Source organism: Hydrogenobacter hydrogenophilus (genome assembly GCF_900215655.1).
Taxonomy (GTDB): domain Bacteria; phylum Aquificota; class Aquificia; order Aquificales; family Aquificaceae; genus Hydrogenobacter; species Hydrogenobacter hydrogenophilus.
On sequence record NZ_OBEN01000005.1, the window covers coordinates 1 to 96,051 of the forward strand.

At 41.0% G+C, this 96,051-nt stretch carries 101 protein-coding genes and 5 tRNA genes; 61 read left to right on the top strand and 45 right to left on the bottom strand.

Annotation, left to right across the window (positions count from 1 at the left end):
• Both CP948_RS05125 and CP948_RS05130 read left to right on the top strand, forming a co-directional pair.
• The coding region (locus CP948_RS05125; RefSeq protein ID WP_425479807.1) for a sodium:solute symporter family transporter at positions 1–703 on the top strand (703 nt) is incomplete at its 5' end.
• A 45-nt stretch (positions 704–748) separates the two neighbouring features.
• The gene (locus tag CP948_RS05130; protein WP_096602028.1) at positions 749–2,638 is read left to right on the top strand and encodes a putative nucleotidyltransferase substrate binding domain-containing protein; all 1,890 of its coding nucleotides are present in this window, start codon (positions 749–751) and stop codon (positions 2,636–2,638) included.
• Here the strand turns inward: CP948_RS05130 and CP948_RS05135 are convergent.
• A complete protein-coding gene (locus CP948_RS05135) occupies positions 2,597–3,928 on the bottom strand; it encodes an MFS transporter (protein ID WP_096602031.1) in 1,332 nt (443 codons plus the stop codon). The genes CP948_RS05130 and CP948_RS05135 overlap by 42 nt on opposite strands.
• A gap of 20 nt (positions 3,929–3,948) precedes the next feature.
• Here CP948_RS05135 and glgP (CP948_RS05140) point away from each other — a divergent pair, with 20 nt between their 5' ends.
• From glgP (CP948_RS05140) to mnmH, 3 genes are read left to right on the top strand one after another with little or no spacing between them, the layout of a single operon-like run.
• A complete protein-coding gene (gene glgP / locus CP948_RS05140) occupies positions 3,949–5,610 on the top strand; it encodes an alpha-glucan family phosphorylase (RefSeq protein WP_096602036.1) in 1,662 nt (553 codons plus the stop codon).
• Positions 5,607–7,274, top strand: a complete 1,668-nt coding sequence (glgP, locus tag CP948_RS05145; RefSeq protein ID WP_096602039.1) for an alpha-glucan family phosphorylase — start codon at positions 5,607–5,609, stop codon at positions 7,272–7,274. The genes glgP (CP948_RS05140) and glgP (CP948_RS05145) overlap by 4 nt, the downstream gene beginning before the upstream one ends.
• Positions 7,274–8,320 carry a tRNA 2-selenouridine(34) synthase MnmH gene (gene mnmH / locus CP948_RS05150; RefSeq protein WP_096602042.1) on the top strand — a complete coding sequence of 349 codons (1,047 nt, stop codon included), beginning with the start codon at positions 7,274–7,276 and terminating at the stop codon, positions 8,318–8,320. The genes glgP (CP948_RS05145) and mnmH overlap by 1 nt, the downstream gene beginning before the upstream one ends.
• Here the strand turns inward: mnmH and CP948_RS05155 are convergent.
• Genes CP948_RS05155 through CP948_RS05165 form a run of 3 tightly spaced genes read right to left on the bottom strand, consistent with a single transcriptional unit; the run spans position 8,289 to position 9,889 of the window.
• A complete protein-coding gene (locus CP948_RS05155; protein ID WP_096602045.1) occupies positions 8,289–8,783 on the bottom strand; it encodes a C40 family peptidase in 495 nt (164 codons plus the stop codon). The genes mnmH and CP948_RS05155 overlap by 32 nt on opposite strands.
• 23 nt (positions 8,784–8,806) lie before the next feature.
• Positions 8,807–9,307 (bottom strand): hypothetical protein, encoded by a 501-nt coding sequence (locus tag CP948_RS05160; protein ID WP_245810092.1) that lies wholly within the window; start codon positions 9,305–9,307, stop codon positions 8,807–8,809.
• A 33-nt stretch (positions 9,308–9,340) separates the two neighbouring features.
• Positions 9,341–9,889 carry a hypothetical protein gene (locus CP948_RS05165; RefSeq protein WP_096602051.1) on the bottom strand — a complete coding sequence of 183 codons (549 nt, stop codon included), beginning with the start codon at positions 9,887–9,889 and terminating at the stop codon, positions 9,341–9,343.
• Positions 9,890–9,938: 49 nt separating this feature from the next.
• Between CP948_RS05165 and glgB the strand changes: the two genes are divergently transcribed.
• Positions 9,939–11,807: a 1,4-alpha-glucan branching protein GlgB gene (gene glgB, locus CP948_RS05170; RefSeq protein WP_245810093.1), complete on the top strand. Its 1,869-nt coding sequence runs from the start codon at positions 9,939–9,941 to the stop codon at positions 11,805–11,807.
• Here glgB and CP948_RS05175 read toward each other — a convergent pair.
• Positions 11,788–13,113 carry a glutamate-5-semialdehyde dehydrogenase gene (locus CP948_RS05175; RefSeq protein ID WP_096602057.1) on the bottom strand — a complete coding sequence of 442 codons (1,326 nt, stop codon included), beginning with the start codon at positions 13,111–13,113 and terminating at the stop codon, positions 11,788–11,790. The genes glgB and CP948_RS05175 overlap by 20 nt on opposite strands.
• Before the next feature lie 17 nt (positions 13,114–13,130).
• Between CP948_RS05175 and CP948_RS05180 the strand changes: the two genes are divergently transcribed.
• Together CP948_RS05180 and CP948_RS05185 are read left to right on the top strand one after the other, a co-directional pair.
• A complete protein-coding gene (locus tag CP948_RS05180) occupies positions 13,131–14,357 on the top strand; it encodes an aspartate kinase (protein WP_096602060.1) in 1,227 nt (408 codons plus the stop codon).
• 3 nt (positions 14,358–14,360) lie between these two features.
• Entirely contained in the window at positions 14,361–14,780 is a 420-nt protein-coding gene (locus CP948_RS05185; protein ID WP_096602063.1) for a CoA-binding protein, read from the top strand.
• On the opposite strand, the gene proB is transcribed toward CP948_RS05185, so the two are convergent.
• Positions 14,777–15,838: a glutamate 5-kinase gene (gene proB / locus CP948_RS05190; protein WP_096602066.1), complete on the bottom strand. Its 1,062-nt coding sequence runs from the start codon at positions 15,836–15,838 to the stop codon at positions 14,777–14,779. The two genes, CP948_RS05185 and proB, sit on opposite strands and share 4 nt — an antisense overlap.
• An 87-nt stretch (positions 15,839–15,925) precedes the next feature.
• Here proB and CP948_RS05195 point away from each other — a divergent pair, with 87 nt between their 5' ends.
• Entirely contained in the window at positions 15,926–16,387 is a 462-nt protein-coding gene (locus CP948_RS05195) for a YbhB/YbcL family Raf kinase inhibitor-like protein (protein WP_096602236.1), read from the top strand.
• Here CP948_RS05195 and CP948_RS05200 read toward each other — a convergent pair whose 3' ends face one another.
• A complete protein-coding gene (locus tag CP948_RS05200; RefSeq protein ID WP_096602069.1) occupies positions 16,388–16,774 on the bottom strand; it encodes a DUF2203 domain-containing protein in 387 nt (128 codons plus the stop codon).
• 55 nt (positions 16,775–16,829) lie between these two features.
• On the opposite strand from CP948_RS05200, the gene CP948_RS05205 reads away from it, so the two are divergent.
• Positions 16,830–17,492, top strand: coding sequence for a lysophospholipid acyltransferase family protein (locus tag CP948_RS05205; RefSeq protein WP_096602072.1), 663 nt, complete (start codon positions 16,830–16,832; stop codon positions 17,490–17,492).
• Here the strand turns inward: CP948_RS05205 and CP948_RS05210 are convergent.
• From CP948_RS05210 to dnaJ, 4 genes are read right to left on the bottom strand one after another with little or no spacing between them, the layout of a single operon-like run.
• Positions 17,410–18,576, bottom strand: a complete 1,167-nt coding sequence (locus CP948_RS05210; RefSeq protein WP_096602075.1) for a cation:proton antiporter — start codon at positions 18,574–18,576, stop codon at positions 17,410–17,412. The two genes, CP948_RS05205 and CP948_RS05210, sit on opposite strands and share 83 nt — an antisense overlap.
• Complete coding sequence (locus CP948_RS05215; protein WP_096602078.1) at positions 18,577–19,062, bottom strand: cation:proton antiporter regulatory subunit; 486 nt, start codon at positions 19,060–19,062, stop codon at positions 18,577–18,579.
• Positions 19,043–19,438, bottom strand: coding sequence for a heat shock protein transcriptional repressor HspR (locus tag CP948_RS05220; RefSeq protein ID WP_096602081.1), 396 nt, complete (start codon positions 19,436–19,438; stop codon positions 19,043–19,045). The genes CP948_RS05215 and CP948_RS05220 overlap by 20 nt, the downstream gene beginning before the upstream one ends.
• A complete protein-coding gene (gene dnaJ / locus CP948_RS05225) occupies positions 19,435–20,577 on the bottom strand; it encodes a molecular chaperone DnaJ (protein WP_096602084.1) in 1,143 nt (380 codons plus the stop codon). The genes CP948_RS05220 and dnaJ overlap by 4 nt, the downstream gene beginning before the upstream one ends.
• A 125-nt stretch (positions 20,578–20,702) precedes the next feature.
• On the opposite strand from dnaJ, the gene CP948_RS05230 reads away from it, so the two are divergent.
• Positions 20,703–21,179 (top strand): DUF2249 domain-containing protein, encoded by a 477-nt coding sequence (locus CP948_RS05230; protein WP_245810094.1) that lies wholly within the window; start codon positions 20,703–20,705, stop codon positions 21,177–21,179.
• Positions 21,180–21,222: 43 nt separating this feature from the next.
• Here CP948_RS05230 and CP948_RS05235 read toward each other — a convergent pair whose 3' ends face one another.
• Together CP948_RS05235 and CP948_RS05240 are read right to left on the bottom strand one after the other, a co-directional pair.
• Positions 21,223–24,201 (bottom strand): DEAD/DEAH box helicase family protein, encoded by a 2,979-nt coding sequence (locus CP948_RS05235; protein ID WP_096602086.1) that lies wholly within the window; start codon positions 24,199–24,201, stop codon positions 21,223–21,225.
• 2 nt (positions 24,202–24,203) lie between these two features.
• Complete coding sequence (locus CP948_RS05240) at positions 24,204–27,170, bottom strand: site-specific DNA-methyltransferase (RefSeq protein WP_096602088.1); 2,967 nt, start codon at positions 27,168–27,170, stop codon at positions 24,204–24,206.
• A 43-nt stretch (positions 27,171–27,213) separates the two neighbouring features.
• On the opposite strand from CP948_RS05240, the gene recG reads away from it, so the two are divergent.
• Entirely contained in the window at positions 27,214–29,571 is a 2,358-nt protein-coding gene (gene recG, locus CP948_RS05245; protein WP_096602090.1) for an ATP-dependent DNA helicase RecG, read from the top strand.
• Here recG and CP948_RS05250 read toward each other — a convergent pair.
• From CP948_RS05250 to plsY, 3 genes are all read right to left on the bottom strand, one after another.
• Positions 29,559–30,329, bottom strand: coding sequence for a hypothetical protein (locus tag CP948_RS05250; protein ID WP_245810095.1), 771 nt, complete (start codon positions 30,327–30,329; stop codon positions 29,559–29,561). The genes recG and CP948_RS05250 overlap by 13 nt on opposite strands.
• Positions 30,330–30,399: 70 nt before the next feature.
• Entirely contained in the window at positions 30,400–31,830 is a 1,431-nt protein-coding gene (locus CP948_RS05255) for a glycosyltransferase family 39 protein (RefSeq protein WP_096602092.1), read from the bottom strand.
• The gene (gene plsY / locus CP948_RS05260; protein WP_096602094.1) at positions 31,827–32,414 is read right to left on the bottom strand and encodes a glycerol-3-phosphate 1-O-acyltransferase PlsY; all 588 of its coding nucleotides are present in this window, start codon (positions 32,412–32,414) and stop codon (positions 31,827–31,829) included. The genes CP948_RS05255 and plsY overlap by 4 nt, the downstream gene beginning before the upstream one ends.
• Positions 32,415–32,430: 16 nt before the next feature.
• Here plsY and guaA point away from each other — a divergent pair, with 16 nt between their 5' ends.
• Positions 32,431–33,954, top strand: a complete 1,524-nt coding sequence (gene guaA / locus CP948_RS05265) for a glutamine-hydrolyzing GMP synthase (protein ID WP_096602096.1) — start codon at positions 32,431–32,433, stop codon at positions 33,952–33,954.
• A 2-nt stretch (positions 33,955–33,956) separates the two neighbouring features.
• Positions 33,957–34,850 carry a bile acid:sodium symporter family protein gene (locus CP948_RS05270; protein ID WP_096602098.1) on the top strand — a complete coding sequence of 298 codons (894 nt, stop codon included), beginning with the start codon at positions 33,957–33,959 and terminating at the stop codon, positions 34,848–34,850.
• Here the strand turns inward: CP948_RS05270 and CP948_RS05275 are convergent.
• A complete protein-coding gene (locus tag CP948_RS05275) occupies positions 34,847–35,854 on the bottom strand; it encodes a cytochrome-c peroxidase (RefSeq protein WP_096602100.1) in 1,008 nt (335 codons plus the stop codon). The genes CP948_RS05270 and CP948_RS05275 overlap by 4 nt on opposite strands.
• Before the next feature lie 56 nt (positions 35,855–35,910).
• Here CP948_RS05275 and gap point away from each other — a divergent pair, with 56 nt between their 5' ends.
• A complete protein-coding gene (gene gap / locus CP948_RS05280) occupies positions 35,911–36,930 on the top strand; it encodes a type I glyceraldehyde-3-phosphate dehydrogenase (RefSeq protein WP_096602102.1) in 1,020 nt (339 codons plus the stop codon).
• Positions 36,931–36,934: 4 nt separating this feature from the next.
• A tRNA-Pro gene (locus CP948_RS05285) sits at positions 36,935–37,007 on the top strand.
• Between the two features lie 6 nt (positions 37,008–37,013).
• On the opposite strand, the gene thiL is transcribed toward CP948_RS05285, so the two are convergent.
• Together thiL and CP948_RS05295 are read right to left on the bottom strand one after the other, a co-directional pair.
• Positions 37,014–37,934 carry a thiamine-phosphate kinase gene (gene thiL / locus CP948_RS05290; protein ID WP_096602104.1) on the bottom strand — a complete coding sequence of 307 codons (921 nt, stop codon included), beginning with the start codon at positions 37,932–37,934 and terminating at the stop codon, positions 37,014–37,016.
• On the bottom strand, positions 37,931–38,173 hold the full coding sequence (locus tag CP948_RS05295) for an NIL domain-containing protein (RefSeq protein ID WP_096602105.1): 243 nt from the start codon (positions 38,171–38,173) through the stop codon (positions 37,931–37,933). The genes thiL and CP948_RS05295 overlap by 4 nt, the downstream gene beginning before the upstream one ends.
• Positions 38,174–38,212: 39 nt before the next feature.
• Between CP948_RS05295 and CP948_RS05300 the strand changes: the two genes are divergently transcribed.
• Both CP948_RS05300 and rpsT read left to right on the top strand, forming a co-directional pair.
• Positions 38,213–38,284 (top strand) — tRNA-Cys (locus CP948_RS05300).
• A gap of 27 nt (positions 38,285–38,311) precedes the next feature.
• On the top strand, positions 38,312–38,599 hold the full coding sequence (gene rpsT, locus CP948_RS05305; protein WP_096602106.1) for a 30S ribosomal protein S20: 288 nt from the start codon (positions 38,312–38,314) through the stop codon (positions 38,597–38,599).
• Here rpsT and murJ read toward each other — a convergent pair.
• Together murJ and CP948_RS05315 are read right to left on the bottom strand one after the other, a co-directional pair.
• Complete coding sequence (gene murJ, locus CP948_RS05310) at positions 38,540–40,039, bottom strand: murein biosynthesis integral membrane protein MurJ (RefSeq protein WP_096602107.1); 1,500 nt, start codon at positions 40,037–40,039, stop codon at positions 38,540–38,542. The two genes, rpsT and murJ, sit on opposite strands and share 60 nt — an antisense overlap.
• 5 nt (positions 40,040–40,044) lie before the next feature.
• Positions 40,045–40,131: transfer RNA gene (locus CP948_RS05315), tRNA-Leu, on the bottom strand.
• Between the two features lie 28 nt (positions 40,132–40,159).
• On the opposite strand from CP948_RS05315, the gene thiE reads away from it, so the two are divergent.
• The 14 genes from thiE (at position 40,160) to CP948_RS05385 (ending at position 49,808) form a co-directional block, all read left to right on the top strand.
• Positions 40,160–40,717 carry a thiamine phosphate synthase gene (gene thiE, locus CP948_RS05320; RefSeq protein ID WP_096602108.1) on the top strand — a complete coding sequence of 186 codons (558 nt, stop codon included), beginning with the start codon at positions 40,160–40,162 and terminating at the stop codon, positions 40,715–40,717.
• 1 nt (position 40,718) lies between these two features.
• Positions 40,719–41,678 (top strand): mechanosensitive ion channel family protein, encoded by a 960-nt coding sequence (locus CP948_RS05325; protein WP_096602110.1) that lies wholly within the window; start codon positions 40,719–40,721, stop codon positions 41,676–41,678.
• A 29-nt stretch (positions 41,679–41,707) separates the two neighbouring features.
• Positions 41,708–41,783, top strand: a tRNA-Asn gene (locus CP948_RS05330).
• 12 nt (positions 41,784–41,795) lie between these two features.
• Positions 41,796–42,374, top strand: a complete 579-nt coding sequence (gene minC, locus CP948_RS05335; protein ID WP_096602112.1) for a septum site-determining protein MinC — start codon at positions 41,796–41,798, stop codon at positions 42,372–42,374.
• Positions 42,371–43,159 (top strand): septum site-determining protein MinD, encoded by a 789-nt coding sequence (gene minD, locus CP948_RS05340; protein ID WP_096602114.1) that lies wholly within the window; start codon positions 42,371–42,373, stop codon positions 43,157–43,159. Before minC ends, minD begins: the two co-directional genes overlap by 4 nt.
• 3 nt (positions 43,160–43,162) lie before the next feature.
• Positions 43,163–43,402 carry a cell division topological specificity factor MinE gene (gene minE, locus CP948_RS05345; protein ID WP_096602116.1) on the top strand — a complete coding sequence of 80 codons (240 nt, stop codon included), beginning with the start codon at positions 43,163–43,165 and terminating at the stop codon, positions 43,400–43,402.
• Positions 43,399–43,920 carry an ATP-dependent protease subunit HslV gene (hslV, locus tag CP948_RS05350; protein ID WP_096602118.1) on the top strand — a complete coding sequence of 174 codons (522 nt, stop codon included), beginning with the start codon at positions 43,399–43,401 and terminating at the stop codon, positions 43,918–43,920. The genes minE and hslV overlap by 4 nt, the downstream gene beginning before the upstream one ends.
• The gene (locus tag CP948_RS05355; RefSeq protein ID WP_096602120.1) at positions 43,921–44,631 is read left to right on the top strand and encodes a zinc ribbon domain-containing protein; all 711 of its coding nucleotides are present in this window, start codon (positions 43,921–43,923) and stop codon (positions 44,629–44,631) included. It abuts the gene before it with no gap.
• A complete protein-coding gene (gene rodA / locus CP948_RS05360; protein WP_096602123.1) occupies positions 44,621–45,715 on the top strand; it encodes a rod shape-determining protein RodA in 1,095 nt (364 codons plus the stop codon). Before CP948_RS05355 ends, rodA begins: the two co-directional genes overlap by 11 nt.
• Complete coding sequence (gene hemW, locus CP948_RS05365) at positions 45,712–46,812, top strand: radical SAM family heme chaperone HemW (protein ID WP_096602125.1); 1,101 nt, start codon at positions 45,712–45,714, stop codon at positions 46,810–46,812. The genes rodA and hemW overlap by 4 nt, the downstream gene beginning before the upstream one ends.
• On the top strand, positions 46,796–47,341 hold the full coding sequence (locus CP948_RS05370) for a class II aldolase/adducin family protein (RefSeq protein ID WP_096602127.1): 546 nt from the start codon (positions 46,796–46,798) through the stop codon (positions 47,339–47,341). Before hemW ends, CP948_RS05370 begins: the two co-directional genes overlap by 17 nt.
• The gene (gene gcvH / locus CP948_RS05375; RefSeq protein ID WP_096602129.1) at positions 47,334–47,783 is read left to right on the top strand and encodes a glycine cleavage system protein H; all 450 of its coding nucleotides are present in this window, start codon (positions 47,334–47,336) and stop codon (positions 47,781–47,783) included. Before CP948_RS05370 ends, gcvH begins: the two co-directional genes overlap by 8 nt.
• Before the next feature lie 62 nt (positions 47,784–47,845).
• Entirely contained in the window at positions 47,846–49,087 is a 1,242-nt protein-coding gene (locus CP948_RS05380) for an epoxyqueuosine reductase QueH (RefSeq protein WP_096602131.1), read from the top strand.
• Between the two features lie 13 nt (positions 49,088–49,100).
• Positions 49,101–49,808, top strand: a complete 708-nt coding sequence (locus CP948_RS05385) for a succinate dehydrogenase/fumarate reductase iron-sulfur subunit (protein WP_096602133.1) — start codon at positions 49,101–49,103, stop codon at positions 49,806–49,808.
• Between the two features lies 1 nt (position 49,809).
• Here CP948_RS05385 and CP948_RS05390 read toward each other — a convergent pair whose 3' ends face one another.
• The 4 genes from CP948_RS05390 to CP948_RS05405 all read right to left on the bottom strand — a co-directional run bounded on the left by CP948_RS05390 (position 49,810) and on the right by CP948_RS05405 (position 53,840).
• Positions 49,810–50,241: an Hsp20/alpha crystallin family protein gene (locus CP948_RS05390; RefSeq protein WP_096602135.1), complete on the bottom strand. Its 432-nt coding sequence runs from the start codon at positions 50,239–50,241 to the stop codon at positions 49,810–49,812.
• Positions 50,242–50,372: 131 nt separating this feature from the next.
• The gene (locus CP948_RS05395) at positions 50,373–50,960 is read right to left on the bottom strand and encodes a nicotinamidase (RefSeq protein ID WP_096602137.1); all 588 of its coding nucleotides are present in this window, start codon (positions 50,958–50,960) and stop codon (positions 50,373–50,375) included.
• A 13-nt stretch (positions 50,961–50,973) separates the two neighbouring features.
• On the bottom strand, positions 50,974–51,615 hold the full coding sequence (sfsA, locus tag CP948_RS05400) for a DNA/RNA nuclease SfsA (RefSeq protein WP_096602139.1): 642 nt from the start codon (positions 51,613–51,615) through the stop codon (positions 50,974–50,976).
• Between the two features lie 125 nt (positions 51,616–51,740).
• The gene (locus CP948_RS05405; protein WP_096602141.1) at positions 51,741–53,840 is read right to left on the bottom strand and encodes a RelA/SpoT family protein; all 2,100 of its coding nucleotides are present in this window, start codon (positions 53,838–53,840) and stop codon (positions 51,741–51,743) included.
• A 49-nt stretch (positions 53,841–53,889) separates the two neighbouring features.
• Here CP948_RS05405 and CP948_RS05410 point away from each other — a divergent pair, with 49 nt between their 5' ends.
• Positions 53,890–54,921, top strand: a complete 1,032-nt coding sequence (locus tag CP948_RS05410) for a rod shape-determining protein (RefSeq protein ID WP_096602143.1) — start codon at positions 53,890–53,892, stop codon at positions 54,919–54,921.
• Here the strand turns inward: CP948_RS05410 and mltG are convergent.
• From mltG to hisS, 5 genes are read right to left on the bottom strand one after another with little or no spacing between them, the layout of a single operon-like run.
• Entirely contained in the window at positions 54,911–55,900 is a 990-nt protein-coding gene (gene mltG, locus CP948_RS05415; protein ID WP_096602145.1) for an endolytic transglycosylase MltG, read from the bottom strand. The two genes, CP948_RS05410 and mltG, sit on opposite strands and share 11 nt — an antisense overlap.
• On the bottom strand, positions 55,897–56,298 hold the full coding sequence (gene ruvX / locus CP948_RS05420; RefSeq protein WP_096602147.1) for a Holliday junction resolvase RuvX: 402 nt from the start codon (positions 56,296–56,298) through the stop codon (positions 55,897–55,899). The genes mltG and ruvX overlap by 4 nt, the downstream gene beginning before the upstream one ends.
• Entirely contained in the window at positions 56,295–56,480 is a 186-nt protein-coding gene (locus CP948_RS05425) for a YgaP family membrane protein (protein ID WP_096602149.1), read from the bottom strand. The genes ruvX and CP948_RS05425 overlap by 4 nt, the downstream gene beginning before the upstream one ends.
• 25 nt (positions 56,481–56,505) lie before the next feature.
• A complete protein-coding gene (locus CP948_RS05430) occupies positions 56,506–56,964 on the bottom strand; it encodes a DUF1122 family protein (protein WP_096602151.1) in 459 nt (152 codons plus the stop codon).
• Positions 56,951–58,177 (bottom strand): histidine--tRNA ligase, encoded by a 1,227-nt coding sequence (gene hisS, locus CP948_RS05435; RefSeq protein WP_096602153.1) that lies wholly within the window; start codon positions 58,175–58,177, stop codon positions 56,951–56,953. The genes CP948_RS05430 and hisS overlap by 14 nt, the downstream gene beginning before the upstream one ends.
• 24 nt (positions 58,178–58,201) lie before the next feature.
• On the opposite strand from hisS, the gene thrC reads away from it, so the two are divergent.
• The 7 genes from thrC to CP948_RS08860 all read left to right on the top strand — a co-directional run bounded on the left by thrC (position 58,202) and on the right by CP948_RS08860 (position 64,960).
• Entirely contained in the window at positions 58,202–59,434 is a 1,233-nt protein-coding gene (thrC, locus tag CP948_RS05440; RefSeq protein WP_096602155.1) for a threonine synthase, read from the top strand.
• Entirely contained in the window at positions 59,431–59,856 is a 426-nt protein-coding gene (locus CP948_RS05445) for a TlpA family protein disulfide reductase (RefSeq protein ID WP_096602157.1), read from the top strand. The genes thrC and CP948_RS05445 overlap by 4 nt, the downstream gene beginning before the upstream one ends.
• A gap of 63 nt (positions 59,857–59,919) precedes the next feature.
• The gene (locus CP948_RS05450; protein WP_096602159.1) at positions 59,920–60,642 is read left to right on the top strand and encodes a DUF2334 domain-containing protein; all 723 of its coding nucleotides are present in this window, start codon (positions 59,920–59,922) and stop codon (positions 60,640–60,642) included.
• A complete protein-coding gene (locus CP948_RS05455; protein ID WP_096602161.1) occupies positions 60,590–62,833 on the top strand; it encodes a glycosyltransferase in 2,244 nt (747 codons plus the stop codon). The genes CP948_RS05450 and CP948_RS05455 overlap by 53 nt, the downstream gene beginning before the upstream one ends.
• Complete coding sequence (locus CP948_RS05460; RefSeq protein ID WP_096602163.1) at positions 62,820–63,932, top strand: glycosyltransferase; 1,113 nt, start codon at positions 62,820–62,822, stop codon at positions 63,930–63,932. Before CP948_RS05455 ends, CP948_RS05460 begins: the two co-directional genes overlap by 14 nt.
• Positions 63,933–63,942: 10 nt before the next feature.
• On the top strand, positions 63,943–64,815 hold the full coding sequence (locus CP948_RS05465) for a class I tRNA ligase family protein (RefSeq protein WP_096602166.1): 873 nt from the start codon (positions 63,943–63,945) through the stop codon (positions 64,813–64,815).
• Positions 64,808–64,960: a hypothetical protein gene (locus CP948_RS08860; protein WP_180764094.1), complete on the top strand. Its 153-nt coding sequence runs from the start codon at positions 64,808–64,810 to the stop codon at positions 64,958–64,960. The genes CP948_RS05465 and CP948_RS08860 overlap by 8 nt, the downstream gene beginning before the upstream one ends.
• On the opposite strand, the gene CP948_RS05470 is transcribed toward CP948_RS08860, so the two are convergent.
• Genes CP948_RS05470 through CP948_RS05480 form a run of 3 tightly spaced genes read right to left on the bottom strand, consistent with a single transcriptional unit; the run spans position 64,945 to position 68,244 of the window.
• Positions 64,945–65,523 (bottom strand): pentapeptide repeat-containing protein, encoded by a 579-nt coding sequence (locus tag CP948_RS05470; RefSeq protein WP_096602168.1) that lies wholly within the window; start codon positions 65,521–65,523, stop codon positions 64,945–64,947. The genes CP948_RS08860 and CP948_RS05470 overlap by 16 nt on opposite strands.
• Positions 65,520–66,407: a 2-oxoacid:ferredoxin oxidoreductase subunit beta gene (locus tag CP948_RS05475; RefSeq protein WP_096602170.1), complete on the bottom strand. Its 888-nt coding sequence runs from the start codon at positions 66,405–66,407 to the stop codon at positions 65,520–65,522. The genes CP948_RS05470 and CP948_RS05475 overlap by 4 nt, the downstream gene beginning before the upstream one ends.
• A 13-nt stretch (positions 66,408–66,420) precedes the next feature.
• The gene (locus CP948_RS05480) at positions 66,421–68,244 is read right to left on the bottom strand and encodes a 2-oxoacid:acceptor oxidoreductase subunit alpha (protein ID WP_096602172.1); all 1,824 of its coding nucleotides are present in this window, start codon (positions 68,242–68,244) and stop codon (positions 66,421–66,423) included.
• Positions 68,245–68,391: 147 nt separating this feature from the next.
• Between CP948_RS05480 and CP948_RS05485 the strand changes: the two genes are divergently transcribed.
• From CP948_RS05485 to CP948_RS05530, 10 genes are read left to right on the top strand one after another with little or no spacing between them, the layout of a single operon-like run.
• A complete protein-coding gene (locus CP948_RS05485; protein WP_096602175.1) occupies positions 68,392–69,099 on the top strand; it encodes a carbon monoxide dehydrogenase beta subunit family protein in 708 nt (235 codons plus the stop codon).
• Positions 69,100–69,117: 18 nt separating this feature from the next.
• Positions 69,118–70,287, top strand: a complete 1,170-nt coding sequence (locus tag CP948_RS05490) for a transketolase C-terminal domain-containing protein (protein ID WP_096602177.1) — start codon at positions 69,118–69,120, stop codon at positions 70,285–70,287.
• A 22-nt stretch (positions 70,288–70,309) separates the two neighbouring features.
• Positions 70,310–71,176, top strand: coding sequence for a thiamine pyrophosphate-dependent enzyme (locus CP948_RS05495; RefSeq protein ID WP_096602179.1), 867 nt, complete (start codon positions 70,310–70,312; stop codon positions 71,174–71,176).
• A complete protein-coding gene (locus CP948_RS05500; protein ID WP_096602181.1) occupies positions 71,173–71,856 on the top strand; it encodes a 2-oxoacid:ferredoxin oxidoreductase subunit gamma family protein in 684 nt (227 codons plus the stop codon). Before CP948_RS05495 ends, CP948_RS05500 begins: the two co-directional genes overlap by 4 nt.
• A 17-nt stretch (positions 71,857–71,873) precedes the next feature.
• A complete protein-coding gene (locus CP948_RS05505) occupies positions 71,874–72,098 on the top strand; it encodes a ferredoxin oxidoreductase (RefSeq protein WP_096602183.1) in 225 nt (74 codons plus the stop codon).
• A 3-nt stretch (positions 72,099–72,101) separates the two neighbouring features.
• Entirely contained in the window at positions 72,102–72,395 is a 294-nt protein-coding gene (locus CP948_RS05510; RefSeq protein WP_096602185.1) for a hypothetical protein, read from the top strand.
• 2 nt (positions 72,396–72,397) lie between these two features.
• Positions 72,398–73,288 (top strand): CobW family GTP-binding protein, encoded by an 891-nt coding sequence (locus CP948_RS05515; RefSeq protein WP_096602187.1) that lies wholly within the window; start codon positions 72,398–72,400, stop codon positions 73,286–73,288.
• Positions 73,289–73,311: 23 nt separating this feature from the next.
• On the top strand, positions 73,312–75,591 hold the full coding sequence (locus CP948_RS05520) for a proton-conducting transporter transmembrane domain-containing protein (RefSeq protein WP_096602189.1): 2,280 nt from the start codon (positions 73,312–73,314) through the stop codon (positions 75,589–75,591).
• A 4-nt stretch (positions 75,592–75,595) separates the two neighbouring features.
• Positions 75,596–78,595, top strand: a complete 3,000-nt coding sequence (locus CP948_RS05525) for a DUF2309 domain-containing protein (protein WP_096602191.1) — start codon at positions 75,596–75,598, stop codon at positions 78,593–78,595.
• The gene (locus CP948_RS05530; RefSeq protein WP_096602193.1) at positions 78,592–78,945 is read left to right on the top strand and encodes a DUF190 domain-containing protein; all 354 of its coding nucleotides are present in this window, start codon (positions 78,592–78,594) and stop codon (positions 78,943–78,945) included. Before CP948_RS05525 ends, CP948_RS05530 begins: the two co-directional genes overlap by 4 nt.
• On the opposite strand, the gene CP948_RS05535 is transcribed toward CP948_RS05530, so the two are convergent.
• A tRNA-Leu gene (locus CP948_RS05535) sits at positions 78,927–79,010 on the bottom strand. The genes CP948_RS05530 and CP948_RS05535 overlap by 19 nt on opposite strands.
• A 31-nt stretch (positions 79,011–79,041) precedes the next feature.
• Here CP948_RS05535 and CP948_RS05540 point away from each other — a divergent pair.
• On the top strand, positions 79,042–79,251 hold the full coding sequence (locus CP948_RS05540) for a hypothetical protein (protein ID WP_096602195.1): 210 nt from the start codon (positions 79,042–79,044) through the stop codon (positions 79,249–79,251).
• Entirely contained in the window at positions 79,248–79,469 is a 222-nt protein-coding gene (locus tag CP948_RS05545; RefSeq protein WP_096602197.1) for a DUF167 domain-containing protein, read from the top strand. Before CP948_RS05540 ends, CP948_RS05545 begins: the two co-directional genes overlap by 4 nt.
• Here the strand turns inward: CP948_RS05545 and CP948_RS05550 are convergent.
• Positions 79,444–80,079 (bottom strand): HAD family hydrolase, encoded by a 636-nt coding sequence (locus CP948_RS05550; RefSeq protein ID WP_096602199.1) that lies wholly within the window; start codon positions 80,077–80,079, stop codon positions 79,444–79,446. The two genes, CP948_RS05545 and CP948_RS05550, sit on opposite strands and share 26 nt — an antisense overlap.
• Complete coding sequence (locus CP948_RS05555; RefSeq protein ID WP_096602201.1) at positions 80,070–80,555, bottom strand: thioredoxin family protein; 486 nt, start codon at positions 80,553–80,555, stop codon at positions 80,070–80,072. Before CP948_RS05555 ends, CP948_RS05550 begins: the two co-directional genes overlap by 10 nt.
• A 66-nt stretch (positions 80,556–80,621) precedes the next feature.
• Between CP948_RS05555 and hemE the strand changes: the two genes are divergently transcribed.
• The 4 genes from hemE (at position 80,622) to CP948_RS09045 (ending at position 84,221) form a co-directional block, all read left to right on the top strand.
• Positions 80,622–81,626, top strand: coding sequence for a uroporphyrinogen decarboxylase (gene hemE, locus CP948_RS05560; RefSeq protein ID WP_096602203.1), 1,005 nt, complete (start codon positions 80,622–80,624; stop codon positions 81,624–81,626).
• Between the two features lie 239 nt (positions 81,627–81,865).
• The gene (locus CP948_RS05565) at positions 81,866–82,078 is read left to right on the top strand and encodes a FeoA family protein (RefSeq protein WP_096602205.1); all 213 of its coding nucleotides are present in this window, start codon (positions 81,866–81,868) and stop codon (positions 82,076–82,078) included.
• The gene (feoB, locus tag CP948_RS05570) at positions 82,075–84,138 is read left to right on the top strand and encodes a ferrous iron transport protein B (protein ID WP_096602207.1); all 2,064 of its coding nucleotides are present in this window, start codon (positions 82,075–82,077) and stop codon (positions 84,136–84,138) included. Before CP948_RS05565 ends, feoB begins: the two co-directional genes overlap by 4 nt.
• Positions 84,135–84,221, top strand: coding sequence for an LPXTG cell wall anchor domain-containing protein (locus tag CP948_RS09045; protein WP_096602209.1), 87 nt, complete (start codon positions 84,135–84,137; stop codon positions 84,219–84,221). The genes feoB and CP948_RS09045 overlap by 4 nt, the downstream gene beginning before the upstream one ends.
• A gap of 30 nt (positions 84,222–84,251) precedes the next feature.
• Here CP948_RS09045 and CP948_RS05580 read toward each other — a convergent pair whose 3' ends face one another.
• Genes CP948_RS05580 through cysS form a run of 6 tightly spaced genes read right to left on the bottom strand, consistent with a single transcriptional unit; the run spans position 84,252 to position 89,597 of the window.
• The gene (locus CP948_RS05580; RefSeq protein ID WP_096602212.1) at positions 84,252–84,947 is read right to left on the bottom strand and encodes a GGDEF domain-containing protein; all 696 of its coding nucleotides are present in this window, start codon (positions 84,945–84,947) and stop codon (positions 84,252–84,254) included.
• 33 nt (positions 84,948–84,980) lie between these two features.
• Positions 84,981–85,703: a GGDEF domain-containing protein gene (locus CP948_RS05585; protein ID WP_096602214.1), complete on the bottom strand. Its 723-nt coding sequence runs from the start codon at positions 85,701–85,703 to the stop codon at positions 84,981–84,983.
• Positions 85,693–85,926 carry a hypothetical protein gene (locus CP948_RS08865; protein ID WP_180764095.1) on the bottom strand — a complete coding sequence of 78 codons (234 nt, stop codon included), beginning with the start codon at positions 85,924–85,926 and terminating at the stop codon, positions 85,693–85,695. The genes CP948_RS05585 and CP948_RS08865 overlap by 11 nt, the downstream gene beginning before the upstream one ends.
• A complete protein-coding gene (locus CP948_RS05595) occupies positions 85,907–86,947 on the bottom strand; it encodes a PHP domain-containing protein (protein ID WP_180764096.1) in 1,041 nt (346 codons plus the stop codon). Before CP948_RS05595 ends, CP948_RS08865 begins: the two co-directional genes overlap by 20 nt.
• Positions 86,944–88,128 carry a tryptophan--tRNA ligase gene (gene trpS / locus CP948_RS05600; protein ID WP_096602218.1) on the bottom strand — a complete coding sequence of 395 codons (1,185 nt, stop codon included), beginning with the start codon at positions 88,126–88,128 and terminating at the stop codon, positions 86,944–86,946. Before trpS ends, CP948_RS05595 begins: the two co-directional genes overlap by 4 nt.
• Positions 88,125–89,597: a cysteine--tRNA ligase gene (gene cysS, locus CP948_RS05605; RefSeq protein WP_096602220.1), complete on the bottom strand. Its 1,473-nt coding sequence runs from the start codon at positions 89,595–89,597 to the stop codon at positions 88,125–88,127. The genes trpS and cysS overlap by 4 nt, the downstream gene beginning before the upstream one ends.
• 29 nt (positions 89,598–89,626) lie before the next feature.
• Here cysS and folK point away from each other — a divergent pair, with 29 nt between their 5' ends.
• The gene (gene folK, locus CP948_RS05610) at positions 89,627–90,145 is read left to right on the top strand and encodes a 2-amino-4-hydroxy-6-hydroxymethyldihydropteridine diphosphokinase (RefSeq protein ID WP_096602222.1); all 519 of its coding nucleotides are present in this window, start codon (positions 89,627–89,629) and stop codon (positions 90,143–90,145) included.
• On the opposite strand, the gene CP948_RS05615 is transcribed toward folK, so the two are convergent.
• Together CP948_RS05615 and CP948_RS05620 are read right to left on the bottom strand one after the other, a co-directional pair.
• A complete protein-coding gene (locus tag CP948_RS05615) occupies positions 90,102–91,322 on the bottom strand; it encodes a cysteine desulfurase family protein (RefSeq protein WP_096602224.1) in 1,221 nt (406 codons plus the stop codon). The two genes, folK and CP948_RS05615, sit on opposite strands and share 44 nt — an antisense overlap.
• A gap of 2 nt (positions 91,323–91,324) precedes the next feature.
• Positions 91,325–92,362, bottom strand: a complete 1,038-nt coding sequence (locus CP948_RS05620) for an Mrp/NBP35 family ATP-binding protein (protein WP_096602226.1) — start codon at positions 92,360–92,362, stop codon at positions 91,325–91,327.
• Between the two features lie 81 nt (positions 92,363–92,443).
• On the opposite strand from CP948_RS05620, the gene CP948_RS05625 reads away from it, so the two are divergent.
• Entirely contained in the window at positions 92,444–93,301 is an 858-nt protein-coding gene (locus CP948_RS05625; RefSeq protein ID WP_096602228.1) for a twitching motility protein, read from the top strand.
• On the opposite strand, the gene CP948_RS05630 is transcribed toward CP948_RS05625, so the two are convergent.
• A complete protein-coding gene (locus CP948_RS05630) occupies positions 93,264–94,436 on the bottom strand; it encodes a type III PLP-dependent enzyme (protein WP_096602230.1) in 1,173 nt (390 codons plus the stop codon). The two genes, CP948_RS05625 and CP948_RS05630, sit on opposite strands and share 38 nt — an antisense overlap.
• 64 nt (positions 94,437–94,500) lie before the next feature.
• Between CP948_RS05630 and CP948_RS05635 the strand changes: the two genes are divergently transcribed.
• The 3 genes from CP948_RS05635 to nuoK are packed head-to-tail and all read left to right on the top strand — an operon-like array spanning position 94,501 to position 95,943.
• Positions 94,501–95,124, top strand: coding sequence for a NuoI/complex I 23 kDa subunit family protein (locus CP948_RS05635; RefSeq protein WP_096602232.1), 624 nt, complete (start codon positions 94,501–94,503; stop codon positions 95,122–95,124).
• Entirely contained in the window at positions 95,121–95,654 is a 534-nt protein-coding gene (locus CP948_RS05640) for an NADH-quinone oxidoreductase subunit J family protein (protein ID WP_096602233.1), read from the top strand. Before CP948_RS05635 ends, CP948_RS05640 begins: the two co-directional genes overlap by 4 nt.
• Positions 95,635–95,943 (top strand): NADH-quinone oxidoreductase subunit NuoK, encoded by a 309-nt coding sequence (gene nuoK / locus CP948_RS05645; RefSeq protein WP_096602234.1) that lies wholly within the window; start codon positions 95,635–95,637, stop codon positions 95,941–95,943. Before CP948_RS05640 ends, nuoK begins: the two co-directional genes overlap by 20 nt.
• The last annotated feature ends 108 nt before the right edge of the window (positions 95,944–96,051 follow it).

A 96,051-nucleotide genomic window follows, 5' to 3' on the forward strand; every position in this document is an offset into this window, starting at 1 on the left:
CTATGAACTTTACGATCTGTTTGTGTTTTTTGTTTCTCATTCTAATATTATCTCCCCATTGTGGGGAGCTTTTTTGCTATTTTTTAAACAGTCTCACATGGCAGCTCCATTGCTTGCGGAAGCGGTTGGAGGTACTGTTTTTCTTGGATTTATTGCAGCGGTAGCCTTTGCTACCATACTTGCAGTTGTTGCAGGTCTTACCTTAGCAGGTGCCTCTACATTGTCTCATGACCTTTATGTGAATGTGGTAAGGGGAGGACGCTCTTCAGAAGAAGAAGAAGTGAAGGTTGCTAAGATAGCTACTTTAATACTCGGTGTGCTTGCCATCATTTTGGGTATTCTCTTTAAAGGTCAAAATGTAGCCTTTATGGTAGGACTCGCTTTTGCTATTGCTGCGAGCGCTAACTTTCCACCCTTGGTCATGTCCATATTCTGGAGGAAGTTTACTACTGCGGGTGCGGTCGCCAGTATACTGACTGGTACGTTCTTGGCAGTGATCCTTATAATTCTCAGTCCCACAGTATGGGTTGATGTACTTAAAAATCCTGCACCCATATTCCCTTGGAAGAATCCTGCCCTTGTATCTATGCCTGCATCTTTCCTTATAGGCATAATAGTCTCACTGTTAACTAAGGAAGAAGAGGCTGAAAGAAAGTACGAGGAGGAAAAGGTAAGAACTTACTTAGGTATAGGAGCAGAATAAAACAGAGGCTCGCCGAAAGGCGAGCTTCTTTTAACAGAAGATAAAATGCTTGACCCTGAGAGGTTCTTTAAAGAAACTTATCCCTTTGACAGACTTTCGGAGGAGGATATAAAGCGGCTAAGTTCTAACATAATGGTCAGATACTACTCCAAAGGTGAAACTATATTTGAAGAGGGTAGCTCTCCCCTTGAGTTTTTGTATGTAATAAGAAAAGGAGCGGTAGTTTTAAAAAAAGATAGTGCAGTCGTTGATTATCTTCAGGAAGGTGATAGTTTTGATTACTTATCCCTTTTGGAAAATGTTCCCCCTTCTTCAAAAGCTGTAGCCATTGAGGACACCATCCTTTTTATGATACACAAAAGAATATTTTTAAGATTTTTGAATGATTACGAAGAACTGAGAAACTTTTACACTAAAAAGCTTATTGAGAGAGTTCGTAAAGAAAAGCCTCAATTAAGTACAGGGTTTGATATGTGGATCAACCTACCTATAAGACACTTAAAGCTTTCCCCACCACTGTTTGTAGATGGGCAAGAGTCAGTCTACCAAGTGATTCTTAAGATGGTTGAAGAAGACCTTAGCTTTGCATTGGTAATTGATGAAAATGTAATAGGTATAATAACGGAAAGGGATATTATCAAAAGGGTATTTGCAAAAGATCTTGATCCCAAATATACCAGGGCAAAAGATGTAGCTTCATTTCCTTTGATATACATACATATGGACGCTTTTCTGTTTGATGCTCTACTTTTGATGACAAGGCACAACATAAGAAGGTTAGGAGTAAAAGATAAGGATAAAATAGTAGGAGTACTTGAAGACAAGGACATTATACATCACGAAAGCCAAAACATTCCGTTCCTAGCAAAATACATAAACAAGGCGAAAAGCACAGAAGAGATAGCTTACGCATACTCTCTTATGTATAAGGCGGTAATAGAATATACAAAACAGGGCACAGACCCAGAGCTTATTGGCAGGTACATATCCGAACTGAGCGACAGGATCATGCAAAGACTTGTTTTTCTTACTATAAAAGAGATAGGAATGGAACCACCTACAGCCTTTAGCGTGTTGGTGCTCGGAAGCGAAGGAAGAAGGGAACAAAGCCTGAAAACTGATCAGGACAACGCTTTAGTGTACGAAGATGTACCCATGTTGGACCTTTCGGTAGATGATTACTTTAAAGATTTTTCGGAGAGATACGCCAAAAACCTTCTTAAGATAGGTTTTCCTCCATGTCCGGGAAAGGTAATGCTTTCAAACCCTGTGTGGAGAAGGAGTTTGAAAGAATGGATCGTGCAGATAGACCGTTGGATTGAAAACCCAAAGGGTGAGCATACCATTTATTTGTCCGTTTTCCTTGACCTGAGGACCGTCTTTGGGTCTGAGTGGTTAGAACAAGAGTTAAGAGATTACATATTCAAAAAGGCGAGCGACAACAAAGTTTTCCTTTCCTTTTTGGCAAGTCAAGTGCTGAGGTTTAGGGTGCCTTTGGGCTTTTTCAGGGACTTTGTAGTGGAAAAAACGGGTTTTCACAAAGGGGAGTTTGACATAAAGGCACGTGGGATTTTTCCTTTGGTACACGGCGTGCGCGTTTTGGCTCTTGAACATAGGATAAGTTCTACCAACACTTTTGAAAGACTAAAGGAACTGTCTTCAACAGGTGTAATTTCCGAAAGTTTCGCTAAGGACTTAGCAGATGCTTATAAATTTCTTATTGCAATCCGCCTGAAATTTCAAGCAGATGAGCTGTCAAAGGGTAGAGAACCTACTAATTATATAAATCCCAGTGCTCTCTCAAGAGCGGAAAAAACAGTACTGAAGGATGTTTTTCGTATTGTAGAAGAATTTCAGAGGTTCCTTAACAGTAAGTATAAGCTGAGTTATTTTTTAACTTGTTATTTCCTCTATTGCCTTTCCCTTTGCTTCTAAGCCCATTATGGACCAAATTAGGAAAGACACAAAACCAAAAAACCAAAGTATGGATAAGCCTATAATACCGTAAGTATAACTTGCAGAAGCTAAGCTAACGAGAACAATAGGCGAAATGGCTCCAGCCAACCTTCCCATCACAGAAATTAGCCCAATGGCATAAGCTCTAAGATAAGAAGGGTATATCTCTGTAGCGGACACATAAGCCACAGAAGCAAAAGAAAAGGCAAAAAATGAGTAAATAAGATAGGTAAGATCAAAATTAAAGCTCAGTAGAAACAGTAATGAAAGGAGAAAGGACATGAAACTAACAAAAGTGCCGGTTATCTTGCGTCCTAAAACATCACTCGCCAAGGCAACCAGTATGCCACCTATTAGACCACCCACACTTCCCACAAGGAGTATTCTGGGAATGTCTTCAGAGCTCAGATGAAAGCTAACAGGGATGAGAGTGATCATACCGTAGTATGTGGCAAGTATGGTTATACTCATGGAGGAACTAAAGAGAAAGCGCCATCTGTAGCGTGAAAGGATCAGCTTTGTAGCATCAAGGATACTTCCTTCAAATATTGGAATAGAGCATGAGTCTTGACTATACCTACCACCTGCCTTCTTTTCAAGCTCTTGGACTATTCTCTCCGCTTGGTCAATTCTACCCTTTGATAGGAGCCAACGGGGAGATTCAGGTACTGCAAACCTAACAAAGATAATAAGAAGTGCCAGCGCACCACCCAATAAGAAAGCAAAGCGCCACGCAAAGCTCTCATCAAAAAGGGAAAGGAGAAAACCTGCACTCAAGGATGCCATTATACTTCCCAAGTTCCAAAGAGATGAGATGATCCCATCCACCTTACCTCTGTGCCTTGATGGTATAAACTCATCCACTGCAGAGTGTATAGCAGAAAACTCTCCTCCTATCCCAGCACCCGCAAGCACTCTAAAAAAGAAAGCGGTCTCAAAACTGTTGGCAAAGCCCGTCAAAAATGTACCAAGAGAATAAAGAAGCAGTGTTATAAGAAATATCTTTTTCCTGCCGTATCTGTCTGCCAGATACCCAAAGAGAAGGGATCCCAAAATAGCACCCAACAGAAAACCGCTTACCATCAGGGAACTCTGCCAAGGTGCAAAACCAAGAGACAAAGACATGGGCTTTAACACAGCACTTACTATGACTATCTCAAAGGCATCAAGCACCCATGTAATACCTAAAGCCAACACAAACACAGTGTGAAATCTGCACCACGGCAGACTATCAAGCCTACAAGTCAAATCCGTGTTTATAAATCTCATGCGTTAAAATATATTCTCACATGATAGCTTATTTCGTAATGGAAGTAGGCTTAGACGAAAACATACCTACTTACAGTGGGGGATTGGGCACGCTTATTGGTGATACGCTTTACTCATTTGCTGACCTTGGCATACCAGCGGTTTGTATAACGCTCCTTTACAAAAAAGGCTATGTTTACCAAAAGATAGGTAAAGATGGTAGACAGATAGACCTTGAAGATGAATGGGATTACTCCGAGGTGTTAAAACCTCTTTCCGTTGAGGTGGAATTGCCTTTAGGTGATAGGAAGCAAAAGCTCAGAGCTTGGGAGTATATGGTAAAGGGAAAGAGAAACATAAAGGTGATATTCCTTGATGGGGACATTGAGAGCAACGACCAGATAGTAAGAGAAGCTTTTCAGAGGCTCTATTACAGCGACAGAGAAAAAAGGCTAATACAGGAGATAGTCCTCGGTATAGGAGGCTACAGGGTACTCAAAGCGCTTGGGTATGAGATAAGCCTTTACCACATAAACGAAAGCCATTCCGCCTTTCTACTTTTTGAGCTTTTAAAAGACAGCAAGAATGCGGAGGAGGTCAGAAAAAAAGTAGTCTTTACTACACACACATCTTTGCCAGTTGGTCACGATAGCTTTCCTCTGAACATGGTTAAAGGCTATCTTAAACTTTACGATGGTGTTGAGTGGGAAAAGGAAGCCACAGACGGCAACGAGCTTGATCTCTCTCTTCTGAGTGCCAGATATAGCTCTATAGTAAATGCGGTATCTCTCAGACACAGGTTTATAACAAAGAGAAGCTACCATTTTAGAGAAGTGGACTACATTACCAATGGCGTTTACCACAAGCGTTGGGTGTGTGAGGAGTTAAAGGATATTTATGACAGATACTTACCCGGCTGGGATGACAACCCTGCACTGCTCAAACAAGCATACGACATACCTTCCATAGAACTTCTCAACGCTCATTTGGAAGCCAAAGAAAAACTTATCAACTTTATAAACAAAAACTACGATGCAAGTTTTATACCTGAATGTCCTGTGTTGTGTATAGCAAGGAGGATAACCGCTTACAAAAGAAACAACCTTATTTTAAGAGACATAGAGAGATTAATAAGGATAGCAGAAAGGTTTGGCGGTCTACAGGTGGTCTTTGCAGGAAAAGCTCATCCTGCAGATGAGGAAGGGAAAGCCATTGTCAAAGATATAAACGACAAAATAAACTACACGAAAAGTAGAACAAAAGATCTTAGAATGGTTTTTATAGAGAATTACGGCATACATGTAGCAAAGCTCTTAGTTTCTGGTTGTGATGTGTGGCTAAACAATCCCAAAAGACCTTACGAGGCATGTGGAACCAGCGGTATGAAAGCTTCCATGAACGGAGTTATCAACTTCTCCACTTGGGATGGCTGGTGGCTTGAGGGTGGTATAGAAGGTATAAACGGATGGGGCATAGGACCCAAACCACACTGGCTTGATATGTCCGAATCTAACGATGAGGAAGATTTAGAAGATATATACGGAAAGCTTCAGCACCTGATACTTCCCCTATACTACAACCATCAGGATGAGTGGGTTAAAATGATGAAAAACAGTATAGCTACAGTAGGTCCATACTTTAACACCTACAGAATGGTGAGCGAGTACTTTGTTAAGATATACTCTGCAGGACTTAGGATATGATAGCTTACTTTGTAATGGAATTAGGGCTTGAGGACAGGATACCCACATACAGCGGTGGTCTTGGCACCCTAATAGGTGATACCCTCTATTCCTTTGCTGACCTTGGCATACCAGCGGTCTGTATAACGCTCCTTTACAAAAAAGGCTACACTCTTCAGAAGATAACGCCACACGGGATGCAACTGGACTTTGATGCTTTTTGGGACTACAAAAAGATACTAAAACCCATAGATGCAGAAGTTGAAGTCTATTTTGGAGAAAGGAAACAAAAGGTTCGAGCGTGGGAGTACACGATAAGAGGTAAGGGGGAAATAAAAGTTATATTTCTTGATGCTGACCTTCCTCAGAACGATCCAGATATAAGAAAGCTCAACGAAAGATTATACTTTGACGATGGACTCTACAGACTCAGACAGGAAATACTTTTAGGAATAGGAGGATACAGAGTGCTCAAAGCTCTGGGATACAACATAGGTGTGTATCACCAAAACGAAAGTCACTCTGCCCTTCTTGTGGTAGAGCTCCTAAGGGAGTTAAAAGATGTGGAGAAGGTGAGAAACAAATGTGTCTTTACCACACACACGCCCGTTGAAGCTGGTCACGACAAATTCCCCATAGACATGATAAAAGAAGAGTTAAAAATGTACGATCACATAAACTGGGATGAGGAAGCTATAGATGGCTTTTTAAATCTGTCTGCCCTTGCTTTCAAATACTCTTGTAAGGCTAATGCAGTATCTTACAAACACATGTTTGTATCGCAGAGGATATTCCAGGGTATAAATGCTAAGTGTGAGCTTGACTATGTCACAAACGGTGTATACCACAAAAGGTGGATACATCCAGAGATCAAAGAACTCTTTGACGAGTACATACCCGGCTGGGATGATAATCCCATTTTACTGAACCAAGTTTACAGAATACCCTCTGAGCTTATCCTAAAAAAACACAACAAGATAAAGAATGAACTTATAAACTACATAAACAAAAACACTGACGCAGGCTTCAGCGACGATGTGCTAACCATAGGAATAGCAAGGAGGATAACCGCTTACAAAAGAAACAACCTTATCCTGAAGGATATTGACAGATTGATATACATTGCAGAACACTTTGGAGATGTGCAGATAGTTTTTGCAGGTAAAGCACATCCCAAGGACACCATGGGTAAGGAGATGATCGCCGACATCATCTCAAAGATAAAAACAGTAAAAGGGAGAACCAACAAGCTAAAAATAGCCTTCCTTGAAAACTACAGCATAGATATGGCAAAACTCTTAGTTTCTGGTTGTGATGTATGGCTAAACAATCCCAAAAGACCTTACGAGGCATGTGGAACCAGCGGTATGAAAGCTGCCATGAACGGAGTTATCAACTTCTCCACTTGGGATGGATGGTGGCTTGAGGGTGGTATAGAAGGTATAAACGGATGGGGCATAGGACCCAAACCCCACTGGCTTGATATGTCCGAATCTAACGATGAGGAAGATTTAGAAGATATATACGGAAAGCTCGCTTATGTGATCCTTCCCATGTATTATACAAACAAGGACGAGTGGGTTCATATGATGGAAAACAGTATAGCTACTGTAGGTCCATACTTTAACACCCACAGGATGGTGAGTGAGTATATTAGTAAGATATACCAAATAGGATTAAGGTAATGGTAGAGATCTCTGCCTGTGAGCTTATTAATCTTGATGAGAAGGTAATAGTGGATATAAGGAGTCCCTCCGAGTACGCTCAGTTTCATATACCTGGTGCAATAAACATTCCCCTCTTTGAGGATGATGAGAAGTTTCTCATAGGCTACATTTACAGAAAGGAAGGCGTAGAGAAAGCTAAACAGCTGGGATACTCCATAGCCAACAGTAAGCTACAGAAATTGTTTGAAAGTTTTAGACAGCTCAAAAGGGTTCACAAACATGTAGTGGTTTATTGCTGGCGTGGAGGACTTAGAAGCTTAGAGCTGTGTAAAGCGCTCTCTTCTGTAGGAATACAAGTAATAAGACTAAGAGGTGGATACAGAGCCTACAGAGAGTTTATCCTTCAGGACATGGAGGAAAGGCTAAAAAGTATAAACTTTATCGTGCTTACTGGAAAGACGGGTGTGGGGAAAAGTAAAGTGCTAAGGCTCTTAAGGGAAGAAGGTGTACCTGTGATAGACCTTGAGGATCTGGCTCAGGATCGTGGCTCTGTGTTTGGTAAGGTGGGCAAAAAGACGAGGATCTCTCAAAAAATGTTTGATGCCTTACTTTACGAAAACATAAGAAGTTTAAGCGGACCTTACGCTTTTGTGGAAGATGAGAGCAGATGCATAGGAAACATACACATACCTGATGCGCTTTGGAAAAAGAAAGAGGAGGGCGTGTTTGTAGAACTTACCAACAGCATGGAAAACAGGATAAGGAACATCTTGGAAGAGTATACCCTTGAGGAAGGGTGGGAAGAGGATGTAAGGGTGGCTCTTGGAAAAATAAAAAGGTATCTGGGGGAAGAAGGTTTTGCTCAGGCATTGTGTATGTTGGAAGAAAGAAGATACGAAGAGTTGGTGAAGTTTCTTATGGAGGCACATTACGATAAGAGATACAAGCTTATTAGAAAACCCCTTTATACGGTTGATTGTACAGACTTACAAAAATGTAAAGATGAGCTCTTGAAAATTTTTAATACTCACTCTAAAACTTGTCTCTCAAGCTCTCCAAAATGATATCCTTTATATCATCTTCTTGGTTTTGTTCCTTTAGGACCCTTCTGGCAAACAAAAACCTCGTTTTCCAATAGGGTTCGTCTATCCTACTTATTACTATACCCTGCGTGGTAGATGCGTGTATCATCTTGCCATTACCTATGTATATACCTACATGCGAAGGATATGGTGCGTAAGTTCTAAAAAAGAGAAGGTCTCCGGGCTTTATGTCTTCCCTTTTTACAGGCTTACCGTATTGAGCCTGCTCCCTTGTAGACCTTGGCAGTTCTATTCCGTTTATGCGGAAAACCTTCTGAACAAAGGCAGAGCAGTCCATAGCGTAGGAGCTGTCAGACCCAAACCTGTAGCCTCTATCCATAAAGCTAAGAGCGGTAATAAGAAGGTGATCCTCATCTGGAAGGGCAAAGGAAAAATATGTCCAATAAATGACTCCCAATAAAGTGATCCCTTTTATGCCTACCATAACATCCCCCCTTTATAAACATTTTAAACTCCTCCACCTGCGCTGTAAAACCTGTACTTTAAACCTCTTATCCTCTCCAGATTACTCATAAGGAGGTCCTCTATGTAGGGATTGTGGGATATAACAAGAACATCAAGTCCAAATCCACCTTCTTCAAGAAATCTTCTTGCGGAAAGCAAAAACTCTCTGAGGACCTCATCGCACTCAACCTCAAAAGGTGCTCCCAAAAAGTGATGGCTCATACCGAGAAAGCTTCCGGGTTTGACTTTTACCATCAATCTTACTGGATTGAGGGCTTCAAGGAGCTTGTCCTTCAAATGGGCAAACTGTAGTCCAAACATGAGCATGGCGTCGGTTATTATATACTTGGAATGTAGGGTCGTAAACTGCCTAAACCCTGTTTCTTTAAAGTCCATCTTGAGGTTGTCTCTTACGGTTTCTATCCAATGAGGGTGTGGGTTATCTACAAGCCACAGGAGTTTTTCTGGATAAAAGCGCTCTTCCTCCTCTTTCCCCCAGATCATAATAGCGAGGGGCATTCTAATAAATTTATAACATTACGGTTTTTTAACAATCACGGCTATAGGCTTTACTGGATTTGTAGGAACCTTGGAGTAGAATCTGAACCATTCCTCGGGCAGAATTTCCCAAAGCCTTTTCCAGTTTTCAACCCATGTCTTCACAAAGTCCCAGGGAGGCACAGTAGGGCACATGAGGGATATGGATATGATGAGATCTCCTCTTTCGTTTATTGACGGGATAATGGGAAAGCTCCTACAGTCTATGGGATGTTTTCCGTGTATGCCACAAAATCCGTCTCTGTTAAAGGGACAGTCCTGATTTGGAGCCAAAAAGCCTATATTAAAGCCGTTTACGCTTATCTCAGGAAATCCTGCAGAGTTTAGCTTTTTGATGAGCGTATTTTCGGTAGGTAGGAGTACTACCGCTTCGTTGATCCTTTGGCATTCCTCTGATCTTTTACCACCTTTGGCACACAAGAAACACCCAAGTTGAGAACATCCTATGTCAAAATGCTGTGTGGAATGATAGATCTCTTCAATGATTGCAGACAGCCGACTTTCTTTATCTCCTTGTGTCTTTTCCATAATGCTTGTATATTTTATACACTAAAATTTTTTTTGCATGAATTTCTCTATGATCAGCGACTATGATGTTTATCTATTTAAAGAAGGTACGCACTGCAAACTTTACGAAAAACTTGGTGCTCATCTATTTGAGGAAGGTGTTTACTTTGCAGTTTGGGCACCTAACGCTACTTATGTTTCTGTTGTAGGAAGCTTTAATAACTGGGACAGAGGTGCAAACCCACTCAGAAAAAGAGAAGATGCTTCTGGCATATGGGAAGGTTTTGTAAAGGGTGCCCGTGCTGGAGATCTTTATAAGTACTTTGTAGTCTCAAAAAGCGGATACACAGCTGAAAAATCAGACCCCTTTGGTTTTCTCTTTGAAGTTCCACCAAAGACAGCAAGCGTAGTGTGGGATCTTAGCTACACATGGAATGACCATGTGTGGATGCAAAACAGATACCTTTCAAACTCCTTAAACGCTCCTTGGCTCATATACGAGGTGCATCTGGGTTCGTGGAAAAAGAAAGGTTGGGAGTCTCTTGGCTATAGGGAGCTTGCACAAGAGCTTGTCCAGTATGCCAAGTATATGGGATTTACGCATGTGGAGTTCTTACCTGTTATGGAGCACCCCTTTTACGGTTCTTGGGGTTATCAGACAACAGGCTACTTTGCACCCACCTCACGATACGGTACACCTCAGGACTTTATGTACCTTATAGACAGACTGCACCAAGAGGGTATAGGGGTGATCCTTGATTGGGTACCTTCTCACTTTCCTACAGATGGGCATGCCTTGGCATACTTTGATGGCACACATCTTTACGAATACGAAGACTATAGGAAGAGATACCATCCAGACTGGCACAGCTACATCTTTGATTACTCAAAGCCCGAAGTTAGGTCCTTTTTGCTCAGTTCCGCTCACTTTTGGCTTGAAAAGTATCATGCGGATGCCATAAGAGTAGATGCGGTAGCTTCTATGCTCTATCTTGATTACTCAAGGAAACCCGGTGAATGGACACCTAACATTTACGGTGGAAGAGAGAATCTTGAAGCCATAGAATTCATCAAAAAGCTCAACGAATGCCTCTACAGGGACTTTCCAGATACACAGACCATTGCAGAAGAATCCACCGCCTGGCCTATGGTCACAAGACCTACATATGTAGGAGGCCTTGGTTTTGGTATGAAGTGGAATATGGGTTGGATGCACGACACGCTCTTTTACTTCTCAAAGGACCCCATTTACAGGAAGTACCACCATGATAAGATCACCTTTAGCATCTGGTATGCCTTCTCAGAGAACTTTGTGCTACCCCTTTCTCATGATGAGGTGGTGCATGGCAAGGGCTCACTCATTAACAAAATGCCCGGTGATTGGTGGCAGAAGTTTGCTAATTTAAGACTTTTGCTCACTTACATGTATGCACATCCCGGTAAAAAACTCCTCTTTATGGGTGGAGAGTTTGGTCAGTGGGATGAGTGGAATCACGACAGAGGACTTGATTGGTTCCTTCTGGAATATCCTACACACAGAGGTGTTCAGATGCTTGTAAGAGACCTAAACCGTGTAGTAAAAGAAAACCCAGCTCTTTATGAGCTTGACTTTAGTCCTGAAGGTTTTGAGTGGGTAGATTTTTCTGACAGCGATCAGAGCGTGATAAGTTTTCTCAGAAAAGACCGTCAGGGAAATAACATGATACTTGCGGTGTTTAACTTTACACCTGTCCCCAGACACAACTACCGCATAGGAGTGCCTGAGAAAGGCTACTGGAAGGTGATAATAAACAGCGACTCTACTAAGTATGGAGGCTCAGGATACCAAGATTCAGAAGGTTTTCACACAGAACCCATAGCCTTTCACTCAAGACCCTATTCGGTATCCTTAGTCCTTCCACCCCTTGCTGGACTTTATCTCAGAAGAGATCCTTCATGATGTCTTCGGGCACACCCACATTGTCTCTTAGTTGTCCGTTCCCAAGTATAACAAACTTTTGGATGGTGAGCTCTTCAAGAGCCATAGGTCCCCTTGCGTGTATTTTATCTGTAGAAATACCCATCTCCGCACCTAAACCAAACTCGTTGCCGTCGGTAAAGCGTGTTGATGCATTCACATAGACCGCCGCTGAATCCACTTGGTTTAAGAACTTCATTGCTTTGGTGTAGTTTTCCGTTATTATGGCATCTGAGTGCTTAGATCCGTACTTTTCTATAAAGTCTATAGCTTCCTCTAAGCTTCCCACCACCTTTACCGCAAGGATAAGGTCAAGAAACTCCTCGTAGTAGTCCTCTTCCTTTGCAGGGATAGCCTTAACAAAAGAGAGCCTTGGGTCAGATTTTATAACTTTCAGGCTCTCTTCATCACACCTGAGTTCCACACCAGCCTTACCCAGTATGTAAGCCATGCGAGGGAAAAATTCCTCAAGAATGTCTCTATGGATAATGAGGTTCTCCACTGCGTTGCACACAGATGGCCTTTGCACTTTGGCATTGTAAACTATGTGATAGGCTTTATTTAGGTCCGCTTCGTCATCCACATATATGTTGCAAACACCTTTGTAGTGTTTTATGACGGGTACACGAGCGTTTTCCGCAACCGCTCTTATGAGGCTCTCACCACCTCTGGGAATGGCTACATCTATTTTGCCTTCCATCTTCAAAAGTTCCCAAACGATTTCTCTTTCTGGTCTGTCTATGAATTGAATGGCATCTTCTGGAAAGCCTGCCTGTTTGCAAGCTTCTCTTAGTATTTCAACCAGCGCTCTGTTGGAGTTTATGGCTTCCTTTCCACCACGAAGGATCACAGCGTTGGAAGACTTCATGCACAAAGATGCCGCTTCTACAGTCACATTAGGCCTTGCCTCGTATATGATAAATATTACTCCCAAGGGTACTCTCATCCTACCTACTCTAAGGCCGTTGGGAAGGGTCCACATTTTGGTTATCTCTCCTACAGGGTCGGGCAATTTAGCCACATCCTTGAGAACTTTTATCATGCCATCTATCCTTTTGTCATTCAGAACAAGCCTGTCTATAAGAGCGGAAGATAACCCAAGACTCTTTGCATACTCCACATCTTTTGCGTTTTCTTCCTTTATAAAATCCCTTTTATCATGCATAAGTTCTGCACAGTAAAGTAGAGCTTTGTTCTTTACCTCCGTGTTTAGAGAGACAAGCTCACGCAAAACCGCTCTTGCCTTTTCTACCTTTTCTTCCGCATAGCTAAGAACTTCTCTGCTCATGATGTAGAATATTATAAATGAACCTTGTAGTTAAGTTTGGCGGTACATCGGTGGGAAGCCTAGAAAGGATAGAAAGTGCAGCAGAAAAAGTAATACAAAAAGTAAAGCAAGGATACAAGGTTGTGGTCGTTTCCTCCGCTATGGCAGGCGAAACAGACAGACTTATAAACTTAGCCAAACAAATTGACCCATTTCCACCAGAAAGAGAGTTAGACATGCTCATATCTACCGGCGAACAGCAAGCTATAGCTCTGTTTGCCATAACTCTAAACAAAATGGGGTATCCTGCTAAGAGTCTGTGCGGGTGGCAGGTACCCATTATCACAGATGGAGTGCATACAAAAGCCAGGGTTGTAAAAGTAGGTGTGCAAAGAATAAAAAATTTACTCAATGAAGGCTATATACCTGTTGTTGCAGGTTTTCAGGGAGTTACAGAAGACTGGGAGATAACCACTCTTGGCAGAGGAGGTTCAGACCTCTCTGCGGTGGTTCTCGCTCATGCCCTTGGTGCGGATTGTGAGATATACACGGATGTGGAAGGGGTATTCACCGCAGACCCAAGGATAGTACCAAACGCTAAAAAGATATCTCGCATATCCTACGAAGAGATGCTTGAGATGGCATCTTTGGGTGCTAAGGTAATGCAGGCAAGAAGTATAGAGTTTGCTATGAAGTACAATGTAAGAATACATGTTAGGAGTTCCTTTTCGGATAATGATGGAACATGGATACTACCAGAGGAGGAAGTTATGGAGAAGGTAGCGGTAAGAGCCATAACCTTAGACACAAAAGAGTCGCGCATCACGGTGGTGAGAGTACCAGACAAGCCGGGCATAGCCTACAGTATATTTAAAGCTTTGGGTGATGCTCACATAGTGGTGGATATGATAGTGCAGAATGTATCCCACCAAGGCTATACAGATATGTCCTTTACGGTAAACAAAACTGATGCAAAAATAGCTGAAGACATCGTCAGAAAAGTGGCTTCCGAGATAGGTGCTCAGGAAGTGGTAAGAGATGACAATGTGGCAAAAATATCCGTGGTAGGGATAGGTATGAAAAGTTCTTACGGTACAGCGGCAAAGATGTTTGAAGTGCTTTACAGAAATAATATAAACATAATGGCCATATCCACATCCGAGATAAAAATATCCTGCCTAATTGACAGCAAGTATGGTGAGCTTGCCCTCAGAGAGCTACATTCTGCCTTCATAGAAGAAGATCAAGATGTGGTAAAATACTAAGCTATGAGAGAGTTTAATCATCCACACCAAGATGAGGCTTTTAAGGTATTGTCTTCCTCAAAAGTTGTTGCGGTAGTAGGTATATCTCCAGACCCAGAGAGACCCTCTTACTATGTGAGTGAGAGGCTTCTATCCAGAGGAATGCACAAAGTTTACTTTGTAAATCCCAAGTATGCAAATGAGGAAATATTAGGTGTTAAAGTGTTTGCAAGTCTAAAGGAAGTACCAGAAAGTGTAGACATAGTGAATGTGTTTAGGAATCCAGCTCACATAGAACCCATAGTGCAGGAAGCCATAGAGATAGGTGCTAAGTGCGTGTGGCTCCAACCGGGCTGTGAAAACCCAGAAGTTATAGAAAAGTACAAAGATAAGATTCACATAGTTTGGAACGCCTGTATTGGTGTGGAAGCAGGATACCTCTAAAAGACCACCAAGTTGTCCCGATGGATCGCCTCTTCCTTGTTAGTCTTTAGTATAGCTTTTACATCATGTCCCTTTTTTCTCATGACGCGCATGAGTTCTTCAGAAGAAAAATTAACCTTTCCTTTACCTATCAGACGACCATCTTCCAAACAAATGCTCACAGTATCTCCTCTTTTAAAAATACCACCTATCTTAACTATTCCTGCAGGCAGTAAGCTTTTCCCTTCCTTTAGTGCTCTATAAGCTCCACAATCAATATAAAGCACCCCCTTTGGCTCTTCCATCATGGCTATGGTCTTTTTTCTTTGCTTTAGAGGTTTATCAAGAGGTTTAAAATAAGTACCCGAAGTTTCAAATCGCTTGAGATTTACAAGGCTGTCTTCTTTACCCGTTATGATGACATGTATACCCAGATTTAAAGCCATCTTAGTAGCGGTAAGCTTACTAAACATTCCACCCGTTCCAAACTCTGAATTCACACCCTTTACAAAACTAAAGGCCTTATCCACATCATCTACAAAGTGGATTATCTGGTCTTTTTCGTCTCTTAGCCCTCCTGCAGTGGATAGTATGACAAGAAGCTCCACATCCATCATAAAGGCAGTATGCAGAGCAAGGAAGTCATTGTCTCCAAATACGAGCTCAGATACCGCAACAGTGTCGTTCTCGTTTATAACAGGTACGACTCCCAGCTTGAGCATCTGTTCTATAGCGTTCTTGCTGTTGTAAAATTTAGCCTTTTCTCTAAACACATCAGAGGTTAAAAGCACCTGTGCTGGGATAAGCCCATAATTAGAAAAAACCACATCGTATATATGCATCAGGTATGCCTGTCCCACTCCAGCCAATGCCTGCTTTAATACTAGATCTTTAGGCCTTTCTTTGATACCTAACTTCTTAGTACCACACAGAACAGCACCAGAAGACACAATAAGTACCTCATCCCCCTCTTGCTTCAAAGCCTTTATGTCTCTTGCCAGCTTAGAAAGAAAGGAAAGGTCTATATCTCCTTCGGGAGTCTGTATTAAGTTAGAACCTATCTTCACCAGAAGCCTCATCTTTTATAATTTTAGTAGGAGGTTTGCTTAAAGGTGGCTCTTTACCTGCTCTTGATTTTGAGTAGCTTTGTTCTTGGAGGTAAGCTTATGAAAGTGGAAAGCCCAGCTTTCAAAGATGGTGATGTTATACCCAAAAAGTATACGTGCGACGGTGAAAACGTATCACCCCCTCTGGTTTGGTTGGGTTATCCAAAAGAGGCAAAGTCTTTCGTACTTATAGTTGATGACCCAGATGCGCCCGTAGGCACTTTTACCCACTGGGTAGTTTATGACATACCCATAAGTGAAACCTCTCTTAAGGAAAACTTTCCCAAAGATGGGCAGGTAGGTAGTGTAAAACAAGGTAGGAACGATTTTGGGAAGGTAGGCTATGGAGGTCCCTGTCCACCAAAAGGACATGGCTATCATAGGTACTTTTTTAGGGTATATGCGCTGAATGTAGAAAGCCTTGGACTACCTCCTGGAGCTACAAGAAAACAAGTGGAAAGTAAAATGAGAGGACACATACTATCCGAAGGTTATACGGTAGGAAGGTACAAAAGAGAGTGATTAGAGCGTAAATTTGGTTAAAAGTTCTATAGGTTTTCTTCCTGCAAAACCTTCGTCCAGTTCATGCCAGTAGAGTATGGTATCCTCATCCTCCTTCCAACAAAGCCATATATATCTGTTCTGATAAAAGGAAAGGAAGTCTACAAGAATAGGGTCCGTCCCTTTTATAACACCACCAAGGGCCTCTATCTTCTGAAAACACCGCCTTATCTCCGCGTCTATCTCCTTAGTTTGGCTTTCCATATAGAGCCTTTCCAGTTTGTCCTCCTCCTCCTCCATTTTAGTGAGGATAGAATACAGCTCTTCCTTTTTTATGTTAATAGTTTCCACAAGAGGTTTTATAAGGGTTAGTAGCTCTCTTGCAGTGTCAAGATCAAAGACCTTCATAGTTAAATAATAAACCCTGCTTAGTAAATTGTCTATAATTTTTAATAATTCTTCTATGAAGAGGGTTTTGAGATTTTTTATAAAGCTAATGCTACCCATCATAGCTGTTCTTATACGCATCTTAGGAAGGACCATAAGGTGGGAAAAGAGGTACGACTTTGAGAAGGACAGGGGGAAAATATATGCCATATGGCACGGGAACGCTTTAGGTATAGCCTTTTTCGGTATGGACAGAGGCATATACACACTGGTTAGCAGGTTTAGAGATGGAGATATGGCATCATATCTTCTTGAAAAACTTGGATACCATGTGATAAGAGGTTCAACGGAGGAAGGTAAGCCAGAAAAAGGTGGAAGGTCTGGCATCCTTAAACTCGTCAAAGCCATAAAAGAAGGCAATAATGTAGCTATAACCGTGGATGGACCCAAGGGACCTCCCTTTAAGGTAAAAGCTGGTGTGATCTTTCTCGCTCAGAAAACACATGCAACTATAATTCCTGCCTTTGCAGAATTTGACAGATACATAAAATTAAACTCGTGGGATCACTTTATTATCCCCCTGCCCTTCACAAAAGGTAGAGTAAGGGTAGGAAGACCTATAAAGGTATGTAAAGAAGACAGCATAGAAGAGAAGGTCATGGAACTTGAGGAGGAGCTTTTGAGGATCTCCTCTTGGGAAAGATCAAATTCGCCACTTTTGGAGCAAAAACAAAACTAAAACTACCTATAAGAGAGGTGATAAGCACGAGAACAAAGGTTATTGTCTGAGCAGGAGGGTAAAGCCCAGAAAATATAAGAGAGAACTCCCCCCTTTGTAGAAAAGAAAGGGAAGCCCTCAGAGAGATCCTTTTATCAAAACCATAAAGAAGAGAAGATAAATAAGTGGAAACAAGCTTAAGGATAATAGCTAAAAGCGATATGCCAATAGCAAAAGGTATATCGGTAGAACCGTCCATATTTGCTTTGTATGTAAAGAAGAAAAAGAATAATCCCAAAGAAAGCTCTTTTATAGGTGAAAGGGTGTTGTCTATGATCTTGAAAGCTCGCGTGTTTTCAGGAACCAATACGCCTAAAAAGAAGGCTAATATAGCTTCTGAAATGTGATATTTAACTGCAAGGCCACTTACAAAAAAAAGAAACCCCAAAGTAAAAAAGACAAAAAGACTCTCATCTACCCTCCTTTCTAAAATATCAAAAAAGACTTTTACTGCGTCCTTTAAAAGATAGAAAAGCACAAAAATCATCACTAAGATTAAAAAAGATCTTCCTACAAAGTATAAACTTAAATCTCCTGAGGAAACAAAGCTGGTCAAAAAGGAAAGTAAAATTATGCAAATGAGATCTTCAAATATCAGCAAGCCTATGAGAAGGTCAACTTCTGGATTTATTAGCCTCTTGTAGTCCATAAACAACTTAGCAGTTATGGCAGTACTTGATGGATATACAGCACTGGCAAGCACTAAAGATAAAACTAAATCTTTTGTAAAAACATAAGATACGCCTAAAACAGGTAAAAAGTTAATAAAAAAGTCAATAAAACCCGCTTTGACTACCTTAAACATGCCCATAAGTCTTTCAAAGGAATACTCAAGACCTATGAAGAAAAAGAGCAGAGCAACCGCAGAATGTTCAAAGACAGACAAGAAGTTAGATACATCCTTGGGTAAAAAGGATCTCAAAAGCAAACCAGAAAGCATAAAGGAAGCTATATACGGGAACTTTAGGAATTTTAAAGTGTAAGCCATAAAAAACATTAAGAGTAGGACAAAACCTGCATAAGCGAGCTGTATACCTTCTGACATTTAGGTGCTACACCTACCGCAGATTTCCATAAGGTGTTTTATCTGCTGGCGTGTACCAACTACTATAAGAATGTCCCCTACCTCTATTTTTTCTTTGTAAGGGTCAGGACTGGGAATTATTTTTCCCCCTCTGTCTATAGCTATAACGGAAGTGCCTGTAAGTTTTCTTATCTGGAGTTCCGCTATAGTCTTTCCTACAAAGTTAGAACCCTGCTCTACTTTTACCCACTCTATGAGGACCTCCTTGAGTATGAGCTCCATTTTCTCAACTTTTACAGGTTGGTAGAGCACACCAGCCATCAAAAATCCCAGCTCTTTTGCTTCTTCATCTGTAAGCTCAAAAGAGCAGAGAGGTTCTTCATCTTGCATAAGGTATATCTCTCTCTTGCCTGTGTTGTATATGATGATCACTAAGTCCCTCCCCTCGGTTAGTGTCACTGCATACTTTTTACCTATACCCGGTAGGTCAGTCTCTCTTACCTTCATTCTTCCCTATTATATCCAACACACTTTTTCTGTCTGATAGGACTATAGACTTTATGTTTTCGTCTTCACTGTACGCCTTGGAAAGTTCTCTTTGTATGAACTCAATGAGTTTCTCTATCTGCCTTTCCATCTCTTCCATCTGCTCCTTCATACGCAGTATGACATCAACTCCTGCCAGATTGACTCCCAGTTCCCGCGTGAGCGTCAAGATGAATTCTAACTTCTGCAGGTCTTCGTCCGTGTAATGTCTAGTTTTGCCTTTTGTTCTTGAAGGCTTAAGAAGCCCTTCCTTCTCGTAAAGCCTTAAGGTCTGAGGATGTATGCTGTACATTTGCGCAACAACACCTATGGTGTAATACCTTTTCTTTTCCCTCATGTCTCTTTCTCCCTTATTCTGGTAGGTTCAGGCAAAAGTTTGTCAAGCTCTTCAAGTATCTGTCTGATCTTCTTACCATTGCCAAAAACTCTATCCATCAAGCTCAACTTGGGCACATCTATGTGTACCCTTACAAACAGGTCTCCTCTTCCTCCACCCCTTAGCTTAGGCATACCTTGTTCAGGCACTCTTATGACATCTCCCTCCTTTGTGCCTGCCGGGACTTTAACTTTTATACTTTCTCCCGAAAGGGTAGGGACCTCTATCTCTGTTCCAAGAACCGCCTCTGTGAATTTGACATTTACATCTACATAAAGGTTATCTCCTTTCCTCTCAAACACCCTGTGTGGCAAAACTTTTACTATTACGTACAAGTCTCCATAGGGACCTCCGTTTTTTCCTGCATGACCCTTACCCTCAAAGAGTATTTTGGAACCGTTATCCACGCCTGCTGGTATGCGTACTGTGAGCTCCTCTCTTACAGGTATACTGCCTTTTCCTTTGCATTTGGAACAGAGCTCTCTTATCACGCCTTCACCACCACAAGTAGGACAGGTTTGGGATATAGTGATGAAAAACTGTCTTTGGTAGACCTCCCCCCTTCCACCACAAGTAGGACAAACTTTCTCTCCTTTAGAAAGGTCATAACCTCTCCCCTGGCACACATCACAGGATATTTCTCTCACCAAGGGTATTCTTAGTGTAGTACCCTTAAAAGCCTCTTCAAGGGTGATCTGGGCAGTATAGTATATGTCTTCACCTTTTGTAGGTCTTCTGTAGGCTCTCCTCCTTTCTCTCGTAGCTCTTTCAAAGATATCCTCAAAACCAAAGCCTTTGAAGACCTCTTCCAGTATATCACCTATGTTTGTACTAAAGACTTCTTGAGAGAAGCCTTCTCCTCCTTGAGAAGAAAAAGCAGCATGTCCGTACTGATCGTAAAGCCTCCTTTTTTCTGGGTCTGATAGTACCTGATAAGCTTCATTTATCTCCTTGAACTTTTCTTGAGCGGACGGATCTTTATTAAAGTCGGGATGATACTTTCTGGCAAGTCTTCTGTAAGCCTTCTTTATCTCTTCTTGCGTTGCGTTTCTGGGCACGCCTAAAATCTCGTAATAGTCCTTTTTGGCAGATTGTGCCATACCTTTCCTCCTTTACTACTATATTTATGATAAACTTTAGTGTGTTATTGTCAAGTTATGTTATGATTGTAATCATTTACATACTTTTGATAAGGGAATAATCTTTACTGAAGGAGGTTAGAAAGGTGAGAATAGGTAGTTTCAACGGTGTTCGTGTGGAGCTTTTAGAAGGAGGTATAATGCCTTCCGCAAAAGGTTATGCGAGAATTTACATTCTCTCAGAAGGTGGTGGCAAGTACATATTAGGCCAGAAGTTTGGTTCTTCTCAGGCACCATGTTTCTTTGGAGTTGAAGAAGGGGACATATTCGGTTTCATTCCCGAAAGTAAAACTAAGCTCTTTGAAATAAGCATGGGAGAAGAGGAACTTACAGAAGGTGAGATCATAGACCTCAGACATATGGAACACGGAGTGCGACACCCTCTCGTTATGAAGAAGTTTTCGGAGCTCAAAAAAGGCGAGAGTTTTTACATCATCAACGACCATGACCCATTACCTCTTTACTTTCAGATGAGCTTTGCCTTTCCTAAAAAGGTAGGATGGGAGTATGTGGAGGTTGAGGAAGGTTTTTGGAAGATACGCATAAGCAAGATCAAGGAGTAAGCTAAGAAAAACTTCAACAGAGCCAAGTGATTATACTATACTGTCAAGTTTTTATAAGCAGAAAACTAAAGATTTTTTTACACCAATCTGGGTCTTCCATAAAGATCACATTATTTTGCTCATAATCTTCTTTACTTGGTATATTTCTCATCCCCTTTATTAGATCCTCATATTTTGTGTAGGAAAGTATGAAGGAAAGCAAGCTTACATCGGGTCTAACCTTTTTCAGATGATTCTCTATCTCTTTTAACTCGTGATTGAATAAAATCTTTTCATCGTTTAGGTCTTTGGAGTGCATAAGTCCCTTTGGGTCAATAAAAACCATGTATGTTTCATGTTTTCCTTTTACCCACATTATAAAATCAGGATAAAACTTACCCCATCCTAATTGAAATCCAATCCCCGATTTAGGTTCGTTTCTCAAAAGGAATCTTTTATAATCAGAAAATTTTTCTTTGTTCTTTTGCAAGTATTCTCTCAATCCTTCTATAAACTTTTCCTCGCTTTCGTTAAGACCCTGTGGCGAAATTTTGTCTATGTTTTTATCATCAAGTAAGAGAGGTACATATATGTGTTTATCAAAACAAATCCTCGGTAAAAGGGTTTTATCGTCCTTTAAAAGCATCCCTAAATTATTTATTAAACTTTTTATATTCTGAATTAGCTTTTGTTTTCTTTTATCTCTTTTATCTACATAAACAGTGTAATACTCTACAGGTTCCTGATTTAAAAATAAGCTTAGCTGTTCTCCTGCTTTCTTGTAGGTTAAATTTTTTCTTTCAAACTCGCCTAATTTTTTGTTGTAAAACTTCTCTATGTATCCCTTAAGAAGTAAAACCGCTATGTCGTGAATTTTATCCAAGGCTTCTTTTTCTTTTATACCCTTTACCTTGCAAGCGCTTAAAACTTCTTTTAAATCTTGCTTACTCCATAACAAATTCCAATAGCCTTTTATCCTTTTATACTGATATAGCTCTTGATCTATATTGTCCCAATCAAGTAAATCTACAAACTTATCAAAAGTTATTTCTTCTGAGTCTATTTTTGATTCTTCTTTTTGCGTGCCTGTAAATTCTGTAATCTTTGGAGTTAAGTCCAATACATGCTTTATCTTATCATCTTTTTTCAAGAGAACAGTTTCGCATTCTACAAATTTTTTATCTTCCGCTGGCACTAAGTAAGGTAAATCTTTCCATTCATCACTTAAAGACTTTACAGGCACTTTTATTTCCTCAAAATCCACCTCTTCTTTTTGTATGGCTTCTAAGAACTTATTTAGGTAATCAGCCTTTATGGAAAAAATGTTTAAAGTTTCAAGCACTTTAAGCTTTTCTTCATCACTTCTTTTTAATGACATATCCTTACCTTTTATTCTTACACCTCTTCCAAACAGTTGAATAATCTGAGGTCCTTCTCCTCTTCCTATGTTTAAAAGTCCCATAGAAGATACACGCCAAGTGTCCCACCCTTCTATAAACTTCTTGGACCCTATCAAGATATTTATGTTTGACGTTTCTCTCTTTATGTCATCAAAAAGAGATGGTGATATAGCATCTTGTTTGATTTCAAAGTTCTTGTTTGCAAGTAATTTTTTAAAATTGTTGACATCACCTATGTTTATAACCCCAAAGTAAGGATTATCACCAACCCTTAAGCCCAATTCTCCTTCTGCGCTTTTAATCTCGTATATGTCAAAACTACCTTTTCCATTAAATACTTTCGTATAAATGTCATCTATGTTAATGGTTCTTCTTCTTAAGAGTTCAAACCTGTCTTTAAATATATCCATGCCTAAAACTGAATTTATCTTGTTCTTTAACCATCCATCATCTTCTATAGCTTTCCTTAAAAAGAGTGTTATGGTTAGTATATCGGTTTCTTCTGAGTTCTTACCTCCGCTAACTGTAGTGCCTACGAAAATCCAAAGAGGTTTTTCAATGTTATACTGTTTTGCTAATGTAAGGTTTTCTGTATAAAAAAGTATCTGTTCGTAAAAGGATAAAAGATTAGCAACAAACATAGTTTCCTGAAAATCCTCATCTTTAAGTTTTGTATCTTTGGCATTTAAAACATAAAAATCCTTCCCATAACCATCTAAGTAGAAGTATTTATAAGAATAATCAAAAATTATTGATTTACCATATTCTTTTAATGTCTCCTTGTTTTTCTCACTTAAAATCTGTCCAAAAGTAGCGCTGTATTCAAAAACAAAACCATTTTCTCCAATTTTATTTCTTAAATTAGCCCATTTTTGCTCTTCAGATTTTTTCCCTTTGTGTCCTTCATCAACAAAAATAAGATTTCTTCCCTCAAAAGCATCAACAGGTACCGTTAAGCCTCTTCCCCTTTTCTCCTCCACAAACTTTGTAATTTCAATCACCAAAACCTCGTTTTTGCTACTCCGCCACCCATTTGAAGTCCCCACATACATTCTTGCGGGTATTCCACTTTTTATTAGTTCTTCGTAATGTTGCTTTGATAGTCCTTCGTTGGGGGTTATAAGGATAATATTGTCAGGTTCAAAAAGCTTGTAGTTTAAAAATTGATAGTAGTTTATGTGTAAAATTATGGTTTTACCGCTACCTGTTGCCATCCAAAAAGCAAGCTTTTTGAGGTCTTGCTCTGTGAAATCTCCTAAAAGTGTTTTGATTTTCTCGTCTTCATAATTTTTAAGGAATTGGTTTAATTCGTATAAAAACTTCTCTTTTTTATTCTTTAACTTATCCAAAAATATCTCTGTAAAGAGCACCGCAAGATACTGAAAGTATTTTAAAGAGATACTACCTCTATTTTTACCAACTTTTTCAACATATCTTTGTATGTTTTCGTCGTATCTGTTTAAATGGTTCTCTGAAATTTTTAAACCTTTTAACCCTTTGAGTACATTTACAAAATAAGTTCTACCTTGAGCGTCTGTTCCTTCTTCTACATCCCTTAACTTGTTTTGCAAATCCTTAAACTCACTTACTCCAAAAAGTGAAAGGAAGTATTTGTTTAAAACAAGGTATTTTTCTAACATCATGGTTAAATTCCCATCAATCTTTTAAATTCCGGCTCTATATACATTATATCTGCCTGAAAATCTCCAAAATCGGGCGTGAGGATGGATTTCCCACTGATATAAACCACGCTTGGTTTCCAATCTTTTAGCTCCTGTTTTATGTATTCTTTGTCTTCCTTAAAGTCCTCCTCTTTCCAATCTTCTGAATACTCCCTCCAAACAATGGCTATATCTTTACCTTCTTTTTCTCCAAGAATGAAAAGGTATTTTCCTCCGTTTTTGTTTTCCCTTAGTTTTACTTTTTTGACTTTAATTCCAAGAAGGTAGTTAAAGGTTTCTGGTATATCCACTATTACTTCTTTTGCTTGTGCGCCGTCGTTTATTTTCAGTTTGTAAGCGAAAGGGTTTTTTAAGTGCTCTATGTTTAAAAGATATGGGCTTTCTCTTGTTTCAATGTCAAGGAAGTATTTTATAAGGTATTCATTTTTGAAAAGTTCTTTCATCTTTTCGTTTTCTTTTAGTTCAATATTGTCAAGTGCATCTTCGTATTGTTCTAATGTGATGTATTTAAAAAAGCCACCTGCAGTTTTCTCGTTGTACTTTTCTTTAACATCTTTTTCTTTTGAAATGCCTGATTTATCATAAGCTAAAACTTTTTTCATCCTTGGTAAGACTACAGTATAAAAATGCTCTCCTACTTCAATACCTATCCACTTTCTTTTAAGCTTATGTGCGGTTGCTGTTGTTGTGCCACTTCCTAAAAAGAAGTCCAAAACTAAATCGCCTTCGTTGGATGTGGATTCTATGACACGCTTTAAGAGAATTTCGGAGTTTTCGGTGGGGAAGCCTTGGGTTTGTGAATAACCTGAAATATCTGTCCAATTAGAATCTAATAGCTCTTCTTCAGCTGTTAAATACTGGGGCATTCCTTTAACTTTATTCCCGAATATGTCAATATACTCAATATCTTCATTTATTCTAATTCTTCCTTGCTTTTCTAATTCATAAATTCTTTCCTGTACGAAAGTCCAATGCCTCCCTTTAGGTGGATAAAATAGCCGTCCAAGTATTATTCTTTCTGGTGGATTTCTTTCTCCCGGAGAGTGCATATTTAACCATTTTTGTTTTCCTTCTCTTGTTTTATAAATTGGATTAAAAGTAAAATTGTTGCTTTTTGTATAGAAAAAAAGACTATCGTTTGCAACATTATATCCTTGAACTCCAATAAAAATCTTTTTTGTCCTGCTTACCACTATCTCATTCCTAAAATTCTCCTCTCCAAAAATCTCATTCATCAAAAGCCTGACATACATATTACCGTTGTAATCACATCTTACAAACATACTTCCCCTTTCATTCAATAATTCCCTCCCTAACCTTATCCTATTCTCAAGCATGGTTATCCAAGTGGAATCTTTATACTTCACATTGTAAAGATAGTCTGCATCCTGCTCTTTGTTAAACGGTGGGTCAATATAAATCGTCTGCACTTTCTCTTTATACTTATTCAAAATAGTATTCAAAGCCTGCCAGTTTTCACTTTTAATAAGCAAACCATCCAAAACATCTTCTAAATCCTTCTTCTCACTTATCTTTTCCAAAAGCTTAAACTTAAATCCTTCATCAAAATACTTTGTGTCTATAGGTAGTTTTTTACCTTCTAAATCTTTCTCATTTTCTATCTTTCCAAATCCAAGCTCTTCCCATTCTTTTAACTGTTCTTTATTTTCTAAAACCTTCTTAACCACTTCTTTATAAAACTCTTCATCTGTCCAATCTTTTATCCTATCAAGTGTAATAACATACTCTGTGTTTAATACAAACTTCTTTTTCTCCCATAACTTTTTCTGAAAATCCTCAATATGTGAAAGAAAATTAATAATTGTTTCCCCAATCTCTTTTACGGTCTTGGCTCTTGTTATGTGTTTATCAATATACTTTTCCTGAGAGAGGGTTTCGTAGTTTAAAACTTCTGCCTTTATAAAGTAATCAAGTTGCTCTGACAGAAATCTCTTTAAATCTTTGTGAATAAAGTAATCCCTTGTGTTCTTTGCTGTGTATCTGTTTATGTGATAAAAAAGTAATGGCTTTTCGTTTCTCTTTTCCTCAATGAGTTGCTTATAAAGTTCAAGCTGTTTGTTTTTCAAAAGCCAGTTCTTAATCTTTTCAAAAATAACCTCGTTTATCTTTTCTTGCTTCATGGAGTTCTTTTGTCCTTCTTCTGCGTTATTGTTATCTTTGTTATTTATCTTATTTTCAAGTTCTTTTATTTCATCTTCTGACAAAGTTTTATACTTAAAGTAAATAACAAGCTCCTTTTCATCGTTGAGTTCTACCTTTGACAGAGTAAACCTCTTCTGTTTTTCTTTTTGCTTGTTTGTTGAAAGCTCATCCTCTTCTGCCTGCTCTAACCTAAAGATCACTTTAAAATTACTTGTGTTAAATGTGTAATCCCTAAAAAGTATGCCTGTTTTTATGTAATACTGATCTGCGTTAGCCCAATAAAGCTTGACTTCCTCACCGTTGTAAGGAATGGCATATCTGTGTCCCTTGATGGAATACCTATACTGTGGTACAAAGTCTCCATCTTCATAAAACCTTGAAAAGAATGTGTAGAGGTCGTTGTATACTAAGTTTTTAATCTCATCTATCTTTTCCGCTTGCTCTTTTCTTTCTTTTATTTCTTGGTATTCTTTGAAAATGGGTGCATCTTTGTATTTTTCGTTTAAATCTCCTGTTGGTGTAAAAGCAGGTTCTCCAAGGGTTTCTAATACTTTTTGTTTTATTCTTTCAAATTCTTGGTTTATATTTTCCGAAATGCCTTTTTTGTGTTTCTCAAAAGCACTTTCAATTTTATTGGGTAGTTCTTTTTCTATGAAATCCTCTATCCTTTTTCTCTTGTAATTAAAAATCCTGTATATTCCAAAATCCAGATCGCTACTTTCAAACTGGAATATCTCTTTTAGTTTCTCCAAAAACTTTTCTTTCATGAGAGGCTCTCCGGTTATATTATATTATACTTCTGAGCTCCGTATGGAAAAATTAGAAAAAGCAAGAAAGCTTATCCAAGAACTTGAGGAAGGGGATTATATAAAGCTCAAGCGAAGCATTGGCGTGGGTCTTTATCTGTTTAACTTACTAAAAGAAGAGCTTGAGCCCATTTACCTAAATCTTCTAAAGGAATTTGACAGGCTTCCTATACAAAAGCGCATAGGCATTCTCAAGATTATAAAGAACAAACTGAGTTCTCCTATTAGCAGGCAGGTGGTGGATTTTTCAAGGTATGAAAAACATCCTATAGAAAAGTTCTTTATACCTTTGGAAAAGCTAAAGGTTCTTGATGATAAAGAGAAAAAACTTCTAAAGGCATTAGGAATAAAGGATCTTTACTCCGCTCTTTGGTATCTTCCTGTGAGGTACGAGGACAGAAGACTGACTACTACAATAAAGACTACTAAACCCGGTCAACGCGTGGCTCTTAAACTAAGAGTGGTAGAGACTGGCTACGATCCTTCGGAAAAGTACCCTGCTTTTGTTAAGTGTGAGGACGAAACGGGAACTCTTTATCTTCGTTTTCGCTACAAAGATAAAAGGGCTCTTTATGCTTTTAGGAAGGGAAGTTCCATAGTAGTCTATGGGAAGCTCAAAGAGTTTCATGGTGAAAAGTATATGGTGCATCCTGAGGTATCCTTTGACGAGAAGGAGTTTGGAAGGATCTTACCTTTTTACTATATAAGAACAAAAGGAGAGATAAAGGCTTTTTCTTCAAAGACAAAACACAAAAAGGTAAGACAGGCAATAGGGAAGCTTTTGGAATACACCAAGTACATGCCTGAGTATTTGCCTGAGGAACTTCTTAAAAAATACGCATTCCCTAAGATAGGTGAGAGTCTTTATATGGCTCACAATCCTCTTTATGAGGATGAAGAATCCCTTAACAGTTATACGACGCCCTTTCAAAAAAGACTTATATACGAAGAGCTGTTCCTTTTTCAGATGGTCCTTCAGATGAAAAGAAGGCAGATAAAGAGTCTTTCCGCTATTGTACTTTCAGAGCCAGAAAAACACATACAGGAGTTTATAGCTACACTGCCTTTTGAACTTACCCCAGCTCAAAAAACAGTGATAAATGAAATCTTACAGGATTTGAAAGATGGCAGACCTATGAACAGACTTCTTCAAGGCGATGTAGGTAGCGGTAAGACTGTAGTGGCTATGGCTATCTCTTATGCCTTTGCCAAGGAAGGCTACCAGTGTGCCATTATAGTTCCCACAGAGATACTGGCACAACAACACTACGAAAGCTTTAGAAGGTTTCTTGAACCTCTGGGTGTAAAGGTGGGTATTCTTACAAGCTCTGTTAAAGGTTCTTTAAGAAGAAGTATCTACAAACATGTTTCTACGGGAAACTTACGGATTCTGGTAGGTACTCATGCACTACTTGAAGAGAAGTTAGAGTTTAAAAACTTGGCTTTTGTGGTTATAGACGAACAGCACAGGTTTGGTGTCTTGCAAAGAAGGGAGATGCTCAGCAAAGGCAAAGATACTCTTCCTCACTGCCTTGTGATGAGTGCAACTCCTATACCAAGAACCTTGGCACTTTCTCTTTATGGAGATTTGGACATATCGGTGATAGATGAGATGCCTACAGGAAGAAAGCCAGTCATCACAAAACTTCTCTTTGAGTCAGAGATGGAAAAGTGTTTGAATACTATAAGGGATGAGTTAAACAAGGGTGGTAAGGTTTATGTGGTGTATCCTCTTATAGAAAGCTCTGAAAAAATGGAGTTAAAGTCTGCAGTAGAAAGCCACAGATACTGGCAGGAGCTTTTCCCTGACAGAAAAGTCCTTTTGTTGCACGGAAGACTCAAAGACAAAGAAAAAGAGGAGGTGATGAAAAGGTTCAAAGAGGAAGGAGACATATTGGTCTCCACTACTGTAGTGGAGGTGGGAGTAGATGTGCCCTCTGCAACCGTGATGGTAATAGAATCTGCTCATATGTTTGGACTTTCTCAGATACACCAGCTAAGAGGTAGGGTGGGAAGGTCAGATAGGCAAAGCTACTGCTTTTTAATAGTGCCAGATCACCTTAAAAACACGGATGCGGATGCCATAAAGAGACTCAAAATATTGGTAAATACTAACGACGGTTTTAAGATAGCGGAAGAGGACTTAAAGCTAAGAGGTCCGGGTGAGCTATTGGGTGCTTCTCAGTCAGGATACTTTGGCTTTAATGTGGCAAATTTGGCGAGAGCAGAGGATAGGCAACTGCTACAGCTTGCTAAAGAGGATGCCACGGAGTTTGTAAATAAACTAAGCGATCTTGAAAACCTAAGAAAACTTCTAATATACAAGTACCAAGATAGCATGGATCTTAGCTACATAGCCTGAAGGGGTGGCAAGCAGGAAAGGAATCTGAGTCCAAAGTAAGCGGTACCTATCTTGAATCTGTAAGTGTATATCCTTACACTGTATATGCCCTTTTCCTTTATGGGTTCGTTTATGTAGTTCTGGTCATAAACTCCTGCAAGTTTATCATTTTTGAGAAATAGCACCAAAACATTATTTGTAGCTACCTTTATAACATACCTACCCTTAGTTTGCGCAATCTGTCCGGGAAAGTAATAACCTCTTTCAGAGTAAAGATAAGCGTTCAAAGAAACTCTCTCAGAAATAGGAATAGCGTTAGGTAGGTCTTGAGCTTTAAGGTCTTTGCACTCAACGCCTTGAAGTAGGTTCCTCCTGTTTCCTAATATGAAAGAGTAAGATGGAACATCAAAGGACATAAAAGATGCTATCACAGGTATGTCCGAAAGAAAGGGCTTGCATACTTTACCGCTATAAAGGGAGTATAGGTCTTCTGGCTTTTCAAAAACTAAGCTCTTAGGAAGAAACTCAAAGAGAACATAAAACACCTTTGAAAGGGTAGGAATGTCCCTGTAGCTGATACCTGATACTTCTAAAGGAATGAGCTTTTCTGACGGGCAGGAGTTGTGGGATAAAGCAAGTTCTATACCTTTCTCTTGCATAGTTTGAAAGAGCTTTGCTGGATTTCCCAAGGATGAGTTATACACGGTCTTTACACCCGCAACAAATACGCAGTTTCTATTTATGGGCAGTGGGCTTGGGCTTGGTATGGAGTAATTCATGTTGATGAAAAACCTAAAGGGTAAAGCATGATAAAACAAAAATCCCCACACGTAAAGACTCAGAGCTAATCTAATAACCCATGGGTAAGCTTTCCTCCAAACCTCTGTAGTCTTTAAGTTTGTAAATGTAAAAGGTTCTTACTTCCTTACCCCTCCAGATTACTTTGTAAATTTCCTCCTTTATTATACCACCAAAAGCAGAGAGTACTCTCTTTTCTGCAGGTCCTACACTTACAAAGATGGCAGACTTGCCTATGTAATTTTCCATCCCTTCTTTCCAGAGGTCATACTGGTTCATCCTTCTTCCTAAGTTCACACAGTAAGTTCTGGGATTTCCCTTTACATAAAAGGCAAGCTCCGCAGAAACTTGGTACTGAGGTGAGAAGATCATCTCTGAACCTGTATAAAGCTGGCTCACTCTTTTACCTAAGTCTTTCCACCCTACTAAAAACTTTGTAGGGTCTCTTTCCGGGGGTAAGAGTGGGGTTATCTTGAAAATGTCAAAAAGAGGCGTAAAGTGAAGAAAAATAAAAAGAACAAAGGACAAAAGATAGGAAGGTATAAGGAGAAAACTGCGAGACAGAAAGTAAGAGACAAGGATAAAGCCTGAAAAGTAAGAAAATCCTGCCCAGTTTGCTTCTACCCTTTTATGAAAGGAGAGGATTAGAAAAAAGAGGAACACAGGCAGAGAATAAAAGGTAAAAAAAACAAGTTTTCTGTCCTTTAGGCTTTTTAACCAAGCATACAAAAGCACCAAGAAGGGTAATATGGATAGTAAAAGTGCTTGACCACCTAAAAACTCCAGCGCTCCAGATAGCTCTATTAGGCTATCACTCTTGGAAGCAAGGGTGCTTACATGTTTGAAAGATACAAAGCCGTGTTGATAGTTCCATATGAACACAGGAAGGGAGAGGATAAAGGCGGGAATTAGACTAAGATAGGGTGATGGACTCATCAGAAGGTCTTTCCTTATAAATGCCATATAAAGCAAGGTAATAGGCAGTAAAAATACCGCAGGATACTTACTCAAAAAGGCAAGTCCAGAAAGGATTCCTACCAAGATCCAAAGCTTTTTTTCGTTCTTCTCAAAAGCTGTGTGTATTGCCATCACCGAAAGAGACCAAAAAAATACAAAGGGAGCATCTGTGGTCATGAGAAGAGAGTTTATAGAATAACCTACGGTGATCTGGGGAAGGGTAGCGCACACAAGGGCAACTCTTGGACCAAAAATCCTTCTTACAAAGATGTAGGTAAGGATAGAAAGCACAAAGGAGAGGATCATAGGGGTAATTCTGACTGCGAGCTCTGTGTTGCCCAAAAGTTTGGTTGTTAAAAAGTTCAAATAGGCTACCATGGGTGGTTTGGAGTAATAGCTAAGGTCAAGGTGTCTTGACCAGTCCCAGTACTGAGCTTCTTCGGGTGAGAGGTCAACGGGATAATAAAGTATGTAGAATAGTCTGAAAATAAAAAGAAGAAGGTTCAAGAGGAGAACTAAGATCATTCTTTACTAAAGGTATGTTCTGTACCTTCTAACAGTCTGGATATATTATCCTTGTGTTTGTAAAAGATGATAGAGGCTATCACCAAGGACATGAGGACTATCTTGAAGGGAAAGCCAAAAAGGATCAGCAAAAACACAGCAGAAGCGGAAGACACCAAAGAAGCCAAAGACACATAACCTTTGAGCTTGAAAACTAAAAGCCAGATGATCAGTGAGAGAAAGGCTACCTTAAAGGATACACCAAGAAGCACTCCAAAAGCTGTTGCTACAGCCTTCCCACCTTTGAAGTTATGAAAGATGGGAAAGACATGACCCAACACGCTGGCAATTCCTACCATAAAGAGCGTCCAACTCTCAAGACCAAAGTAAAGCCTTGCCAAAAATACGGGAAACAGACCTTTTAGCATGTCAAGTAAGAAAACAATCAGTGCGTATTTTTTCCCTAAGGCTCTGCCCACATTGGTAGCTCCTACATTACCACTGCCTACAGACCTTATGTCTATACCTTTAGCTCTTGCTATGTGCTCACCAAAAAGCACAGAACCCAAAAGGTATGCAAGAACAATAAGAAGTAAGCTATCCATAAGCTATAATTTTATCATGCAAAGGCGCCCTGCGATAATTCTTAACTTTGGATCTCAGTATGTGCAACTAATAGCCAGAAGGATAAGAGAGTTAGGAATTTACAGTGAGATCCTTCCTTTCAACACAAAAGCTGAGGAGATTCTAAAAAGAGATCCTTACTGCGTGATACTATCTGGAGGACCTGCATCCGTTTATGAACCTTCCGCTCCTCTGCCAGATGAGGATATATACCATCTTGGCATTCCCCTTTTAGGTATATGCTACGGCCTGCAGGCTATGGTGTATCAATTGGGTGGAGTTGTAGAAAGAGCGGTAAAACAAGAGTACGGAAGGGCTAAGCTTACGGTGATAAAAGACGATCCCCTCTTTTATGGACTTCCCAAAGAGTTTGATGTATGGATGAGCCATGCGGATAAAGTAGTGTCTCTTCCTGAAGGATTTGAGGTGCTTGCATCCTCTGAGAACTCTCCAAACGCTGTGATAAAGAAGGGAAAGCTCTACGGTATTCAGTTTCATCCAGAAGTAGCTCACACTACATACGGAAGAGAGATATTTCATAACTTTCTGTACAGGGTTTGTAATGCTCAGAAGAACTGGGAAGTAGGAGACCTTGTGGAAGAAAAACTGCAGGAAATAAGGGATACTGTGAAAGAGGGTAAAGTCATATGTGCTCTATCTGGTGGTGTGGATTCTACTGTTGCTGCGGTGCTCACCCACAGGGCTATAGGGGACAGACTGGAGTGCATATTTGTGGATCACGGACTTTTGAGAAAAGGAGAAGTTCAGGAGGTAGAAAGCTACTTTAGGAGTCTATCCCTTCCTTTCAGAAAGGTAAACGCCAGTGAACTTTTCCTGAGCAGACTAAAGGGTGTAGAAGACCCTGAGGAAAAACGAAAGATAGTAGGCCGTACTTTCATTGAGGTGTTTGAAAAGGAGGCAGAAAGGTCTGGTGCAGAATATTTGCTTCAGGGAACTCTTTATCCAGATGTGGTGGAAAGTGCAGGCATACCTGGTGCCAAGGTCATAAAGACACACCACAATGTAGGAGGACTTCCCGAAAAGCTTGGTCTTAAACTACTTGAACCTCTCAAAGAGCTTTTCAAGGACGAGGTAAGGCAGATAGGGAAAAAGCTCGGCATACCCGATGAACTACTACAAAGGCATCCCTTTCCTGGTCCTGGACTTTCCATAAGAATATTAGGAGAAGTAAAAGAAGAGGACTTAGAGATACTAAGAGAAGCAGACTACATATTCATAGAAGAACTAAAAAGGTGGGGACTTTATAACAAGGTATGGCAAGCTTTTGCAGTGCTTTTACCCATAAAGAGCGTGGGAGTTATGGGAGATGTTAGAACTTACGAAAGAGTTGTGGCTCTAAGAGCAGTTGACAGTAGTGATGGCATGACAGCAGACTGGTCAAGGCTTCCTTATGACTTTCTTGACCATGTAATGAGAAGGATAATAAACGAAGTAAAAGGTATAAACAGAGTAGTTTACGATATATCCTCAAAACCCCCTGCCACCATAGAGTGGGAGTAAGTATGCAAAACCTTTTTAGCTTACTTATAGTTTTGGTTTTTTCCCTTGCAGGTATCTTTATGAGTGATGCCTTTAGAAACCTTAAGGAGATGATCGTGCCTCTGTTAGTGTTAGTGATGCTCAGCATGGGAATAACTCTCAGTATGGAGGATTTCAAAAGGATATTGCAAAAACCAGTAATGGTTATGTACGGTGCCTTGCTACACTACGGTGTGATGCCCCTTTTGGCTATAATTCTGAGCTTAATTTTTGGCATAAGCAGGGACCTATACATTGGTATGGTGCTTGTAGGTTCTGTTCCGAGCGGTACCGCCTCAAACCTAATAACTTACTTAGCCAAAGGAGACCTTCTTTACTCTGTTAGTATAACCGCATTCTCAACGCTCTTAGCTCCCCTTTTTACACCTTTGTGGACATACGCATTGGCAGGAAAATACGTGCATGTTCCCTTTTGGGACATGGTTTGGGATGTTCTAAAGATAGTTATACTGCCTGTTGTGCTGGGTGTTGGGATCAGGGAAATTTTCCCGCGCGTAAGGACTATTGAAGGTTTTCTACCTTATATATCTGTATCCGTTGTAGGCTTTATTATCGCTGTGGTGCTTTCCCTGAATGTGGAAAACTTAAAAAAGATGGACCTTATGCTCCTACTTGCGGTCTTTTTGCACAATGTTCTTGGTTTTCTTTTAGGTTTTTTATTTGGCAGACTTTTCGGTCTTGATAATAAGCTTTCTAAAACCCTTTCCATAGAAGTAGGCATTCAAAACTCAGGCTTAGCGGTGGCGCTTGCCATAAAGTACTTTTCTCCTTTGGCTTCTTTACCTCCTGCCCTTTTTAGCTTTCTGCAAAATGTAAACGGTATAATTGTATCTTCAATTTACAAGCGCATACATTAGGGTAGGATAGGTGGTTTTCTGGCATCTTCGGGTATCTTGCCTGTTAGACTTTTCAGGAAGGCTACTATGTCCCTTACTTGCTCTTTACTGAGGTCTTTACCCAACTGTACTTTTCCCATGATCCAAACAGCCTCTTCTAAGCTTGCCACAGAACCATCATGAAAGTATGGAGCTGTCATGGCAACATTTCTCAAAGGTGGGACCTTAAAGACATATTTGTCCTCTTCCTTTTTCGTAACTGCGTACCTACCTTCATCTATGCTTTCACTCTTTGTATACTTCCAATAAGGCTCGTATATTCCAAACTTTTGGTACATGTTGCCACCTACTAAAGCACCGTTATGGCAGGCAACACAACCTACTTCTATGAAGGTGTTAAGACCTCTCTTTTCTTCAGGGGTGAGAGCTTTGGTATTGCCTTTTAGGAAATCATCAAATCTTGAAGGCGTGACAAGGGTTCTTTCAAAAGCTCCTATAGCTTTTGCTATGTTTTCTGCAGTTATGGGTTCCTTATCCTTTGGAAAAGCTTTTCTGAAAAGCTCTACATAATAGGGTATTTTTCTAATTTTTTCCTCTACACTTTCTTTAGAAGGGTTTCCAAAGGCAGGTGGTCCTGTAAGCGATTGTAGTGCTTGATCTTCTACATCTTTCCTATTTCCTATCCAATGTTGCACAAACTGTCCTGCGGAGTTAAGCACCGTTGGGGCGTGCCTAGGTTGGAGTTTTAACGCACCCATCTGCTTAGGTGCTGGTGAAGCATAGTAATACTCTATAGCATGACAGGTAGCACAGCTTACCATGTCATTGACAGAGAGCCTCCTTTCAAAGAATAAGAGCCTGCCCAGCTCAACCTTTTGGGGTGTTATGGGGTTGTCTGCAGAGGGAAAGCTCTTAGGAAGTGGAGAGAAAAACTGCTTAGCTTTAGCCAATAACTCTTTATCTGCATCCCCCTTGGGGAAGACAACACCGACAAGTAGAAGGCTAATAAGCACGGACTTTCTCATACTACCCTCCTCCTTAAACTTAATTATAACACAATAGGCAGTGTATAATTTATAGTATGAGCGTAAGGGTAGGCATAAACGGCTTTGGTAGGATAGGAAGGTCTTTTTTTAGAGCTTGCTACGGGAGGGAAGATATACATATTGTGGCTATTAACGACCTTACGGATACTAAGACCATTGCCCATCTTCTTAAGTACGATTCGGTTCACGGTAAATTTGAAGGAAGTGTAGAAGCCAAAGAAGATGCCATATATGTAGACGGAATGCGTATAGAGGTTTTTTCTCAAAAAGACCCTTCCCAAATACCTTGGGGTGATGTGGGGGTGGACTTGGTAATAGAGTCTACAGGTGCTTTTACAAGCAGGGACAAAGCACAGCTCCATCTGCGCAACACGGTAAAAAGGGTGATCATATCTGCTCCAGCAAAAGACCCCGATATAACTATAGTGCTTGGTGTAAACGAACATATGTATGATCCAGAACGGCACAGAATTATATCCAACGCGTCGTGTACCACTAATTGCTTAGCTCCTACTCTAAAAGTGCTTCAAAATAACTTTGGTGTAAAGTATGGATACATGGTAACTGTTCACGCTTACACTAACGATCAAAGGCTACTTGACCTTCCGCATAAGGATCTAAGAAGGGCAAGAGCTGCAGGGATAAACATAGTACCTACTACCACTGGTGCAGCTAAAGCTATAGGTGAGGTGTTGCCAGAATTAAAGGGTAAGCTTGACGGAACAGCAAGAAGGGTGCCAGTTCCTGACGGCTCATTGATAGACCTTACTGTTATAGTGGATAGAAAGCCGTCTTCCGTAGAAGAGGTAAATACAGCTTTCAAAACTGCTGCGGAGGGAGACTTAAAAGGTATCCTTCAGTACACAGAAGAACCTATAGTTTCCCAAGATATTATAGGCAATCCTCACTCTGCTATATTTGATGCAAACCTCACACAGGTTATAGAGGACATGGTACATGTGGTTGCATGGTATGACAACGAATGGGGATACTCTTGTAGGCTGAGGGATTTGGTGGCATTTGTTTGGCAGAAGGAAAGCGCACTAAAATATTAAATTACGGGGTGTAGCTCAGGTGGCAGAGCGCTGGCTTTGGGAGCCAGAAGTCGCAGGTTCAAGTCCTGCCACCCCGACTTGAACTATCTAAAGTGGTCAAACCCCATCGGATGCAAAGTTTCCCCATCTATATAAGCGCCAGACCCTTCTTCAACAAAGCCTATACACTTCATGTCAAGAAAGGGGTTATATCTGTCTTCTGGATGTGTAAAAAGTAGTTGGTAATCTTCTCCACCCGTAAGAGCATACTCTAAGGGATTCCTACCGTGCTTTTTACAAAAGAGCTTGAGCTCTTCAGATACGGGTATGTCATTACTTTTTATGGATATTTTCACACCGCTCATCCTTGAAAGATGCCAAACATCAGAAGATAGACCATCACTGATGTCTATACAAGCGTTGGCATACTTGCGTATGTGCTTTATATAGTCTATTCTTGCAGTGGGTCTTATGTGCCTTTCTATAAGTTTTAGTTCAAAGTCCTCATACTTTTTTCTTTCAAGAAGAAGAAGCTCAAGGCCTGCTTTGGCATCTCCTAAGGTACCACTTACGTACAGTTTATCGCCGGGCTTGGCTCCAGATCTGGATACAAACCTATCTGTTTTCCCCAACATGAATGCGTCTATAACTATCTTTTCTGCCTTTGTGATGTTTCCACCAACCACTTGACATCCATAAAAACTACACGCTTCTTTTATACCTCTATAGAGACCCTCCACATAGGCAACTTCTATGTCGGGTAAAGCCAAAGATACCAACGCATAAAGAGCATTTCCTCCGCTGGCAACCACATCGCTTACATTCACGCTTATAACTTTCCAACCCACTACTTCGGGTGCATAAAACCTTTTAAAGTGTCTGTCTTCTACCATACAGTCCGTTGTTAGAAGTAGAGTCTCGCCATTTATTTCTACAGGTGCAGTGTCATCTCCTATGATGGGTGAAGATAGAATACCTTTCAGCACCTGTATAAGTCCGAACTCTCCTATCTGTGATATCTTCATTCTGTAAAGATCTGACCCTCTATTGGTTCTACGAGAATACCTTGCTCTTGTATGAACTTGATAGCCCTCTCTATCTCTTCTGCTTCCCCATCTAACTCAACAGTTAACAAACCCGTATCCTTAGTGACTTTTGCTGTCCTTATGTTAACAACAAGGTCAAAGTTTTTACACACCATGCACAGCACAGGCTTCTTAACTTTTTCCTCTGGATATATGAGCTGTAATCTTACCAAGTTCATAACACATATTATAATCTGTTGGTATAATAAAAAAGTATAGGCAACGTGGCCGAGAGGCTAGGCGAGGGACTGCAAATCCCTTCTACGGCGGTTCGAATCCGCCCGTTGCCTCAAAAAACTACCTTTAGGAGGTAAAGGATGCCCAACACGAAACAGGCACAAAAGCGTATGAGAAGAGATGCAAAAAGAAGACTAAGAAACAGGTATCACCTGTCAAGGATGAGAACTTACATAAAGAAGTTCAGAAAAATGGTCCAGGAAGGAAAGCTTGAAGAAGCAAAGCAGTTCCTTCCTGAGGTAATAAGCGTCATATATCACACCGCCTCAAAGGGAGTTATCCACAAAAACGAAGCCTCAAGGAGAGCCTCAAGACTGAGCCTTTTGCTTAACAAGGCTCTTGAGTCTGTTAACAAGAGTCAAGGATAGAGAATCTCTAAGAAAGAGAAGGATTAAAAAGTATACTGCCATAGCGATGGGTATAATAAGCAGTATCCAGATGGCTTGTGTTAGCCACATTTTTAAAAGCCATACTACAAAGAGCATAAAAATAGACGCAAAGAGAGGTTTGTAGAGAATTTTGAAAAGATCCTTTATGGCGATCACTTCTCTTTCTGTCTTTAAGAAAAGGTAAGAAAAACCCACCAGTGCAGAGGTTGAAGTTCCCAGAGCAAGTCCAAAAACGCCCCACTTTAAGAAAAAGGCATAAAAGCTTCCAAATAGAGCCTCGGACAGAACAGATAGTATTAAAGCTTTTACGGGTGTTTTAGTATCCCCTTTTGCAAAAAACACACTGCTTAGAACTTTTTGGAAGGAGAAAAAGGTAAGACCAATAGTGTAAGCCCCTAATACTGAAGAAGCTACAAGCACATCTTGTTGAGAAAACCTACCTCTGCCGTAGAGTAAGGCTATTATACTGTCCGAAAGAGCTATAAGACCAAAGGTAGCAGGAAGAGATATAAGGCTTACAAACCTAAAAGCTAAATGTGTGCTAAATTTTGTATCCTCACCTCTGGAAAGTGCGGAAAGCAGAGAGTTTGCCATGCCTACAGATACAGCACCCAAAGGTAATTGGAAGATCCTGTTGGCGTAATAAAGGTAAGATATGGACCCAAGAGGCAGAAAAGATGCGAGGAAAGTATCTATAAAAAAAGATAGCTGAGCGACACCAAAACCCAGCAATGAAGGTATAAGCCTTTTCACAAGCAATTTTACATCTTTATCTAACTCAAGGGAAAAACCCAGTATAACTCCTGATCTCCACAAGGAAGGCAAGTTAAAAAGAGCCTGAGCTATTCCTCCAAGAATTACACCCCATATGAGGGAGTAAAAACCAAATTGGTTTGAGGCTAAAACAACCACCAAGGAGAACACCAGATTAAAAACTCCCTGAGCGAAGGCTGGCACGAAAAAAACGCCCTTTGTGTTTAGTACCGCCATAAAAAAAGAGCTAAGTCCTGCAAAAAACAGGTATGTAAAGAGCCAGCGAGCCATAAAAACGGTCAATTCAAAGTGAGGCTTATCTCTTATACCCGGTGCTATGACTGTCATTAGAGTGTCAGCAAATAATATACCCAGAAGGGTGATAAGAAGGTTTACCAAAGTGTAGTAAGTAAAGGCGGAACTCAGAAACTGTCTTTCTCTTCCACTTTTTATATCTTTTGCGTATATAGGTACAAAAGCAGCATTAAAACCTCCCTCTCCCAAAAGTCTCCTAAAGGTGTTGGGCAGTCTGAAAGCAATAAAGAAGGCATCCGTTATTTGGGATACACCAAAGTAATATGCTATAAGTGCATCCCTTACATACCCAAATATTCTGCTTAGCAAGGTAGCAAAGGAAAAGCTTATAGAGTGTTTTATCAGTCCCATTTTTTTGGTGCCGGAGGCGGGAGTCGAACCCGCACGCCCTCACGGGCACTGCCCCCTCAAGACAGCGCGTCTGCCAGTTCCGCCACTCCGGCTGAGTTTATATTATATACGATAAAAACCATGTTGCCAAGATTGTACGCTATAACAGATAGTCAAAAATACGGAGATGACTTTTGGGGAAGTCTGCGCAAAGTTTTAGAAAGGGGTGTGAAGATGCTACAGCTGAGGGAAAAGTCCATAAGTGGAAGGGATTACTACGAAAAGGCTCTTATAGCAAGACAGATAACCAAAGAGTACTCTGCCTTACTTCTCATTAACGATCGCGTTGACATAGCTCTTGCGGTGTCTGCTGACGGCGTGCATCTACCTCAGAATGGCATGCCACCTTCTGCAGTGCGCAAGTTAAAGAAAGACCTAATTATAGGCTTTTCCGCTCATGACCTTGAGTCTGCTCTTTTTGCAGAAAAAGAAGGTGCTGACTTTATAACTCTTAGTCCTATCTTTAAAACTTCTTCCCATCCACATGCAGAGCCTATAGGTCTTAGCGCCCTACAAGAAGTATCCCAAAAGGTTTCCATACCCGTTTACGCCCTTGGAGGCATAACATGGGAGAAAATAAAGCTTTGCTACAAAAACGGAGCTTATGGTATAGCTGGCGTAAGCTTATTCTTAGAGTAAGATGAAAGGAATTTACATTCCCACTCTGATATTTTCCTTTTCCCTGTTGCTACTACTTGGAATTAGGTTTTTGCTTCTTTATTTGATAGAAAGGTCTGCTTTTAAGAGTTTGCACCGAATACTTAGAATACCATCCGTCTTTTGGGTGTTGGCTGTGGCTCTTGACATAACCCTTTACTTTTCTAATATGCAAAGAAAGTACGTTTTTCTGGTGGAAAAGATCATACAAGGAGTACTCATACTTTCGTTGACTTTTGTCCTTGCGGATATAGTTGTAGAGGTCATCAGATTCTACATAAACAGGGCTCATATATCCCTCCCTCCAACAGGTCTGATCTTTGCGCTTGTCAAGAGCATTATAATCACGCTGGGATTTATAACTTTCTTGAGCTTTTTGGATGTTCCAGTGGTGCACTTTATAACCACATTGGGTGTTGGCGCTTTGGCCGTATCCTTAGCGCTTCAAGGAACGCTTTCTAACTTCTTTTCTGGATTAAACATCCTCCTCTCCAAGCAAATAAAGATAGGCGACTTTGTAAGACTAGAGAGCGGAGAGGAAGGTTTTGTTCAGGATATTACATGGATGAACACAGTAATAAGAAGATTGGACAATAACACGCTTGTAGTACCCAATTCAAGGCTTGTTAATTCTATACTGCTCAACTACAGGTCTCTATTAATTACAGTTCCTATAACTGTGAGCTACAACTCTGACCTTGAAAAAGTAGAAAGAGAAACCCTAAAAGTAGCCAAGGAGGTCCAGAAAAGTGTCAAAGGTGCAGACCAGAATTTTGAGCCTTCTGTAAGGTATCAAAGCTTTGGAGACTTAGGTATAACCTTTCATGTAGTACTAAAGGCTATAGACCCTACCTATCAGTCAGTCCTTAAGCATGAGCTTGTAAAGAGAATAAAGCAGGTATTCTACGAGCAAGGGATAGAGTTTATTAAAAGTGGCATTTAGAAGGAAAAGTGTTTATAATTTTTTAAGTATCCGGGGTAGCTCAACAGGCAGAGCGGGTGGCTGTTAACCACCTGGTTGGGGGTTCGAGTCCCTCCCCCGGAGCCAAAAAGGTAAGAAATGATAGAGATAAAGGGAGTAACGCTACCTGTAGTAGTCGTAAAAGTAAAGGAGAAAGTGAGCCCTCAGGAAGTAATATCCTACATAAGCGAGAGGTTGTCTTCTAAACTTTTCAGTGGTAGCTATTTTCTCATAGACGGTGGGAGTTTTTTAAGTGAGGAGGAGCTCACTCAAATAGAAGCTTTTTTGAGCTCTAAGGACATAAAAAGCGTAAAAAGACTCATGTTAGATAATGTTAATCGTAAAGAAAGCAGACTTCTGATAGTTCAAAAACATCTAAGGTCTGGACAGAAGGTGGAACACAACGGTGATGTACTCATTTTGGGAGATGTGAATAAGGATGCGCAAGTTATAGCAAGTGGGAACATAATAGTAATAGGTAAGCTCAGAGGTATAGCGGTAGCAGGTGCACTGGGGGATGAGAGTGCAGTGGTTGTTGCTCTTCAGATGGAACCTCAACAGATCAGAATAGGTAGGAAACTCGCCATATCCAGCGATGAGGATAGGAACTCACCGGGATATCCAGAGGTTGCAAAAATTGAAAATGGTACAATAGTTTTAGAGAAGGTGAAAGCATGACAAAGGTGTTTGTAATTACATCTGGGAAAGGCGGTGTAGGAAAAACCACTATAACTGCAAATCTTGGTATAGCGCTTGCCAAACTGGGTAAAAAAGTTTTGGCAGTAGATGCGGATATAGGCCTTAGAAACCTTGATATGATCCTTGGTCTTGAAAACAGGATAGTTTACGATGTTTTAGATGTGTTGGAGGGCAGAGCGGAGTTTTCTAAGGCTTTAGTAAAGGACAAAAGGGGTCTTACTCTATGGCTTCTTCCTGCAAACCAGACGAAAAATAAAGATGCGGTGGATAAAGATAAGTGGGTCAAACTGATGGAAAGTATAAAAGAGGCTAACGAGTATGATTATGTGCTTATAGATTCTCCTGCAGGTATAGAGCAAGGTTTCCAAATAGCGGTGCTTCCCGCAGACACTGCCATAGTAGTGGTTAATCCTGAGGTATCCTCGGTGAGAGATGCAGACAGGATAATCGGACTCCTTGAAAACATGGGCAAAAAGGATTACTTTCTGGTTGTAAACCGTATAAGGTGGGATGCGGTCAAAAAGGGTGAGATGCTCTCCGTTGAGGACCTTGTGGATATACTTAAGGCACCCCTTTTAGGCGTAGTGCCAGAAGAGCAAAAGCTTGTAGATTTTACTAACAAAGGTGACCCCATAGTTCTTGAAGAAAGCTATGACGCTTCAAAAGCAATAATGGACATGGCAAAAAGGATAACCGGAGAAAGCGTGCCCATAAAATACTATGGGGAGAAAAAGAGCTTTTTGGAAAAGCTGTTTGGGAGGTAAAACTTGTTTGAGTTTTTATTTAAAAGAGGTAAAAGCAAAGACGATGCGGTAAGAAGACTCACATTGGTACTTGCTTACGAGAGGAAAGGGTTGCCACCGAACTTTGTAGAAAGACTCAGGGACGATCTTGTTCTGGTTTTTTCCAAGTATCCTCAGTTTGAAGTAAAGGGCATAGAAGTAGACATAAGGAGAGAAAAAGAAGGTTTTGACGAGCTTTGGATCAGCATACCCTTTAAGACATGACTACCATACTTGCAGTTAGAAGAAACGGTATAACAGCTATTGGGGGCGATGGACAGGTAACACTGGGGCACTCGGTTATAAAGCATGGAGCTAAGAAGATAAGAAGGTTATATAACAATAGGGTTATAGTTGGGTTTGCCGGTTCCGCTGCAGATGGACTTGCACTTATGGAGAGGTTGGAGGCAAAACTTGAAGAGTTCAGAGGTAATCTGCTAAGAGCCAGCGTAGAACTCGCAAAAGAATGGAGGATGGACAAATACTTAAGAAGACTTGAAGCTTTGCTTTTAGTAGTAGACAGAGAAAACATGCTTTTGCTTTCTGGAAACGGCGATGTCATAGAACCAGATGAACCTATAGTTGCCATAGGCTCGGGTGGAGATTACGCAAGATCAGCAGCGATGGCCCTTTATAGAAATACAAACATGTCTGCAGAAGACATAGTAAAAGAGGCTCTCAAAATAGCAAGCGAGATATGTATATACACCAACTCAAACTTCGTCATAGAAAAATTAGAGTGAATGATAAAGAAAGAGGAATTAAGGCTTTTACTTGACCTTCAGGAGCTTGAAATAAACATAAAAAAACTGGAGAAGCTTATCCAGAAGCTAATACAAGAAGAGGTAGAACTCAGAAAACAGTTAGCACATGTGGAGCAAGAAGAAGCCACGCTACTACTGGAGTTAAAAAAGTTAGATGATGAAATAAGACAGACAAACCAAGAGATATCCATCTGCATGGAAGGTATAAAAAGAGCTGAAGAGAGGCTAAGCAAAGTAAGAAAAGCCCAAGAGTATAAGGCACTTTTGAGAGAAAAGGCAAGATACGAAGACTGCGTCATAAAGCTCAAAGATCAGTTAAAACTTCTTCAGGCAGAAAGAAAACAGAAGGAACAAACTTATAAAAACCAGAAAAAAAACTTAGAGGTAAAGCACAGAGAACTAAAAGAAAAGCTTGAGGAAATTTCTTTGGAGTCAGAACTTACTAAGGGAAAACTGGAACAATTAAAGCAGGAAAGGAACAAACTCATTAATCACATACCTGAGCATGCACTAAGAGAGTATGAAAACTTAAAAAGTAGCCTGGAGCTTCCTGTAATAGTTCCTGTGGTGAGTTTTGGCGCATGTGGAGGATGTGGAATGAAGCTACCCTCAAGCCTATATTCAAAGGTGATGCTGGGAGAAGTAGTTATCTGCCCCAACTGCGCCAGATTGATATACTATGAGGCTTAAAGGTATAGACCTTACTTTGCTCATCTGCCTATTAATGATACAGCTTATAGGCTTGCTGGGTGTTTTTAGTGCCACTTACAAAGGAAGCATATCCCCTCTCTTTGTCAAACAGGTACTTTACATACTTTTTGGCTGGCTTATCATATTAGCGCTGGGAAGGATAAACTTCCGAATACTTTATGACATGGCAACAGTCATATACATGCTAAACCTCTTCCTCCTTATGCTTGTGCCACTATTTGGAAAAACCGTCTACGGTGCAAAAAGGTGGTTAGATTTGGGTCCTTTGAGCATACAGCCTTCTGAGTTTATGAAGTTCTCCCTTCTTCTCTTTTCCACTTACATACTGGGACACATGAAAAAAAACCTTAGTAAAGAGTCCGTCATATTACTACTTGCATTTATTATGCCTACCCTTTTGACCCTAAAACAACCGGATCTTGGTACAGCGGTGTCCTACCTTGTGATCCTTTTATCCCTACTTTTTTTCAAAGGCGTCCGTATTAGGTTCTTTATAGCATTAGGTCTGTCCCTTTTAATACTCTCTCCAATTCTTTGGCACTTTCTCAAAGACTACCAAAAGGAGAGAATAATAGCGGTTCTTGACCCATACGCAGACTACGCGGGTAGCGGATACCAGCTCATACAGTCCATGATAGCCATAGGCTCAGGTTCAATAACAGGTAAAGGCTTTCTAAAAGGTACACAGTCCCATCTTTTGTTCCTTCCTGAAAAACACACAGACTTTATATTTTCCGTGATAGCAGAAGAGTGGGGTTTTTTGCTTAGTTTTTTGCTCATCTCTTTATACTTTCTTTTTATATACAGACTTGCTCTTTACGGTATGCGTCTGTACGATGGTACCCAACGGCTCTTTTTGGGAGGAGCAGTTTCTCTTATACTCTTTCAAGTCTTTGTGAATTTGATGATGACCATGGGATTGGCACCAGTTGTGGGAATACCCTTACCCTTTGTGAGTTTCGGAGGAAGTAGCGTACTAACTTTTAGCTTGATCATAGGTGTGTGCTTTTCCATATTAAGAGAGTATATGCAAAAAGATATTCGTTTTGAGGAGCAACTATGATAGAGAGTCTTTACATACACATACCTTTCTGCTCTTACAAATGTCCTTACTGTGATTTTGTGTCCTTCACAAGCTCTCTTATATCCCATCAGGAATATCTACAGCTTCTTATTAAGGAACTCGGGCTTTACAAAGAAGAAAGTTTTTGTCTGAAAACCCTTTACTTGGGTGGCGGAACACCTTCGCTCATAGACCCATCCTTATACGAAACCTTTCTAAAAGACCTTTCGCTTTTAGTGGATACTGCCAGACTTGAAGAGTTTACTATAGAGTGTAATCCAGAAACATACAGAGAAGAAGAGTTTAAACAGATTGCTGATTTGGGAATAAATCGCGTCAGTGTAGGCGTCCAAAGCTTTACAGAAAGGGGACTAAAAGTGCTTGGTAGAAAACATACAGTTAAGGACTCCATAGATTGCATTAGATCCGCTTTCAAAGCAGGTATAGAAAACATAAGCGTGGATATTATATACGCATATCCAAACCAAACTTTAAAGGATCTAAAGGAAGAGCTTAAGGTTTTGATGGACCTTCCCATCAAGCACTTATCTTGCTATCTGCTTACACCTTACGAAGATACACTTTTTGGCAGACTTTTTAGCGAAGAAAAGCTCAAACTTCCAGACAGCGACCAAGTAGCAGATATGTATCTCTTTTGGGTAAATGAATTACAAAGTCTGGGTTTTGAGCACTACGAGATATCCAACTTTGCACTGCCAGGATACGAGTGCAAGCACAACCTTTCTTACTGGCTTGGAAGAGAGTTTCTGGGCTTGGGGGTATCCGCTTGGAGTTATGTAAAAAATGTGAGGTTTGGAAACACAAAAAACATGAGAGAATACGCTCAATCCATCAAAGAAGGCAGAAAACCCGTTGAGTACAAGGAGGTCTTAGAAGGTAAAAGCTTGCTCAAAGACATACTCTTTATAAGGCTCAGAACCAAGTGGGGTATACCAAAGGAGTATGCACATCTTATACCGGAAGAGCTTCTTGAGTTTTTTAAAAGTGTTGAAGACGGGATACGATTAAAAGAAGAGGGAATGCTGTTGATAAACGAGATCCTACTAAGGATAAAATACCATGCACTACCATATTAGAAAACTCATACAGGTGGGGAAACTCCTTTTTGAAGAAGGTCTTGTGGATGCAAGGGCGGGTAATCTTTCTGTAAGGATAGGTCAGAAAATACTCATAACCAGAAGGGGATCTCACCTGGGAACTCTAAAAGAGCATGACTTTGTGCTTTTGGATATTAACAAAACCAGCATTCTTGATGATAGGGCATCTTCTGAACTTTTGGTGCATAGAGAGGTATACATAAAAACCCAAAACCTTGCGCTTGTACACGCTCACCCTACTGCGGTAGTTAAACTGTCCTTTAAAACAAAAAATAATATAGTACCAAAAGATAGTGAAGGAAAAACCTTACTGAAAAGCGTAAAGGTGATCCCCAATTTGCCCTCTGGAAGCCAGAAGTTAGCTGAGGTAATTTCTGACATTTTATCCCAAGACAAATTAGTAGTTGTGCGTTCTCACGGTGTTTTTTCTGCGGACATAGACCCCTTTTATGCTTACAGTCATATATCCGTACTTGAACATTCGTGTAAAATACTCCTTGATGAGTGAGAGGGTTTACAAGGGTTGCAAGATACCCCTTGAGCTTTACTACGATATAGAAAATCAGGTTTGGTATAGGTTGGAACCAGACGGTACAGTTAGGGTAGGTGCAACAGACATAGGTCAGACCAGAGCAGGCAAGATGGTAAATGTAAGGATAAAAGCGGTAGGAAAGTATGTTCAGAAAGGTAAACCCATTGCCAGTCTTGAAAGTGGTAAATGGACGGGACCCGTTCCTGCCATAATAGAAGGAGAGATAGTAGAAAGGAACGAAGCACTTTTTGATACGCCAGAGCTCATCAACGAAGACCCCTACGGTAGGGGGTGGATAGCTCGTCTAAAACCTGCAAACTTAGAAAAAGACCTTAGGGACCTTTTGACTGGTGAAGAAGCTTTTAACAAACTAAAGGAGTACATGGACAGAGAAGGTGTAGAGTGTAAAGGCTCATAGTAAGAAGCCTATATGAGAAGCATCATACTTAAAGAGCAAACAGGCATATTATCATGTGTTCTATGAAGATACTGGTCCATATATGTTGTGCACCGGACGCTCTTTACTTTCTTAAAAGACTCAGAGAAGACTATCCTAATACCACCTTAGTAGGTTTTTTTTATGATCCTAACATACATCCTTATGAAGAGTACAAGCTACGCCTTATAGAAACAGAAAGAATGTGTAAATCTCTTGGGATAGAACTTTACGAAGGTGAGTACGATGTGGAAAACTGGATGCTTTCGGTGAAAGGTTATGAGGACGAACCTGAAAGAGGAAAAAGGTGTAAAGTGTGTTTTGACTATAGATTAGAAAGGTCTGCTAAGTTCGCCAAGGATATAAAAGCTACGCATATTACTACCACCTTGCTCATGAGTCCAAAGAAAGAGTTTAACATGCTCAAAGAAAGTGGCTACAGGGTTGCAAGTATGTATGGTTTAGAATTTCTATGTCCGGATTACAGAAAGGGTGGCGGGACGCAGGAGATGTTTAGAATGTCAAAGCAGTTGGAATTCTACCATCAGGATTACTGCGGATGTATCTACGGACTTTTCAAACAGAAAAAAGAGGATGCGGTAAAGGATCTTGTATCCTTAGGAGGCAGAAGACCAGGTAGTAAAGAGGAAACGCTTTTTATAAAGTCCGTTAGGCTGTTTGCAGAACAGAGAAACTTACCGTGTAAAGAATGGGAATTTAGCTTTTTAAACTGGAGAGTCCTTTACGGAAGGCTTCAGATAGGTGAAATAACGCTTCCTTCCTTAGTATCCGCCTTTTCTCGGTCCATAAGGGGCATCTTAAAGGCAGATGTGGAAGAGATAGTAGGCAATACTGTATATTACAACAAAGGCGGATTGAAAGTGATACTAGTAGATGATCTAAAAGATGAGCCTATGCATCAATTTTACGGATTGACAGACCCTACTTTTAGGGTTCCACATGAATACAAGGAAATGCTTCTGAAAGAACGCATAAAAGCTGAGCTCAGCACAGAATTTTCATCAGATGTATCAAGGGTTCTTCTTGTAGGAAGCTTAGAAGCATCAACTTTTATAAGCGTTCCTGCAGACACACTTCAAGACTCAAGAGGAATAAGTTTAGAAACTTTGGAAAAGTTTATAACTCAGAATCTTTCGGATATAACTCAGGGAAAGTTAGCGTTAGTAGTGTGTGGAGCAGAATCTTTGGGAAAAGCTGGTAGCAACTACTTTACTCAAAGAACAGGAAAGAGAGTAGAACAGCTTTCCTACGATTTTAGTCTGTAAATTTAAATATATTATGTGGGTAAAAGTAAAAATTAAGCTAAACAGGGAGAACTTTAAAGATTACGCATCCTATTCTCTTGAGCTCAGTAGAAACTCAACACTCTTGGATATGCTTGTGAAAATAAAAGAAGAGCTAGATCAGAGCTTAGCTTTTAGAAGCATGTGCAGAGCGGGTATATGCGGAACATGTGCAATTAAGGTTAACGGAAGACCCGTGCTTGCATGTTCTACAAAGGTCTTCGTGTTTGGCGAGGAGATCACGGTAGAACCTATAGACAATGTCTCAGTAATAAAGGACCTTGTAGTTGACCATGAGTCTCTCTATAATAAGCTTAAACTGTGGAAGGTATGGTATAACGCTGGAGAAAAAAATACAAAAGTAAGTGCCAGCGCCTTAAAAAGGATAGAAAGAAGCCACGAGTGTATCTTATGTGGAATATGTGATAGTGTATGCCCTGTGCTTACTACAAGCTCTCATTTTGGGGGTCCTACTCTCTTAACGAGGTATTACAAGCTCCTTTTTGATCCAAGAAACACACAAGATAGAGCTCAAAGCCTAAAAAACCTAAACCCACAGCTTTGTACCCACTGCATGAACTGCTCTTTTGCGTGCCCAAAAAAGCTAATGCCCGAAGCTTTAATAAAGGAGGAGGAAAAGCTCCTCCAAGAAAAAGGGATTATAAAAAAAGAGGAGGGAAATTTTGGATTTTTAGAATTTTGATTTACTTGATCTCTATCTTTTTCTCCTTTGAAACCTCAGCTTTGGGAAGCCTTATTTCTAAAACACCATCTTTGAATTCTGCCTTTACTTCGTCAGTCTTTACTTCCGCTGGTAAGCTCAGTACCCTTTCAAACTTTCCATAAACTCTTTCTAACCTGTGAACCGTCTCTGTTTTCTCTTCTCGTTCCTCTTTTTTCTCACCTCTTATGTGTAGCATGTTATCCTTTATACTTACCTCAATGTTTTCCTTCTTTACACCCGGAAGCTCAGCTTTAACAACTATCTCCTTGTCCGTTTCGTACATCTCAACCGCAGGAGCAAAAGCTCTTTCTGTATCTTCTCCGGGAAAGAGCTCCTCAAGAAGTCTGTCAAACTCCCTTCTTATTCTTTCAAGTTCTGCAAAAGGACTCCAAAGCATAAGACCCCTTCTCATGGCCCTCACCTCACTATCTAAGCACCTGTCGGTGCTTAGGCTGGGGTATTTCTATACCGCCTTTTAAAGCTGTCCCTTCCCCAGCAGGCGGTTTTGGGACAGCCTACAGTTATAAAATTTATATGAAAGTCTTAAAGTGTCAAGTCCCCAAAGGCTACCACCACCGCACCTGAGTTCATCATTTCCTCTATGGCTCTGTCTGTATCTCCTGCATTTACATCTACACCTTTTGTAGCATCAATAAGTAGAAAAACTTCATAACCTAAGTTAAGACCACCTATTACCGTATTCTTTACGCAGTAATCGGTGGCAACCCCTCCTACAAAAAGCCTTCTTATACCTCTCTCTTTTAACAAACTGTCCAACAGAGTTCCCTGAAACCCAGAATAAGCGTCAAAATCCCTACTTGTGCCTTTAGATATGATGAATTTATTGTCCTTTGGTATTATCAGATCCTTATGGAACTGAGCACCTTCTGTTCCCTGAACGCAGTGAGGTGGCCATATCCCACCATGTCCTTTAAAGGATATGTGATCCGGAGGATGCCAATCTCTGGTAAAGTAAACGGGAAGGGATCTTGATGAAAAGGCTTCTATGTATGCATTTAGCTGTGGTACTATCTTATCTGCATCCGGCACAGGCAGAGCTCCCCAAGGCATAAAGTCATTTTGCATATCTACCACTATCAGCGCATCCTTGTTTGTTAGATTTAGCCTCATGTTTTAACCTCCTTCAAAGGATCACTTCTATCTCTTCTTTTAATTTAATTTCTTCTAAGCTCACAAAGCAGTTATAGGCTTTTACTTCATATCCCAAGTGAGCAAAACGCTTTAGCATCTGGGCAAACACTGGGTCTGTTTCCGCATTGGGAGAAAAGACTTTGGCATCTTCTCTTTGAACTACAAAGACCATCTTAGGAACAAACTTTGGGTAGGCATTTATCAAAATATGAATGTGCTTTGTCCCTCTTTTTGTGGGAGCATCTGGAAATAGAGCGGTATGGTCCTTTACTAAGTTTACGGACTTAACTTCTATGATATATCTACCCACAAGCAGGTCTAATCTGCTTCCGTTTATTCTTGGCTCGTAAATCACATGCTGTTGAGTCAAGGTTTCTGCGTAAAGTCTTGGGGCTATTTGCGAGTCAAGACACACTAAGAAGCCTCTGTTTGTTTCTGTTAAAAGAACTTCATACTTATACTTTCCTGTGTCCTTTTCCTTTAAGTATACGGGTGAGCCTTCTATTAGTAGCTCTTTTAATCTGCCTGTATTTCTAATGTACGCTAAGGTTTCCTTATTCCCTAACTGAACCATGCACAAAAAACGGTTGACTCTTCTTACAAACTTAGCAGGAACTAAAGAGGCAAATCGCATCTTTTATTAGAAAGGCCCTACCGGGCGGTAGGGCAAACAAATTAGGGGAGGGAGGGGGAGGGAGTTTATCACTCCCACTTTTTTAACCTCTACAGTTATTATATTATATTCAAAAAAAAATTTTGTCAAGTGAAAACGCGTTCACACAGTTCTACACCTTCAACCGACCTTATTGCATCTATAACCCTCAAAAAGTCTGAGTAATTACCTACCTCTATAAGAAATTCCATAAAGGCTTTACCTATAGATGTGCTTTTAGTTCTTGCCTCAAGTATGTTTGCTCCTGTTTTTGAGATACTTGAGGTTATGTCTGCCAGTACTCCTAATCTGTCTTTGACAACTACCCTAAGTCTTGCCGGATGTTTCCCAGTTGATGCGTTCCAAATTACAGGGATCACCTTATCCGGCAGGTTTCTTTGCATGTAGCGAAGGTTGGGACATAGCTTAGAATGTACTACCACGCCCTTACCCCTTGTTATCACACCGTAAACTTCCTCCCCGGGTATGGGAAGACAACATGTTCCTACTGAATGAAGCACACTACCCAAACCGTTTATCAAAAGCAGATCTTCCCCCTTTTCCTCCTTGTGCTTTTCTCTTTCCTTTTGTTCAAACAACGAATATATCTTCTCTCTACTTATCTTGCCACTACCTATTGCTATGAGGACTTCTTCTTCGTTTTTAAGGTGGGTTTCTTGTAAGAGCTTTTCAAGTAGAGCCTCCTTAGTAAGTTCCCATCTGGATGCAAGCTTTTCAAGTATCTGCCTTCCTTCTTGCAGGTGTCTGTCTTTTTCAAGCTCTTTGAGATAAGCCTTTATCTTGTTTTTTGCCTTTGATGTTACTACAAACTTCAGCCACTCAGGGTTTGGCTTCTTATTGGGGTGAGTGATTATTTCCACCATATCACCATTCTGTAGTTTGTAATTTAAAGAGACTATCCTACCGTTTACCTTTGCGCCCGCACAGTGGTTTCCTATGTCCGTGTGTATGTAATACGCAAAATCTACAGGAGTCGCTCCCTTTGGCAGTACCAAAAGGTCTCCCTTTGGTGTGAAAACAAAAACCTCTTCAGAGAATAGTTCTAATTTCATGTTCTCTATAAGCTCATGGGGATTCTTGCTACCTTGAATACTTTCAACTAAACTCTTGAGCCACGAATAAACACTATTATCCTTGACACTTTTACCTTCTTTATAAGCCCAGTGTGCAGCTATACCTTTTTCTGCCCTTTCGTGCATTTCCCAAGTTCTTATCTGCACTTCCACCATCCTGCCTTTTGGACCTATTACTGTGGTGTGCAAGGACTGGTAGAGGTTAGGTTTTGGTAGGGATATGTAGTCGTCAAACTTGCCCGGTACTGGTTTAAAAGTGCTGTGTATGATGCCAAGCACTGTATAACACTCCTGAGGCGTGTTGAGTATAACCCGTACACCTAATATGTCGTGAACATCCTCAAGCTTTATACCCTTCCTGACAGTCTTCTGCCATATACCGTAAAGATGCTTAGGTCTGTATGTGATGTGCGCATCAATACCAGAAAGTTTAAGCGCTTCCTTGAGTTTTGGTATAAAGCTTCGCTTCAGATATTCCTCCAATTCCTTTCTACTTTTTCCTACAAAGTTCTTAACCTTTTCGTACTCAGAAGGATAAAGGTACATAAAGCACAGGTCTTCAAGCTCCGTTTTTATATTCCAGACACCTAATCTGTTAGCTATAGGTACATAAATATCAATGGTTTCTTTTGCTATTCTTAACTGCTTGTCCTTTCTGAGGAAACCTAAGGTTTTCATATTGTGAAGACGGTCTGCCAGTTTTACCAATATTACTCTAAGGTCCTTTGCGGTGGCTAAAATGAGCTTTCTATAGTTTTCCGCCTTTTGCTCTTGTATGTTCCTGAACTCAAGCCTTCCCAACTTAGTTACGCCCTGAACTATACTCGCCACCTGCTTGCCAAATTTCTCTTCAAGTTCCTGATAAGTAGTTTGCGTATCTTCTAAAACATCGTGAAGAAGCCCAGCTACAACTGTGTTTATATCAAGCCCCATCTGAGCAAGTGTGAGAGCCACTTCTATGGGATGGGTAATGTAGGGTTCTCCTGACGCTCTTATCTGACTGCTGTGTTTTTCTTCTATAAAATGTATAGCTTTTGCAACCCTTTCCCTTTTGTCTCCTTCAAATAGCCCCAATAGCTTTTCCGCCTTTGACTTTACTGTTGTGCTGTGCATACTTATAAATTAACGCCTTTTTGATAAAATGTATTACAAAGGAGGAGATATGCTTGAAAAGTTTATATCCCTTTTAGGTTTTTTTTCAAACAACATAGGTATTGACCTGGGTACTGCCAATACGGTGATATACTCAGAGGGAAAAGGGATAGTGCTCCACGAACCATCTATTGTAGCCATTGACACAAGAACTAAAAGGGTTATAGCAGTAGGAAAAGAAGCTAAAGAGATGCTTGGCAAGACACCAGAAAACATACAAGCCATAAGACCCTTAAGAGATGGTGTAATCACAGACTTTGAAGCAACACAAATTATGCTTGCCTACTTTATAGAACGAGCTATAGGTGGGGGTATATTCAGGCCAAAACCGCGCATTGTCATAGGAGTGCCCTCTGGGGTCACGCAGGTGGAGAAAAGGGCGGTCATTGATGCAGCCAAAGGAGCTGGTGCAAGGGAAGTGTATCTCATACCGGAACCTATGGCTGCAGCTATTGGAGCAGGTCTTCCAGTGGAAGAACCTGTAGGAAGTATGATAGTGGATATAGGAGGAGGAACTACAGAAATAGCTGTCATATCCCTTGCAGGCATAGTGGTTTCTAACTCCATAAGAGTAGCCGGAGATGAGATGAACGAAGCCATCATACAGTACATAAAGAAGAGGTTTCACATGTTTATAGGAGAGCAAACAGGGGAAAGGATAAAGATAGAGTTAGGGAATGCCATCTACGAAGATGAAGAAAAGGAGATGGAAATAAAGGGTAGGGATATCACAGGTCTTCCAAAAACTGTGAAAATAACCAGCAAAGATATAACAGAAGCTCTTGAAGATGTTATTGGTTCTATAATAAACGCTATAAGGTTAACTCTCGAAAAGACACCGCCAGAGCTAGCATCTGACATAGCAGAAAGAGGAATAGTGCTTGCGGGTGGAGGTTCTCTTTTGAGGAATCTTGATGTAAGAATAGAGAGAGATGTAGGCATAAAGACATACTACTGCGAAGACCCTATAACCGCAGTAGCCAGAGGAGTAGGAAAGGTATTGGACAAGATGGACCTTATAAGAAGAATATCTATGGAATGAACAGCTCACTTTTTTTAGCATTTTTGTATAACTTTACATTTGCCAAATGGTCTGAATATGTGGAGCTAAACCTGTGCCCACCGTTTCCATCTGCCACAAAATAAAGGAAGTCTACTCTTGCTGGCTTTAGTGCTGACTCAAGAGAGCTAAGCCCGGGATTACAGATAGCGGTAGGTGGAAGACCGTAGTAAAGATAGGTATTGTAAGGGTCTTGCAGGTCCAAATCCTTGGCAGAAAGTCTGCCCTTCCATAAGCCTTTTCTCTTCATAGCGTATATTACCGTTGGGTCTATCTGAAGTTTCATACCTTTCTTTAGTCTGTTGTGTATGACTGCAGATATCAGAGGTTTTTCCTTTTCAAGAGCTGTCTCCTTTTCTATAAGAGACGCAATAGTCACCCACTCTTCAAGACTCATACCAGAACTTTTTAGTTGATTCCTTAAGTTCTCTGTTTTTTTCAAAAAGTTGTTGTACATGGTGTTTATAACCGTAAGGGGATGGGTGTTCTTGGAGAAAAAGTAAGTATCTGGAAACAGAAACCCCTCCATGCTAAAGGTGTTAAGTCCGTATTTTTCCGGAATTTTTTGTGAAAGAGCTAACCCCAAAAAGTCCTTAGCTTTGCATATTTTGTGCTCTTCAAGAATGCTGGCTATGTCATAAAGGTCAGAACCCTCTGGTACAGTTATTTTGTAAAGTTTCCTAAATCCATAATGTATCTTCCTATAAACTTCCCAAGGAAAAACAAGTCCGTCAAATTCGTACTCACCTGCCTCTAGCTTACCCTTTCTTATCATGTGTATTAAAAGAAAAGACAGTGGACTCCTTATAACACCTTCCCTGTAAAGGTAAAGAGCCATCTGTGTAGAAGGCATACCGTAAGGTATGTCTATGGTTTTTTTATCAAGGCGTACAGGCAAAAAGGAGTAAATGAGGAAAAAAAACGCTAAACCGAGCGGGATTAGGAACTTTAAAAACTTCATAGGGTTTCTAAGTATTCCTTAAGTATAACATATGCGGACACACTGTCTTTTAACTTTTTTCTCTTTGATGCTGGAAGGTTTTCCAAAAGCCAGTATGCTTCTCTTGTTGTGTATCTTTCATCCCAAGTTATGATATCTATATCTTCTGGTAGGTTTTCCTTTAAGTTTTTTACAAACTCTTCTACCTGTTTAGCTCTCAGTCCTAAGTTCCCTCTTGGTGTTAAAGGCAGTCCTACTAATACAACGGAAACTTGATGTTCTTCTACTATACTTCTTATTTTTTGCCAAATGTCCCCCCTGTTTTCTATGACTTTAAAGGGTGAAGCTATCTTAAGGTTAGTGTCTCCTAAGGCGAGCCCTAAGCGTTTGTTTCCGTAATCAATAGCCAGTATCTTCAACCTGTTTTAAAACCAACCACCTTGTAAAGAGGACAAAAGCCCACCGCAGAAGTTCCTATAAACACTATACCTATTATGCCCAGTATCCACCAAGCGCCACCCTTTGTGATAGCAAGGTATAGAAAGATTATACCCAAAACCACCCTAAGCACTCTGTCCCAACCTGCCATGTTCTTTTCCATGGTATTTACCCTCCTTTAAGATAAATTATAATCCCTTTTCCCCCTGAAGTTTGTATCCTCCCTCCATCCACCCTTCTGGGAAATACCAGTTTTTCAGGTGTTTATATCCGTGCTCTATAAGTTTCTTCCCAAGTCTTGTTTCTTCTGGAGGCACACCTCTTTGGAGTTCCAAAGAAGTTTGTTTGTCTTCGTAATACTCAACGAATATTCTTCCAAAGTGTTCTGATATGAGCTCGTACAGTTTGTCTTCAAAAGGGCTTGAAAAGAACGATGGTTCTATGTGAAAAAGCTCTATCCACTCTTTCCAGTAGGGTTTTCTGCCGTAGAAAACCTTGGCAAACATGAGTCTCTTTCCGTCAATTTCTAAAGTGAGGTTTTCTTCCTCAACAAACCTTCCCCCCTCTCTCTTAGACAGATACAGTCTTTTTCCCTCGTGCTTTATACCTTGTGTTAAGGCATTCAAGAAACTCTCAAAGTGTCTCATGGACAAGTTCTGGAAAGTTTATAGTTTCTTGTTTTCCTGTGCGCATATCTTTTAGCGTTATCCTGCGATTTTTCTTTTCGTCTTCACCTATGATCACTACAAAGTCAGCTTTTAGTTTGTTGGCAAGCTCCAACTGCTTTTTCAAACCTGCCTTTCTGTAAGATAGTTCCACTCTTCTTCCCATCTCCCTTAGCTTTTTGACTACCTCAAGGGCATAGTCCATAACATCACCGAAGGGCAAAACCATATAAAGAGGTTCCTCTTGAGGAAGGTCTTTGATTAGCATAGATAGTCTCTCTATACCTACCGCAAAACCCATTGCAGGTGTTGGAGGTCCTCCCAGCTCTTCTACAAGATAGTCATACCTTCCACCTGCTATTAGCGTTATACCAAGTTCGTCAGAAACCGCTTCAAACACTGTCTTTGTGTAGTAGTCAAGACCCCTCACCAAATAGTGGTTTTCCCTGTAAGGTACAGAGAGCTTATCAAGGTAAGACTTTAGTGTATTGTAGTGTTCCCTACACTCCTGACACAGATAATCAACCATTTTTGGGGCGTCTTTTACCGCAGACTTGCATGTATCTACTTTACAATCAAGCACCCTTAGAGGATTTTTGTCCTTTCTGTCCATGCACACATCACACAGATGACCCACAACTTTTTCTAAGTACTCAGATAGAGCTTCTCTGTAAGCGGGTCTGCAAACCCTACATCCTATGGAATTTATCTCTATGGTTGCGGGTATGCCCAGCTTGGAAAGTACGGTATAAACGAGGTCTATCATCTCTGCATCCACTTGTGGGTCTTGTATCCCAAAAACTTCTGCGCCTATCTGGTGGAACTGCCTGTATCTGCCTGCCTGTGGCCTTTCGTACCTGAACATGGGACCTTCGTAAAACAGCTTAGTGTAGGGTTTTAGTGCATAGAGTTTGTTTTGGATGTAAGCTCTTACAGCTCCTGCGGTGCCTTCTGGCCTTAGTGCAAGCCATCTTCCTTTTCTATCCTGAAAGACAAACATTTCCTTTTGCACTATGTCTGTTATCTCGCCTATACTTCTTTGAAACACCTCAAGATACTCAACAACTGGGAGAAGGATCTCTTCAAAGTTATACAGTTTGAGTAATTTTCTTATACTATCAGATACATACCTGAACCTTTTTAGGTCTTCTCCCAGCACATCATGAAAACCTCTAACACTCTGAAATTCTGCCATGGGAAAGTATTATAATTTTTAACTATGGCAAAGGTAAAGGGACTTGTGTGCAGAGAGTGTGGAAAAGAGTATCCTGTAGAGCCCATACATGTGTGTGAGTACTGCTTTGGTCCCCTTGAGGTGGTCTACGATTACGAGGAAATAAAAAAGAGAGTAAGCAGAGAAAAGATTGAAGAGGGTCCAAAGAGCCTGTGGAGGTATATAGATCTCCTACCTGTAGAAGAACCAAGCGTGGGACTAAGTGCGGGTTTTACACCCCTGAAGAAAGCGGAAAATTTGGGTAAGCTTTTAGGACTTGAGAATCTTTACATAAAAGATGACTCTGTAAATCACCCTACGCTATCCTTTAAGGATAGAGTAGTTTCTGTTGCTCTCTCAAAGGCTAAGGAGTTTGGTTTTGACACCGTTGCCTGTGCTTCTACGGGAAATCTTGCTAATTCTGTTGCTGCTCACGCTGCACAGGCAGGCTTTAACTGTTTTGTCTTTATACCTGCCAACCTTGAGTCCCAAAAGATATTTGGAAGTCTTGTCTTCAAACCCACCGTTGTTGCGGTAGAAGGTAATTACGACGATGTTAACAGACTGTGTTCTGAAATAGCCAACGAGCTAAACTGGGCTTTTGTAAATATAAACATAAGACCTTTCTATGCGGAGGGCTCAAAAACTTTAGCCTTTGAAGTAGCAGAACAGTTGGGTTGGAGAGCTCCAGACGCTGTGGTAGCACCTGCAGCATCTGGTTCACTCATCACAAAAATATGGAAGGGCTTTAAAGAACTCCATCGTGTAGGCTTAATTGACAGTGTAAAAACCAGAGTTTACGGCGCACAAGCTTTGGGATGCTCTCCCATAGCACAGGCATGGAAAGAGGGAAGGGACTTTATAAAACCTGTAAAACCTCAGACCATAGCCAAGTCCATAGCCATAGGCAACCCCGCAGATGGCATATACGCTCTTCAAACCACAAGAGAAAGCGGTGGCACTTGGGAAACAGCCACCGATGAGGAGATCATAGAGGGTATAAAGCTCCTTGCGGAAACGGAAGGCATATTCACAGAAACAGCAGGAGGTACTACCATAGCGGTACTCAAAAAGCTCGCAGAAGCTGGATACTTTTCACCTAAGGATGTGGTGGTAGTATACATTACAGGCAACGGCTATAAAACCATGGAAGTGTTAGAAGGGCATTTACACGAAAGCATCAAAATAAAACCTACACTCAAAGACTTTAAAGAAAAAATACTCGTCAGAACTTCATGAGAAGGCTTTTTATCCTTCTTCTCCTTGTGCTTTCTTGCTCCTCAAAGGATACCCTTCCTGACATAACGGTAAAAGACATTGAAGGCAGGGAAGTAAAGCTAAGCGATTATAAAGGGAAGAAGACAGTAATCTACGTGTGGAGCAGAACTTGTGCAGGGCACACTGAGGACCTTAAAAAACTTAGTAGGCTTGTGAATGAGTATCCAGACTACAGGATAATATCCTATGCGGTGGCTATGGACATAAAGGATGTACAGCAGAGCTACCAACAGATAGGTATAAAGCCAAACTTTATCACCTTGATAGACCCTTCTGTGAAGTTCAACGACTACTTTCCTATAACCTTTCTGCCCTCCACTTATCTCTTTGACAGTAAAGGGAAACTAATAGCCTCTTACGCAGGTCTGCCTGAACACCTTTAAGCTTCACATTTTCTTAACGGAAAGTTAATAAAAACTTAACAGCACCCTCTTAGACTTCTTAGTATGAACTTGGCTCTGGTAGAGATACACGATGTTTCGCCTTACTACTACAAGGAGACACTGCAAGCTATAAAGCTCATGTCCCTGTGTGGTATAAAAAAATACTCTCTGCTGGTAGTGCCCAATTTTTGGGGGAAGGCTCACCTATACGAACACCCTGAGTTTGTACATACCATCCTTTCTACAAAACAGGAAGTGGTGCTTCATGGGTGCTACCACGAAGGTGGAAGCATAAAGGACATAATCTGGACTTCTGGCGAAGGTGAATTCTCAAACCTAAACCTCATGCAGACCTATCAGAGGATCAAGGAAGGTAAAGACATTTTTGAAGCGGTAGGTATAAAGTCAGACATATTTGTGCCACCCGCATGGATAGGGAACCCTTACCTTGAGGATGTGCTTTACTCTCTGGATTTTAAGATGGTGGCTTGCAGAGATTATATAAAGGACTTGGAAAGTGAACTGGTATATACCTCTCCAGTGATAACCTTTAGCAACAGACCCATTCTTAGCTGGCTAAGCATAGGCTTTGCACCTTTGCTTTTCAGAGCTTTCAAAAGAAACAGATTAATAAGACTGGCTCTACATGCCAAGGATTTCAGAGACAGAAGAAAAGTAAAACTTTGGAGAGTTTTGCTCAGCAAGATAAAAGAACATAGGAGGTTAATAAGCTATGGAGAACTTATCAGGCAGAGCAGACCTGCACTTGCACTCCAAAGCGTCTAACAAGCCCGGAGGTTGGTTTTCTCAGCTCATAAACTGTCCTGAGAGCTACGCGGAACCCCTTGAAATATACAGAAGACTCAAAAGCAGAAACCTGAGCTTTGTAACCATTACAGACCACAACACCATAGATGGTGTGCTTGAAATAGCACACCTTCCTGATGTCTTTATAAGCTGTGAGTACACGGTGGAGTTTCCTGAGGAACCTGCAAAGGTCCATGTCTTAGTTTATGGGTTAACTGAAAAGGATCACGAAGAATTAATGAAGCTAAGAGAAAATATATACGAGTTTGTTGCCTATCTAAAACAACACCAAATAGCTCATTCTTTGGCTCATCCCCTCTACTCAGTCCAAGGAACGCGCATAACAAAAAGGCTTGTGGAAAAGTTTGTCCTCCTTTTTGATAATTGGGAGGTAATAAACGGTACAAGAGGCGATGCTACAAGTCAGATAGAGAAAAAGATAGCCCAGATTTATAGCGGATGGGAAAAGATAAGAGAGCTTGAAGAAAAGTACCGTATAAAATCCCTAAGAAGCAGGGAGTACATAAGCTTTACCGCTGGTTCAGATGACCACGGTGGTATGGATGTAGGAAGGACATGGACGCAGGTAGAGGGTGCAAGAAGTGTGGAAGGATTCTTGATGGGTCTGCGTGAAGGAAGGACTAAAGTGGGAAGCGAGGAGATCACAGAAGACAGACTCTTAAACATGATTGCCAGAGTAGGCTATGATTATGTAAAGAGGCGCTACAATATACCGCAGGAAGCAAAAGGTGTGCTGGATTACGTGTTTATGTACTCAAACGATCCTTTGATAGCCATAGGTCTAAAATACAAGTTTGGCATAAACACTGATAGGACTAAACTCTTGAGAAGTCTCATAGAGCACCTGCCCTTCTTCACATGGGAAAGGCTTACCAAAAGGCAGTCCCTTGTGGAGCTATCGGAGTTTATCCTTTCCCTCCTGCTTTACACTTTCCCTGCTTTTGTAAAGTACGCCCAGAAAAAGGAAGAGCTAAAGATAAAGGCTCTTGCGAAGGAGTTTGATATAAACATTCAAAAGCCCACAAAGATAGCTTACTTTACAGATACCTACAGAGAAGTAAACGGTGTTGCGCGCACTGCACAAATAATGAGAAACATAGCCCTTGAGGAAGATATGCCCTTCCACTTCTTCGTGTGCTCAAAGGAGGGGAGGGAGGAGGGGAACCTTACATCACTAAAAGCCCTTGTGGAACTGCCCGTGCCCTTTTACGAAGAGATAAGAATGGGTGTGCCTTCCTTCACCGAGCTTGTGGACATCCTTGAAAGGGAAAACTTCACAGGCGTGCATGTCTCCACTCCCGGTCCTTTGGGTCTGATGGCTCTTGTGGCAGGCAAGGTGCTGGGTCTTAGAACCACCTTTACCTTTCACACAGACATACCCACGTACGTGCGCATATACACGGGCGATGAAGAGTTAGAAAAAATCTCTTGGAAGCTCTTTATACTTATAGCCAACAGTGTGGATAAGTTTTTTGTTCCTTCAGAATACTACAGAAACCTCTTTATAAGCAAAGGCGTAAACCCTTCAAGAATAAGCGTTTTTCTGCGTGGTGTGGATACGGAGCTTTTCTCTCCTTACAAAAGGGATGAGAACTTTTGGAGCTCAAAGCTCGGTAGGAATGTAGATAGGGTAGTGCTTTATGTGGGAAGAGTAGCAAAGGAGAAAAACCTTGACACTTTTATGTATGTAGCGGAGCACTTTCCAGAAGAGACCTTTGTGGTAGTAGGTGATGGACCATACAAAAAGGAGCTTGAGAGGAAAAAGCCTAAAAATGTGCACTTTGTGGGATACCTCAAAGGTGAAGAACTTGCCAGAGCTTATGCCAGCTCGTACATATTCCTATTTCCTTCAGAGACAGATACTTACGCTCAGGTGGTCTTAGAAGCAATGGCAAGCGGCCTTCCCGTAGTGGTAAGCTCAAAGGGTGCATCTCACCAGCATGTAGAGGAAGGTCTCAACGGATTTATAGCCAACAGCAAAGAGGAGTTTGTGGAAAAGGTGCGTATGCTCCTCTTCAACAGGGACCTGCGTAACAGGATGTCCTACGAAGCCATAGAGAAAGCCCGAGAGCTTGATCTGAGAAAGACTTACCTTGATTATATGTGTACCATAGCAGGCTTTGGAAGGTTTGCCTATGAAAATCGTTGACATAGCACCTTACTTTCATGACAAAAGTGGTGGGATCAAACGCTACCTGCTAGAGAAGTCCTCTTACTTGAAGGACAAACCTGTAGAGCATGTAGTGATATTGCCCGGACGCAAGAAAAATCTCCAGTACATAAACTCCACCAAAGTTTATCAGCTTCCTTCCTTTCCCATACCCATGACGGGTGGCTACAGGTTTTTCAACAGCCTAAGGGACATAAAAGAGATCTTAAGGATAGAAAAACCTGATATAGTAGAGCTTGAAGGAACTTACCTTCCTATAACCGCTCTGCGCTCTTTAGAATACAGGCTTGTAGTTTTTTACCATGCAGATGTACGCACAGACCTCTCTTTCGTACCTCTCACCGATGGAATAAGAAAGAAACTAATAGAATACACCATCAACAAAAAGCTTTCTAAGGCAGACCTAATTATTACCCCTTCAAAGAAGCAAGAAGAGTTTCTAAGAAGCTATGGCATTGAGAACGTGCAAACGGTGAACTTAGGTGTGGATACGGAAGTTTTCAACCCATCAAAGAGAAACCCTTACATAAACAACCTTTTGGGTGTAAAAGAAGAGACCTTCAAGGTCATATACTCAGGCAGGCTTTCACCGGAGAAGAATATAGACCTCTTGCTTGAAGTAATGAGCATGGTAGATGGAGTTTTCTTTCACTTCATACTCGTGGGAGATGGTCCCTTAAGAAAGAAGGTGGAGAAGTTTGCCAAGAGCTACCCAAATATTACCTATTTTGGCTACATATCCAGCAAAGAACAGCTTGCAGAACTTTATGCAAGCTCAGACGTTTTTCTTTCTACTTCTAACTCTGAAACCTATGGGCTTGCCTTTTTGGAAGCTCAAGCGTGCGGATGTATTCTTGTGGCACCAGATTTGGAGCTTGAAACTCAGCCCTTCAAAGAGTTTCTCGTTAAAGACCAAAAGCCAGAGAGCTTTTACTCAGCGCTTGTAAAAGCCGTAAACCACCAAAACTTTTACACAAGGCAGAGCATAAGCGCTTATATACAAGAAAACTTCTCTTGGGAGAGAACCTTTAGCAGACTTGTGGAGGTCTATAACGGCATACTTTATGAGGTAATTTAAAATAAACATTATGCGCATAGGAGACTTTCTAAAGGAGCACAAGCTTTCTGTCGGAGACAATGTAAGATTTCTTTTTGAAAAGCTGGGTATACACGATGAAAAGCTTCTGAAAGATATAGAGAACCAAATAGGTGAGCCTGCCAAAATGTCCAAATCTAAGGCAAATACGGTAGACCCAGAAGATGCCATAAAGACCTACGGTGCGGACACAGTTAGACTTTACATTCTCTTTGCAGGACCTGTGGAGAAAGATTTTGAGTGGACAGACGAAGGTGTGCAAGGAGCTTACAGGTTTTTAAAAAGGTTGTGGAACTACTTTCACGAAAATCTGGAAAAGCTAAGATCTATATCTTACTCTCAGGAGAGGCTGAAAAACCTTCAGGGACAAGCAAGAGATGTCAGAAGGAAGACTCACCAAACCTTGAAAAGGTATCTTACGGACATGGAAGAGCTCTCTTTTAACACAGCGATAGCAGGTATAATGGAGCTTTTGAACTACCTTCAGGACTACCAACCTCAAGGGGAAGAAGATTATGCAGTATTGCGGGAAGCCTTTGAAGTTATCCTCTTTATGCTCTATCCCATAACTCCCCACATATGCGAAGAGCTATGGCACAGACTGGGATACCCCAAACCCATGTGCTTTTACCCCTTCCCTAAACCTGATGAAACCGCGCTGAAAGTAGAAGAGTTTGAAATTCCCGTGCAAATAAACGGAAAACTCAGAGCGGTCATTACACTACCCGTAGACGCGGACGAAGAGGTGGCAAAGTCTACAGCTCTGTCTAACGAAAAGATAAGGAAGTTTATAGATGGCAAAGAGATAAAAAAGGTGATTTATGTAAAGAATAAGCTTTTGAACTTGGTGATCAAAGATGACTGAACTTTTAGCTTTTTTGACTTTTTTGGGTAAGCTACTCATAGCTATGCTTTTGATAGGTATCCCTCTGCTTTTGATAATTGTGTTTTTGTCTAACTTTGTTTATAAGAGGATCTTTCTAAAAGATGAAGATCAATCAAAACCGTAGCTTTCAAACTCGCTCCAGTCTTTGGAAGATCTCTCTCCACCCCAGGGTTTCCTGCCGTAAAAGAGAGAGCCATCGTCTCTTATACTTTCAAAATTAGTGTTTCTAAAGCTCGCTTTCCTGAGGTCTGCTTGTGAAACATCAACACTTTTGAGTTCTGAACTTTCAAAAACTGAGCCTTTCATGTAAGCACCTTCAAAGGATGAGCTGGATAAACAGCTTTTTACGAACTCCCCGTCAGGTATCTGGCATGCGGAAAAGTTGCAACCATCTATAAGACAATCTTCAAAGCGCGCCTGTCCCAAAAAGGCAGAAAAGAAGGAAGAGTCTTTAAGGCTACAATGGACAAACTTAGCCCTTTGTAGGTTGGCGTGCTCAAAAGTGCAACCTTCAAGCGTACAGTTCTCAAAAAGGACCTCCGCCAGAAAACCTTCCGAAAAGTCCACGCCTTTCAAAGTACAGTTTTTAAACTTTGCGCAGGTGAGAGTGGAGCTTCTGAAGCTCTCACCCTCTAAGATAACTCCGCTGAACTCTCTAAAGGAGAAGTCTCCATTTTCATAACTCATATGGCTTTAGGCTTACACACATCTATAAGTGCTTGCATATCTTCTACAGGTTTGTATCTTTTTTTCACCGAAAGCATCCTCTCTTCGTAGGTCTCCATCTGAACCTTATAAAACACACCTATAGGTACTGGTGCGTTGGGGTCATAGTAGTGGTCAAGGTCGTGAAAGGCAAGCTCAAGAGCTTTTCTGTAGTCTGAAGGGTCGTGTCCCTGCTCGTTAATGTCTTTCACTTTACCTTTGTAGTACTGGAAGGTATCCACCTTATTAAAGGTAGGGCATGGGGATATAACATTCACAAAAGAGAAACCTTTGTGCTGTATAGCCTGCTTTATTATCTCCGTCATATGTTTGAGATTACCTGCATAGGTCTGCGCCACAAAAGTAGCACCGTAAGAAAGCATAGTAGCTATTGGGTTCACGGGTCTATCTATGGAACCGTAGGGTGTAAGAGAGCCGTAAAGCCCTTCCCTTGATGTGGGGGATATCTGGTTTTTGGTAAGACCGTAAACCTGATTGTCCATGCATATCACTGTTATGTCTATGTTTCTGCGCGCAGCGTGGGGGTTGTGTCCTGCACCTATGGAGAAGAGGTCTCCGTCTCCTGTCTCCACTATGACGGTAAGTTCTGGTCTTGCCAGCTTTATGCCTACCGCTACTGGGATAGCTCTTCCGTGTAGAGAGTGTACCGAGTAGTTTTTGACAAAGAGAGGTAGCCTTGAAGAGCACCCTATGCCAGATACAGAAACTATGTTCTCCGGCTTTAACCCTAATTCCGCATACGCTCTTGTAAGAGCGGCAACAACGCCAAAATCTCCACACCCAGAACACCAGGTGGGTTCCACATCGCTTTTGTAATCTGTTGGTCTCAAAGATACTTCCATCATACTAAAACCTCCTTTAAATTAGTCCGTACGCCTTTTCTCCATAAAGGTCTGCAGGGGTTAATCTACCCTCACAAAGCTGTGGGTTTTCCAAAAGGTACTCCAAAAACTCCTCTATTTCTTTAGGTATAAAGGGCTCACCCCTGTAAATGCAGTAGCTTATGGGTCTTATGTGCGTCTCCGCCTTGATTATGGTAGCGAGCTGTCCACTGTAATTGCTCTCTGGTATGGCTATCTTTTCGCACCTTTTGGCAAAGTCCTCCAGTATGTCCACCCTGAGTGGCCACAGCAGTTTGGGATACAGAGCGTTTATCTTTTTACCTTTGTTCCTTAGTCTTTCAACTGCTTCCTTTGTGGCTGACGCGGTAAGACCCCACGATATGACGCCCACATCTGCCTTTTCAAAGGGTGCATCCACTTCATAGAACCTTTCCGTGTCCTCATCCAAAAGTTTCTTAAGCTTTTTAAATCTCTTTTCCATCTGCCATGTTCTTATGTCAGGTCTGTTTCGGGGATCTGAGTTTTCCTGTCTTTCAAGCCCCGTTATGGCATGTATGGCATGCGGATCTCCCGGAATGCCCATAGGTGTTATACCATCTTCAGTGAAAAGCGCATACCTCAAGAACCTTCCTGCCTTTCTAAACTTACCCTCAGAGTCTTCTTCTGATCTGTACACCCACCTGTCTATAACCCTTATGTTCTCCACCTTTGGTGTAGGGAAAGCCTCAGCCCTAAGAGAAAGAGAGGCATCTGTTAGAACTATGACAGGTATCTGGTACTTCTCCGCAAGATTAAAAGCTTCTACGGTTAGATAAAAGCTCTCCTCCACATCTGTAGGTGCAAGCACCGCTCTTGGTATCTCTCCGTGTCCTGAGTAAACCGCATGATAAAGGTCTCCCTGTTCGTGTTTTGTAGGCATACCCGTTGCAGGTCCTACCCTTTGCACATCTACTATCACTATGGGAAGCTCCGTCATACCTGCGTACGACAAAAATTCAGTCATCAGACAAAGTCCTGGTCCAGATGTAGCAGTCATAGCCTTCACCCCTGCAAAGGAAGCACCAAGAGCCATACCGAGGGATGCTATCTCGTCCTCAGCTTGATAGAGCCATCCGCCCACTTTTATGAGATCCTCCACTATGTAATTTCCCACCGTAGTTGCAGGGGTTATAGGATAGGCTGCGTAAAACTTACAACCCGCTACTATAGCACCTTTGGCTATCGCCTGATTTCCCTCCATTATTACTACATCTTTTGGTTCTTTAGCTGGTGGGAAAAGATAGCCATCAGTCTTTTTTAAGTTTTCCCTGACATACCTTATGCCCGTTTCCAGTGCCTTATAATTTAGGTCAATTATCTGCTGTCCTTTTCTTGAAAACTTAGCAAGTATAGAATCCTTTATGGACTGCACTGGTATATCAAACAACCCACAGAGAGCTCCTAAGGCTATCACATTTTTAGTTATGTAAGCTTTCATCACATCCTTAGCAAGGTAAGACAGTGGAACGGGATACATTATTACCCCCTCATGCTCCTCAGGTTGGAAGTCCGATGAGTCATAAACAAGTACCGTTCCAGGTTTTAAGTGCCTTTTGTTGAATTCGTAAGCTTCACCGTTGAAACAGCAAAGAATATCAAATCCATCCCCAGTAGTGTAGAGCTTTTTATCAGATACCCTGATAGTGGATTGTGCGTATCCACCCTTTATTTCTGCAGGAAAGCTCTTAAAGTTGACCACATAATAACCAGCTCTTGCAGCAGATTCTGTTAAAAAATCACCTGCAGATATAACACCTTCACCACCTTCGCCACCTATCTTAATGGTCAAGTCAAATGCCATAAGCTACCTCCTTCAATAAGGAATAATTTAGAAAGTAAACAATATTTTACCAGATTTAAATCATTAAGATAAATATCATACCTTTTACGCTTGACAGTCTTTCAATACATGCTAATTTTTTGATAATCCAAAAGTAAGGAGGTTGATATGGAAGTACTTCCGGGACCGGCTGGTTATATACCTACACCACCTGCATTTGAGGGTGTAGAACTGCCACCTCCGGGTAAAGCATTGCTCTATGGCAAGATAGTAGATGAAGAGATAGCCATGAGAGAAGCAGCTAAGGCTATGCTCACTCGTAGGAATCCTACCATATTCCCTGGTCCTCTCGTCCTGTGGGGATGGAATGCCAGCGCCATGGAAAAGGCAAAAGCGGTGCTTGAACTTGCCATGGAGATACCCAACTGTAGGATCATACCCATGCCAGACTATAGACCCAAGTATCCCAAGATAGACCCAGAAGCGGAGATAAACCCAAACCACCCAAACCTTACCATACTCCACAACAAGATAGAAGCTTGCATATTTGTAGGTGTTCACTGCCATTACGCTAATTTATCTTTGAGAATGATAAGGGCTGGGACCAACTGCTTTACGATCGCTCTGTGTGCAGAGATGGGACACGAAGATGCCATGGTATCCCTCAGAGATGTTCACGCAGAAGAGATAAGGAAGTTCAAAGATGTTCTTATAAAAGTCAGAGAAGAGCTTGGTATAAAGTGGGAGCCTAAGCTTCCACCGGAGAACCCATCTTTGCCACCCGAAAACTACGAAACCCTCTCCGTGCTTGATTACGGAGAGTATTCATACCTACTCATCCCCAGAAGGGGTGAGCATGTAACTGAAAGCGAATAAAAAACTGGAGGTAGTAGCATGCCAGAGCAAAGGGTAGTTGATGCGGATTACCTTTTATTAGAAGCACCTAGAGAGAGAAAATTTATTACAGGTGCGCAGGCTATGGCAGAAGCGGTAAAGCGTGCCAATGTGGATATAGCCATAGCCTATCCCATAACACCTCAATCGGAAGTTATGCACCTTGTGGGTGATATATGGGCACAGGGATATCTTAAAGATTACTACAGAGCGGAGGAAGAGTATGGTGCTATGTCTGCCATCGCCGGTGCGGTAAGAGGAGGGGCAAGAGCCTTTAGCGCTACATCAGGACCCGGACTTTTGAGAGGTTTAGAGGCTATAGCATCTTGGCCAGGACACAGAATACCTGCGGTTCTTGGAGTACTCACCAGAGTGGTAAATGCACCCCTTTCCATACAACCAGACAATGTGGAGATAGCCTATCTTCTAAACTGTGGAATGGTAGTCCTTCATGCAGAAAACCAGCAAGATGTGTTCGACTTTACCCTTGCGAGCTTTGTCATATCCGAGAAGGTTGATGTGTACATACCTATAGCGGTCTGTACGGAGGGCTTCTTCGTAACTCACGCAAAGGGTTATGTGAACATGACTCCTGAGGACATGAAGCTCCCACCCAGAGACCCTTATAAAGCACCTGTTCCTCCCACAGACTGTGAGATACCACCTGCAAGGATCCAAAGAGACGCTCCCGTTCAAAAGTCCAACTTCATGAGCTATCTTATACACGCTGTATGGCAACAGGAAGTTTGGTCCTCCAACATAAGAGCTATGAAGTACATATACAAGTATCTTGGTGGTCCCATAGAGGTGGTAAATCCAGACGCGGAAGTTTTTGTAGTAGCCTCTGGCTGTGCTGCAGCACAGGGAAGAGAAGCGGTACGCTATGCGCAGTTAGAAGGTCTAAATGTAGGTCTCGTGAAGATAAAATCCATAAGACCCTTCCCAGAGAAGGAAATAAGGCAGGTTCTTTCCAAGGCAAGGGCGGTCATAGTACCCGAGCACAACATAGTGGGATGGCTCGCTAAGGAAGTCAAAGCGTGCATCCCCGATAACGACAAAGTTATCGGTGGTCCAAGAGTCTACGGTGGTATGACACTGCCTGTAGAACTCATCATGGAAAAGATTTACAGTGCTCTTGGCATAAAGAAAGAAAAGAAGGTTGTAGTATAAAAAACTAAAAGGAGGTAAAGACATGGGTTTGGAATATGTAAGGATCTCACCAGGTTTTGAAAGATACATGCCCAAGGACTATGTGGATTTGGTTCAATATGGACAGTTTGGCAAGCAGGTTGATGTCCAGCAGTTGGGACAGTTCAAAGAACTCGTGGAAGAGCACCCCATGTGTGCAGGGTGCTTTATGGCATACTTCATAAGGGTGTTTTACGCAGCTCTTCCTAATCCAGAAGACACAATAGTTATAGGCACCGCAGGATGCGCAAGGTTAGCTCTGTCTCAGGCAGCTGTTCCCTTCATATACGGCAACTACGGTGATACTAACGCAGTGGCTTCTGGTCTAAAGAGAGCACTAACCATAAGGTTCCCTGATAAGGTAAAGGATGTTGTTGTCATGGCGGGAGACGGTGGCCTTATAGACATAGGCTTTGGTATGACCATGCACTCTTGGTTCAGAAGGGAAAAGTTCACCACCATAATGGTGGACAACGAAGTTTACGGAAACACGGGAGGTCAAGAGAGCGGAATGTCCCCAAAGGGTGTCCAGCTTAAAATGGCACCAAAAGGAAAGCAGTTTGACAAGATAAACGCAGTGGAGCTTGCAAAGGTTGCAGGATGCGTCTATGTGGCAAAGCTCTCACCCACTAATCCCAAGAGGATAGCCAAGACTATAAGAAGGGCTATCCTTGCCGCAAGACACTTTGGACCCACCTTTATACACGCTTACACTTCTTGCAACATAGAGTACTCCATACCTACCGAAAAGGTCCTTGAGGATGCCAGAAAGAGAGAAAAGCAGGACTTTGGATTCTACGAGTGGATGACGGACGAGGTAAAAGAGTACTTTGAGGAAATAGAGAAGAAGACTGAGGAGGTAAAGGCATGAAGCGCTATAACATTAGAATAGCTGGTGTAGGTGGGCAGGGGGTGGTCACCTCCGCCCACATTTTGGGAAACGCTATGTCCGCAGCAGGAAAGTATGCTACACTTGTGCCTTTCTTTGGTTCAGAAAAGAGAATGGCTCCAGTAGAAGCTTATGTGAGGGTCTCTGACCAGCCCATATACGAGGTAGGTGAGGTGGTCTATCCCAATGTGATAATGATCTACCACCCTCAGGTTATCACTCACGGAAAGTCCTACACCATGCCCTTCTACTCGGGACTAAAAGAGAAAGGTATGGTGATCATAAACACCGATGTGGACATTATTCCAGAGGAGGACTGGCAGATCCTCAAAGAGCTTGAGACCAGAGTCTATATGTTCCCCGCCACCAAGCTAGCTTTAGAAGTTGCAGGAACGGAACTTGCTACCAATATGGCAATGATAGGGCTCTTCTTCGGCATCACAAGGCTCGTGGATTTTGAACACATAGAGCAGGCGGTAAGAGAGAGGTTCTTGGGCAATACCTTTGTAGCATCGGGTGGTACCACAGCACTTGACAGCGCCATCGAAAAGAAGTTTAAAAAGAAAATGGAGCTTCTTGAAAAGAACATGCAGGTCATCAGGGAAGCTTTCAAAATAGCAGAAGAGCGGGGCTGGGTAGAAGAAGAAGCATACACCACTTAACGGAGGTTTGTTGAGGTATGTACTACGTTGCAGATGTAAACGAAACGGATTGTGCAAAATACAACTGTAAGCAGTGTGTACTTTTCTGTCCAGAACCTAACACTCTTATGTATCATGATTCCAAGCATGTAGCTTGGGTAAATTATTCAAGGTGCAAGGGCTGTGCCATATGCGTATATGTGTGCTCAGACCTTCTCAAGCGCAACTGCATACAGATGGTTATGATGACCGCAGGGGACTGACAGATGAACGAAGAAAAGTTTAAGCAGTTGGCAGAGGAGATAAAGAAGAACATGGTAAATCCAGACTTAGACCTTGAGCTGTGTTTTCCAAATGAAGAGGACTCTGCGTGTGAAACCAAAAAGTATCCGTATCTGAGGGTTAGGTATGTGGTGGAAGGACATGATGTTTATGAAAAGGAGATAGACATAGACCCAGAGTATTGGGATAAGGATGTAAAAGATTTAGCAAACTTTGTAGCTTTTCAAATACAGCAGTTTATGGAGGAGATAGACTCAGTAGAGTACGGAGGAGAGTAGCCTTGATTCCCGCCTTCATCATAACTGGCTATCTTGGAAGTGGAAAAACTACTCTTCTCCTAAATACCGCTAAGGAACATTTTTCTGGGAAAAGAGTGGCAGTAATAGTCAACGAGCTTGGAGAGGTAGGTGTTGACGGAAGGATACTGAAGAACGCATATTCTGAAGTTTTAGAACTTCCAGAGGGCTGTATATGTTGTACTATGCACACAGAGTTTGAAAAGGCTCTTACGGAGCTAAAGGAAAAGTACAATCCTGAACTGCTCCTGGTGGAAACTTCTGGCTCTGCTGAACCCTTCCCCGTTATGATAAGCCTTCAGAACTTAGGATGCGTAATAGAAGCGGTCATTTGTCTTATAGACACCAAAAACTTTCACCTTTATAGCCAGGATGATACCGCCAGACACCAGATAGGTAGTTCTAATGTGCTCGTTTTGAACAAAACAGACCTTGTAGATGAAGACACACTCAAACAAGTAGAGGATATTGTTGTGAGCTTATGGGAAAAGTATCTACTTAGAAACCTTTTTACCAATGAACCCGTGTTTAAGAGCTTTAAACTTTATAAAACATCTTTTGGCAAGCTTCCTGACGAAGTTTTCAGCGGTGTCTTCGCTTTACAAGAAAAACTTTACCATCTTAACGATAAAGATCATAATCATAACCACGTTCAACAGGTGGTTTACTTTGACAAACCTCTTGATTATGAAGAGTTTCTTAATATGGTTAATAACCTACCAACAAATATCATCAGGTTAAAGGGTATATTGAAGTTAAAAGACCTTCCAGAGGCATTAGTGGTTAATTATTCCTTTGGCAATTTGGATACGAGTTATACACTGCCCCATTACGAAGGAAGGTCCTTCCTTGTCCTGATACGCTCTTTTAACTAAAAATCTTATGTGGAGGAGCCGGCATGTTTCTTGAGGCAATTATTGTGACTATTCCTTTGATATCTATGATAACTTCTCTGTTTGTGGAAAAAAAAGTCTACGCGAAAATAAGCACTCTTTTTACAGGTATTGCCTTTCTGCTTAGTCTATATGTGCTCATATTTACTAACAAGGAAGGTTCTTTGTTTTTTCTTAGATTTGACGGGCTTGGAGCTCTTCTCACTTCCTACATACTCTTTGTGAGCCTTGTGATCCATAAGTATTCAGAAAACTACATGAAAGACGAGCAGGGGTTCAAAAGATACTTCTTCCTCCTTGACCTAATGACTTGGAATTTATTACTGCTTGTGCTTTCAAACCACCTGATTATTCTGTTTGCCTCATGGCACTTAATGGGTGTAATTCTTTACTTTTTATTGACTTTTAACAACAGAAGAGAGCATGCGGTGCAGGCAGGAAGGACCGCACTATTTACCCACAGGATTGCAGATGTTCCTCTTTTAGTAGCCATAGTTTTGCTTTATAAACAGTATGGCACCTTTGAAATAAGCAAGCTGGCTCAGATGATCACTACAGGACCTTTAGATACGGTATGGATAGCAACTCTTTTGGTAATGCTAAGTGGCATAATAAAGTCTGCACAAATACCTTTTCACATTTGGCTCGTTTACAGTATGGAAGGTCCTACCCCTGTATCCGCTCTTATGCACGCTGGTATAGTGAATGCAGGTGCTTTTATAGTAAATAGGTTTGCCTTTATGTTTCCTCACGACCTTTACGGGCTTAGCTTTTCCTTTTTGATAGGCATAATAACCGCGATAGTAGGCTCTACCCTCATGCTCATGCAAAACGATGTAAAGAAGGCGTTGGGATATTCCACAGTAGGGCAGATGGGTTATATGATGATGGAGATAGGTGTTGGCGCTTTTGCTCTTGCACTTTACCACATGATGGCTCACGGTATATTCAAAGCTACTCTTTTTCTTTCCTCAGGAGGTGTTATACACGAAGCAAGAAGGGACACTAACATACCAAGAGACGAAGTTTATGACGCGTTGGTTAAGAAAGAGGTTTCTAAAAAAGAAGTACCTACTGTGTTCTACGGTGCTATTACCTTGCTTATACCCCTTGTATTAGTTTTGGTTGCACATTTCGCCTTTGAACAAGATGTCTTTAGGTACAAGGCTCCTCTTATCCTTCTCTTCTTTGGTTGGGTCACATCCGCCCAGATACTTCTAAACCTTTTCAAAATAGGCAAGGAAAAACCTCTGCTTACCGCTTTCTTGGGAGTTGTCTCTCTTTTCGTTCTTTTGAGCGTATATGTGCTTATGTCTCACCTTCTTCAGACCTTTGTCTTTCCTTACGAAGGCCTTCAGGAAAAGATCTACGAGAGAGCCTTTTCTAACGTTCCTCTTTTCTTCCTTAGTATAGTCCTAAGTCTCATCCTTGCTTTAGCAGGATGGACACTCATATACTTTGCCAATAAGGAAAAGCCTCTGAAAATTCACCTGAGTCTTTATGCTCACCTTTCCAGAGAGCTTTACTTTCCGGATATTTATAAACTCATAGGAAGATTTTTCTTAAGGTTGGTGCGCATCTTATCCATAGCTTCTTTTTCTGCCATGCCCGTTTATGGATTTTTCCACATAGGAGAGCCTTCCGGTAGTTTTCCCGTGCAGGCACTTTTGCTGGCCTTTTTTATCCCTCTGTTTCCTATAAGCTTAATAACCTCTTACCTTATAAGGAGGTTCTGGATATACTCCTATCCCCTGATAGCCCTATTAGGTTTTATGGCACTTGTGTTCATACACATACCAACTTATGAACCCCTTTATTACCTTGCAGGTTTTACGCTACTTTTCCATTCAGTAAGAGCCATACTAAGCGAAGGTTTCAAGGATAGCATCTCAGAACTGTATCCAGCACTCCTTAGCATGGTTTGGATATCTGAAGAGAATCACTTTGTTTTACTCCTTTTACCTTCTCTTCTTTTCTATCTTCTTGGTGTTTACGCCAGAAGGCTACTGCAAACGGACAGTTTTTATTACGCCGGTGGATTAATGGAGAAAATGCCTATTTATTCCCTTTTACTTGTGATTGCTTCTTTGCAAGCGTCCCTGACACCTCTTATGCCCAGTTTCTACTCCTTTTTTGAAACCCTTTTAAAATCAAATGTGTTCCAGATGATCCTTTTAGTGATGGGTTGGTTTGTGCTGGGTGTGGCGATTGCACTTTCCGCATGGAGATTATTACACGGAAGACCACGAGATGACATACATTATATAGACCTTCTGCGGAGGTGATCTTATGGAGAAGGGAAGAAAGCTATACATAAGGTCTCTTGTAAATATAGCTGCTGAACCCATAGCCTACTTTTGGCCCATGAGAACTTTCATAACCCGTAATCCCTTAAGGGAGTTTGAGGACAAACCCTTCAAGGAAGCGTTAAAAGACGGTGAGCTTTTATTTGGGGGTAGAGGCTATCTCAAAAGAGAAGACTACAGATACCTTTACTCTAAAGGCTACATGAAGGAGCAATTCCTAAAAGAAGGTATAAGAAGGTTCCTTTCTTCCGTAGAAAATGCCTCTGGACTTCCTTACGAAGAACTGCTTTTTACTCTTTTTATCGATGAGATAAGAGAGCCTACTTTAAATACTCTTTATAAGGGAAAGATCAACAAAGACACTATGAGTGTGCTTTTGGAACACTTTACGGAAGACCCAGCTCAGGTGTGCAGAGACATCTTGCTATCCATAGGTTTAAAGCACACCCTTCAGGATATTATAAACCTCCTGACAGGTAAAGACCTTTCCCAGACAATAGATGAGCTTACCATAAAGACAGCCTTTGATTTTTTAGATGAAGGACAGTCTACCATAGACATGCCTGGCAGGAGTGCAGGTTTTTACAAAGCTTGGAGGGAGTTAGCCAGAAGAAACTTAAGATTCTTTTTATGGGCAGGGAAAAGCCTAAAAGATATGGTGGAAAATTTTGAGGAGCCTGAGCATGCCATAGAGTATGTGCTTATGTCTTTTGAGCTACCCGAGGCCCTTTGGGAGGGATACATAAGTCTTGAACTTGCACGCCTAAAGGGTATAGCAGGCTTTATAAAGTGGCGTTCCCACAACAAGTTCTATTACTGGCAGAAGGTTCACCCTGTTGATATGGTAGACTATACAGCTATAAGGCTTTTGATAGCAAAGGCAGTAATAGACGCTAACAAAAAGGACCTTCCTTTTGAACCCAACTACAAGGCATTGGAGGAGTTTTTGAGCAAAGAATATGCCAAAGCTTATCTCAGATACGAACTTGGCACAAAAAGATGCCCACCACAGCTTTTGGACCTTATGAAGGATTACCTCAAGAAGCCTCATGAAAAGGTAGAGGAATACACAAAATCAAAGGCAGAAATCTTAGCATTGAGCTACTATCTGTTTTTAGCAAACTGGACGAAAAAAGTGGGTATAGACATAAATAGCCTTAGTGCAAACCATGTTCTGGAGCTTATAAAAGTTTACGAAAAGTTCAAGGAGGAAGAAGGATACATATACCTTAGAGCTCTTGAGGATACACACATAGATAAGCTTGTAAAGTCTATAAGATTACCTCAGGAAGAAATACAAGAAAAGCCTCTTGCTCAAGCGTTGTTTTGTATAGATGTACGCTCCGAGCGTTTCAGGAGACATCTTGAAAGCTTGGGAAGGTATCAAACTTACGGTATAGCTGGTTTCTTTGGTGTCCCTGTTGCCATGGTAAACCTGCAGAAGGGACACGAAGAGTTTCTCTGCCCAGTAATAGTAACTCCCAGGAATGTGGTTTTTGAAGTACCTTATAACAAAAGGGGAGTAGAAAAAGAAAAAGCGGTAAGCTACATTCTTCACGGTGTAAAGGATCACATACTGGCACCTTTTGTGGCGGTAGAGATGTTAGGGTTTGCCTTTGGCTTTGACTTTTTGGGAAAGACCCTCCTACCAGAGAAGTATCTTAGATTTAAAGACTTAGCTTTCAAAGATTACACAAAAACATCTCTAATAGTAAACAAGCTCTCTGACGAAGAAATACAGCAGATAATACAATCCTACTATTTTACGCTTATAAGAGCTGTATTAAGAGAACATTTTGGAATACAAGCTATCAACGACAAAGTTATAAGTCAGGTGTATGAAGCCTGTTTAGACGGTAGGAACTCTCTCCCCGAAAACCTGAAAAAAGCAGTTGAAGTCCTAAGAAACGAATATAAGATAGAGCGCGGTTATGTAGAAATTTTCAAGGAAAGACTTAAAAGCGTAGGCTTTACAAAGGAAGAACAAGCCTTCCTTATATCCACAGCTCTCAAAAGCATAGGGTTAACCAGAGAATTTGCTCCCATAGTGCTGGTGCTTGGACATGAAAGCAGGTCTGAAAACAACCCCTATGAGTCCGCTTTGGACTGCGGAGCCTGTGGTGGTGCTTCTGGTATTTATAACGCAAGGATATTCTGCATTATGGCTAACGATCATGTGGTAAGGCAGATAATGGCTCAAAAGTACGGATTGGAGATACCGCCAGATACCGTATTCATACCCGGTGTCCACAACACTACTACAGATGAAGTATTCCTTTACGACCTTGAATTTTTACCTGCAAGATACATTCCACTAATGGACAAAATAAACCAAGACCTTCAAATAGCTAAGGATCTCACCCTTCAGGAAAGAGCTAAGCCTTTAGATGCAAGGGACCCCAAAGATGTTTACAGGAAAGCCTACGATTGGTCAGAGGTTAGACCCGAATGGGGTCTTTCTGGCAACTACGCTTTCATTATAGGCAGGAGAAGTATTACAAGCTTTGCTAAGTTAGATGGTAGAGTATTTTTGCATTCTTACGACTACCGCGTTGATAAAAAAGGTTTTCTGTTGGAAAACATACTCGCAGGTCCTGCGGTGGTGGGTCAGTGGATAAACTCCGAATACTACTTCTCAACAGTGGACAACGAAGTTTACGGTAGTGGAAGCAAGGTCTACCACAATGTAGTAGGAAGGATAGGTGTAATGACGGGTAATTACAGCGACTTGAGGATAGGCTTGCCCGCCCAAACGGTGCTAAAGGAGGGTAAGCCCTTCCACATACCCATAAGATACACCCTTATCATAGAAGCTCCCTTTGAGTTGGCAAGGACTGCTATCAACAAAATAAGAAAGATAAGAGACCTTATGCAAAACGGATGGATAAATCTGCTTATCTTTGATCCAGAAACCGGAGTCTTTTATAGGTACTTGGAAGGCATTTGGGTTGAATATCTCAAAAAAGAGGAGGTAAAAGCATGAAAAGCGTAAAACTTTACGAGATGAAGAAGGTAGAAATAGTTGTTAGAGGAGAGGACTTAGACTTTGTACTGGATCTGCTTGATAGAGCTGGTGCTACTGGCTACACCATAATACATAACCTGTCTGGAAAAGGAAGTCACGGTTTCCACGAAGGTCATCTTTTATTTAACGAAGAGGATACACTTGTTATGGTCATATCGGTGATGCCAGAAAACCTCGTTGAAGCGGTGCTTGAGGGTATAACTCCCTTTCTAAATAAACATTCGGGTGTTGTGTTCGTAAGTAGTGTTATGGTCAGCAGGGTAGGAAAGTTCGGTGATGTACCAACAAGTGCGGGTGGAGGGAGTTGAACCCTCACGGCCTTGTGGCCACGGGATCCTGAGTCCCGCGCGTCTGCCAATTCCGCCACACCCGCACAGATAAACTAATTAAATTATAATACTCATATGGAAAGAGTCAGGTGTCTGGTAGTAGACCTTGAAGGCACTACTGTAGAGATAACTCAAAAACTTAACGAGGTGATCTCCGGCATAGAGCAGGAAGGTGGAAGTCTGATAGACATTAAGGTCACGCATGCAAGAGAACACGGGATAGACGGCTTTGTAGTGCTTTACACGCTGACTTACAAAATATCTAAAGAAGTGCCCGAAGAATGATCCTTGAAGTAAGAGCCAAAGCTAAGGCAAAAAAGGAGTATGTAAAAACTATCACTCAAAATGTCTACGAAGTTGCTGTCAAAGAACCTCCTCATAGAGGGAAGGCTAACGAGAGAATAGTAGAGCTTCTTTCTGCACACTTGGGAGTTTCAAAAAACAGGATAAAACTTATAAAAGGGGCAAGTTCCAAGATTAAACTTTTTCAAATAGATCTATAACATCTTTTGGCTCTGAGAGGAAAAAGTCTGGCATCACCGAGTCTAATCTAACATAACCCCATTTTGCTAAAGCGGTCCATATACCTGCATCTTTACCTGCACAGATGTCCGCAGATGTATCTCCTACTATTACTGATTCCTGCGGACGTACTCTTAACCGCTCCATAACCTGTTTTATGGGTAGAGGTGATGGTTTTTTTTCTGGAAAGGTATCACCACCTACCACCACATCAAAGTAGGACAGAAGTTCAAGCCTTCTTAGTATTTCACGAGAAAGGTCCTCCATCTTGTTAGTTACTACTGCAAGAAAACTTCCCCTTGACCTTAGGTAAGCTAAAACTTCCTGAATTCCTTCATAAGTCTTTGTATGTACTACAGGATTTTCCCTGTAAAACCTCCTGAAAAGCTCCAGTGCTGTATTTAGCTCTTCATCTGGGAAAAGTTTTTCCAAGAGCCTTCTTGCACCTCCACCTATCCAAGCTTTTACTCTCTCTGGGTCTATGGGGTTCCTGCCCATCTCCTGCAGAACCATATTTACACACATACCTATGTCCATATAAGAGTCTATGAGTGTTCCGTCAAGGTCAAATATGAAAAGTTTTAAGCGCATTTTTTGTCTTTTAGATAATCCTGTAGGCTTTTCCTTTTGTATTGGTTATCCTTTATGTAGTCCGCTACGCATGCAAAGGTCTTGGGTTCTATGTAGCCAGGGATACTCAAGATGATCCGCCCATCTTTATCGTAGAAGATAAGGTAGGGAAAAGAATTTACACCAAGCATCTTAACCAGCTCATCCTCTTGATTTATGCCCTCTTCCTTTCCAAACTTGTACCTGACCTTAGCGTTGCTCTCATAAAGGAGCTTATGAATGTCTATACCTATTAGAGCTTTCTTAAGACTTTCGTTCTCTCTCATATCTTTATCTAACTGTTTGCAGTATATACAACTTTCGCTCTCTACTATAAGAAGATTGTAAGAGCTCTTAGGGGTTATGTCCTTTATCTGCGGGGAGCTAACGCTTTCTTTATTCCTACTACAGGACGCTACAAAAAGGGTCAGCACCAACAAGAGGATCAGTTTTCTCATGATTTAATATTTTAGGCGTAGGTTTGCTACAAAACAAGAGGAGATGTGGTATATTCTCTTTCTGTTATGGAGAGCCTTCTTCTGAAAAGTATAAAAGGAGAAAAAATAGAGAGATTCCCCGTATGGCTCATGCGCCAAGCAGGTAGGTACATGAAAGAATACAGAGAGCTCAGGCAGAAAAGAGAAGACTTTTTGAGCTTTTGTAAAGATGTGGATCTTGCCATAAAAGTAAGCTTGCTACCCCTTGAGCTCCTTGAGGTGGATGCGGTGATCATATTTTCGGACATATTGGTGCCTGTGGAGCTTATGGGTGTTCGCGTGGAGTTCAAGGATGGTGAGGGACCATCTGTTGTTTGGGACGGTGTGGTAGAAAGTCTAAAAAAGTTGAGTTTTAATTCTGCGGATTTTGTCAATGAGATAATAATGGGTGTAAAAAAGGCTCAGAAGGAGGTGCCTGTTATTGGCTTTTGCGGAGCACCCTTTACCTTGCTTTCCTATATGGTAGAAGGGGGGGGCTCAAAGGACCTGAGAAAAACCAAGCTCTATATGTGGAAAGAAGAGGGCTATAACTCTCTTATGACTCTTCTTGTAGAGAACCTTGTGGAGTATTTACGAGGTCAAGTACTTGCAGGTGCTGACGTGGTGCAGGTTTTTGATACCTGGGCTATGCACCTCTCTTACGAAGATTATAAGGATTACGCAGAGACCTATCTCAAACCCTTTTTTGAGAGGATAAAAAGGGAACTGAATGTTCCTCTCATATACTTTTACAGAGGATCAAGTTCCTTTTTAGAAGTTCTCAAAGACTTTGCAGTAGATGTCATATCCGTTGACTGGACTGTGGATATGATAGGCAGTATGAGAAGTATAAATAAGGCATTTCAGGGAAACTTAGACCCACACCTACTTTATGCTGACGAAGGGCTCATAAGCCAAAAGGTGCTGGAATTTTTAAGATGCATACCAAGAAAAACAAAGTATATATTCAATCTTGGGCACGGTATAGCGCCAGATATGGACTTTCATAAAGTAAAGTTTCTTGTAAATTTAGTCAAAAGCTACAGGGTTTAGCTCTCTTGTGAGGTTTCAAGTCAGAGTGTTTAATAATTCCCCCCACTCTGAAAAGGAGCTAACCTTACTTGCTACCCTCTTCCAATCCCCTGAGATTAAAACTCTTGTAAGAAAACCTCACACAATAAGAAATCAAGTTCTGTAGATGCTCTGGGATTTTTCAAACAGCCTCGGTTTCAAGTTGACAAAAAGATTTTGAGACTGTATATTAATTCCATAAACTGTTCAGGAGGCAAGAAATGAACTTGGAAGATGCGAAAGTGGGTACTAAGGTGATGATACGCGATCTTACAGGAAAGGATGAAGTGGTTAGAAGGGTAGAAGCTATGGGACTAAGACGGGGCAAAAGTATTGAAGTGCTTCAGAAACTTGGCAGGACTATATTAGTAAAGCTGAACAATTCAAGAATCGTAATAAGCAAAGACATTGCAAGGAACATATCTGTAGAATGAAGCCTCTAAAGAAGATCATCAGGGTTGCTCTTGCTGGCAATCCCAATGTAGGTAAAACAAGTTTACTCAATCATCTAGTTGGTACAACCCTTAAAGTAGGGAACTGGCCAGGTGTCACTGTTGAAAAGAAGGAAGGTAGCACACTTTACGGGGAATATACCGTTAACTTCATTGACCTTCCAGGTATATACACTTTAGAACCTGTTTCTGAGGATGAGTTTATAGCTTATAGATTTCTTACGGAAGAGACACCAGATGTTATTCTGAATGTGGTAGAAACTCCCAACATGGAGAGAGACCTTCTCCTTACCGTTGAGCTTCTTGAACTTGGTATTCCCATGGTTTTAGCCCTTAATATGGTGGACGAGGCACAAAAGTTAGGTATAGACGTAGACACAAAAAGACTTGAGGAACTTTTGGGTATTAAGGTAGTAAAAACCAACGGAAGGACAGGTGCTGGAGTTAAAGACTTGCTTATTGCAGTGGTGGAAACTTACGAAAAGGGTATCAAACCTAAGGAGGTAAAGTATTCGGAAGACTTAGAGAGACTCTTAGCATCTATCAGAGAATTAGCAGATGAATCCAAGCATGATCTTATAAAGAAACTTCTTACCCATAGAGAGTATTTTCAGCAGATAGAGAAACTCTACGGAAGACCAGCTTATTATGTGATAAGAGAAAACAGGTTTGCTTTTGCACACGGCCTTTACAACGAAGTGATAAAAAGAAAACCCATTACATCCATGGATATTACCACCCTTTTGGACAAATTCTTGCTCCATCCTTACATAGGTACTGTTGCATTTTTTCTCATCATGTTTACTCTTTTCAAAATTTCCTTTGATTTTTCTAAGCCTTTTATGGACTGGCTTGATGGTTTCTTAAACGAGTTTGTATCACCTATTATCAAAATGGTTCTTAAAGATCTAGGGGCACCCACTTTGGTAATAAGGTTCTTTTCGGAAGCTTTTGTAGGTGGTGTGGGTTTTGTTCTCACTTTTACACCTCTTATAGCTGTCATATACCTTCTACTGTCCTTTCTTGAGTTTACCGGATACCTTCCAAGAATAGCTTTTCTCATGGACAGATTTATGCACAAGCTGGGACTTCACGGAAAAAGCCTTGTACCTCTTCTTCTTGGTTTTGGATGCAATGTTCCTGCCATTGTGGCCACAAGGACTATGGAAAGTAAAAGGGACAAACTTTTAGTAATAGCTATGATCCCCTTCATGAGCTGTCCTGCAAGGCTCGTAGTTTTTTCCTTCTTTGCTATAACTTTTTTTAAAAACCCCGTTTTGGTTATCTTTTCTCTATATATGTTCGGTATTGTAATGGCTTTGATCACCGCTATGATCCTAAGGAAGACAGCTTTGAGAGGTACAATTGACCACTTTGTTATGGAACTACCACCTTACCGTTTACCTACACTGAGACTACTCTTTCGTATGGTTTGGGTGTATCTCAAGGACTTCCTTTATAGAGCAGGAACCTTAATATTTGCAGTATCTATACTCATCTGGCTAAGCATGAACCTACCTCCTGGTGTAGAAAAACCTGAAGATAGCATAGCGGGAAAGATAGGAAAAGCTATAACTCCCATCTTTGAACCTATAGGTATAAATGACTGGAGAATTTCCACATCACTTATTCCTGCCTTTCTTGCAAGAGAGATAGTTCTGAGTTCTATGGCGACCATATACTCTGTAGAAGAACAAGGTAAAAAGGAAGATTTTTCAGTATATGAGTCTGCAAAAAAACAGTTTTTTGGCTTATTATCCGCAACAAAGGAGGCTTTTTCTTCACTTATTAATCCCTTTCCTAAAACCTTTGAGATTTCAGAAGAACACAGTGTCTTGAGAAACACTATTTCAAGGAGTATGGACGAGCGGAGCGCTTTATCGTTTATGATATTCATTCTCATTTATACATCGTGTTTGGGAACAGTTGCGGTCATGTGGAGAGAAGCGGGTAAAAAGTTTGCACTTAGCTTTTTGGCTTACAGCTTTGTAATGGCTTGGTTAAGCGCCTTTCTCGTTTACAGAATAGGAATGCTATCATGAGCTGGCTTGCCACTTTTATTTTTCTTCTTTTGGCTATTTTGTTCTTCTTTTTGTGGAAAAGAAGGAAGAAAAGCTGTTGCTAACGCCTTACAACCACACTTTGGACAGGTCCTCTATTGCCTCAAACCTTTCTTTACTTCCCTATGAACCATTTTTGCTTTATACATACTTTTGTCTGCCTCTTGTAATAGATCGTTTAATGTATGTCCGTGTTCCGGATAACATGCATACCCTATACTAAGGGTTATCTTGGTAGTCCCTATGCTGTAGTTTACATTATTGTATAACTTGTATGTTATTTCCAATATATCGTTGCACGAAGTTTCAGGAAGTATAATAGCAAACTCATCTCCTCCCCATCTTGACACTATATCGCACTCTCTCAAATTATCTTTTATCTTTGAAGCTATTGTTTTCAGGGCATGATCTCCTATGTGATGTCCGTATGCGTCGTTTATCGCTTTAAAGTCATTTAAATCTATGAAAAGAATGGCAAACTTTTTCCCAAATCTATATGCCTTCTTTATCTCTTCCCTAACATACTCTTCAAAGAAAAGCCTTGAATAAACTCCTGTAAGGGGATCTTTTAAGGTGAGTTTCCCTTTAGATAACTTCCTTATTTTATATCCTTGCAGTAGTAAAGCCATAGAAAGCACTGTGTACATAAACATGTTTAAATAAACACTTTCATGTATGAAAAAATAAACACTTGTAATGCAGAAACCTACAAGGAGAATTATTAAGGATCTCATAAAGAAAGCAAAGGTGATTAGCGAAAAGCCTAAAAGTATGTAAAAAACGTATTCCATTCCCCGTAAAACCCCCTCCCTACTCGTATTTTGCTAAACTGCCTCATTTTTCTCATAAAGTTTCTTGTCTTCGTACATACGAGCACTGGCGATCTTTATAAGCTCATCCACACTTGCACCATCCTTGGGATATACAGCATATCCAACGTTGGCTTTTACTTGAGTACCATTAACTTCAAATGTCAACGCACTTTTTAGTCTTTCTATGACTGTAAATATCTTGTCTTCTTTTATGTCTTTTAGAACCACGATGAACTCATCACCACCGTATCTTATAATAAAATCGTCAGACCTTAAATGCTTTCTAAGTCTATACCCTACTTCTGCTAAAACTTCATCTCCTTTAGCATGACCGTAGATGTCATTGATATCTTTGAAATTGTACATATCAATAAAAAGTATGCAGTAATTTATGCCAAGCTTTTCGTAATTTTCGAGCTCTTTTTTTAAAACCTCTTCAAAAAACATTCTGTTATTTACCTTTGTAAGTGCATCTAAATATGCCTTGTTCTTTAGCGACCTTATGGTCTTAGTTAAGGATATGCTATAAAAAAAAGCTACTGCAATGAGCAAATAGCTATAAAAGATCAAGAGGAGATTTAGATACTTCTTATTTAAAAAACCGGCGACCGTTTGTAGCAAAAAGGATACACTGAACAGAGCGGAGAGCTTTTTTACAACGCTATTCTTAAAGCCAAGGGCAAAAGATGCAAAAAGTACAGCAAAACCAAGTGCCAGGTATTGATCATATGTCATCTAACTCCTCACCCCTCAAAAGCCTCTGCGCGTAATTTACAACAGCTAAGACCATAAACCACAGGGCGTGGTGATCTGTGTCGTTGAACTCCTCTTTTACATAAAGGCTTCCGTCTGGCATTTTAACCACCTTTACATACTCAAAAGCCTTCTGTGCAAGGGCTTTATTTTTAACCTTTTGCAGTATTTTTTCTTTTATTTCCTCAGGTAAGGGCATCTCCATCTTTCCTCACCTCTAATGCAGTTATAAACAGTGGTCTAACTCCTAAATATAATCTTCCTATTCTCAAAAGGTATCTGTAAGCATAAACTACATACACACCGTCATTTAGTTCTGTGCTTGCGCAACTACCTTCAAAACAGTTCTTTTGTGTTCCTTCTACAAATACAATAGAGTTTTCGTAAGGAGTTTGAACAAAGAGCTTTTTACCCTTTCTCCATACTAATGATGGTTTGGGCAGAAAAGATACAATGGTAATACCTCTCTTTATTGCATTAATAAGTTCCTTGGCAGAAGATATCTTTTCTTTAGACAAAAGGAAGTTTCTCATAAGCATAAAAGAGTACTTATAGTTAGGAAATAAAAATCTCATTCCTACCTCCCTTATGTATATTTTAACATGGTGATCAAGCCCTCCTATGACAGGGTTATCCCATCCTTCTTTTAAGTAAACGCAAGCGTATTTTTCAATATCTATAACTTTCTGCAAAAGGGATAAGGATCTTTCTTTAAAAATGGGAAGGAGCAAAACTACAGGAAGTAGGTGCAAAAAGAGCATAAATTTGTTCTCAAGGAGAGCGTCTTTTAGGTTTATTATTTCCAATATGTACTCTTTATCTCTACTTAGTTTCCACCTATACTTTTCCTTAAAGGGGTGAGCTATAACTTTAAGGTTATCTATCTCAATGAGATCTCCGAGGATCTTTCCCTCTTGATCCGTGATCTTCCTTTCAACACCTGCAATCATCTTGTGCTCATCACAGAAATTTTTTATAGCGTCTGTATCGTGATCTGTGATTATTGCGTAATCTATGTCCTCAGAAGACATACTCATCTTTATGTCTTCGGGCTTACCCAAAGAATCGTAAGAGAACTGTGTGTGTATGTGAAACTCGTAAGAATACACATAAAAGTCAGGAGGTTCAAAGAACTCTTTAGACCTTCTTGCTTTTACCCACTTAATAGGGTATAGATGGAGAAGGGCTAAGTAAGAAATCAGTAGTGCAATAAGAAGCCAGATCATCTGAGATTCATTTTTTTCTCTACTTCCTCAAGGGTTTTTATCGCTATTTGTCTTGCTTTTTTAGACCCTTCTTCAAACAGTTCTTCTAAGTGCTTAATGTCTTGTTTAAGGCTTTCCCTTCTTTCTCTTATTGGTTCAAGAAATCTCTCAAGCCCTTCAAACATGATCTTTTTGCACTCAACGCATCCGAGCTTTCCACTTTTGCAGTCTTTCTCTATTTGCAAAACTTTTTCATCCTGCGTAAAAAGTTTGTGGTACATAAAGACGGGACATATCTCTGGTCTTCCGGGATCACCTTTACGAAGCTTTTGAGGATCGGTAAAAAATCTCATGACCTTTTGCTCCACCTCTTCTTTTGTATCTGCAAAGTATATGGCATTGTTGTAGGATTTGCTCATTTTCCTACCGTCTATACCTACCAGTTTGGGGGTTTGAGTAAGCATAGCCTGAGGTTCAGGGAAGGTATCACCGTAAAGATAGTTGAACCTTCTTGCTATCTCTCTTGTTAGCTCTATATGGGGAAGTTGATCTTCACCCACCGGAACAGCGTTAGCTTTGTATATGAGGATGTCCGCTGCTTGAAGCACGGGATAACCTAAAAAGCCGTAGGTGTCCGTATCGTAAAAGTCCCTCTTGGATACATTAAGCTCTTTGAGTATATGGCTTTCCATGTATCCTTCAAATACAGCTCTTACAAGGGACTGGGATAATTCATCAAGGATCATATCCTCAAGAGCCTCAAAATCTTCAACCTTGTAAGGAAGTCTTGAAGTCAGCTCTTTTATAAGGTCCCTTATGCCACCTTTGAACTGTATCTCTAAATCCTGTATTCTCAGAAGATTATACTTCATGTCTTTGTAGCTAGGATTCCACTCAAGCCAGCTTTTTGGTGTTATCATACTAAAAAGTAAAAAGAGTTCTGCGTGCTCTTTTACTCTGGACTGTATGAAGAGAAGACTCTTTTTTGGATCAAGCCCTAAGGCTATCCAATCAAGCATCACTTCTCTTATGTTCTCTTTTAGCTCAGAGGTTTTTTTGTAAGCAGTGGTTAAAGCATGCCAGTCCGCTATGAAAAACAAAGTCTCGTGGTTTTCCTGAAGATTTATCCAGTTTTTTATTACACCAAAGTAGTGTCCTAAATGCAGTTTGCCCGTTGGCCTCATACCGCTTATGACTCTCATAGCTTCCTCCACTTTGTTCCTGTAGGTGTGTCTTCCAAGGCTATGCCTATGTTTCTAAGCTCATCCCTTATGTAGTCCGCTATCTTAAAAACCTTTTCCTTCCTTGCCATGTCCCTCACCTGTATGAGCAGATCTATAAGTTTTTCGTCCAGCACATGTCCCGCTTCGAGCTCTTTTTTAACCACTTCCTCAACAGACTTTTCTGGGTAGAGATCTTCAAAAAGTCCAAATATACCTCTCATATGCTTTAGCATGGAATTCACCGCAAACTCGTAGGCGGAAAGTTCGTGCTTGTTTATCTTCCTTTCCAAGAGTGCTTTGTTTTTGATCTTTCCTAGCTCTCCTACAAGTCCAAAGATGTGAGACAGTGCGGAAGGAGTGTTAAAGTCATTACTCAGTTCTTTGAAAAACTCTTCTTCTGCTTCCTTTGCCTTATCGTAAAGGTCACTTGTGAAAGCACCATCTTCTGTTGGGAGGCTCTTGAGCATTTCAAGGTCCTCTATGGCACGCTTTATCCTCTCGTAAGACCTTTTAGCTTCTTCCATCTTTTCCCATGAAAAATCAAGAGGGCTTCTGTAATGGGTGAAAAGGACAAGAAGCCTGAGTACATCAGGATGATACTTTTTATATACTTCCTTAAGGGTTATGTAGTTGCCAAGGGATTTGGACATCTTCTGTCCACTCACGGTGACAAGTCCGTTGTGCATCCAGTATCTGGCAAAGGGCTTTCCGGTTAGAGCTTCTGCTTGTGCCATTTCGTTCTCATGGTGCGGAAAGACAAGATCAAGACCACCTCCGTGAATGTCTATAGTGTGTCCCAAATGCTTAAAGATCATGGCAACGCACTCTGTGTGCCACCCGGGTCTTCCCTGTCCCCAGGGACTTTCCCATGCGGGTTCTCCTGCCTTTGCAGACTTCCAGAGGGCAAAGTCCAAAGGATCTCTTTTCTTTTCGGAAGGTTCTATTCTTGCTCCCACTTCCAGCTCTTCTGTGCTTCTTTTGGAAAGCTTACCGTACTGGGGAAAGGTTTTTACAGAAAAGTAAACATCACCTCCAGACTCGTAAGCATAACCCTTATCTATAAGCTCTTTTATAACCTCTATGATCTCCTTTATGTGTTCTGTAACTCTTGGTTCTACATTAGCAGGTTTTACTCTTATACGCTCCATATCCACATAGTAGCTGGCTATGTATCTGTTAGCAATAGTCATAAAGTCTTTACCTTCCTCTTTGGCTCTGTTTATTATCTTGTCATCTACATCAGTGAAGTTTCTAACAAACTTAACTCTGTAACCAAGATGCTCCAAGTACCTTCTGAATACATCAAAAACTATTAGACTTCTACCGTGTCCTACATGGGAGTCGTCGTAAACAGTCACACCGCATGTGTATATGAGAACTTTTGGTGGATCCAACGGGACGAATTCCTCTATCTTTCCGCTCAAGGTGTTGTATATTCTCAGGCTCATAGCTTAAAATTATACATATACTCAATCTTATGGCTATCTGCTACATTTCCTTTGGTAGCAACTTTGGAGATAGGTTAGAAAACATACTTAAAGCCCTGAACTTGCTTGCACAAGTAGGCAAGTTGGAGGCTATATCCACCGTATACGAAAGCTCACCTTGGGGAGTACCAGATCAGCCTAATTTTTTAAACGGTGTTCTCAAATTCAGCACTCACCTTACCCCTATTGCTCTTTTGAAGGTACTAAAGTACATAGAAAGGTGTGTAGGTAGAGTAGAACGATACAGATGGGGCCCCAGAGAGATAGACTTAGACATATTACTGTACGAACAGCAGGTGATTATGCTTAGCTTTTTAAGAATACCCCACAAGCACTTACTTGAAAGGGACTTTGTCCTATTTCCTCTGCTTGAGCTTGATGAGAACCTTCTTTATCCTATTACCAAGGAACCCATTAAGCTTCTTGCAAAAGATGTAAAGAACCAGCTTAAGCCTTACGCCTGCATCACTTCTTACTTTTTACATACTGCTCCCAATTCTCAGGTGTGAAGGGAGATATCTGTCTCAGAAGCCTTATAACTTTTGGGAATTCCTCTATAACATAGTCTACGTCTTCTTCCGTGTTGTCTCTTCCGAAGCTAAACACAAGCGAGCCGTTTGCTACTTCCTTTGGTACTCCTACCGCAAAGAGTACATGGGATTGTTTGAGTGCCAGAGATACGCACGCGGAACCTGAAGCGGTTTCTATTCCCATCAGATCAAGCCTCAAAAGCATAGCTTCTCCTTCTATTAGGTGAATTATCAGTGAAAGATGATGGGGTAGTCTCTGAGTAGGATGTCCTGTGAATTCTATGTAATCAAGGCTTTCCTCAAGAGCCTTTCTGAGCTTATCTCTATAATGGGGAAGCCTTTTCATCCTATCTTCAAGCTCCTTCATGGTAAGCTCGGCTGCAGCACCAAAGCCCACTATTCCAGGAACATTCTCCGTTCCAGCTCTTACTCCTCTTTCCTGCGTGCCACCTTCTATGAGAGGCCTAATTTTGACTCCTTTCTTGGTCCATAAAGCACCTACACCCTTTGGTCCGTACATGAGATGAGCGGTAAAAGATGCTGCATCCACACCCCAATCTTTCACATCAACAGGATAGTGTCCCAATGTAGGACATGCGTCTGTGTGGAATATCACTTTGGGATTTTTCTCCTTTGCTGCCTGCACTAAACTCTTTATGTCCTGTATAGTGCCTATTTCTCTGTTAGAATGTCCTATGCTTACCAGCACAGTGTCAGCCCTTACCGCTTCCCTTACTTGCTCTGGATGTATAAGACCGTATTTGTCGGGTTTTAGGTATGTGACTTCCCACCCTTTTCTCTCTAAGGTTTTTAGTGGATGCAGTATGGAGTGATGTTCTATTTCTGTGGAAACTATGTGTTTTCCTTTCTTTTCGTAAGCTTCCGCTATGCCCTTTATGGCTAAGTTGTTAGCTTCTATACCACCAGAAGTGAAGATGATCTCCTCTGGAGAGTTAGCGTTTATAAGCGTTGCTATTTTTTCTCTTGCAGAATTGATGGCTTTTTTTGCTACTTGACCAAAGCTGTGCAAAGAGGTGGGATTCCCAAAGTGCTCCCTAAAGTAAGGAAGCATCGCTTCAAGTACTTCTTGCGCAACAGGTGTTGTTGCTATGTGATCTAAGTAAACTACTCTTTGACCTACCTTTTTTACAAACATGCTTACCTCCTTAAAATTTTTTCTGATAAAAGCTTAGCGATTCCCAAGAAGGCTTTAGAAACTTCAGACTCAGGATGTGAAATGACCACAGGAACACCCTTATCTGATGTTTCTGCCACCTCTGGGTCCATAGGTATGGAACCCAATATCTGCAAGTCGTAGGCTCTTGCAAATTCCAAGACCCTACCTTTACCGAATACATAGTACTTCTTCCCGCTATCGGGACAGACAAAGTATGCCATGTTCTCTACCACACCCAGTATGGGTACATTCACCTCTTTAAACATGGAGGTTGCTTTTTTTACATCAGCTAAGGCTACATCTTGAGGTGTGGTCACTATCACCGCACCCGTCATGTGCACATTCTGAGCCAATGTGAGCTGTACGTCTCCTGTACCAGGTGGCAGGTCCAAAACAAGAAAATCTAACTCTCCCCAATTTACGTCAAAGAGGAACTGGGTGAGAGCCTTCATAAGCATGGGACCTCTCCATATGACGGGAGTATCCTCTGACGGGAGTAAAAAGCCTATGGAGAGCACCTTAAGACCGTACTTTTCCACAGGTATAAGCTTGTTTCTTTCGTCCACATGAACCCTCTCTCCTTTTACACCCAAAAGGGTTGGAACGCTGGGACCGTATATATCCGCATCTAAAAGTCCTACCTTATAGCCTTGTTTTAAAAGCGCTACCGCTAAGTTAACGGATACGGTAGATTTACCAACGCCACCTTTTCCACTACCTACCGCTATTAGGTGTTTTACACCTTCTACCTGTCTTCTTGTAAATGCAGGCTGTCCAAAAGCGGGGGGTGGTTCAGGCACACCCTCTGCAAACCTTATATTTACAGTTTTTACATCTGGTACATGCTCTAAAGCTTTGTATGTCTTTTGCTTTATCTCATCTTCAAGACCCTTTTTGGGAAGTCTGTAAACGACCTCAAGGGTGGAACCTATGAGTTTAATGTCCTTTATGAGCTCGGAAAGTCTCATATTGTCAACAGTCATATCTCTTAGCGCATCTACTATGTCTTTTACTGCCATCAGATTCCTCCTTTGTCTTGAAATATAATTTATTTTTGTGCGCGTGGATATGAGCATAATCAAATTAGGTATGAGAAAGTCATGAACTATCTGTCCCAGATACTAAGTTATATAAGTGGCAACCCAGACATAACAGAGATATATTTGGCTCCAAAGGCACCTCCTGTTGATAGGAAGAATGGAAAACTCGTAAGGATAACAGATACCTTGCTTACTTCCGAAGATGTAAGAGATACTCTTTTGGCTCTGAGAAGCTATGCGTCGCCTCTTTTGGGTCCTCTTGGAAACGAAGGCACCTTCTCCTTTGGCATACAGAATGTAGGAAGGATAAGGGTCAGTTATATAACCCAGCGAGGCAGTTATGTGGTAAACATAGTAAAGACTCCTTACTCTGTGCCTACTTTAGAAGACCTCTGCGAGGATCCCAAAATACCCCAACTCATAGACGAACTTATAAGGATAAACTCTTCTGGTATAGTGCTACTTTTGGGCGCAAACCCTATAAGGGTAAGCACTTTTGCCTATTCTGTCCTCCAACATGTATCTAAAAATTACCAGAAAATAATACTGGTTCTTGAAAGACCTTTATCTTTCCTCTTGAAACATGGTAAATCTTTAGTTATACAGAGAGAGGTAGGCATAGATACGCCTACTTTTGAGGATGGACTCAGAGACATATCCTATGTAAATCCAGACTTTCTGTATGTAAGCTACAAGGAGGTCCTTCCTGCCGAGGATATATTCCACATAGTAAGAGCGGTAGAGCTAAGCACCTTGGTGATGTTTTACTCCCCTTACATGAATGAGGAGGCGCTGCTGAAGAGTTTTGAGAAACACAGAGAGCTCGTCAGAGCATTAATAAGAGTGGAACCTTCTCAAGAAGGGAAGCTCCAAGTATACATCACAGACAGATTACCTTTGGCTTTGGAAAACCGTTAAAGTTAGAAGCGTATACTGTTGTGTAAGCACCTGTAGACAGTATGTAAAGGTAGTCTCCTACCTCGGGCTCTGGCAAAGCTACCATCTTGGCTATAACATCCATACTATCACAGGACACACCTCCTATAGTCCACTCCTTTAGCTCTCCTTCTCTGTCTAAGTAGATGGGGTATCTTATACCTCCCAGAGCTTCTGCTAAGCCGTTGAAGACTCCAGTATCTATGTATAGCCAATTTTCACCGTTTCTCTTGGCTTTCCCTATCACCTTAGCGACCATTATACCTTGATCACCTACTAATCCTCTACCAGGCTCTATTTGAAGTTCGTAAGGTGGATTGGGGAAAAACTTTTGGAGAAGACCCTTTATGTAATATGCTATATCTTCTATCCTGAGAGCCTCGTAAGTGTACTTGACAGGTATGCCACCTCCCATGTTGAGCATTTGTAGTTTAAAGCCCTTACTTCTTGCCTTTTCCCAAAGTTCTGCAGACTTTCTTATGGCAATAAACCAGTTTCTGTAATTGTTGCACTGAGACCCCACATGGAATGTTATGCCGTATGGAACAAGTCCCCTCTCTCTTGCGTACTCAAGAATATCCAAAGCGGTATCTACATCAACACCAAACTTCTTAGATAATGGCCAATCACTACCTTCGTTGGGAACTACAAGCCTTACATAAACCCTTGCTCTCCTTGCAATCTTTGCTATCTTGTCCACTTCGGTGAAAGAATCTACAGAGAAGCGATTTACTCCTACGGAGTAAGCGTAATCTATAAATTCCTCAGGCTTTACTGGATTACTGGATATAACCCTCTCAGGCTCCACTTTTAGGCTCATCACTTTGCTTAGCTCTTCTGAGGAAGCTACCTCAAACCCTGAACCCCTTTCTGCTAAAGCCTTTATAACATTAATGTCGTCGTTAGCTTTTACTGCGTAGTATATTTTGAAGTTGGGCATGTGTTTGCGCATTTCTTCGTACCTTTCCTTTATACCCTCTGTATCCATTAGAAGCGTAGGAGTTTCCTGAGGTTTTAGGTAGGGTATCATGTAGCTCCTTTTGGAAATAAAGTCCTCAAAGTACCTTTTGGCAAACTCAAACTGAAGCTCTCTCTGATCCAGCACCTCTTTGACCATAATGGAAAATAATATAGCTCTTTAAATTTAAAATTCAGTTTATAATATCTCACGGAGTGATGCCATGATTAAGAAGGTGTTTGAGAGACCGTTAAGTTGGCTTGAAAGAATACTTTTCATTGACTTCATAAAAGGGCTCTCTGTAACTATTAGGCAGGCTTTTAGCAAAACCATAACCACTCACTACCCTTATGAAAAGCTCACACCACCAAAGAGGTTCAGAGGTTTTCTGGGACACAAAGTTGTAGATGGAAATGAACCCCAGCCGGCGTTTGACGAGTGGGTAGAAAGGTTCAAAATAGAAGTAAGACCCGGCAGGAGCAGGTGTGTGGTCTGTATGCTCTGTAAAAGAGCATGTCCTGTACCTCAACTTTTTGAGATAGAAGGAGAAAAACTTCCAAACGGAAAGCGGGTAGTGAGCGTATTTAACATGAACCTTATGCTCTGTACCTTCTGCGGTTTTTGTGTGGATGCTTGTCCCGTAGACTGCCTTTTTAATAGCGATATCCATGAGACAGCCTCTTACACGAGAAAGGATGCCATACTAAATCTTGAGATCTTAGAGCAGATAGGCAGAGATTGGCAGTCAAGAAGGGAAAAGGAACCGGACAGAATATGGATAGATGACCAGCAAAGACAAAAACTTTGGTACGAAAACGACCTTAAACTGCCGGAGGTAAAGGAGTGATACAGTGGTTAGCCTTTTTGCTTTTTTCTCTTTTGGCAGTCCTTTCTGCATTAGGTGTGGTTGTACTTCCTAATCCTGTGTATGTAATACTATCACTTCTCTCTTCGCTTATAGCCATAGCAGGTATTTTTTTTGTAGCGGGAGCAGAACTTGTAGGTGCCATACAGCTACTTATATACGCTGTAGCGGTCACAGTTTTTTATGTATTCGTCCTGACTGCAGTACCGTGGGAGAAGGCACTTAAAAAAGACTCCCATTATAGGGTTGAAGGTGTCCTATCCTTTCCTTTGCTTCTGCTTATGTATCTTGAAATACTGGTAGTTTTCTCTTTGGGTATAAGTGCTTCACCTAAGGGACAAATATGGGAGCTGTCAAAGAAGTTTGGCAATACAGAGGTTATTGGTAGTATACTATTTAGCAAATATTTCCTTGTTTTTGAGCTTGTCTCTTTGGTACTTTTGATAGGCATGATAGGTGCAGTAATAATAGGCAGGAAGGAGGCTCAAACTTATGACAGTGATACCCCTTGAGGCTTACATAATACTAAGCGTGCTCATCTTCGGTCTGGGACTCTTTGGTATGATAGTAAGGCGAAACTTAGTTACGGTGCTTATGAGTATGGAGCTTGCGTTAAATGCAGTTAACATAGCCTTTGTTGGTGCTGATGTTCATTTGGGGCTTGCGGACGGTCAAGTTTTTGCACTTTTTATCATAGCATTGGCAGCAGCAGAAGCGGCCGTAGGTCTTGGAATAATAATAGCCATATTTAGATTGAGGCGCGTAGAATCTACAGACGAGATAACGGATATGAGAGGCTAATATGGAAGCACTTCTTTTGCTGACACCCTTTTTTGCCTTTTTAGTGGTAGGTTTGGCGGGAAAGTTTTTAGGAGACAAGCTTTCTGCCATCATCACCTGCACTGCAGG

What these genes read in the sequence shown, in the direction of transcription:
- CP948_RS05460 (WP_096602163.1), top strand. Translation starts at nt 62,820, where the DNA reads ATGAAAATCGTTGACATAGCACCTTACTTTCATGACAAAAGTGGTGGG.
- CP948_RS05130 (WP_096602028.1), top strand. Translation starts at nt 749, where the DNA reads ATGCTTGACCCTGAGAGGTTCTTTAAAGAAACTTATCCCTTTGACAGA.
- nuoK (WP_096602234.1), top strand. Translation starts at nt 95,635, where the DNA reads ATGACAGTGATACCCCTTGAGGCTTACATAATACTAAGCGTGCTCATC.
- cysS (WP_096602220.1), bottom strand. Translation starts at nt 89,597, where the DNA reads ATGAGCCTGAGAATATACAACACCTTGAGCGGAAAGATAGAGGAATTC.
- CP948_RS05530 (WP_096602193.1), top strand. Translation starts at nt 78,592, where the DNA reads ATGAAAAGCGTAAAACTTTACGAGATGAAGAAGGTAGAAATAGTTGTT.
- CP948_RS08865 (WP_180764095.1), bottom strand. Translation starts at nt 85,926, where the DNA reads ATGGAGATGCCCTTACCTGAGGAAATAAAAGAAAAAATACTGCAAAAG.
- CP948_RS05580 (WP_096602212.1), bottom strand. Translation starts at nt 84,947, where the DNA reads ATGGAATACGTTTTTTACATACTTTTAGGCTTTTCGCTAATCACCTTT.
- plsY (WP_096602094.1), bottom strand. Translation starts at nt 32,414, where the DNA reads ATGGATAGCTTACTTCTTATTGTTCTTGCATACCTTTTGGGTTCTGTG.
- CP948_RS05205 (WP_096602072.1), top strand. Translation starts at nt 16,830, where the DNA reads ATGAAGAGGGTTTTGAGATTTTTTATAAAGCTAATGCTACCCATCATA.
- proB (WP_096602066.1), bottom strand. Translation starts at nt 15,838, where the DNA reads ATGAGGCTTCTGGTGAAGATAGGTTCTAACTTAATACAGACTCCCGAA.
- CP948_RS05545 (WP_096602197.1), top strand. Translation starts at nt 79,248, where the DNA reads ATGATCCTTGAAGTAAGAGCCAAAGCTAAGGCAAAAAAGGAGTATGTA.
- CP948_RS05620 (WP_096602226.1), bottom strand. Translation starts at nt 92,362, where the DNA reads ATGGCAGTAAAAGACATAGTAGATGCGCTAAGAGATATGACTGTTGAC.
- CP948_RS05295 (WP_096602105.1), bottom strand. Translation starts at nt 38,173, where the DNA reads ATGAACTTGGTAAGATTACAGCTCATATATCCAGAGGAAAAAGTTAAG.
- CP948_RS05490 (WP_096602177.1), top strand. Translation starts at nt 69,118, where the DNA reads ATGCCAGAGCAAAGGGTAGTTGATGCGGATTACCTTTTATTAGAAGCA.
- trpS (WP_096602218.1), bottom strand. Translation starts at nt 88,128, where the DNA reads ATGAGAGTCATAAGCGGTATGAGGCCAACGGGCAAACTGCATTTAGGA.
- CP948_RS05480 (WP_096602172.1), bottom strand. Translation starts at nt 68,244, where the DNA reads ATGGCATTTGACTTGACCATTAAGATAGGTGGCGAAGGTGGTGAAGGT.
- guaA (WP_096602096.1), top strand. Translation starts at nt 32,431, where the DNA reads ATGCAAAGGCGCCCTGCGATAATTCTTAACTTTGGATCTCAGTATGTG.
- thiL (WP_096602104.1), bottom strand. Translation starts at nt 37,934, where the DNA reads ATGAAGATATCACAGATAGGAGAGTTCGGACTTATACAGGTGCTGAAA.
- CP948_RS05500 (WP_096602181.1), top strand. Translation starts at nt 71,173, where the DNA reads ATGAAGCGCTATAACATTAGAATAGCTGGTGTAGGTGGGCAGGGGGTG.
- CP948_RS05270 (WP_096602098.1), top strand. Translation starts at nt 33,957, where the DNA reads ATGCAAAACCTTTTTAGCTTACTTATAGTTTTGGTTTTTTCCCTTGCA.
- CP948_RS05370 (WP_096602127.1), top strand. Translation starts at nt 46,796, where the DNA reads ATGCACTACCATATTAGAAAACTCATACAGGTGGGGAAACTCCTTTTT.
- CP948_RS05470 (WP_096602168.1), bottom strand. Translation starts at nt 65,523, where the DNA reads ATGAGTTATGAAAATGGAGACTTCTCCTTTAGAGAGTTCAGCGGAGTT.
- CP948_RS05195 (WP_096602236.1), top strand. Translation starts at nt 15,926, where the DNA reads ATGAAAGTGGAAAGCCCAGCTTTCAAAGATGGTGATGTTATACCCAAA.
- CP948_RS05430 (WP_096602151.1), bottom strand. Translation starts at nt 56,964, where the DNA reads ATGAGACACTTTGAGAGTTTCTTGAATGCCTTAACACAAGGTATAAAG.
- CP948_RS05255 (WP_096602092.1), bottom strand. Translation starts at nt 31,830, where the DNA reads ATGATCTTAGTTCTCCTCTTGAACCTTCTTCTTTTTATTTTCAGACTA.
- CP948_RS09045 (WP_096602209.1), top strand. Translation starts at nt 84,135, where the DNA reads ATGAGCTGGCTTGCCACTTTTATTTTTCTTCTTTTGGCTATTTTGTTC.
- gcvH (WP_096602129.1), top strand. Translation starts at nt 47,334, where the DNA reads ATGAGTGAGAGGGTTTACAAGGGTTGCAAGATACCCCTTGAGCTTTAC.
- CP948_RS05235 (WP_096602086.1), bottom strand. Translation starts at nt 24,201, where the DNA reads ATGATGTTAGAAAAATACCTTGTTTTAAACAAATACTTCCTTTCACTT.
- CP948_RS05325 (WP_096602110.1), top strand. Translation starts at nt 40,719, where the DNA reads ATGAAAGGAATTTACATTCCCACTCTGATATTTTCCTTTTCCCTGTTG.
- murJ (WP_096602107.1), bottom strand. Translation starts at nt 40,039, where the DNA reads ATGGGACTGATAAAACACTCTATAAGCTTTTCCTTTGCTACCTTGCTA.
- CP948_RS05380 (WP_096602131.1), top strand. Translation starts at nt 47,846, where the DNA reads ATGAAGATACTGGTCCATATATGTTGTGCACCGGACGCTCTTTACTTT.
- CP948_RS05465 (WP_096602166.1), top strand. Translation starts at nt 63,943, where the DNA reads ATGCGCATAGGAGACTTTCTAAAGGAGCACAAGCTTTCTGTCGGAGAC.
- hisS (WP_096602153.1), bottom strand. Translation starts at nt 58,177, where the DNA reads ATGGCAGAATTTCAGAGTGTTAGAGGTTTTCATGATGTGCTGGGAGAA.
- CP948_RS05505 (WP_096602183.1), top strand. Translation starts at nt 71,874, where the DNA reads ATGTACTACGTTGCAGATGTAAACGAAACGGATTGTGCAAAATACAAC.
- mltG (WP_096602145.1), bottom strand. Translation starts at nt 55,900, where the DNA reads ATGAAGTTTTTAAAGTTCCTAATCCCGCTCGGTTTAGCGTTTTTTTTC.
- folK (WP_096602222.1), top strand. Translation starts at nt 89,627, where the DNA reads ATGGCTATCTGCTACATTTCCTTTGGTAGCAACTTTGGAGATAGGTTA.
- CP948_RS05275 (WP_096602100.1), bottom strand. Translation starts at nt 35,854, where the DNA reads ATGAGAAAGTCCGTGCTTATTAGCCTTCTACTTGTCGGTGTTGTCTTC.
- hslV (WP_096602118.1), top strand. Translation starts at nt 43,399, where the DNA reads ATGACTACCATACTTGCAGTTAGAAGAAACGGTATAACAGCTATTGGG.
- thrC (WP_096602155.1), top strand. Translation starts at nt 58,202, where the DNA reads ATGGCAAAGGTAAAGGGACTTGTGTGCAGAGAGTGTGGAAAAGAGTAT.
- CP948_RS05585 (WP_096602214.1), bottom strand. Translation starts at nt 85,703, where the DNA reads ATGACATATGATCAATACCTGGCACTTGGTTTTGCTGTACTTTTTGCA.
- CP948_RS05250 (WP_245810095.1), bottom strand. Translation starts at nt 30,329, where the DNA reads ATGAATTACTCCATACCAAGCCCAAGCCCACTGCCCATAAATAGAAAC.
- CP948_RS05220 (WP_096602081.1), bottom strand. Translation starts at nt 19,438, where the DNA reads ATGAGGGAAAAGAAAAGGTATTACACCATAGGTGTTGTTGCGCAAATG.
- CP948_RS05410 (WP_096602143.1), top strand. Translation starts at nt 53,890, where the DNA reads ATGCTTGAAAAGTTTATATCCCTTTTAGGTTTTTTTTCAAACAACATA.
- CP948_RS05240 (WP_096602088.1), bottom strand. Translation starts at nt 27,170, where the DNA reads ATGAAAGAAAAGTTTTTGGAGAAACTAAAAGAGATATTCCAGTTTGAA.
- gap (WP_096602102.1), top strand. Translation starts at nt 35,911, where the DNA reads ATGAGCGTAAGGGTAGGCATAAACGGCTTTGGTAGGATAGGAAGGTCT.
- CP948_RS05630 (WP_096602230.1), bottom strand. Translation starts at nt 94,436, where the DNA reads ATGGTCAAAGAGGTGCTGGATCAGAGAGAGCTTCAGTTTGAGTTTGCC.
- CP948_RS05185 (WP_096602063.1), top strand. Translation starts at nt 14,361, where the DNA reads ATGAGAGAGTTTAATCATCCACACCAAGATGAGGCTTTTAAGGTATTG.
- hemW (WP_096602125.1), top strand. Translation starts at nt 45,712, where the DNA reads ATGATAGAGAGTCTTTACATACACATACCTTTCTGCTCTTACAAATGT.
- glgB (WP_245810093.1), top strand. Translation starts at nt 9,939, where the DNA reads ATGATCAGCGACTATGATGTTTATCTATTTAAAGAAGGTACGCACTGC.
- thiE (WP_096602108.1), top strand. Translation starts at nt 40,160, where the DNA reads ATGTTGCCAAGATTGTACGCTATAACAGATAGTCAAAAATACGGAGAT.
- CP948_RS05485 (WP_096602175.1), top strand. Translation starts at nt 68,392, where the DNA reads ATGGAAGTACTTCCGGGACCGGCTGGTTATATACCTACACCACCTGCA.
- dnaJ (WP_096602084.1), bottom strand. Translation starts at nt 20,577, where the DNA reads ATGGCACAATCTGCCAAAAAGGACTATTACGAGATTTTAGGCGTGCCC.
- CP948_RS05155 (WP_096602045.1), bottom strand. Translation starts at nt 8,783, where the DNA reads ATGGTAGGCATAAAAGGGATCACTTTATTGGGAGTCATTTATTGGACA.
- CP948_RS05555 (WP_096602201.1), bottom strand. Translation starts at nt 80,555, where the DNA reads ATGAGAAAACTGATCCTCTTGTTGGTGCTGACCCTTTTTGTAGCGTCC.
- CP948_RS05165 (WP_096602051.1), bottom strand. Translation starts at nt 9,889, where the DNA reads ATGGAAAAGACACAAGGAGATAAAGAAAGTCGGCTGTCTGCAATCATT.
- mnmH (WP_096602042.1), top strand. Translation starts at nt 7,274, where the DNA reads ATGGTAGAGATCTCTGCCTGTGAGCTTATTAATCTTGATGAGAAGGTA.
- CP948_RS05450 (WP_096602159.1), top strand. Translation starts at nt 59,920, where the DNA reads ATGAACTTGGCTCTGGTAGAGATACACGATGTTTCGCCTTACTACTAC.
- feoB (WP_096602207.1), top strand. Translation starts at nt 82,075, where the DNA reads ATGAAGCCTCTAAAGAAGATCATCAGGGTTGCTCTTGCTGGCAATCCC.
- CP948_RS05520 (WP_096602189.1), top strand. Translation starts at nt 73,312, where the DNA reads ATGTTTCTTGAGGCAATTATTGTGACTATTCCTTTGATATCTATGATA.
- minC (WP_096602112.1), top strand. Translation starts at nt 41,796, where the DNA reads ATGATAGAGATAAAGGGAGTAACGCTACCTGTAGTAGTCGTAAAAGTA.
- CP948_RS05475 (WP_096602170.1), bottom strand. Translation starts at nt 66,407, where the DNA reads ATGATGGAAGTATCTTTGAGACCAACAGATTACAAAAGCGATGTGGAA.
- CP948_RS05135 (WP_096602031.1), bottom strand. Translation starts at nt 3,928, where the DNA reads ATGAGATTTATAAACACGGATTTGACTTGTAGGCTTGATAGTCTGCCG.
- CP948_RS05615 (WP_096602224.1), bottom strand. Translation starts at nt 91,322, where the DNA reads ATGTTTGTAAAAAAGGTAGGTCAAAGAGTAGTTTACTTAGATCACATA.
- glgP (WP_096602039.1), top strand. Translation starts at nt 5,607, where the DNA reads ATGATAGCTTACTTTGTAATGGAATTAGGGCTTGAGGACAGGATACCC.
- glgP (WP_096602036.1), top strand. Translation starts at nt 3,949, where the DNA reads ATGATAGCTTATTTCGTAATGGAAGTAGGCTTAGACGAAAACATACCT.
- CP948_RS05540 (WP_096602195.1), top strand. Translation starts at nt 79,042, where the DNA reads ATGGAAAGAGTCAGGTGTCTGGTAGTAGACCTTGAAGGCACTACTGTA.
- CP948_RS05625 (WP_096602228.1), top strand. Translation starts at nt 92,444, where the DNA reads ATGAACTATCTGTCCCAGATACTAAGTTATATAAGTGGCAACCCAGAC.
- rodA (WP_096602123.1), top strand. Translation starts at nt 44,621, where the DNA reads ATGAGGCTTAAAGGTATAGACCTTACTTTGCTCATCTGCCTATTAATG.
- CP948_RS08860 (WP_180764094.1), top strand. Translation starts at nt 64,808, where the DNA reads ATGACTGAACTTTTAGCTTTTTTGACTTTTTTGGGTAAGCTACTCATA.
- minD (WP_096602114.1), top strand. Translation starts at nt 42,371, where the DNA reads ATGACAAAGGTGTTTGTAATTACATCTGGGAAAGGCGGTGTAGGAAAA.
- CP948_RS05425 (WP_096602149.1), bottom strand. Translation starts at nt 56,480, where the DNA reads ATGGAAAAGAACATGGCAGGTTGGGACAGAGTGCTTAGGGTGGTTTTG.
- CP948_RS05395 (WP_096602137.1), bottom strand. Translation starts at nt 50,960, where the DNA reads ATGAGGCTAAATCTAACAAACAAGGATGCGCTGATAGTGGTAGATATG.
- CP948_RS05355 (WP_096602120.1), top strand. Translation starts at nt 43,921, where the DNA reads ATGATAAAGAAAGAGGAATTAAGGCTTTTACTTGACCTTCAGGAGCTT.
- sfsA (WP_096602139.1), bottom strand. Translation starts at nt 51,615, where the DNA reads ATGCGATTTGCCTCTTTAGTTCCTGCTAAGTTTGTAAGAAGAGTCAAC.
- CP948_RS05495 (WP_096602179.1), top strand. Translation starts at nt 70,310, where the DNA reads ATGGGTTTGGAATATGTAAGGATCTCACCAGGTTTTGAAAGATACATG.
- rpsT (WP_096602106.1), top strand. Translation starts at nt 38,312, where the DNA reads ATGCCCAACACGAAACAGGCACAAAAGCGTATGAGAAGAGATGCAAAA.
- CP948_RS05160 (WP_245810092.1), bottom strand. Translation starts at nt 9,307, where the DNA reads ATGATCTGGGGGAAAGAGGAGGAAGAGCGCTTTTATCCAGAAAAACTC.
- CP948_RS05565 (WP_096602205.1), top strand. Translation starts at nt 81,866, where the DNA reads ATGAACTTGGAAGATGCGAAAGTGGGTACTAAGGTGATGATACGCGAT.
- CP948_RS05175 (WP_096602057.1), bottom strand. Translation starts at nt 13,113, where the DNA reads ATGAGCAGAGAAGTTCTTAGCTATGCGGAAGAAAAGGTAGAAAAGGCA.
- hemE (WP_096602203.1), top strand. Translation starts at nt 80,622, where the DNA reads ATGGAGAGCCTTCTTCTGAAAAGTATAAAAGGAGAAAAAATAGAGAGA.
- CP948_RS05390 (WP_096602135.1), bottom strand. Translation starts at nt 50,241, where the DNA reads ATGAGAAGGGGTCTTATGCTTTGGAGTCCTTTTGCAGAACTTGAAAGA.
- CP948_RS05200 (WP_096602069.1), bottom strand. Translation starts at nt 16,774, where the DNA reads ATGAAGGTCTTTGATCTTGACACTGCAAGAGAGCTACTAACCCTTATA.
- recG (WP_096602090.1), top strand. Translation starts at nt 27,214, where the DNA reads ATGGAAAAATTAGAAAAAGCAAGAAAGCTTATCCAAGAACTTGAGGAA.
- CP948_RS05215 (WP_096602078.1), bottom strand. Translation starts at nt 19,062, where the DNA reads ATGAAGGTAAGAGAGACTGACCTACCGGGTATAGGTAAAAAGTATGCA.
- CP948_RS05210 (WP_096602075.1), bottom strand. Translation starts at nt 18,576, where the DNA reads ATGTCAGAAGGTATACAGCTCGCTTATGCAGGTTTTGTCCTACTCTTA.
- CP948_RS05635 (WP_096602232.1), top strand. Translation starts at nt 94,501, where the DNA reads ATGATTAAGAAGGTGTTTGAGAGACCGTTAAGTTGGCTTGAAAGAATA.
- CP948_RS05525 (WP_096602191.1), top strand. Translation starts at nt 75,596, where the DNA reads ATGGAGAAGGGAAGAAAGCTATACATAAGGTCTCTTGTAAATATAGCT.
- CP948_RS05445 (WP_096602157.1), top strand. Translation starts at nt 59,431, where the DNA reads ATGAGAAGGCTTTTTATCCTTCTTCTCCTTGTGCTTTCTTGCTCCTCA.
- CP948_RS05180 (WP_096602060.1), top strand. Translation starts at nt 13,131, where the DNA reads ATGAACCTTGTAGTTAAGTTTGGCGGTACATCGGTGGGAAGCCTAGAA.
- CP948_RS05510 (WP_096602185.1), top strand. Translation starts at nt 72,102, where the DNA reads ATGAACGAAGAAAAGTTTAAGCAGTTGGCAGAGGAGATAAAGAAGAAC.
- CP948_RS05405 (WP_096602141.1), bottom strand. Translation starts at nt 53,840, where the DNA reads ATGCACAGCACAACAGTAAAGTCAAAGGCGGAAAAGCTATTGGGGCTA.
- CP948_RS05550 (WP_096602199.1), bottom strand. Translation starts at nt 80,079, where the DNA reads ATGCGCTTAAAACTTTTCATATTTGACCTTGACGGAACACTCATAGAC.
- CP948_RS05385 (WP_096602133.1), top strand. Translation starts at nt 49,101, where the DNA reads ATGTGGGTAAAAGTAAAAATTAAGCTAAACAGGGAGAACTTTAAAGAT.
- CP948_RS05455 (WP_096602161.1), top strand. Translation starts at nt 60,590, where the DNA reads ATGGAGAACTTATCAGGCAGAGCAGACCTGCACTTGCACTCCAAAGCG.
- CP948_RS05595 (WP_180764096.1), bottom strand. Translation starts at nt 86,947, where the DNA reads ATGATCTGGCTTCTTATTGCACTACTGATTTCTTACTTAGCCCTTCTC.